A 112,359-nucleotide genomic window follows, 5' to 3' on the forward strand; every position below is an offset into this window, starting at 1 on the left:
GACCAACCCGGTCGTGGTCCGCCGAACGATGGCGGGCCTGCGCGAGGCGGGCTATGTCCGCTCGGTCAAAGGCCATGGCGGCGGCTGGTCGCTGACGTGCGGGCTGGAGAGCATCACCATGCTCGACGTCCATCGCGCGCTCGGGGAGAACCGCATCTTCGCGTTCGGCCCGGCCGACCCCGCGCCTGCCTGCCTGGTCGAGCAGGCCGTCAATGAATCGCTGCAAGGCGCCTTGCAGGAGGCGGAGGCATTGTTGCTCCAACGGCTGGCTGACGTGACGCTGGCCGATATCGCGGACGACTTCGAGCGGCGGATGGCGGCACTAACGCCGAGTTGCTCCTAGTAACCACATCGCCGTCTGCGTCAGGTGATGCGCAACGCATCGACGATCAGGCGCATCGCCGGGGAAAGCTGGCGGCGGCTCGGATAATAAAGGTGGTAGCCGGGGAATGGCGGGCACCAATCCTCCAGCACGCGCGTCAGCCGACCATCGTCCAGGTCGGCGCGGACATAATCCTCCAGCAGATAGGCGATGCCGACACCATCGCGAGCGGCCTGAAGAGCCAGCGCGATATCGTTGACGATGACTTGGCCCTCGACACGAACGTTGAGCGCGCGGCCATCCCGTTCGAACTCCCATGCGTAAAGACCGCCATACGTCGGGAAGCGCAAGTTGACGCAATTGTGCCGGGACAGGTCGTGTGGAGTCATCGGCGCGCCGCGCCGGGCGAGATAATCCGGCGTAGCGACGGCGGCCATGCGGATGTCGGGACCGATCCGCACCGCGATCATGTCCTGTTCCACGGTCTCCCCAAGCCGCACACCGGCGTCGAAACGCTCCGTGACGATATCGACGAAGCCGGTGTCGACCGCCAGTTCGACCTTGATGTCGGGATAGGCAGGCAGCAGCCTGGCGAAGACCGGCCAGAGGATCGCCTGAGCGGCGTCGATGCCGGTGGTGATCCTGATCGTGCCGGCGGGCTTGTCGCGCAACGTGCCGAGCATCGCCAGTTCCGCCTCGATCCCGTCGAGGTGCGGGGTGATCGCCCCCAGCAGCCGCTCGCCGGCGTCGGTCGCGGACACGCTACGGGTCGTCCGGGTGAGGAGGCGCACCCCTACCCGCTCCTCCAGCGCGCGGATCGCGTGGCTGAGTGCGGACGGCGACACGCCGAGTTGCGCGGCGGCGCGGGTGAAGCTTCGCGCCTCCGCGATCAGGCGAAGGGCGATGAGATCGTTGATCGGCTGTCGCGGCATTGTTGAGCTGATCTCACAACCGCATGCGGATCGCACGTCCTAATCGTGCCGCCCGTGTGGCCCTATCTTGCTGCTCGGATCACGAACGAAAGGTTTCGCCATGTCCGACCAGCCGATGCGCGCTCCATGGGGCGATATCGCGCCTCGCCTCACCGAGATCACCGACACGATCCTGTTCGACGATGTCTGGCGGCGCCCGGGCCTGTCACCGCGCGATCGCAGCCTGATTACGGTCGCCAGCCTCGTCGCGCTCTACCGCGTCAACGAACTCCCCTTTCATCTCGGGAAAGCGCTGGAGAATGGCGTCACCCGCGACGAACTGGTCGAGGCGGTCACGCATCTTGCTTTCTATTCCGGCTGGCCGACCGCCGCCACCGCAATCGGCATTCTGCGGCAGGTCTTCGCCGACGCCACCGACGACCGTTAAGGAGATACGATCATGCAAACTCGCGAACTCGGCCGCAGCGGCCTTCACGTCTCGGCGATCGGGCTGGGCTGCATGGGCATGAGCTTCGGCTATGCCGCCACGCTGTCGCAAGCTGAAGGCGTCGCGCTGATCGACGCCGCCGTCGAACGCGGGGTGACCTTCTTCGACACCGCGGAGGTCTACGGCCCGTTCGCCAACGAGGAACTCGTCGGTGCGGCACTAGGCAACGTGCGCGGGAAGGTCATCGTGGCGACCAAGTTCGGCTTCGACATCGACCCGGTCACGGGCGAGAACCGCGGCGGACTTACCAGCCGTCCCGATCGCATTAGGCGCGCCGTCGAGGGATCGTTGAAGCGGCTGGGCGTCGAAACGATCGACCTGCTCTACCAGCACCGCGTCGATCCCGACGTGCCGATCGAGGATGTCGCCGGCACCGTGCGCGACCTGATCGCCGAGGGAAAGGTCCAGCATTTCGGCCTGTCGGAACCGGGCGTGCAGACGTTGCGCCGCGCCCATGCGATCCAGCCGGTCGCCGCGATCCAGAACGAATATTCGCTGTGGTGGCGCGCACCGGAAACAAACGGCATTCTCGCCGCGTGCGATGAACTCGGTATCGGGTTCGTGCCGTACAGCCCGCTTGGCAAGGGGTTCCTGACCGGGACGGTCGGCAGGGATGCGCCGCTACCAAAGGGTGATTTCCGGGCGACGACGCCGCGCTTCGCCCCGGAGGCGATGGCGAAGAATCAGGCGTTCGTCGACCTGCTGACCCGTGTCGCCAAAGACAAGGACGCCACACCCGCGCAGGTGGCGCTCGCCTGGCTGCTGACGCGGCGACCGTACGTCGTGCCAATCCCCGGCACCACCAGGCTGCACCGGCTCGAGGAGAATATCGGTGCGGCGTCGATCGCGCTGACTCCCGCCGATCTCGCCGCGATCGACGCGGGTGCAGCCGAGCTGGAAGCGGCAGGCGACCGCTACGCGCCCCAGCAGATGGCGATGGTCGGCCGCGAAGCGCCGCTTCCCACCCACGCCTGAACCACGGATCGAAAGGAAATACCCATGCCCCAGCCCGACCGCTTCACCAGCAAGGTCGCATTCGTCACCGGCGCTGCCGGTGGCATCGGCCGCGCGACGGCCGTCGCCTTCGCCAGGGAAGGTGCTAAGGTCGCCGTGCTCGACCGCACCGAAGCATCGCTGAACGCCACCGCGGCCGAGATCCGCGCGCTCGGCGCCTCGGTGATCACGATCGCTTGCGACGTCGCCGAGCCGGATCAGGTGGCAATGGCGGTCGCGCGCACCGTCGAGACGTTCGGACGGCTGGATTGCGCGTTCAACAATGCCGGCGTCGAGAACAAACCGTTGGCGGTGGCGGACATCGACGTGGAGGAATGGGACCGCGTCAACGACATCAATCTGCGCGGCACGTTCCTGTGCATGAAGCACGAATTCACGCAGATGTTGCGGCAAGGCGGTGGCGTAGTGGTCAACACCTCCTCGGGTGCCGGCGTTCGCGGGGTCGCGGGTGGTGGAGCCTATGCCGCGTCGAAGCACGCGATCATCGGGCTGACCAAATCGGCCGCGCTCGACTATGCGACGAAGAACATCCGGGTGAACGCAGTCCTTCCGGGCAACATCGCTACCGCCATGATGGATCGCTTCACCGCCGGTGACATCCAGAAGGCGATCGACCTCGAGCCCGTCGGCCGGCTCGGCAAGCCCGAGGAAATAGCCGAGGCGGTGCTGTGGATGTGTTCCGATCTCGGCGCGTTCGTCACCGGCGCGGCGATCTCGGTCGATGGCGGATGGTCGCTCTGAAGCAGGCGATGACGGCGCGCCCGACGCCCCGCGACACAATTGCATCGGGGCCGCGCCTAGTCGCCGACGACGGATCGGTGTAGCCATGCATTCAGGGTCATCAAGGTTGGGCATTCCGCTCCAGCCGGGCCCCCAGAACTGGAGCCACGGGCATCGCACGGAAACCGAACTACGATTTCGAGCGCCGCGAGCGTGAGAAGACCAAGGCCGTCGAGTCTGCGAAGAAGGCGCAAGCCAAGGCGGACAAGCGGGCCGCCGCGCAGGGAGTGCCCGGCACGGATGAAGCAGACGGCTCCTAACTCGGCTCGCGCGATCATGGAAACGTCCGGCCTCACGCTGGCGCAGCTTGGCTGGAAGCCCTTCTTCGGCGAGCAGGTCTCCGCCGGGGAAGAGCTTTGCTGCCGGCCGGTGCGCGTCATGTCGGTCCATCGCGGGCGGGTGACGGTGGCGGGGGAGAGTTTCGGCGACTCGATCGCGTCGAACCTGCCGGGCGAACGGGAAGCCGAGGATCGCTGCACCGTCGGCGACTGGTTGTTGATCGATCGCGCCAGCGACGCCGTCGTGCGAATCCTCGAGCGGACAAGTCTGTTCAAGCGCCCCTCCCCGGGCGACGACCGCCGCATCCAGCTGATCGCCGCGAACATCGACACGTTGTTCGTCGTCACGTCGTGTGATCAGGACTTCAACGTCGCCCGTCTGGAGCGCTATCTGGTTCTCGCGCGCGAGGTCGGCGTCCGGCCGGTGATGGTACTGACGAAGGTCGACCAGACGCCGACACCCGAGCGCTTCGCCGACGAGGCGCGCGCGCTTCAGGCGGGGCTGCAGATCCACCTGGTCAACGGGCGCGATCCGGCGAGTGCCGCTCACCTCGCAAGCTATTGCGGCGCCGGCGAAACGGTCGCGCTGGTGGGATCGTCCGGGGTGGGCAAGTCCACGCTGGTCAACACGCTCATCGGTTCGGACGACATCGCGACACAGGCGGTGCGCGAGGACGACGGCAAGGGCCGGCACACGACGACCGTTCGCGAAATGCATCGCCTCTCCGGGGGCGGCTGGCTGGTCGACACGCCGGGCATTCGCGAGCTTCAGATGTCGGAGGTGACATCGGGGGTGACCGAGGTGTTCGACGACGTTACCGACGTCGCGCTCGAATGCCGCTTCGCGAATTGCGCGCATGCCGACGAACCCGGCTGCGCGATCCGCGCCGCGGTGGAAGAAGGTACACTCGATCCCGCTCGCGTCATACGGTGGCGCAAGCTTGCCGAAGAAGATGCCGCGAACAGCGGCAGCGCGGCGAACCGTCGTTCGCGCCCCGGCAGGACCGGGAACAGGAGATGACGATTGGCTGATCTATACCTGCGGGCGCTCGAGTCCGAGCGCAAGCGATTGTGGGCCGAGTGCCGTCTGAAGGGGCTTGCCAAGGGAACGCCGCAGCGGCTCCGGATCGAGGAACTCGATCGGCTGATGGCCGAGCACCGCGCCAAGTCAGCCGGCTAGCGCGTCCCACCGCTCGCCCCACGCGGTGCCTGCCCCGTACGCGCCGCATCCTCTACCGGGTGCCTTGGCGGAATTGCCATGCTAGGGCGCCATATGGCGAAATCCCAAACCAGTGCCGGCACCGTCGATGTCGATAGCGTGACGTATGAGTGGCATCTCCAGCGCGAACCGCATCTGTCGGATGACGAAGGGTGGCGGGGGATGACGATTTCGGTCCTCCGGCAGGATGCCAAACGCGCAGCCTTGGTGGAATTCCCCCCACCCAAGCGACTGTTGAAGGGGCTGCCGCGCGGTCGCCTCCAACTTGACGATGCGACCATTTCGCGGTGCGTGCGCGCTGCGTTATCGGCCGGTTGGGAGCCGATGTCGCGCGGCAAGCCAGTGGTGGTCATGGTCGACGCCGAGGGCAATTGAGCGCCGCGTCGCGGAGGTCGCGACCAAGCGGGGTGGCGGCATGAATTCGCCATCGTTGATCGCCGGTCGTTTCCAGGTGCGTCTCGCAAGGCGCCGATCACCTGACGATCCTCGATCGTCACGGCGACGGGGGCTGATCCCGCCAGATCCAGCGAAGCACGTTCGGCAACAGGGCGCCGCCGTCCGCGTCGGCGTGTGTGCCCTCCGTCCACGCGTGATCGACGTCGTAACGCGGTCCGGCGTTCTGCGTGGCGTCGGCGTGCGCGTTCGCCCATTCGAACGCCTTGCGCATCTGTTGGTTGGCGAGAAACCAGTTGCCATGTTCGTTGTCGAGGTCGTTGCGGCCGTCCTGAAGAAACACCCGCAGCGGCCTGATCGCGGACTTGCGGATCAGCCCCGGGTAGACGTCACCGCCATAGGCCAGCGGCATACCCTCGCGGTCCAGGCTGAGCCCGATCGACGTGTAGCTACCGATGAAGCTGATGACGTTCCCGAACGCGTCCGGATGCCGCCACGCAATCGTCCATGCGGCGATCGCTCCGCTGGACGTGCCGCCGATCGCGCGGCGGCGCGGGTCAGTTGCGAAGGGCCATTGCCGGGCCACTGCGGGCAGCAGTTCCTGCAGCGTCATGCGCGCATAATCGTCTGTCAGCGCGTCATATTCCTCGGCGCGATGGTCGGGATTGTTCATGCCGAGGTCGTCGGGATAGTGGGCTGCTCGATGACCGGGCGTGACGAACACGCCAAGCGTCGCCGGGATGGCGCGCTGCTTGATAAGGTCGTCGAGCACCGCAGGTATGCGCAACGAGCCGCCCGGGTTCGTCGCGCGCTGACCATCCTGGAACAGCAGGAGGTTGGGCGGTCGGCCCGGATCATAGTTCGCGGGGACGTACACCCAATAACGCCGCACGGTGCCGGGATAGACGCGCGAGTGCAGCTCGAACGGCCCCTTCAGGCTCGACGATGCGGCGGTGGCGGGCACCGGGGTTGGTCCGGCAACCGTGCCGGCGGTACCGGGCGCTGTGATGGCCAGCGCTGCTGCGACGAAGCTTGCCCACATGTCCTGCTCTCCTGCGGTTGCGGAACCCTATCACGTCGACAGCGCCGCGGAAGCGGCAGGGTGTCGAGAATGCATTGATTCCAATCGTTTCTATTGCCGCCGTCTTCGGGCGATGCGACAACTGCCGCCCTAACCAGACAGGCTCAGGATGCGGATGACCGTCGGAAAAACAGCGATCGCTTTGACAGGCTTGCTCGTTGCCGGAGCAGGGTTGGCAACCAGTGCGGTGGCGCAATCGGGAGCGAACGCCCCCGCACCATCCGCTCCGCCGAGCGACAGCGACTTCGCGAGCGGGAAGGAAGTTCGGGCGCAGATTGCTGCGATGGCCGCAGAGATGAAGCCTGAACAAGGTTTTGCGTGGCGCCCGCTGGTACGCGACGGATCGCGCGTCGCAGCCGTCGAGATATGGAAGAGGCCGGGGCGCCCGGCCGTCCATCCGACCGAAGCCGAATATGCCGTCGTACTGGAGGGTACCGGCACGCTGGTGTCCGGCGGCACCCTGGTCGCGCCGGTCACGCGCCGCGAGGGTCTGGTCGAGGGCGAGCGGATCGAAGGGGGCAAGACGCGACCGCTTGGCCCCGGCGATGTGCTCCTCCTCCCCGCGGGTGTCCCACACTGGTTCGGCATCACGGCGGAGCGTCTGGTCCTGCTCGGTACCAAGCTGCCGGTCGCTCGGTAGCGCGATGCGTGCGGCTGACGGCGCAGCGCGTCCGTCAGCCATCCTGCCGTCAGAGCGTGATCCCATACAGGCTGTGGTGGCCAAGGATGTAGAGCGTCTTCCCATCGACGCCGCCCAGCAGCAATTGCAACGGCCGTTCCGGCACGTCGATGCGCCGCGTCAGCGACCCGTCGGGCGCATAGACGAACACCTGCCCGTTCGCGACATACAGGTTGCCGGCCGCATCGCGTGCGACGCTTTCGCCGCCGCGTGGCGCCGCCACCTTCAGGTCGGTCACCTGACCGCCAGCGCCGACGAGCCCGCTATAGGTAAGGTTTTCCGACGCATTGGTCAGCGTCACGCGCGCCCCCGGTGCCGCGCCGACGAGCCCGTAAGCGTCGAGCGTGTCCGACCAGCGCCAGCCGAGATGATCGTCCGGCCCCTGGTTCCAGACCCGGAATGCCGGCAGCGCCAACGAGCCATCCGGCGAGACATATTCCTGCGGCTTGGCTTCGCCCAGTTTCGACGTGAAGAAAGCGGCGATCGGCGGATATTCGAGCGTCGCAGGGTCGATCCGGTCGGCGAACTCGCCATTGGCCCAAACGTTGACGGGCAGCAGCGTCAGCGCCTTGCTGCGCTCGCGCACCGCCGTGCGCGCGATCACGCGGACGTCAGCGGGCCTGCCGGGGTCGATGCTATAGACGCTGCCGTCGCGTCCCGCCGACGATTGCACCAGCAGCCGCCCGGAGCGATCCACCGCCAGATTCACCGGGTCGAGTGGCGCATCGGAGACGGTGGTCAGCCCGTCGGCGGGCGTAAAGCCGTGAATGCGCTGGAAGAAGCGATCGATAAAGTACAGCTTGCCCTTCGCGTCCACCGCCCCGCCGGCGATTGAATAGAAGCCGTCTGCCAGCTTCGTCACACCGGCCGTGACCGGGATCGCGGAGTCCGCGGTGGCGCTCGCCGGGGCGGGCGGCACGTCGAGCTTCGCGAATTCACGCTCGCGCACCTCCTGCCGCCGGGTCATGTCCTTGATTGCATTCTCGAACGGATATTTGCTGGCGCGCAGGTAGGTGCCGCAGCCCTTCGTATCGCAGCTCGCGAAGCCGCTCTCCGCATTTACATGGACGTTGCGAAAGCGAATATCGCCGGAATTGAACAGCTTCACCGCCGCGTCCATCGGTTTGATCGTCCGCGTGACGCGATAACCGTGGTAGTTGGCGAACAGGATGTCGCGCGAATTGTGGAATTCGGTCGAGACGGCATTCACGCCGTCGCGGACCTCCTGCTCGGTCTGCGGCGCAAGGAACTCCCAATTGCGGACGTTGTCGAGCACGATCTCGGCGCGGTAGTGATGCTCCGCCGACAATTGGTAGACGTGCCCCGGCGTGCTGGTGTCGGACACGTGAAAGCCCGCCGAGGCCAATGTGTTGGGTGACCAGATCGCCGCGAAGGTACCGCCACCGCCGTCGGTGACCATGATGCTGGGATATTGCCCGTCCGGCCGTGCGCGCGGGTCGTTCTGGTTGATCGGGCTACCCTTCGTCAGCAGCGTTCCGCCGCCGCCCTGGATCTTGACGTCGTTGACCTCGGACGCCGCGCCCGCCTTCCATGACAACGCGGTCGCGCGGCGGTTGATCGCGCCGGTCCACAGCCCCAGACCGTGGAGGATCGCATTGCCGCCCCTGGCACTTTCGATCAGCGCCTTCGCGCCGCCGACGCCGGAAAAGGCGGGGGTCTCATCGGGCAGGTAGACGTGCGTCAGGCTCGGATGGAGCGCGATCAGGACGCTGTCGGGGCGCAACCGGAGCGTGTCGGTGACGCGATAGCGCCCCATCGGCAGGTAAACGATGCGGTGGGTGTCGATCGCGCGCTGCAAGGCGACGGTGTCGTCGGTGGCGTCGTCGCCCTTCACACCCAGATCGTGCGCGTTCGCCCACTCGCGCACCGGCGGCAGCGCGCGGATCGCGTTGGCGGGGCGCTTCGGCACGCGCGTCAGCGGTGTCATCGTCACGTCGGTCGCGGTTTCGCCGATCGTGCCCAGCCCGGCGAGTTTCACCCCGTGCGAGAAGTCGGCGACGCGGTAGCGCACGCCCTTCCCCTCGATCGTCTTGCCGGAGTCGCGGAAACGCGCGAAGGTCGGCGTGTCGATCGCGATCGCGTCGTCGAAGCCGATCTGCGTGTAGACGCTGTTCTCCTCGGAGATCACCACCGCGGCGCGCGACACCTTCTCGAACCGCACCTGCTTGCCCCAGAGCGAATCCGAATAGCCGCGGTCGATCTCGATCCCGACCGGCGTGTCGCGGATCGCGACGTTGACGAGCGTCAGGTCGACCTCATGCTCGCGGATCGCGGCGTCGCGCTGGCCGGCGAATTCGGAATCGATCAGCGTGAACTGCCATGCGGGCGACGTCTTTTCGGACATGATGCCATAGCGGCCACCGAAGAAGCGCAGGTCCTCGAACTCGTTGCCGGCCTGGTAGACGCCGGCGAGGCCCGATCCGATGTGAAAATCGACGTGGCGGAGGTAACCGTGCTGCGCGACGCGGAAGCGTACCGCCACCGCGCCGGAATTGCCCGCGCCGATCCGGAAATCGATGTTCGACAACGCGGAGTAGAATGTGCTGGAGGTCGCATCGAAGATCGCCGGGTCGAACGGCACGCTGGTGCGTGGTGGAACGGGCGCCTTGCCGACGCGATACTGGTCCTCGCCGGTGAAGGCGACCATCGCCGCCACGCCGCTGCCGAAGCCAGCAGTATTGTCGCCGAGCACGATCTGCGGGCGCGTCTTGCCGATACCGAACAGCCGCACCGCCGAGCGCACGAAGATCGTCCGCGTGATCCGGTAAGTGCCGGACGGCACGAACACGACCCCGCCATTGCCGTCGGCAGCCGCGGCATCGATCGCCTGTTGCAGCGCCAGGCTATCGTCGGCACGCCCGTCGCCGACGCCCTTTACGACGATCGCGCGCGGATCGTCGGGCAGCGTCTGGTAGACGGACGCGCCGGGCGCCGCCATCGCCGGGCTCGCCAGCACCGCGGCCATCGCCGCCCCGATCAGCCACCCTGCCCGCATCACCAGTCTCCCGTCCGCTATTCACGCTTTTGCTAGCGATAACAGCTGGATGCGTCATATGCGACGAAGGTCGTAGGTGGCTGCTCCGCGACGATCGGGATGATGTCGAACGTCAGGCCACGCCGTGGACCGCCATCCCGTCGTTCAATGCCTGCGCCACGATCGCCACCTGCGTGCGGTTGCGCACGTTCAGCTTGCGCATCAGCGCGGTCATATGCGCCTTCACGGTCGCCTCCGCGATGCCGAGATCGAACGCGATCTGTTTGTTGAGCAAGCCCGAATGGACACCGCGCATCACCTTCAGCTGCGTCGGGGTCAATTGCACCTCCAGCGCGGCCTCATCGGCCAGCGGCATCTCCTGCGCGATCGCTACCATCCTCTCCTCCCTCGGTTCGCCCACCTTCTCGTTTACGGATCCGGTTGGACAGATTTACGATATGAACCGCGAGCACCGTCCTGATCAAGCGATTCGACGCGGGTGGTGCCATGAAGTTGTCGGACAGCCCGAACAACCCCGCTCGCGTCCGGCCGGCAGTGCGGCTACGGTAACGCGGAGCGGGGGAGAGGATCGTGTGAGCGAGGGACGACTGGCCGATCGCGCCTATACGGCGATCGTGCGCATCATCAACGACGAGGCGCTGCGCGCCGGCGACCGGCTGCCGTCGGAGGCGCGGCTGGCGGAGCTGTTCGGCATGTCGCGAACGATCGTGCGCGAGGCGCTGGCGCGACTGGCATCGGACGGCATCACCGAGGCGCGGCGCGGCGCGGGCAGTTACGTCAAGCGCCGCCCGTCGGAGCGGCTCGGCACGCACCTGCCGATGGATGCGCTGGCCGCGACGCTGGGGACATACGAGGTGCGCTTCGTGCTGGAGGCGGAGTCGGCGCGACTGGCGGCGCTGCGGCGGTCGAACGAGCAACTCGAAACGATCGAGGCTGCGCTGGAGGCGCTGCGCGGTGCCCTGTTCTCGAACGCGCCCGCGCATGACGAGGATTGGCAGTTGCACCGGGCCGTCGTGATCGCCACCGGCAATGCCGCCTTCGTGCCGGTGTTCGATCACCTGCACGACAGCGTCATGCACATCCTGCGCGCCGGGGTCGACATCTCGCGGTCGCGCCCGCCGCAAGTGATCGGCGCGATGATGGAGGAGCATGACGCGATCGTCGACGCGATCCGCGTCCGCGACGCCGACGGCGCAGCGCTCGCGATGCGCTGGCACCTGTCGCAGGGGCGCAAGCGGCTGATGCCGTAGCCACGACGCCCCGCCCGATCGAACATCATCGGTGGTCAGCGCCGGCCTTCACCGTCCCGCCCAGGAGCTCACGTCGGCTGGCGGGCAAGGCGAGGCCTGTAGGCACGTCGGGCGCGGCGATCAGCGCCAGCGAGCGCTGGATACCGGTTCGGCGCTGGCGGACACCGGCCCTACCCAGTCGCGCACCTCGCGCGCCAATGCCGCGGGAGCGCGCGCGGCATCCAGACGCAGCGCCGCTTCATCCGGCGATGGTCGCTCAAGCGTCGCCAACTGGCTGTCGAGCAGGCTGGCCGGCATATAATGCCCGCTGCGCGCGTCCATGCGCTGTGCGATCGCGGCGCGGTCGGTATCGAGGAAGGCGTAGCGCAGCGGCACGCCGGCCGCCGACTCCAGCCGCTCGCGATAGCAACGACGCAGCGCCGAGCACGCCGCGATCGCCACGCCGCCCTCTACCGCCGCAGCGCCAAGCGCCGCGCCGAGCCGGTCGAGCCACGGCCAGCGGTCCTCGTCGGTCAGCGGCACCCCCGCCTCCATCTTCGCGACGCTGGCGGGCGAATGATAAGCGTCACCTTCCAGGAACGGCGCGTGCCACCGCTGCGCCAGCAACGTGCCGAGCGTCGACTTGCCCGTTCCGCTCACCCCCATCACCACGATCGCCACGGGATCGTGCGCCCTGCCGCTTGCCTGCTCCACGCTTCGCTCCTCCTGCCGCGGCGCCTGCCCGCTATCTGCTCCATTACCGCCGCCGCGCCATTACGACCTTTGTCGGCGTGCGCCGCGACTTTGGTCGTAGATGCCCGGTCCGGCCGCCTCGGGTACAACATGCCGGACGAAAAGGGTGTCCGCGCATGGCGACGGCACCCGCATCTGCGCAGGGACGGGAACATGGGCAAGGCACGTCAATCGGAGAAATTTGGTAACGCTACCAGCACGGCGGCGCTCGCGCTGATGCTGCTCGCGACCCCTGCTGCGGCCCAACAAGCGGGCGCGCTGCCGGAGTCGACGCGCTCGGCCGCACCGGCGACGCCGGACACCGCGCTCACCGCGACGACGCCAGCCGCGCAAGAGGACGCGCCCGTCGCCGCCTCCGACATCGTCGTCACCGGCACGCGCATCACCGCCAGTGGCTTCAACGCGCCGACGCCCACCACCGTGATCGGCGAGGCGCAGATCCAGCAGAACGCGCAGCCCAACATCTTCACCACCGTCGCGCAGCTCCCGTCGCTACAGGGCTCGACCGGCGCGGCGACCGGTACGTTCAGCACCTCCAGCGGCGCGCAGGGGTTGAGTTCCTTCTCGCTGCGCGGCCTCGGCACGATCCGCACGCTGACCCTGCTTGATGGCCAGCGCGTGGTCGGCGCGAACGTGACCGGCGTGCCCGACATCAGCCAGTTCCCGCAATTGCTGATCAAGCGCGTCGACATCGTCACCGGCGGCGCCTCGGCGTCCTATGGTTCTGACGCGGTCGGCGGCGTCATCAACTTCATCACCGACACGCGTTTTCAAGGCGCCAAGTTCAACGCGCAGACCGGCGTCTCCAGCTATGGCGACGGCGGACAGGCGCTGGTGCAGGCGGCGCTCGGCAAAAGCTTCGCGGGCGACCGGCTGCACATTGTGCTCAGCGGCGAATATGCCAAGGATCAGGGCGTCGGCCCGGGCAATTTCGGCGAGACGCTGGCGAGTGGGCGCGACTGGTATCGTGCGACGACCTTCGTCGACACCGGCGTGCGCGACAGCACCAACCCGCAGTTCCTGGTCCGCGACCACGGGCAGGCTTACAAATATACGAAGTACGGCCTGATCAATAACGGACCGCTGCAAGGGATCGCCTTCGACGGCGAGGGACGGCCGTTCGCGTTCAACTATGGTTCGAACGGCGTTCCCGCGAAAAATGCCAACGGCGACGTCACGGGCTGCTATGTAGGTTTTTGCGTCGGCGGCGACCAGTCGGGGCATGTCGGATCTGGCACGTCGCTGCAATCGGGGCTGGAGCGGATCAACGGCTATACGCGGATCGGCTACGACATCGCACCGGATACCGAATTGTACCTGACCGCCAACATCGCGCAGGTAAAGACCAACAACCAGCCGAACCCGGGCGCGTCCAAGGACAATCTGGTCATCCAGTGCGTCAATCCGTTCCTGCCGCTGTCGGTGCAGAGCCAGTGCGCGGGCGCGGGCATCACGCAATTCCGCTATGGCCTGAGCAACGCCATCCTTCCCAACATCAAGGTCAACACCGATCGTCGCCAGTATCGCTTCGTCGGTGGCCTGAAGGGCAAGGCCGAGATCTTCGGCGATAGCTGGACGTACGACCTGTATTACGAGCACGGCATCAACGTCACCGACATCAATGTCGACAACATCAGCCTGAACGGCCGCTACAATCAGGCGATCAACGCCGTGCGGCTGAACGGCGAGATCGTCTGCGCCGATGCGGCCGCGCGCGCCAACGGATGCCAGCCGATCAACATCTTCGGCAACTTCCGCCCGTCCGCCGCCGCGCTGTCGTACATCGTGCCGGAGAATGGCCCGTTCCAGCATACGCGCCAGACGCAGGATGCGGCGGCGGCCAGCATCTCCGGCACGCCGATCGACCTGTGGGCCGGGCCGCTGGCGATCGCCGCAGGTATCGAGTGGCGGCAGGAGGCGTATCGCGTCCGCGCCGATCCGTACGGTGCCGGCATCTCGGACCTGAGCCCCAGCTCGGCGACCTACCCGGCCGACGCCGCGCTGCTGCCCGCAGGCAACAATTGGTATGCCGGCAATTACAAGAACGGGTCGGGCAAGTATAACGTGGTCGAGAGCTTCGTTGAGCTCAATCTGCCGCTGCTGGATTCCGACACGTTGGGGCGCGCCAACGTGAACGGCGCCGGGCGCGCGACGCGTTACTCCACCTCGGGCGTGGTCTATGCCTGGAAGGTCGGCGGCACGTGGGACACGCCGCTCAGCGGCTTCCGCCTGCGCGCGGTCACGTCGCGCGACGTGCGTGCGCCGAACCTGTCGGAGCTGTTCGCGGCGCCGACGACGACCACGGTCCCGAACTTCACCGATCCGTTCAACAAGACGCAGGTGCTGATCATCCAGAACACGATCGGCAACACCGGCCTGCGTCCGGAAATCGCGCGCAGCACCGAACTGGGCGCGGTACTGGCGCAACCGTCGTGGTTGCCGGGGCTGAGCCTGTCGTTCGACTATTACGACATCAAGGTCGACGACGTCGTCTCGTCACTGTCGGCGCAGCAGATCGTGAACCTGTGCTTCGAGGGCAATACCGACACGTGCGGCGCCTTCAACCTGCAGAACGCCGCCGGACCGAACTTCGTCAACGTGCAGGCATTCAACCTCGCGTCGATCCAGACGCGCGGCTTCGACATCGAGGCGAGCTATCAGTGGAAGCGCCCGCTGGGGCTGGACGGCAATGTCACGCTGCGCGGACTGGGGACGCATGTCATCGAATTCGTCACGGACTCCGGGCTGACCGGGGTGAAGCCGGTCGACTCCGCAGGCGCGAACAGCGGCGCGACGCCAAGCTGGAAGTGGCTGGCGATGCAGACGTTCGAAAACGACAGTTTCAGCCTGCTGCTGCAGGAGCGCTGGTTCAGCGACGGCGTGTACGGCAACCAATATGTGGTCTGCGCACCCGGCACCTGCCCGCGCTCCACCAACGACAATCCGACGATCGACTTCAACCGGATGAAGGGTGCGTTCTACTTCGACATCGGCGCGACGGTGAACGTCACCAGGCAGGTGAGCATGTTCGTGAAGGTCGACAACGTCTTCGACCACGACCCGGAACCGTCTCCGCAGACCAACACCGGGCTCGACGTGAACCCGGCGCTCTACGACACGCTCGGCCGCTTCTTCCGTGTCGGCGTGCGTGGACGGTTTTAGGAGGAGTTGGCGTTTCGAATCGGGGGGCATCGCGCCGGCCGGATAAGGCGCCGGTCCTCGGCCACGACAGCGCACGTGGCCGGCACGGCCCGCAGACCGTGCCGGCTCACGACGTTCATGCCCTGGCGGTTCAGCCGGGTTCGCCCAGACTGCCCGCGGTGAGTCCATTCCCCTCGATCACCAGCGCAAGGCCGATCGGGTTGCGTCGCGCCGCCGGCACGTCGACCTCCAGCGCATCCGCGGTCCGCCGGAAGCGGAGCGGCGCATTGTCGCCCGGCAAGGTCACGCGGCGCACGTCGCCGCGCCCGATCGGCGTACCGCTCCCGAGCAGCGACAGGCGCACGATGCCGTCGTCCGGCCAGCCCAGCACCAGGGCGTGCACCGCCGCACCCTTGCGGACATAGCGGATGTCGCGCGCATTGTAGGGCGACACCGGTCCGCCCTCCGCGAACATGCCGGAGGCCGGACGGGTCGGCCCCTCCCCGTGCAGCCGCCACGGACGGCTGCCGTAGATCGCACTGCCATAGCGGCCCATCCAGGCGGCGATGTCCTCGACGATCCGCTCCTCCTTCTCGTCGATCGATCCGTCACCGCGCACGGGCACGCTGAGCAGCAGATTGCCGTTCTTCGACACGACGTCGCAGAGCGTGTGGATGACCGTGGCGGCGCTCTTGTAGCCATCGCGGTCGTACAGGGCACGATCGTAATGCCAGTTGCCGAGGCAGGTATCGGTCTGCCACGGATAGGTCTCGATGTGCGACTTGCCCCCGCGCTCGACATCCTCGACCAGCCCGAGGCGCTTCTCCGCCGGCACCATCTTAACGTTCAGCACCGCTTCGAGCTTGCCGCCGTTCCACGCGCGATTGGCATTGTAGTAATGCGCCGCCATCTCCAGCCCGACTTCGTTGAACGGCAGGTCGAAATTGTCGAGATAGATGAGATCCGGGCGATACTTCTCGACCAGCTCGCGACACCGCAGCGCCCAGTTGCGGACGAACGCCGCCGCCTCCGGCGCCGCCCATTCGGTCCAGATGCGATCGGAGCGCTCATGGACGGCATTGGCTTCGGCGATCGTCCGGATGCCGTCGGGCAACGGGATTGTGCGGCCGGTGTAGAGCGTCTGCGGGTCCAGCCCCTGCCACGCCTTGCCGCGGCCATCCGCGGCGGTCAGGCGATAGGCGTCGTAACGCTCGCCGGCACGCGGCCCTTCGGGATCATAGCCGTAAGCGGTCTGATACCAGTGCCACGCGTGCGCGCTGTGGTTCGACACGCCGAAGCGCAGCCCCCGCTCACGCGCCAGCTTCTCCCAGATGCCGATGATGTCCTTCTTCGGCCCGATCCGCGTGGTGTTCCACGGGTGGTGGCTCGACGCGTAGGTATCGACATTGTCGTGGTGATTGGCCAGCGCCACGAAATACCTGGCGCCGGCTCGCTTGTAGAGGTCGAGCAGCCGCGCCGGGTCCCAGCGCTCGCCCTTCCACTTGCCGACGATCTCGATGAAGCCGACGTCGGCGGGGTGGCCGTATTTGGCGACATGTGCCTTATACGCCCGTGAGCCCTGCAGGTACATGTCCCGCGCGTACCAGTCGCCCTCCTCGGGCACGCATTGTGCGCTCCAATGCGCCCACATCCCGAACTTCGCGTCGCGGAACCAGTCGGGCGCGCGATAGCCGGCGACGAGCGACGGCCAATCCGGCGTGAACGGACGCGACGCCGCCGCGCCCTGTGCCATCGCCGCACCCTGTGCCATCGCCGCCCCGGGCACGCCGGCGCCGATGCCCGCCAGCCCTCCCGCCAATCCGATCGTGGAAAGTGCATCGCGGCGGTTCATGGTCATCGCTGTCTCCTGTCGTTCGTTGTACCCGATCCCCCTCCGGCCGGCCGGAGGGGGATCGACCGTTCAAAATCGAAAGTGCACCCCGGCGGTGATACGACGACCGATCTGCGAATTGATACGGGTCAATCCGAAACCATTCTCGGTCTTCTGCAACGCATCGAGCAGGTTGGTCACGTCGGCGCTCAACGAGATCGCCGGCGTAAGCTGGTAGCTTACGGATGCGTCGATCTGACCATAGGCCGGGACGAAGGTACCATCGCCGAAATAGTTCGCGTCGCCTGACGAGAAGGTGCTGCGATAGGTGTAATTACCCCGTATGCCGATGCCGTATTTTTCGAAATAGCCGCCGGCATTGTAATTGTACTTGGATACACCGTTCAACGGAGCGCTGGGGCCGCCCTGGAACTGCGGGATCTGCGGTGCATCGATATAGGTGAAGCTGCCGAACACGCCAAAGCCATCGAAGGCTCCGCCGAGATACGACAGCGGTAGCTGCGCGGCCAGCTCCGCGCCCTTGATGTTGGCGGACTCCAGATTGAGCGGCTGGTTGCGGCGGAACTCCAGCGTCTGCGTGCCGCCGCCACGAAGTTGCGCCGTCAGCGTCTGCGTGACCTGCCCGTTGATGATGTAATTGGTCAGATGCTTGTAGAAGATTGCCGCCGATAGCAGCCCCTGCTTGGGCAGATAATATTCCAGCGACAGATCCGCCTGGTCGGAAAGATACGGGGCCAGCGCCGGATTTCCCGAATTGATGCTGCGGACGTTCGCATTCACGCCGGTACCCGCCGACAGGCTGCCGAGACCGGGGCGACCGAGAACGCGCGCCAGTGCGCCGCGCACCACCACGTCGCTGGCCACTTCATACTTCACGTTGAAGCTGGGCAGGAGATAGCGGTAATCACCCTTCACCTGCGTCGGCACGCCCGTCGGAACGGTTGTGAACACACCGCCCGGTTCGATGATCAAGCCGTTGAGATCGGGCACCAACCCGCTCGACACGGTTTGCGTATCGACATAGCGGACACCGAAATTGCCACCCAATCGGCCGTCGGTCGACCCGAAGCCGGCCTGTGCGTAGACCGCCATGGTGCGCTCGCCGACGTCGTAGCCGCTACCCGAGACGTCCTGCGGCGGCACGGCGCCGATGACGGTCGAATAGGGGATGATGCCGTAATAGGCATCGAGATCGGTGACGAGATAGCTCGCGGGGTAATAAGGGATCTTGGTGTCGAAGGAGATCGGCTTCAGGATGTTCGTTGCGCGTACCGCACCGCTCGCCCCCTCGACATTGGGAGCGAAGACCAGCTTGCCACCCGACAGGCGCGCCAGCGTCGCGGCGTTGGCGCTGGAGCGGGTGTCGACCGCAGTGTTGCGACGATCACCGTAATAGAGCCCCGCCTTCAGCGACTTCAGGAAGCCGGCGTCGAAGGTGTACTCGGCGTCGAGACGCCCTTCGTAGTTCCGATCCGAATTGCGGCCACCGAAGAAATCCTGCGACAGAAGGAAGAAGGTGGACGGGTCCAGGGGATCATAGCCGGCACCATAGGTGACCTTGGGTGGGCTACCCAATCCGTCCGGATGGGTGATCGTGCCGACACCGCGGGATATCGTCGCGAAGCCATTGTTGAGGCTGTTGGTCGTCGAATTGAAATAGCTTGCCTGCCCGCTGACCTTCATGGCGCCGTCGGTGATATCGAAGCCCGCGGCATAGGAATTCAGGATCTTGCGACTGTCCTGCGAAAAGGTGGAGGCACGATGATCGAGACCGGTGGCGGTCATCGACGTCACGAAGCCCTGCGACCCCGAGAGGAGTTGCGGCACCAGGCTGGTGTCGATCGTGCTGGCGGTAACACCATAAGGCTGACCCGGCAGCGCCGGCGCGATATTGGTGAAGCGCGTCGCATTCTCGTACCAGCGACCGGTGTCGCGAAAGTCCGAATGGAAATAGTCGGCGAAGACGTTGATGTTGTCGGCCGGCTTATATTGCAAGGCGCCGACGATCGACAAGCGCTTGCGGGTTCCCGGAAACGCCTGATAGGCCTGCGCGTGGTTGAACGTATACGTGTCACCGAAATCGCCGTCGCGATTATAGTCGATCGGGGGATTGCGCCGGGCCTCGACGCCGGTTTCGGCACCATAACCCTCGTACGAGACTGCCAGGTATTTGCGTTGCTCGTAAGCGACGCCGACATTGATGCCGAAGGTCTTCGACGCGTTCGCGTAGTTCGCCAGCCCGGCGACGCGCGGCGACAGCTTGTCGGGGTTATCCTCGTACACACCCTCGACGGTGCCATTGAAGCTGCTCTTGCCGATATCGAGTGGACGCGCGGTCCGGACGTTGATCGTGCCGGCCAGGCCGCCCTCGATCATGTCGGCGGTCGGTGACTTCGCAACCTCCACTGCGCTGACAAATTCGGCCGACAACGAGGTGAAATCGAACGATCGGCTGCCGCCGCTGCCCAGCGTGCGACCGTTATACTGGGTTCGCGCGAAATCGGGCGCGAGCCCGCGAATGCTGACCGACGACCCTTCGCCGCGGCTGCGGGTGATCTGGACACCGGTAATCCGCTGCAGCGATTCTGCGAGGTTCTGGTCGGGGAACTTGCCGATATCCTCGGCGGAGATGCCGTCGCTGACGACATCGGCGTTGCGCTTCTGCTCGTTGGCGAGCTGCAGGGAGCGCCTGAACCCGGTCACGACGATGTCGGCGGGCTCCGCGGCATCGGCGCCCGGCGCGACGCCCGGCTCGGCCTGCGGGGCCACCGGAGCCGCCTGGGCCAGCACATTCATGGGCCATGCCGCCACGCCCACGTAGAGCGCCGCTTTCAACGTACGCGCCACCACCGAACCAAGACCGATCATCGACATCCTCCCACAAACGCAGGTTTTTCCCTGCTTTTGTAGGACATATACGTGAGAGGTCTGACATGTCAATCTTGCATTATCAGATCACTAGAACCCCTAAGTGATAGCGTTATCAGACCACTAGCCTTCTATTTGCAGCGGCGCGCTTCTGGGCATTGGCGGCGGCCAATTTCTCGATCGCATCGTTTTCCGTGAAGACGAGAAGGTCATTCAGGACACGGTCGAGGTGCCCCAACATGGCGTCGCGTGCGGCGACGGGATTACGCGCCTTGATACCATCTAAAATCAGGCGATGGTCCGTCATGCGCGGCGTACCCCCGGCGGCAGTGATTCGTTGCAACATTGCGTTGCACAATGGCGAACGCGTGCGGATGTCCCACAACATCTCGATCATCAATACTATCGCATCATTCTGGGTGGCACGGGCGATTTCCATGTGAAACCGCCGATCGGCGGCCCAGTCGTTTTGTCGTGGCTCGTGATTTTCCAGTTCCATTGCCTGAAGTATCCGGTCCATCTCGGCGATCTGCTCATCGGTAGCCGCCAACGCGGCCAGCGCCGCCGCCTGAACCTCGATGATGCGCCGCGCCTCGGTGAGCTCGAACGCGCCGATATCCAGCGCGTTCGGCTGCGATTGCGGCAGCGCCGTCGCTCCGATCACGTAAAAGCCGGAACCTTGCCGGGCCTCGACCAGCCCGAGGATCTCCATCCCGATCAGGGCCTCTCGAATCGTCAGACGACTTACCGAGAAACGCTCCACCAGCACACGCTCGGGCGGAAGGCGGCTTCCGGCAGGGAAGACCCCTTCCGCTATCTCCTGCTGGAGGGTGTCGATGACGATCCGATACAGCTTGCCCGTACCGCTCGCAGTCTGACCAGACGCGGGGCCGGACGCTGCCGACTTGCGTTTCGGGCTGTTTTTCGCACGCTCGCTCATGGCGCAGAGCTAACATGAGATGCGGTGCTCGTCATCAAAGCGACGTTAGCGTTAACGGCATGGTCGCGCGGGCAGCGCCGTCGTTTAGGGGAAAGCGGTGATGGGCCACGGACCGGCGTAGCGGATCGCGCGCAGGCGAAGCCGACCCCGCCGGCGATGCAGACCCTTCTGATTCCGGTCGCGTCGTGGCGGGATCGTCTACAAGGATCGCCTCCTGTGGCGGCTGCCGCCTCGTATGAAACGGCGGGGAGCGGGGGCTGCCGCTCCCGCACGCTCGCTCAGACGAAGAACATCGGATCGCTGGCGATGCCATGCAGCGGCGTATCGAAGGCGTAGCTGGATGCGCCGACGTGATCGAGCGGACGATCGACATCGCGCAGGGCCGCGCCGCGTCCGTCGGCCAGCAAGTCATCGTCCTTGAAGAGCTTCATCCAGCCCTCTCCAGCGACGCTCGCCGCCCGGTCGGCGGTCTCGCCCTCGAAGATCGAGTCCCCGGCGACGATGCGGTGCTGGACGCCGCCGTCGATGATCCCGAACGCCATGTCGCCGCCCTGCCCGCGTGGCCCCGGCCAGCCGATGTCCGCATCCGGCCCGCGCCCGGTGCCGAAGACGGGCTGATAGCGGCCGCCGTCCAGATCGTCGAAGCGTGCCTCGGCGAAGACGCCGAACGCGCCGTCGATCTCGGGAGTCGCCGGTTGCGGCGTCGTGATCGAGACGTCGCTGATCGTGCCGACCAGCGGCGTGGCGTGCGCCCCGCTGGACTGGCCGATATATGCCCTGGCGCGATCCACGTCGCGCGGGACGCCGCCCTGCCCCTCGCCGACCGGATGGCCGTCCTCGAAGATGCGCATCATGCCGTCGTCGGCGATGCTGGCGGTCCAGGTCGCCTGCTCGCCCTGCACGATCGCGTCCTTCGCGACGCCACGGTGCGTGATGCCACCCGCCACGACCTCGAAGCCCATGTCGTCGCCGGACCCGACCTGTCCAGGCCAGACGGTGTCCGATTGCTCGCCGTTGCCGGTGTCGAGGATCCGCCGGGAGTGACCACCCGCCAGATCGTCGAACGTCACCTTTGCGGTCGCGACGAATGCGCCATCGATGTCGCGCGGCGGTGCACCGCTGTGGACGTAAAGGTCGGAGACCTCGCTGACCAGCGGCCGGTCGTTCGTCCACGGCAGGCTGCCGACGCGCTCTTCCAGCCCCGCAACGTCGCCGGGCACAACGCCCTCGAGCCTGGCGAGAAACGTGCCGTTCTTGAAGATCACCATCATCCCCGCGCCGTCGACGCTGACGGTCCACGTCGCCTGTTCGCCCTCGACGATCGCGTCCCTGGCGACCAGCTTGGACCCCGCCGAGCCGATGCGGATGCCGAACCCCATGTCCCTCGACGTGCCGATCTGGCCCAGCCAGATGTTGTCGGACGCCTTGCCGTTGCCGAAATCGAAGATGCGCTGGAACGGGCCAGCGTCGAGGTTGTCGAACCGCGCCGTGGCGGTCGCGGTGAACGCGCCGTCGATGTCGTATTTCGACGGCGCCGGTACCGTGGGCGTGACCGGTACCGTGGGCGTGACGGGTACCGTCGGCTCGACCGGCACCGTCGGCTCAACCGGCACCGTCGGCGTCACCGGCACCGTCGGCTCGACCGGCACCGTCGGCTCGACCGGTATCGTCGGCCCGACGGGTATCGTTGGAGTGACCGGCACCGTCGGCTCAACCGGCACCGTCGGCGTCACCGGCACCGTTGGCTCAACGGGCACCGTTGGAGTGACCGGCACCATCGGCGTGACCGGCACCGTCGGCGTGACCGGCACCGTCGGCGTGACCGGCACCGTCGGCGCGACCGGTACCGTCGGCGTCACCGGCACCGTGGGCGTCACCGGCACTGTGGGCGTGACCGGCACCGTCGGCGCGACCGGTACCGTCGGCGTCACCGGCACCGTGGGCGTGACCGGCACCGTCGGCGTCACCGGCACTGTGGGCGTGACCGGCACCGTCGGCGTGACCGGTACCGTCGGCTCGACGGGTACCGTGGGCGTGACCGGTACCGTCGGTGGCGTCACCGGCACCGTCGGCGCGACCGGCACCGTCGGCGTCACCGGGACCGTCGGCGTCACCGGTACCGTCGGCGCGACCGGTACCGTCGGCGCGACCGGCACCGTCGGCGCGACCGGTACCGTTGGAGTGACCGGCACCGTCGGCGTGACCGGTACCGTCGGCTCGACGGGTACCGTGGGCGTGACCGGCACCGTTGGAGTGACCGGCACCGTTGGAGTGACCGGCACCGTCGGCGTGACCGGTACCGTCGGCTCAATCGGCACCGTCGGCTCAACGGGCACCGTTGGCGTGACCGGCACCGTCGGCGTCACCGGTACCGTCGGCGCGACCGGTACCGTTGGCGTGACCGGCACCGTCGGCGTCACCGGCACCGTTGGCGCGACGTAGACGTCGGCGGCGACGGGCGAGAGTGCCACCGTATGACTGGTCGTGCTGCCAACGGCGATCGCACCGAAGCGCGCCTTCAGGTTGGCCAGTACCGCCGCCACGCCCAGCGTGGCATCGTCGAAGCCGAGTTGCTCGATCGAGGTCAGCGTATCGATGGCTCCCGTCGCCGTGTCGCGGATCTTCAGCACGCCGTCCGCTACGGCGGCCGCGTCGTAGACGATCTCGTAACGCGTGCTCGTGCCCTCGAAGATGGCGCGGTCCACGCCGGCGCCGCCATCGAGGATGTCGGCGCCACTCCCGCCGACCAGCGTGTCGTCGCCGCCCATCCCCAGCAACGTGTCGTCGCCGCCATTGCCCTCCAGCCGGTTCGCGACATCGTTGCCGGTGATCCGGTCCGCACCGCTGCCGGCGATCGCATTCTCGATCACCGTTCCGCGCGCGATCGCGAAGTTTCCGACGCCGCCGTCGATATCGGAGAAGGCACCTTCCCGCAGGTCGATGACCTGCCCGGCGCTGCGTTTGCTGAAGTTGAAGGTGTCGATGCCGCCGCTGTCCACGATCGTGGACGCCGTCATGCGGTCCCCGTTTGTGCCCGCCTCCGTGACGGTGCGATCGTCGCCATAGGTGTCGTTCCCGGTCCGTACATTCGTTGGCACGCCGTACATTTTGTGGATGGCGACGATGTCGGCCATCATCGGCGTCACCGGCGTGGCCCAACTCGCCTGCGTGTACGGGTTCTGGAGCTGGTTGATGTAGGACATGATGGAATGTTTCCAGCTGTCTTCCTGATAGCGGCTCTGCGTGGCGAAATTGGCCGTACCATTGTAATTGCCCGCGTGACCAAGGCCGAGCGCATGGCCGATCTCGTGCACATAGGTCTTCATCTTGTACCAGCCGCCATTGCCCCAGTTCGCTTCGACATTGACCCTCGCGGCCGTGTGAATACCGTTCCACGAAACCTGCAGCGCGCCGCCATTCGCGCCGGGCCTGTCCTCCGAAAAAGCGATCTGCGCCCAGCCGCCGGTCTCGGCGAAGGCAAGCCCCGTCGCCGCGGTCCATGTTGCCAGCGCGGCGCGTGCCGTTCCCTGGTTGTCGGCGCGAAGGGCGGTGATGTTGACGCTGATGCTGCCCCCGGTGCGGACGTCGAAATGGCGTGAACGTCGTCCCATTTCGTTCCAGTAGCCGTCCGTCAGGTAATGTGCCTGCTGATCCAGTGTCCACGACGGCTTGTCCGGTGCAACCGCGTTCGTCGTGACCTCTCCGGCGTTGGCGAATTCGCGACTGCCGCCTTCGCCATGTTCACGAACGGGGTCTTCGCCGCGGAATTCACAGATGAGGCACATGACATGTTAGTCCCTTGTTGAACGGAAAGTTTTCGTCAGAATGCGGGGCGGGCGATCAGTCCGGAAAAGCGGTTCCCTGGACGAGCGCATCGGCATATCCGTCCAGCATTTCCCGACTGAACGGCATGTCCAGGACAAAGGTGGTCAGGGTCTCGCCGCGGCCCGTTCCGCCGTCCGCCGCGATCCACGCGGGATGGCCGGCGATTTGATCGACGGAGCGCCGCTCCTCGACGAAGGAGATCGTGGCGATGGACCGGCCGGGTTCGTGCCGCGCGTCGGTGGTAATGACTTCCGCGTCGCGGCCGCGCGCTTCGATGCACCGGCAAGCGCCAAGCACATGCCGTCGTACGGCGTGGCGCAGATCAGCACCGTCGCGTACGCAGATGCGTGACTGGAACGGGCCTGCGAACCGGAGAGAGCCGCAAGCGACGCCATCAACATGGCGAGATGATCCGTCATGGCCGTCGCTTCCGTATCGGTATCCAGCACATCAGCGGGTTGCAGATTACCGGTACGGGACTCCTGACGCGGGCCGGATTACGCACTTCCTAAACATTATGGTTTAGACCGAGGACATCACTACAGCGGCACCACGAGAGATAGCTTTGTAATCACTGCAAATTCATTATCGATTGTATTTACAATCTGAACAGATTGCCCTTATCCATCTGTTTATCATCGAGTATATATTTGACGCCGATGCAAATATCGCGTCAGCCAATCGCGATCGGTAACGGACGCGCGCGCCTGAACTTGAACATCGCGCGATTCCGGCACGTTGACGGCAATTACCCGGCTCGACATCTGAGATCATCGGGTGATGGAGTAGGCGGTCGGGCAACCGCCGCACGCCTGTCACCCGCGCAAGGCAGACGATGGCGGAGGTCGGCAAGGCCGGCGGGGCCGCACGCCGGGCGCGTCGACGTCGTCGCCACGAGCGAGCGGTACGCCTGTCGCGCCGGATTGGTGGATCGCAGCCACGACAACGCGGCGGATGCGCGGCGAGTGGTTCCTCGCACGGCAGCAGATGCACCTTGGCGATCGTCGTGAGCGGCAGCGCGCGGCCGCTCGATCCGGGAACCGGGTCACGGCGTCGAGCATCGCATCACCGCATCGACGGAGAGCAGCTCGGCACGCACATGGCGAAGGTGGCTTGTCCCGGAGCGATCAGCCGCCGACTGCTCCGTTCAGCCGGTAGGCGCGCCGTGCATTGCCCCCGAAGATCGCCGCTTCGTCGCGTGGACAATGCCGTCCGACATAATCGGCGACCACGTCGAACACGCGCGCATAATCGGCGGCCAGCAGACACACCGGCCAGTCCGATCCCCACATCACCCGCCCGGCCCCGAACAGGGTGAAGACGTGGTCGAGATACCGCTCCAGATCGTCGGCCGACCAGTTCGCGTGGTTTGCCTCGGTGACCAGCCCCGACACCTTGCACATCACGTGCGGCGCTGCCGCAACCGCGGCCAGCCGGTCCGCCCACGGCTGCCATCCGCCGGTCGCGATGGCGGGCTTGGCGGCGTGATCCAGCACGAAGCGCCCTTCGCCGACCCGGTCGAGGAAGGCGGGCACGGTGGCCAGCTGCCGATGATCCACGAGCAGATCGTACGTCAGGTTCCGCGCCACCACCGCCCGCACCCCGTGCACCATCGCGTCACCGAGCAGAAAGTCCGCGGCGGCCTCGTCCTGCACGATATGGCGATACCCGACCAGCAGCGGGGCCGCGTCGGCGTCCAGTCGGGCGGCGATGTCCGTGGCGCGCAGGTCGATCCATCCGACGACACCGATGATCGCGGGGTGGCGCGCCGCCGCCTCCAGCAGCGCGCGCGTCTCGCCGGGCACCTGCCGCGCCTGCACCGCGATCGCCGCGTCGACGCCGCGTGTCGCCATCGCCGCGACCAGATCGGCGCCGTCGAAATCGCGCGCGATCGTGCTGCCCGGGGCGATCCACCCGAAGTCGCCGGGATCGTACCGCCACAGGTGGTGGTGCGCGTCGATGCGGATCATCGCGGGATCTCCTCGTTCGATCAGGCGGCTGGATGATGGCCGAGGGTCAGCGAGATGCGCGCCGCGGCGGCCTGCAACAGCCCGTCGACCGCGTCCAGCTTCACGCGCTGCGATCCGTCGATCATCTCCATATACGGCACGGTCAGCGCGCCCACGATCTCGCCGCTGAACGCGAACACCGGGTAGCTGACGTCGGTAACCCCATGCGTGATCGGGCTTTGACGCCGGTCGAACCCCTGGCGCCGCACGATCGCCAGCCGTTCCTCCAGCCAATCCGTGTCGACCGGCTTGCCCTGCGCCGCCGCCGCCTGCGCGACGATCCGCTTCACCCGCTGCGCCGACGAGAAGGCGAGCAGCACTTGCCCCGAACAGCTGCGGATCATGTCGATCGCCGCGCCGAGCCGTAGCGAAAAGCCCCGCACGCCCGGGTTTTCCTCGCGCGCGATCACCAGCCCATAGGCGCCGTTGGGCACGACGAAGTGGCACGACTGGTCGGTTTCCGCCGCCAGCTGCTGCATTTCCGGCGTCGCCGCACGCGTCAGATTTTGCGCGGGCGTGGCGCGGTACGCTAGGTCGAGGATCTTGTACGACACGGTGTAGCGGTCGTTGACCGGGGAGCGCTGCAGATAGCCGATCTGCTCCATGACGACGACGATCCGGAACAGCTCGCCCACCGACCGCCCCAGCGCCGCGGCCATGTCGGTGACCAGCGCGCCCTGCGGATAGGCCGAGAGCAAGTCCAGGATCTCGAACGCCTTCTCCAGCGCCGGCGCCGCATAGGTGGTCTGCTTGGCCTTGCCGGCACCGGGCGCCTCCTCGTCGGATTTGCGCGCGCGCGTGACCACGTTACTTCCAGGCGCGGGCGCGGAGCGAATAGCCCAGCACCACCACGAAGCACGCCGCGGGTACCAGCATCGCCGCCGCGATCCCCGCACGATCCGAGACGAACCCGATCAACCCGGTCAGCACCGCGCCGCCGATGATCGCCATGATGATCAGCGACGATCCCAGCCGGCGCAGCGACCCGAGCGTTTCGACGCCCAGCGCGAAGATCGTCGGGAACTGGATCGACATGAAGAAGCTGGTCGCGACCAGCGCATATAGCCCGACATGTCCGCCGACGAGCGCCGCGGTCGCCGCCAGCACCGCCGAGATCGCCGCGAAGATCGTCAGCAGCCGCGCCGGGGCGATCCACGTCATCAATGTCGTGCCGACGAAGCGCCCGCCGGCGAACAGCGCCAGCGACACGAACAGCATGTCCGCGCCCTGCCGCTCGGTCCAGCCGAGCCCGCCCTGCGCATAGCGGATCGTGTAGCTCCACAGCCCGACCTGCGCGCCGACATAGCAGAATTGCGCGATCACCGCCCCGATCAGCCGCGGATGACGCAGCAGGTCGGCGAACCGCTCCTTGCCGCCAGCGCCGCCGCCCGCACCGCCGATCGCGCCGCCGATCGCGCCTTCGTCGACGCGCGCGGCGGTGTTGCGCGGAAAGGCGGTGAAGGCCGCGGCGATCGCGAACAGCAGCACGACGACGGCGATCGCGAGATAGGGCGTCGCGATCGCCTGCACCTCGTTGCGGTAGAAGGCTTCGCGCGCGGCGGCGTTCATCCCCGCCAGCGTCGCCTCGTCATGTTCGATCCCCGACAGGATGAAGTTCCGCCCGACCAGGATGCCGGTGATCGCGCCCAGCGGGTTGGCGGCCTGTGCCCAGTTCAGCCGCCGGGTCGCGGTTCGCGGATCGCCCAGCTCCGTCATCAACGGGTTGGCCGACGTCTCCAGGAACGCCAGCCCCGCCGCGATGACGAACAGCGCGAGGAGGAACAGCTCGTACATGCTCACCGCTGCGGCCGGGTAGAAAAGCAACGCACCCGCGCCATACAGCAGCAGGCCGGTGACGATCGCCGCCTTGTAGCCGAAGCGCCGCAGCACGACCGACGCCGGGATCGCGAACGCGAAATAGCCGAAATAGAAGACCTGCTGCACGAAGCTGGTGCCGAAGTCCGACAGCGTGAACGCCTTCTTGAACTGCGCGATCAGGATGTCGTTCAGGTTGTTGGCCATCCCCCACAAGAAGAACAGCGAGGTCGTGATGACGAGCGCCGGTATCCACCGCGCCGCGCCGCCGTGTTCATGCGCCTGCTGCGCGGTCGGACGATCCTCCAGCGGAGGGGAACCTTGCCACGCCATTTTCCGTCATCCTCTATCACCCGGTGCCGGGTCGTCATGCCCGCGCGTCTTCAGAACGTCACGATCGCCTTCAGAACATGGTCCGCGGCCGCGATCAACTGCGGCATGCGTTCCGGCAGCTCCTCGGCGTCGACGCTATGGGTATGCAGCGCGTCCGTGGGAATGTCGCCGCCGCGGATCGCGGCCAGTACGCGGTTGAAATCACTGGATAGTGCATTGCGGCTGGCGATCAGCGTCGCCTCGCGGCGGTGGAATTCGGGATCGGCGAAGATCAGGTCGTCGGGTACCACGCTGACCAGCACGTAACGGCCGCCGTTCGCGACATAGCCCAGCCCGGCGCGCATCGCATGGATGTTGCCCGTCGCGTCGAACACGCAATCGAAGAAGTCGCCCCCGGTTCGTGCCGACAGCGCATCGCGGATGCCGTCGTCGACGGTGATCACGTCGTCGAACCCGAGCCGGGTGCGCGCATGGTCGAGGCGTGTCGCGCGGGTATCGATGATCGTCACCTCCGCGCCGTCGAGCCGCGCGAACAACGCCACAGCGACACCGATCGGACCGGCACCCGCGACCAGCACGCGCTCTCCCTCCGAAAGCGCGGCACGCGCGACGGCATGCGCGCCGATCGCGAGGAACTCGACCATTGCGGCCTGTTCGAGGGTGAGGTCGTCGGCGGCGATCACCGCGCGCTCGGGCACCGCGATCACATCCTGCATCCCGCCGTCGACGTGGACGCCGAGCACCGCGATTCGCGTGCAGCAATTCGGCTTGCCCTTGCGGCATGCGACGCAGGTGCCGCACGCCAGATACGGGTTGATCGTCACCCGCTGGCCGACCCGCAGCGCCGATCCATCCGGCACGGCCGCGATCTCGCCGGCGAGTTCATGTCCCATCACGCGCGGATAGGACAGGAACGGCTGGTTGCCCGCGAAGATATGGTAATCGGTGCCGCACAGCCCGACGCGGCGCATCCGCACCAGCACCTCGCCCGGTGCGGCAACGGGAGCGGGGCGATCGACGAGTTCGAGCGCGAACGGCTCCCGGCACGACACGGCTCGCATTCGATCACTCCCCCATCATTCGTTGCTTCCATATATGAGATGTTGCTCACCTTCAGGCAACAACCTTTCTCGCGTCCAGTGTGGCGCGCGGCGCCTCGCATCCGGTTAAGATGCTCAACACACAAGGTTCGCTTACGAATCTGCTTGCCTATTTATCATATACGCCGGATAGTTTTCATATAAACAAATGGAGGACGGGGATGTCGACCGAGCTTAGCCGGCGAAGCGTGCTTGGAGCCGGTGCTGCCGCAGCGGCAGCGGGAGGGCTTGCGGCGCTGCCGTTGCGTGCGCAGTCGAACGTATCCGGCGATGCGCACCGGCTCTGGTTCGATGCGCCTGCCGAACGCTGGGTCGACGGGCTGCCGGTCGGCAACGGCCGGCTTGGCGCAATGGTACGCGGCGGAACCGACCGTGAGATCGTGTCGCTGAACGAGGACACCTTGTGGTCGGGCTATCCCGGCACCGATGCCAGCCCGGACGCGCGCGCGGCGCTGCCCGGCGTGCGCGCGGCGACCTTCGCCGGTGACTTCCACGCTGCCGACGAGCGCGCGAAGCGGATGCAGGGGCCATATTCGAACAGCTACGCCCCGCTCGGCGACCTCACGATCGCGCTTCACGGTGGCGGCGCGGTGCGCGACTACCGCCGCACGCTCGATCTGGACGAGGCGGTGGCCGGCGTTTCCTACGCCGCGGGGCAGACCCGTTTCACGCGCGAGGTGTTCGTCTCGCACCCCGCGCAGCTTGTCGTGATAATGCTGACCGCGGAAGGCGGGACGATCGACGCCGACCTGTCGCTCGCGACGCTGCTGCGCGGCACCGCCCGCGCGGCCGGGAACCGGATCGTGCTGCACGGCAAGGCCCCCGCTTATGCCGCACCCAATTACCAGAAGGTCGCCGATCCGGTCCGCTTCGACGATGCCGCGGGGAAGGGCATGATGTTCGCGGCCGTCGCCGATGTCGCGACCGACGGTGGAAGCGCCACCGCCGCCGGCGCGACGATCGCGGTGCGCGGCGCGCGCAGTGTCGAGATCCGCATCGCCGCCGCCACCGGCTTCCGGCGCTTCGACCAGGCGCCCGACCTGCCGATCGCCGCGATCGAGGCGAAGGCGGCGGCTGCGTTGACCGCGGCGAAGGCCGTTCGTCACGCCGCGTTGCGTGCCGCGCATGTCGCGGATCACCAGCGGCTCTATCGTCGTGCCGAACTCAGCCTGACCGGCGCGAGCGGCACCACCGCGGAACGGCGCGCCGGCAACGAGCGTGCGAGCGATCCGGGGCTGGCGGCGCTGCTCTTCCACTTCGGCCGCTACCTGCTGATCGCGAGCTCTCGCCCGGGCACCCAGCCCGCGAACCTGCAGGGGATCTGGAATGCCGAGGTGCGCCCGCCCTGGAGCAGCAACCACACGACCAACATCAACACCGAGATGAACTATTGGCCGGCCGAGGTCGCGAACCTGGCCGATTGCCACACCGCGCTGTTCGACTGGCTGGAGCATGTCGCGGTGCGCGGTGCGGCGGTCGCCAGCGGCTATTACGGGATGCCGGGCTGGTGCCTGCATCATAACAGCGACCTCTGGGCGATGGCGAACCCGGTCGGCGAAGGCGAAGCGACCCCGGTGTGGGCGAACTGGCCGATGGGCGGACCGTGGCTGATGCAGCACCTGTGGCAGCATTATGCGTTCGGCGGCGACCTGGCCTTCCTGCGCGAGCGGGCATGGCCGCTGATGCGCGGTGCGGCGGAATTCTGCGCGGCGTGGCTGGTCGCCAACCCGGCCGACGGGCGGTTGACCACCGCGCCGTCGATCTCGCCCGAAAACGAGTTCCTCGCGCCCGACGGCAAGAAGGCGTCGATCAGCGCCGGGTGCACGATGGACCTCGCGCTGACCCGCGAGCTGTTCGCCAATTGTATCGCGGCGGCGGGGCTGCTCAAGACCGACGCGGCGTTCGCCGCGAAGCTGCGCGGGCTGGTGGAGCGGCTGGAGCCATACCGGATCGGCAGCCACGGTCAGTTGCTCGAATGGTCGCAGGAGTTTGCGGAGAACGAGCCGGGGCACCGCCACATCTCGCATCTCTACCCGCTATATCCCGGCGACGAATTCACCCCGCGGCGCACCCCGAAATGGGCGCGGGCGGTGGCGACGTCGATGCAGCGCCGCGAAGATAATGGCGGCGCGCAGACCGGCTGGAGCCGTGCCTGGGCGACGTGCATCTGGGCGCGGATGGGCGACGCGGCACGCGCCGGGCGGTCGATCGACGCGTTCTTCAAATCGAGCACGCTCGACAACTTGTTCGACACGCACCCCTCCGACAAAGGCCCGATCTTCCAGATCGACGGCAATTTCGGGATCACCGCCGCGATCGCCGAGATGCTGGTGCAAAGCCACGACGGCGCGATCGCGCTGCTCCCGGCGCTGCCGCCGGCGTGGCGGGACGGCAGCGTCCGCGGGCTGCGCGCACGCGGCGCAGTCACCGTCGATCAACGCTGGCGCGCGGGTGCGCTGGAGCAGGCCGAACTGACCTTCGCCACCGGAGGCGACGTGCTCGTACGCCTGCCCGCGGGACGCCGCGTCCGTGCCGCCACCCGCGGCGCCACCGCGGTCGCCCTGAAAGCCGAGGAGGCCGGGCTGCGGGTGCGCGCGCGCGCCGGCGACCGCATCACACTGACCATCGGCGCCGCCTGAACGCGACGGCCATCACCGCCGACCGGTCACGAACGACCGGCGGCACCCACGGGGAGAGAAGAATGACCACACGTTTTCTGGCCAGCGCCGCATCGCTGCTCGCGATCACCATCGCGTCCGCCGCCACCGCGCAGACCGTGCCCGCCGCCAGCCCGGCGGCACCGGACACGACGATCGACACGCCCGGGAGTGGCGCGGAGGTGGTCGTCACCGGCATCCGCCGCAGCCTCGCCGACGCGACCGCGCTGAAGCGCAACAACATCGGCATCGTCGATGCGATCTCCTCGGAGGATATCGGGCGCTTCCCCGACCAGAACCTCGCCGAATCGCTTCAGCGCGTCACCGGCGTGCAGATCACGCGCAACAAGGGCGAAGGATCACGCGTCGCCTTGCGCGGGCTCGGCCCCAATTTCACGCAGACGCAGTATAACGGTCGCCAGATCGCGACGCCGGGCGGCGGGCGCAGCTTCTCCTTCACCTCGCTGTCGTCGGACTTCGTCAGCGCGGTCGAGGTCATCAAGTCGCCCAGCGCCGAGCAGGTCGAGGGCGGACTCGCCGGCCTGGTCAACGTCCGCGTCGCACGCCCGCTGGACGCCGGGCGCGACGTGGTGGCGATCACCGCGGAGGGCATCTACGAGGAAAACCCGAACCGCGTGACGCCGCACGCATCGCTGTTCGTCAACAAGGTCATCAGCGATCGCTTCGGCGCCAGCTTCGGCATCAACTATGAAAAGCGCCGCGTGCTGTCGGCGGGCTATCTCGGTTACGGTGCGGAGAACGGCGTCGAGGGGCGGCGCAACCCGCCACTCGACTATAACCTCGATGGCGACCTCGCCGACCAGGCACGCTTCATCCACACCACCAACCTTGTCGCGCAGGACGGCAAGTTCGAACGCGTGACGATGATCGGCGGATTGCAGTTCAAGCCGACCGACACGCTGAACTTCTACGCCGACGGCTTCTTTTCGGACTTCAAGGACTATTCGATCTACAACGAGCATCAGGTCCGCTTCACCAATATCCAGGGGCCCGGCGCGGGCGTCGTCGGCAGCACTGTCGCCGATGGCTACCTGACCGCGCTGGACGCCAACGGAGTCGATCATCGCGCCGACACCCGCCCGATCGATACGCATGACGAACTGTTCAGCGGTGCGGTCGGCGGCATCTGGACGCTGGACGAGCTGAAGGTGTCGAGTGAGTTCAGCTTCTCCAAGGCGCGCCGCACCTCGACCAACTACGGCTTCGCGATCAACTCGCGCGCGCGCGTCGGCTACGACACGGGCGGCAATCTCGGGCGCGAGCCGACCGTCACGTTCAATCGCGGCTACGACCCGCTCGATCCCTCGACCTACAATTTGCTCGCGGTCGGCGGCACGTATCGCGCGCCCAGCATCGACCGCAATTACGACGGCCGCCTCGACATCTCGCGCGATGTCGCGCTCTCGGACGCCACCCTCGTCCTGAAGGCGGGCGGCATGTTCGCCAACCGCCGCAGCGAATTCAGCTCGCGCACCTTCAACCTGACGTCGCAGCAGTTCGCGACCGCGCTGGGGCAGGCCTATAACCCGACCGTCGAGGGCGGCAGCACGTCCGCGGCGCCGATCCTTGCACAGGTCGATTATTCGAAGTTCGTGCAGTCCTCGCTCGGCACCTATCTTGCACCCAATCTCGACGCGTTCTTCGACAAGCTGCCCCTGTCGCAGATGCTGTCGCTCGCCCCGCCGCAGGCGCAGCTCGCCAACGACTTCCAGGTCACTGAACGATCGTATGCGGCCTATGGCCAGGTCGACATTCGCGCGCTGGAGGATCGCTTCAACGGCAACATCGGGCTGCGCTATGTCCGCACCGATCAGACGTCCGACGGCAACGCCGCCGATCTGTCGACCCTGCTGGTGCGGCGCGGCGGGATCATCACCGTCGTGCAGGGAACCGCGCCGGTCTCGATCGACAACAGCTATGCCGAATGGTTGCCCAGCGCGAACCTTTCCTACGACCTGACGCCGCAATTGAAGGTGCGCGGCGCGGTGGCGCGCACGCTGACGCGGCCCGACATCGGCTTACTCTCCCCGACGCTGAGCGTCGATGCGAACACCAGCACGATCAGCGCGCGCAACCCGAACCTGCGCCCGTACCTGTCGAACCAGATCGACCTGTCGCTCGAATATTACTTCGCCGGCTCCGGGTTGCTCTCGGCGGCGGTCTTCTACAAGGACGTCAAGAACTTCATCATCAACGCCGCCACCTCGGTCACACAGACCGTGCAGCTGGAGGAAGGCGGCAGCCGCGAACAGGTGTTCCTGCTGCGCCAGCCGCGCAACGGCGCGAGCAGCAAGATCAAGGGGTTCGAGCTTGGCGCGCAAGTGCCGTTCACGTTCCTGCCCAGCGCGCTCGACGGCCTCGGTGTGCTCGGCAACTTCACCTATCTCGATCTTGGTGACGTGGTGGTGACGCAGGGAGAGCCCGCGATCCCGATCTCGGGCGCATCGACGCGCAGCTACAATATCGCCGGCTATTACGAAAAGGCCGGGTTCGGCATTCGCGCTTCGTACAACTACCGCAATGGCTTCGTGAACGATCCGATCAGCACGTTCGGCGATGGCGACTATCAGCGGTCGTATGGTCAGCTCGACATCTCGGCGAGCTACGACGTCAACCGCATGGTGACGCTGAACGCCGACGTCACCAACGCGACGAACGCGAAGATCTTCAACGACACCGCCGTCGGCCTGCTGCGCGGCGTGGTCGACAACGGCCGACGCATTACCGCGGGCGTGCGCGTGCGGTTCTAGGCCGGCGCCACCACCCGTCACCCGCGCCTCGAGCCGGGGTCCCGCTTCTGCTGCCGTCGGGCAATAGCGGGATCCCGGCTCGAAGCCCGGGTCAGGCTCGCGTCACCCTGCCCCGGCAACGCTCACCCCATGCGTTCGCGCACCACCTGCTCCAGCACGGTAAGCGGCATCGCGCCGAGCGTCAGGACGCGGTGGAATTCCTTCGCATCCCACTTCGCCCCCGCCTTGCGCTTCGCCTCGTCGCGCAACCGCGTCCACACGGTATGGCCGATCTTGTAGCTGCACGCCTGCCCCGGCCAGACCGTGTAGCGGTCGATCTCGCCCTGGCTGCGTCCGCGCGCGATGCCTGTCGTGGCGATCAGATAGTCGGTCGCCTTCTCGCGGCTCCAGCGTTTCGCGTGCATGCCGCTGTCGACCACCAGCCGCGTCGCCCGGAACAGCAGCGACTGCAGATAGCCGACCTGCCCCAGCGGATCGCCGTCGTACATGCCCATCTCGTCGGCGAGTTGCTCCGAATAGAGTGCCCAGCCTTCCGAATAGCCCGAATAGAAACCGCGCCGGCGGATCAGCGGGATGTCCTGGCTCTCCAGCGCCGACATCACCTGCAGGTGATGTCCCGGCACCGCCTCGTGATAGCTGAGCGTCGCCAGCCCGAACTTCGGCCGATCGAACGTGTCGCGCAGGTTGATGAAGTAGATCGCCGGGCGCGACCCATCCAGCGAGGCGGACTGGTAGTAACCGCCCGGCGCGCCCGCCTGGATCGCCTCGGGCACGCGCCGCACCTCGACCGGCGCACGCGGCAGGATCGCGAATTGCTCGGGCAGGCGCCGGGTCATCGCGGTGACCTGCGCGCGGAGTTGTTCGAGCAGCGCCTCGCGCCCCGGATCGGTGTTGGGGTACAATTGGTCCGGACGCTTGTTGAGCGCGACCAGCCGCTCGCCGACCGTCCCCTGCGACATGCCTTGCTTGCGCAGGATGCCGTCGATGCGCGCGCCGATCTCCGCGACCTGCGCGAGGCCGAGCCGGTGGATTTCTTCCCCGCCCAGCTCGGTGGTGGTCGCCGCGCTCGCCGCCGCTGCATAATAGGCCGCACCGTCCGGCAATCGCCACACGCCGGCGTCGTGAACCGCACGGCCGCGCAATTCGGTGACCAGCGCGCGCTGGCGGTCGAGCGCCGGGAAGACCCGCTCGGTCATCAGCTTCGTCACCGCCGCCGCACGCTCCGCCGGCAGGTTCGCGGCCGTCAGCTTCGCGGCGAGATCCAGCGCCGGGCCGGTCGCCGTGGCCGCCTTGTCGCGCACCGCCGCAAGCTGCTTCAGCGTCGTGTCCAGGATATAGTCGGGCGCGAACACGCCCTGGCCCGCATCCTCGCGCTGCCGCTCGGTCTCGGCGTCGATCACCGGACCCCAGGCGGCGACGCGCGCGACATATGCGTCGGCATCGGCGGCATCGCGGACGCGGTGCTGGTTGGCGAGAAAATCGGGCACGTCGCGGTACGCACCGGTCAATTGCGTGAGAACATAGGGCGCGTAGCGACCCGCACTGGCCCCGAACGTGTACCGCTCGCCGGCCAGCATCCGGTCCAGGCTATAGGCGACGATGTCATAGTCGAGCCGCGCCGCCTGCCCCAGCGCGTCGCGCGGGATCGCGCGCAGCGCAGCAAGCTCCTGCCGCGCCTGCGCAAACTCGCGCGCCTCACCGGCACGACTGGCATCCGACAGCCGCGACTTCAGCGCCGCCCGTTCGCCGCTGTCGAGCCCCAGCGACGTCGCCTGTTCCGGACTGTCGTCGAGCCGCGCATAGAAAAAACGGTCGAGCAACGCGCGCAACTCGGCATCGCGTGGCCCCTTGGCGGCGGCGGCCTCGGCGACCCGCGGCAGCGCGGCGAGCGCGGCGGCGGCGCTGGCGGAGGCAAGAAACTGGCGACGACGCATGGCAACTCCCGGTTCGGCGGATCGGCCTGCAGAGTGGCCGCCGCGCCCGGCTTTGTCGAGCAGATGCAGGATGTTGCCGGCCGCTTTGCATTTTTTGGGCAACGAAGGGCGACAAAGGCGTCCGCCCCTGCGTAAGGTCTGCACATGGCGATCGGATTGCACAACGAAGGCTTCTCGGACGCACTGGTGGTGCTCGGCGCCGCCGGCCTGGTGATCCCGGCCTTCGCCCGCTTCCGCATCAGCCCGGTGATCGGGTTCATCCTGGTGGGCGCGCTTGTCGGCCCGGCCGGGCTCGGCGCGCTCGTGCCGCGCGCGCCCTGGCTCTATTATTTCACGATCTCCGACCCGGCCTCGATCGAGCCGTTTGCCGAGTTCGGGATCGTCCTGCTGCTCTTCTCGATCGGGCTGGAACTGTCGTTCCGCCGCTTATGGTCGATGCGGCGACTGGTGTTCGGCACCGGCCCCGCCGCGCTGGTCGGCTGCGCGGTGCTGGTCGCGGTCGCGCTCCACCTGATGGGGCAAGGCTGGGGGGGTGCGGCGGGGCTCGGGCTTGCGCTCGCGCTCTCCTCGACCGCGCTGGTGCTGCCGCTGGTGGGGACGACCAGCCCGGTCGGGCGCGGCGCGTTTGCGATCCTGCTGTTCCAGGATCTTGCGCTCGTGCCGATCATCTTCGCGCTGGGCGCGATGGCGCCGACCGCCAGCGACGAAGGCTGGGTCGGAATTGCCGGCGTTGCGCTGCGCGGCGGGCTGACCGTGGTCGCGATGTACGTCGGCGGGCGGCTGGTACTGCCGCGCCTGTTCGCGCAGGCCGCGCGTACCAAGAGCCCGGAGCTGTTTCTCGCCGCCTCGCTGCTGGTGGTGATCGTCGCCAGCGTGGCGACCACCGCCGCCGGGCTGTCGCCGATCGTCGGCGCGCTGCTCGCCGGGCTGCTGATCGCCGAGACCGAATATCACAGCGAGGTCGAGGTGATGACCGCCCCGTTCAAGGGGCTCGCGCTCGGCGTGTTCCTGATCACCGTCGGGATGAGCCTGGACCTCGGCGCGATCATCGCCAACTGGGCGTCGCTGCTCGCCGCGGTGCTGGGGATCGTCGCGGTCAAGGCAGTCGTCACCTTCCTGCTGCTGCGCGTCGCCAATGCGCGACGCGGGATCGCCGCGGAGACCGGAATGCTGATGGGCAGTCCGTCGGAGACGACGCTGATCGTGCTCGCCACCGCCGCGCAGGCGCAACTCATCACCGCCGCGACCGCCAGCTTCTGGCAGACCGTCACCGCGATCGGCCTGACGATCACGCCCCTCCTCGCGCTGCTCGGGCGGATCATCGCCCGGCGGATCGAGCGGCGCGAGACGACCCCGCCCGACGCCCTCGATCATGCCGAGGGCGAGCGTGCGGTGGTGTTCGGCTTCGGGCGCGTCGGCCGACTGGTGGCGGACATGCTCGCGCGGCACGACCAGCCTTATGTCGCGGTCGAGGCGGACATCGATGCGGTGACGCAAGCGCGCGCCGGCGGTTATCCGATCGTGTTCGGCGACGTCGCGCGTGCGGAACTGCTCGACCGCCTCGACCTTGGCAACGCGCGCGCGCTGATCCTGACGATGGACGAGCCGGTGCTGACCGTGCGGTTGACCAAGCGGCTGCGTGCCGCCTTCCCCGACCTGCCGATCATCGCGCGCGCACGCGACACCGCGCATGCCGCCGAACTCTACAGGGCCGGCGTGACCGACGCGGTGCCCGAGACGCTGGAAAGCTCGCTGCAACTCTCGGAGGCGGTGCTGGTCGACCTCGGCGTCGCGATGGGCCCGGTAATCGCGTCGATCCACGACAAGCGCGAGGAATTGCGCGAGACGATCCGCCGCACTGCGATGCTCGATCGCGAACCACGCATCCGTCGCATCCGCCGCACCGACGAGATCAGGGCCGTCTAGCGGATGGCGCTGCGGTGGCGGTCGCGATTTTGCCGCAGATCGCGGCTAGCGACACAACATGAATAGCTCCGAGCTGCGCGTCGCCTTCTTCAGCGGCAACTATAATTACGTGCGCGACGGCGCCAACCAGGCGCAGAATCTGCTGGTCGGCTATCTGCTCGATCAGGGCGTGAAGGTGCGCGTCTATTCTCCGACCACGCCGACGCCGGCGTTCGAGGCACGTGGCACGGTGGTCGACGTCCCCGCGATCCCGATGCCGGGCGGGCGCGGCGAATACAAGCTGGGCCGCGGCCTGCCCGCCAGGCCGCGCCGTGATCTGGAGGCGTTCGATCCGCATCTGGTGCACGTCTCCGCGCCCGAATTCCTCGGCCATGCAGCCGTCACCTGGGCGCGCGCACGCGGCGTTCCGGTCGTGTCCGCAGTGCACACGCGCTTCGAGACCTATTTTCAATATTACGGGCTGTCGTTGATCCAGCCGCTGATCAGCGCGATCCTGCGCCGCTTCTACAATCGGGCCGACCGCGTGCTGGTGCCGACGCCGTCGATGGCGACGGTGGTGCGCGAACTGGGCGTGACGACGCCGGTGTCGCTATGGGGACGCGGGGTGAACCATCGGCGCTTCCACCCCGATGTGCGCGACCTCGCATGGCGGCGCTCGCTCGGGATCGCCGATGAAGAGGTGACGATCGGCTTTCTCGGGCGCCTCGTGCTCGAAAAGGGGCTGGGCGTGTTCGCCGACGTTCTCGCGCGGCTTGCGGCTTTGGGCGTGCCGCACCGTGTGCTGGTGGTCGGCAAGGGCCCGGCGCGCGAGTGGTTCGCGGGGCGTGCGCCACAGGCGGCGTTCGCGGGCTTCCAGAGCGGCGACGATCTCGGCCGCGCGGTCGCCTCGATGGACGTGCTTTTCAATCCCAGCGTCACCGAGACGTGGGGACAGGTGACTTCCGAGGCGATGGCGGCGGGCGTGCCCGTCGTCGCGGCGCGCGCGACCGGCGCGATGGACCTGCTGGAGGACGGGCGCACCGGCTTCCTCGTCACCCCGCAGGACATCGACGGCTATGCCACGGTGATCGCGCAGCTGGTGGCGGACGCCGGGCTGCGCGCGGCAATGGGACACGCCGCCCATCTCCGCGCGCAGGAGTTCCGCTGGGATACCGCGAATGGCGCGGTGTTGCAGGCATATCGTGAGGTGCTCGCCGCGCGGTGAGCCTCAGGCCTCCTGCCAGTCGAACGTCAGCGGCGCCTCGCGGAATGCGAAGCGATCGAGGTGGCTCGCCACCACCTCGCGCATCCGCGCCACGTCACCATCTTCCGACACCGCCAGCCGCACGTCCAGCGTCTCGCTGTCGGCACGCAGGTCGAGCGTGGCGCCGTTCGGGAAGGCGATCGTCGCTTCCTGTTCGGAGAAGGTGACCGCCATCTTGTGGCTCCAATGCTTGGCGAGCTGCTGGAGATAGCGGCTCGCCGAATGCGTCGGCACGCGCGCGATCGAGACGCTCACTTCAGCCGCTCCACCTTCTGCGCCACCTCGTCGATCAACGCCGCGATCTCGTGCAGGATCTCCGGCGTCGCATCGGCCCGCATCGCACGATCACCGACCGCGTGGCGCAGGTTGTGCATCGCCCGGCGGACCGGCGCGCCCTCGCCATCGCCGCGTGCGCGCTGGGCGCCCATCGCCTCCAGCCGCGCGACCAATGCCGCGACCGTTGCCGCCTGCTCGCTGAGATGCGCGGTCCCGGCGTCGGTCGCCGCAAAGCGCTTCCGCGCGCCGGCGCTGGCCTGTTCGGCGATCAGCTCCATCTCGTCCAGCAGCGTCAGCGTCGGATAGACCACACCAGGGCTCGGCGCATAGGCCCCGCCGGTCAGCGTCTCGACCGCCTTGATCAGCTCGTAGCCGTGCCGCGGCTCCTGCGCGATCAGGTGCAAAAGCACCAGCCGCAGCTCCCCACCGTCGAACATCCGGCGGCTGCGTCCACCGCCGCCGCCACGACGATGCTCACCGTCGTTCAGCCGCTCGACCCAGTGGAAGAAACGCTCGACGTCCAGGCCAGCCTCGCCGCGCCCGCGTGTGCCGTGATGATGATGGCGACCCCCGCCGCCGTGTGAAAACCCGAACATATGACCTACTCCGTAATGCGTCACGATGCAGCCAAGATATATCTTCCGATCCGAAGCGCAAGACTGTTCAAGATATATTTTTGACTGCGCATGACGCGCCGGCCGCCGGTGCTTACATAATGGCCATGGCCGATCTCTTTGCCGGGTTCGAACCCGTCCTTCCTCCCGCTGCCCCGATCGCGGACGATCACGCTCCGCTTGCCGACCGCCTGCGTCCACGCGCGCTTGCCGAAGTCATCGGACAGCGCCACCTGCTCGGCCCCGACGCGCCGCTGACGATGATGATCGGTTCGCGGCGGCTGTCGTCGTTCGTGCTGTGGGGTCCGCCGGGTGTCGGCAAGACCACGATCGCGCGACTGATCGCGGCCGAGGCCGATTATGCATTCGTGCAATTGTCGGCGGTGTCGACCGGGATCGCGGACCTGCGCCGCACGCTGGCGACCGCGCGCGACCTGCGCAAGGCGGGCCGCTCCACCGTCGCCTTCATTGACGAGCTGCACCGCTTCTCCCGCCCGGTGCAGGATGCGCTGCTTCCAGCGGTCGAGGACGGGACGATCGTGCTGGTCGGCGCGACGACCGAGAACCCCAGCTTCAGCCTGGTCGCCGCACTGCTGTCGCGTGCCAAGGTCTTCACGCTCGAACGGCTGACCGCTGCCGAGCTCGACACCGTCGTACAGCGCGCCGAAGCGCACGAGGGCCGAACGCTGGCGCTGGCGCCCGATGCGCGCGCCGCGTTGCTCGCGATGGCGGACGGCGATGCGCGCTACCTGCTGGGCCTGTGCGAGACGCTGTTCCTTGTCGCGCCGGCCGCACCGATCGACGTCGCCGCGCTGGCCGCAATCGTCCAGAAGCGCGCGCCGCTTTACGATCGTGGGCAGGAGGAGCATTTCAACCTGCTCAGCTGCTTCCACAAAAGCCTGCGCGGCAGCGATGCCGATGCCGCACTATATTGGGCGGCGCGAATGGTGCGCGGCGGCGAGGACGCGGGCGTGATCTTCCGGCGGCTGGCGTGCGCGGCATCCGAGGACGTCGGCATGGCCGATCCGCAGGCGCTGGTGCAGGTGATGACCGCATGGCAGGCGTTCGAGCGCGTCGGGATGCCGGAGGGCCGACTGTTCCTGGCGCAGGCGATCAACTATGTCGCCACCGCACCGAAGTCGAACGCGTCCTATGTCGCGTTCGACCGTGCGAGTGCGCTGGCCCGCGACACCGGCTCGCTGCCGCCGCCCAAGCACATCCTCAACGCCCCGACCAGGCTGATGAAGGAACTCGGCTATCACGAGGGTTACCGCTACGACCACGACTATCCCGATGCTTATGCCGCGCAGGACTTCTTCCCGGCCGAGGCGGGCGCGCACGTCTTCTACGAACCACACGAACGCGGCTACGAACGCGAGATCCGCAAGCGCCGCGCCTTCTGGGCAAGCGCACGCGCGCGGCGGGAGGAAGAGGAAGGCCGGACGACCGCTTCCGACGAGCACCCCGACCCGTCGACCGTGATGTGATCCGCAAGCGCGCTACTTGCCGACGGTATAAGAAGCGATGCGGAAAACGGGACATCGGCGGCCCGGGCGCAAGAACGCTGCGGGTCAAACGCCCGGACGCGGACGCCGTTTGACACCGCCGCACCGCTGATCGATTGCCTTTGCCGCACAACCGGATAACGCGCGTACCGGTGACTCCAGCATCTTCAAAGCGACCGCCGCGTCGATCCGCCCGCCCAAGCGTTCACCGCCCGTAATGCCAGCCACTCCCCATATCGCCGCGATCGGCACCGCCGTGCCCGCGCACGACATTCACGCCGATTTCGTCGCCTGGGCACATGGACGGTTGCCCGCACGCGAGGCGCGGCTGTTCGCGCGTATGGCGACGCGTGCCGGCATCGCGCACCGCTGGTCGGTGCTTCCCGCGGCGCATGGCTCCCCGGTCGGTCCGGAGGGCTTCTACGCCGCAGAGCCGCACCCCGGCACCGCGGCGCGCATGACGATCTACGCCGAGGCCGCGCCAAAGCTTGCGCTCGCCGCGATCGCGCGCCTTCGCGAACAGGTTTCGCTGGACGGCATCACGCATCTGGTCGTCGCCAGTTGCACCGGCTTCGTCGCACCCGGCATCGACCAGATCCTCGCCCGCGAGCTGGATCTTGCCGGCAACGTCGAACGCACATTGGTCGGCTTCATGGGCTGCTACGCCGCGGTCGCCGCGTTGCGCACCGCCCGCCACATCGTCCGCTCCGAACCCGAAGCGCGCGTGCTGGTGGTGACGGTCGAGCTCTCGACGCTGCATCTCCAGGCCGATCGCGCGCTCGAACCGTTGCTGGCGATGCTGCAGTTCGGCGATGGTGCCGCCGCGGCGCTGGTCTGCGCCGCCCCCGCCGGCCTCGCGATCGGACGCCCGTTCAGCGCCGCGCTGCCCGGCTCGGCCGCCGCGATCCGTTGGGACATCACCGACCGCGGCTTCGCAATGCACCTGTCGGGCGAGGTGCCGGGGCGGATCGGCACCGCCTTGCGCGATCCGGCGCTGGTCACCGCAATCACCGGCGGGCACAGCGCCGATCGCTGGGCGGTCCACGCCGGTGGACGCTCGATCCTCGACGCGGTCGAAGGCGCGCTGGCGCTGCCCGACGAAGCGCTTGCGGATTCGCGCGCGGTGCTCGCGGCGAACGGCAACATGTCGTCGGCGACGCTGATGTTCGTGCTGGCGCGCATTCTCGCCGGCCCGCGCGTCGCGCACGGCGTCGCGCTCGCGTTCGGCCCCGGCCTCGCCGCCGAAGGCTTCTCCTTCGCCAGCGCCGCCTGATGCTCGAATCCCGCGCCACTGCCGAAGAACTGATGGACGGTGACGACCTGCCGACCGACGTCTACGCCTCGGTGGTCGGCGACCTTGCGCGCGTCAACCGCGTCACGATGGCTGCACGCCCGACCTTGCGCTTCCTTGCCGCGGCGACCGTTCCGGGCGGGCGCTATCGCCTGCTCGACGTCGGCTACGGCGACGGCGACATGTTGCGCCGGATCGCGCGCTGGGGCGAGCGGCGCGGTGTCACGTTCGACCTCACCGGCATCGACCTCAATCCCCGCAGCGAGCAGGCGGCGCGCGCGCATACGCCAGCCGCTGTCGCGATCGACTGGCGGACGGGCGACTATGCCGATCTCGCGGGCGCCGGCTGGGATTTCGTGATCTCCAGCCTCGTCGCGCATCACATGACGCACGCGCAACTGGTCGCGTTCCTGCGCTTCATGCAGGGCGAGGCGCGCGTCGGCTGGCTGGTCAACGACCTTCATCGCCACGGTTTCGCCTATCGCGGCTGGCCGCTGCTCGCGCGGCTGTTTTCGTGGCACCCGATCGTCCGCCACGACGGCCACCTGTCGATCGCGCGCAGCTATCGTCCCGCTGAATGGGCGCCGCTGCTCGCCGAGGCCGGCGTCCCCGACGCGCGCGTGTTCCGCGCCTTTCCGTTCCGGCTGTGCGTCGAGCGGCGCTGATCCTCGGCGGCGGGCCGGCGGGCGCCGCCGCGGCGATCACGCTCGCGCGTGCCGGCGCCGATCCGCTGGTGATCGAGCGCACGCGCGAAACCGGCGACGCGCTGTGCGGCGGCTTTCTAAGCTGGCGGACGCTGGAGACGCTGGGACGGCTCGGCATCGACGTCGATACGCTCAACCCGGCGCGGGTGACGCGGGTACGGCTGTTCGCACGCGGGCGCGTGGTCGAAACGCGTCTCCCCGCCGCGGCGATCGGCGTGTCGCGTGCGCGGCTCGATGCAGTGCTGCTCGATCACGCCATCGCATGCGGGGCCGCGGTGGAGCGCGGCGTCGCCGCCCGCGCGGTCGAGGATGGCGCGGTCCGCACCGCCGACGGCGCGACGCTGGATGCAGCGGCGCTGTTCCTCGCCAACGGGAAGCACGACGTGCGCGGGCTCGCGCGTCCCGCCGAGGCGCGCGGTCGCGATCCGACGCTCGGCCTGCGCACCCGCCGCGGACCGACCCCCGCGCTGACCCGCGCGATCGGTGACGCGATCGAGCTGCACCTCTTCGACCGCGGCTATGCCGGCATCGTCATGCAGGAAGACGGCAGCGCCAACATCTGCCTGGCGGTGCACCGCTCCCGGTTGACCGAGGCCGGAGACGCGACCCGCCTGCTGGCACTTCTGTCCGGTGAATCGCCCGCCCTCGGCGACCGGCTGGCGGCGGCCGGTGCGACCGCGATCGAAGCCATCGCCAACGTCCCTTATGGCTGGCGCGCGCGACAGGGCGTCGCCGGCCTCTTCCGCCTCGGCGATCAGGCGGCGGTGATCCCGTCACTCGCCGGCGAGGGCATGGGCATCGCGCTCGCCAGCGGAGGCTCGGCAGCGCAGGCATGGTTGCGCGACGGCAGCGCGGGTGCAGCGGCATGGCAAGTGCGGTTCGCAGCGCAGGCGGCGCGTCCGCTGGCTGTCGCCGCAGCCGTTCGCGCAATCGCCGAACGCCCTGCCGCCTTTGCCGCGTTTCTGCCCTTGGCCGCGCGTCTCGGCCTCATCGACGCGGTCGCCGCGGCCACGCGGATTGACGACCGCCGCTAGAAGCGAGGCGCTCTCGCCCACGCACCACCTGCCGCCATCGACCGGATTGAAGCGTTGGTCCGAACCCTGCCCAGCCTGAAGAGACCTGGTTTGGAAAGTCTGGCCGTGAACCAAGCTGGTCCGATGTGCGAACCGGGGCGCGGTAGCTCGCGGGCCAGCCGCCCCCTGTTCCACCGGGGGTGGACCCCTGCCGCACTCGGCGTCCGCCCGCCCAAAGCGTTACACAACGAAAAAGGGGCGCGGCGGTCACCCGCCACGCCCCCTGTCCAGGCCACAAGGTCCGGTCGATTACTCGGCAGCAGCCGTCGTGCGCGGATCGCGACGCTCGGCGATACGCGCCGACTTGCCGGTGCGGCCACGCAGGTAATACAGCTTGGCGCGACGCACGGCGCCCTTGCGGACCACGTCGATCGAATCGATGTTCGGCGAATACAGCGGGAACACGCGCTCCACACCCTCGCCGAAGCTGATCTTGCGAACGGTGAACGACGAGCCCATGCCACGGTTGGCGCGGGCGATGCACACGCCTTCGTAATTCTGGACGCGGGTGCGCTCACCCTCGACCACCTTCACGCCGACCTTCAGCGTGTCGCCGGGGCGGAATTCGGGGATCTTCTTGTTCTCGAGGAACTTGGCGATCTGCTCGGCTTCGAGCGTCTGGATCAGGTTCATTGGTCGTCCTCAGTCCGTTGCCGCGCGCCAGAGGGCGTGCCGACCCGAGCGCCCTCGTGACGCTCCCACAGGTCTGGCCGCCGTAGCCGTGTGTCGATCTCCGCCTGCCGTTGCCGCCAGGCCGCGATCTTCGCATGATCCCCCGATCGCAGCACCTGCGGGATCGTGCGCCCCTCCCATTCGACCGGTCGGGTATAGTGCGGATATTCCAGGAGGCCGCTTTCGAAGCTCTCCTCGACTCCGCTCGAAGCCGCGCCCATTACGCCGGGCAGCAGCCGAACGCAAGCATCGAGCAGCACCAGCGTCGCCATCTCGCCGCCGGACAGGATATAGTCGCCGATTGAAACCTCCTCGATCCCGCGCGCCTCCAGCAATCGTTCGTCGAACCCCTCGAACCGGCCGCACAGGATCACCGCGCCCGGCCCGCTTGCCAGGTCGCGCACCCGCGCCTGCGTCAACGGCCGTCCTCGCGGCGTCATCGCGAGCAAAGGCCGACCGTCGGCATGCGCGTCGACCGCGCGCGCGAGGACATCCGCGCGCAGCACCATGCCCGCACCGCCGCCCGCCGGCGTATCGTCGACGGTCCGGTGGCGATCGGTGGTGAAATCACGGATGTTGACGGCATCCAGCGCCCACCGCCCCTCGCCCAGCGCACGCCCCGCCAGCGAGGTGCCGAGCGGGCCGGGAAACATCTCCGGATACAGCGTCAGGATCGTCGCGTGGAAGGTCATCGGGTCCAGTTTTCGATATTCAGGCCGGGGATGTCGGCGAAGTCTTTTTCGTTGTTTGTGATCAACGTTACGTCGAGTGACCGCGCATGTGCCGCGATCAGCATGTCAAAGCTGCGCCTCCGGAAGGGCAATTGCGCGTAGATCCTCGCTGCGAGGTGGTCGAACGGCAACACTTGGAACAAACGGGGAAGCTGATCGAGGACAGCCAGCGATGGCCGCTTTCCGTTCCAGCTTCCCAACGCCACTTCAGCAAACGCGATCGACGAGATGGAAATGTCGCCCGGCCTGCACCGCTCGACGCGTTCGCGAAGTATTTGCGGCCCACCACCCAGAAGCGCGATGATGATATTCGCATCAAGCATGAAATTCACGAAATTGATTTCTGCTGCCAGCCAGGCCATTCGGGATCATCCCACACGCGCGGCGACCGCTCGAGCTCACGCTGGTCGGACGTCAGTGGCTTTAGGTCAGGGCATGAGCCCCAGATGCCGCCGAGATCAATCCGACCGTCGCCATCAACCGGTTCGAACGAGAATTTTCCGGCTTCTTCGCGAACGCACACTTCCTGCCCTGCGGCGAAGCCGAGCGCCTTCGGCAGCCGCAAGGCGACAGAATTGCCGGATTTGAACACCTTGGCCCGATATTCGTTACCCATCGCCGACCTCCTGTATGTACGCCATGTATATACGGCTTCGAACGGTCGCAAGGCGGAGGCTTGGTAACGTGGACGATTGCATCATCATCGGCGCAGGCCCGGCCGGGTTGACCGCCGCCATCTACCTGGCGCGCTTCCACCTGGCGATCCGGCTGTTCGACTGCGGGTCGAGCCGCGCGGCGATGATCCCGTGCACCCGCAACCATGCCGGCTATCCCGACGGCATCGCGGGGAAGGACCTGCTCGCGTTGATGCAGGCGCAGGCCGCCCGCTACGGCGCGCGGCGGGAGGACGTGCGGGTCACCGCGCTCGCCCGCCACGGCGAGAACTTCGTCGTCACGACCGACAGCGGCACCCACCACGCACGCACCGTGCTGCTGGCCACCGGCGTCGTGAACCACCGCCCCGCGCACTTGCTGCCCGAGGTGCACGATCCGGCACTCGCACGCGGCCTGCTGCGATATTGCCCGATCTGCGACGGCTATGAAGTAACCGATCGCCGCGTCGCCGTGATCGGCACCGGTGACCACGGGATGCGCGAGGCGTTGTTCCTGCGTGGCTTCACGCGCGATATCACGCTCGTTGCACCCGAAGGCGGACACGCACTGGATGTCGCCTGTGCCCGCGCGCTCGACGACGCCGGGATCGTGCGTGTCGAGGGACCATGCGGCGGCTATGCGATCGAGGGCGATCGGCTGGCGTTCGATACCGCGCGCGGGCGAATGGCGTTCGACAGCGTCTATCCCGCGCTCGGCTCGCGGATCCGGTCGCGGCTGGCGGTCGAGGCCGGCGCGCGGGCGAGCGACGAAGGATGCCTGGAGGTCGACGACCACCAGCGCACCAGTATTCCGGGGCTATTCGCCGCCGGCGATGTCGTGAAGGGCCTCGACCAGATCAGCCACGCAATGGGCGAGGCCGGCGTTGCGGCCACGGCGATCCGAAACCTGCTGGCAGAGCGGCGACCGCTACGGCGATAGTCGGGTCAGGGTTCGACGAAACCTGCCTCAACCACCAGCCGCTCAGGGTTCCATTCCGGCACCGCGGTCATCGGCACCATGAATGTCTTGCCATTGGCGCGTGCAATCTCGACCACGTCCCCCGCGCCGAAGTTTTCGACCGCAACGACGCGCCCGAGCGCCTCGCCCCCGGTCGACACCGCCGCCAGTCCTAGCAGGTCGGCATGATAATATTCGCCTTCGCCCAGCGGCGGCAGCGCGTCGCGCGGGACGGTCAGCACCGTTCCACGCAACGCCTCCGCCGCCGTACGATCCGCGACCTCGGCGAAGCGTGCGATCGTGCCGTCACGCAGCTTCACAAGTGTCAGCGCTCCGTCGTTGAACGAACGATGCGCCGCCAGATCGTCGGCAAACACCTTCAGCCGCACCTCGCCGGCGATGCCATGCGCGCCCGCCACGGCGGCGAGCACGATGGTACCGGGCGCCGGCTCAGCCGGCGCTGTCTTCGGGCGAGCCGTCGTCTCCGTCGGGGGCGTCGTCGCGTCCTTCGGCGGGGTCGTTGGCCGAGACGCCTTGGTTGGTCGCGTCTTCATGGTCCTCGGGCGCGGTGCGCGGATCGGGATCGCTGGTCATCATGCGCTCTCCTGTTCGATGGAACGGAGCCAACGCACGATGACCGGGATCGGATGCTTATTCGGCGGTTTCGGCCGGTGCTTCGGCCTCGGCCTCCGCAGGCGCCGGTGCCTTGGCGGCTTCGGCGGCAGCTTCCTCGGCGGCCTTCTGCTTCTCGGCGCGCTCCTCGGCGCGCTCCTTGGCCTTCTCGCCCGGCTCGGCCTTCTTCGGGTTGTTGCGCGTCTCGCGCTCCTTCACGCCCGCGGTGTCGAGGAAGCGCGCGACGCGGTCGGTCGGCTGCGCGCCGACGCTCAGCCAATGCTTGGCGCGCTCGGCGTCGAGCACGATCCGCTTCTCGTCGTCCTTGGCGAGCAGCGGGTTGTAGTTGCCGATCTTCTCGATGAACTTGCCGTCACGCGGGCTGCGCGCGTCCGCCACGACGATGCGGTAGTACGGACGCTTCTTCGAGCCGCCACGCGACAGGCGAATGCTGAGTGCCATGTGTCTTTCCTTGCCTTCTTCTATCCGTCGCCCCTGCGGAGGCAGGAACCATTTTTGTGCATCAACAATCGGCGCCCCTCGTCATGGAGAGACATGGGCCCCTGCCTCCGCAGGGGCGACGATCGCTATCTCTTGAACTTGAATCCGCCCGGGCCCCCCGGAAGGTTGCCCGGCAAACCCGGCAACCCAGGGCCACCGCCCAATCCGCCTCCGGGCCCGCCCAGCTTGCCCATCACGTCGCCCATGTCGGCGCCGCCGATCGCATTGCCGAGCCCGCCCAGGCCGCCCTTGCCGAGCATCGCCATCATGCCCTTGATACCGCCCATCTTCTTGATCTTCTTCATGGCGGTCGACATTTCGAGGTGCATCTTCAACAGCTTGTTGACCTCCTGCACCGTGGTGCCGGAACCCTTGGCGATGCGGATCTTGCGCTTGGCGTTGATCAGCTCCGGCTTGGCGCGCTCCTTGATGGTCATCGACCCGATCATCGCGTCCATATGAACCAGCATCTTGTCGCTGCCCGGCACCGCATCCATCGCGGCCTGCGCCTTCTTCATGCCCGGCAGCATGCCCGCTAGCGCGCCCAGCCCGCCCATGCGCTTCATCTGCGCGAGCTGGCTGCGCAGGTCGTTCATATCGAACTTCCCCTTGGCCAGCCGGTCCGCCATCCGCTCGGCGTCTTCCTGCTGGATCGACTCGGCGGCACGCTCCACCAGCGACACGACGTCGCCCATGCCGAGGATGCGGCCGGCGACGCGGCTGGGGTGGAACGCCTCCAGCGCGTCCAGCTTTTCGCCGACGCCTGCGAACTTGATCGGCTTGCCGGTCACCGCGCGCATCGACAGCGCCGCACCGCCGCGCGCGTCGCCGTCCATGCGGGTCAGCACGACGCCGGTCAGCGGCACCTGTTCGGAGAAGTTCTGCGCGACGTTGACCGCGTCCTGCCCGGTCAGCGAGTCGACGACCAGCAGGATCTCCTGCGGCTTCGCCACCTCGGCGACTGCCTTCATCTCGTCCATCAGCGCCTGATCGACGTGCAGGCGGCCGGCGGTGTCGAGCATCAGCACGTCGAAGCCCTGCAGCTTCGCGGCCTGCACCGCGCGACGCGCGATCTCGACCGGCTGCTGCCCAACGACGATCGGCAGCGTCGCAACCTCGATCTGCGTGCCCAGCGTCGCCAGCTGCTCCTGGGCGGCCGGGCGATTGACGTCCAGCGACGCCATCAGCACCTTCTTCGCCGTACGGCCGGTCATCGAATTGCTCGACAGCCGCTTGGCGAGCTTGGCGGTGGTGGTGGTCTTGCCCGACCCCTGCAACCCGACCATCATCACGATCGCCGGCGGGGTCACCGCCAGGTTCAGCTCGGCGCCCTCGGGCTCGTCGCCGCCGAGCATCCGCACTAGGGCGTCGTTGACGATCTTGACGACCTGCTGCCCCGGCGTGACCGAGCGCAGGACGTTCTGCCCGATCGCCTCCTCGGTCACCTCGTCGACGAACTGGCGTGCGACGGGCAGTGCGACGTCGGCCTCGAGCAGCGCGACACGCACCTCGCGCATCGCCTGACGCACGTCCGCCTCGGTCAGCGCGCCACGGCCGCGCAGCCGGTCGAACACTCCGCCAAGACGATCGCTAAGGCTATCGAACATCCACAATCCCTTCTACCGAGCCAAACGCAAAAGCGCCGGCGGGCGAAACCTCGCCGGCCAGCGTGCACCACATGGGCGCTTGTCCTATGCGTTCAACAACGGAACTTGGGTGGCGGATAGCGAAACCCGACCCACAAGGCAAGTTTGTTCGAGTTGCGCCGCCATGCGGTGCAAGATTCGCCCGCACTGGCGCTCGCGCCCGGACACGCCGCTTCCCGCTCGGCCCGGACCAAACTCGCGCACGCCGCGCGCGACGGAGTCGACTTCACCCCCGGTCGTAACTAGATCGCGCCGCATGTCGTTTTCCCATCAGCCCGAGGTCGTGACACTCGGCTGCCGCCTCAACATCGCCGAAAGCGCCGCGATCCGCCAGCTGGCAGGGCGCGGGCAGGTGGTGGTGAACGGCTGCGGCGTCACCAATCAGGCGGTGAAGGACACGCGCGCCGCGATCCGCCGCCTGCGCCGCGCGCGGCCGGACGCCGAGCTGGTCGTCACCGGCTGCGCGTCCGAGATGGACCGCGCCGGTTTCACGGCGATGCCCGAGGTCGACCGCGTCGTCGCCAATGCCGCCAAGCTGCTCCCGGCCAGCTGGGGCGCCCGCCCCAACGCACCGCGCGCGGTACCGCAGACGCGCGCGTTCGTCGGCGTCCAGAACGGCTGCGACCATCATTGCACCTTCTGCGCGATCCCGCAGGGGCGCGGGGCGAACCGCGCCGATCCCGTTGCGGAGGTCATCCCGCGCATCGCCGCACTGGTCGAGGCCGGGCAGCGCGAGGTGGTGTTGAGCGGCGTCGACCTCGCCAGCTACGACGATCGCGGCGCGCGGCTGGGCGTGCTGGTCGAGCGACTGCTCGCCGACGTTCCCGGACTCCAGCGTCTTCGACTGTCCTCGCTCGACCCCGCCGCGATCGACGACCATCTGCTCGCGCTGCTGACGCAGGAGCCGCGCGTCATGCCGCACGTTCACCTGTCCGTGCAGGCCGGCGACGACATGATCCTGAAGCGGATGCGCCGCCGCCATGCCCGCGGCGACGTGGTGCGGCTCGTCGAGCGCCTCAAGGCGCAACGCGATGTCGCGATCGGTGCCGACCTGATCGCCGGCTTCCCGACCGAGGACGAGGCGATGTTCGCACACACGCTCGCGCTGGTCGCCGAGGCCGATATCACCCACGCGCACGTCTTTCCCTACTCGCCACGCGCCGGCACCCCCGCCGCGCGCATGCCGCAGGTCACCCCCGCCGTCGCGCGCGATCGCGCCGCGCGGCTCCGCACCGCCACCGCCGCGCGCCTCGCCACGCGCCTCGCCGCGCAGGTCGGCACGACGCAGGCCGTGCTGGTCGAAAAGCCCGGTGACCGCGGCCATGCCGCCGATTTCGCGGAGGTTCGCCTCCCCGCCCCCGTTCCCGTCGGCAGCATCGTTACGGTGATCGTCACCGCCGCCGCCCCCGACCATTTGACCGGAATCATCGCATGAACACGAGCTGGCACGACAAGCTGCTGGGCGGTTTTCGCCGCACCTCCGACCGGCTGGTCGGCAACCTCGCCGGGCTGGGCGGCGCGCGGCTGGACGAGGAAACGCTCGATACCGTCGAGGAAGCGTTGATCGCCTCCGACCTTGGCCCCGCCACCGCCGCCAAGGTGCGCGAGCGGTTGGCCGAGGGCACGTTCGAGCGCAACATGGAGGAACTCGGCATCCGTCTCGTCGTCGCCGAGGAGGTGGAGAAGGTGCTGGCGCAGGTCGCGCGCCCGATCGGCATCGACGCCTTCCCGCGCCCGCAGGTGATCCTCGTCATCGGCGTCAACGGGTCGGGCAAGACCACGACGATCGCCAAGCTGGCGCATCTGTTCCTCGAACAGGATTATGCCGTGATGCTGGCGGCGGGCGATACGTTCCGTGCCGCCGCGATCGGCCAGCTCAGGACATGGGCGGAGCGGATCGGCGTCCCGATCGTCACCGGCCCGGAGGGTGGCGACGCCGCCGGGATCGTCTGGGATGCGGTCAAGCAGGCGACCGCGATCGGCACCGACGTACTGATCGTCGACACCGCCGGACGCCTCCAGAACAAGCGCGAGTTGATGGACGAGCTCGCCAAGATCCGCCGCGTGCTCGGTCGGCTCAACCCCGCCGCGCCGCACGACGTGCTGCTGGTGCTGGACGCCACCACCGGCCAGAACGCGCTCAGCCAGATCGAGGTCTTCAAGGAAGTCGCCGGGGTCACCGGTCTGGTCATGACCAAGCTGGACGGCACCGCTCGCGGCGGCGTGCTGGTGGCGGCGGCGGAGCGCTACGGCCTGCCGATCCACGCCATCGGCGTCGGCGAGCAGATGGACGACCTGCGCCCGTTCGACGCACGCGAGGTCAGCCGGATCATCGCCGGCATCGAAGGGGGCAAGCAACGATGAACACGGCTCGGAACGAAGGCCATGCCGGCGTCCGCGCGCTGGTCGACTATGGCCCGCTCGCGCTGTTCTTCGTCGCCAACTTCCTGATTCCGGCGGAGGTCGCGCGCGGCATCGTCGCGCATTTCACGCCGATGCTGTCGACCATGAAGCAGGTCGAGGCGCTGCTGCTCGCACGTGTGATCCTGGCGACGGCGGTGTTCGTGATCGCCAGCGTGGTGGCGCTCGTCATCGCCAGGCTCAAGCTCGGACGCGTGCCGATCATGTTGCTCATCTCCGCCGGGCTGGTGATCGTATTCGGCGGTCTCACCATGTATTTCCGCGATCCGCGCTTCATCCAGACCAAGCCGACGATCGTCTACGCGCTGCTCGCCGCCGTGCTCGGCTTCGGGCTGGCGACCGGCCGCCCGCTGCTCCAGCAATTGATGGGCAGCAGCTACCCGGGCCTGCGGGAGAGCGGGTGGCGGCGACTGACGCTCAACTGGGTGTGGTTCTTCGCGATCATGGCCGTGCTCAACGAGGCCGTGTGGCGCGGCGCCGCGGTGGCGGTCGGGCCGCAGCGCGGGTGGGATCTGTGGGCGATCTACAAGGTGTGGATCGTCATCCCGTTCACGATGCTGTTCGCGGTCGCCAACGTGCCGATGCTGATGCGCCATGGCCTGTCGCTCGGCGACGACGCCCCGCCGGTTCCGCCGGAAGGCTAGGCTATAACGCCAGCGCCAGCGTGACGGTGGCCAACGGCACCACCGTCGCGGTTTCGGCATCCAGGCTTCCCAGCCGCCGCAGCGTGTCGTCACGCACCACTGCGAGCAGCTCGCCGCGCAGCCGCCAGTTCGCGCCACCGGCCGCGAACGGCTGCGTCACTGCCACCCCGGCGCTACCGTACGTCACGTCGCCGCTGCCCGCGGCGTAGAAGCCGCCCCAGCCGACGCCGACCAGCGCCGGGAACCTCAGCGTCGCATCGCCGCGCCCCAGCCCCAATTCCGGCGCGATCGCCACCTGCGTGAACACGCCGCCCGTTCCTAGCGTTCGGGTCGTCACCGCCGCGCTCGGGTGCAGCGCAGCGATGCCGCGCTCGCCATCCAGCGCGGCGGTCAGGCTCAGCTCGTGCGTGGTGTCCGAGACGCCGTTCGGGCTAACCTTGATCGCATAGGCCGCGCCGACCCGTACGCCCGCGCCGAGCGCCGCGACCACACCCAGCAGGTTGTTGCTCTCATACCAGCCGCGCGGCGCCACCTTTTCCGCTGCGACCGGCGTGTGGAAGCCGTTCGAACTGGTCGCCACCACCCAGCGATCCTGCCTGCCTGCCGCATCGCTGTGCAGCCCCCACGCAAAGCCCGCCTGCACATGCACCGGCACCCGGTCGAGGTTCGCGGCATCGTCGTCATAGCCGCCGCGTGCGAAGTCGCCGTTGCGGATGTCCAACGCCACGATCGGGTGGAAGCGCCGGACGCCGACCGCGGTCCCGCCGAGGCTCGCATCCTCGGTATCGATCGTCGGCACGTCCTGCGCCGCCGCGGGTGCAGCGACGACGAGCAGCAACGACGCGACGGCACCCGCGATCCGCTCACCCACGCGGGGCGGCGGGCTTCGCTGCGGCACTCGCCACCGCCGGCGTAACCCGCCACACGGTGTTCGACAGGTCATCCGCGACGTATAGCGCGCGGCGCGGCGCATCGAACAGCACGCCGACCGGTCGACCACGCGCCTTGCCGTCGGGGCCGATGAACCCGGTGACCACGTCGCGCGGTTGCCCGGCGGGGCGCCCGCCCGTGAACGGCACCCATGTCACCTTGTACCCGGCGAGATCCTTGCGGTTCCAGCTGCCATGTTCGCCGACGAACGCGCCCTCGCTGAACGCGCCGCCCCAGCCGCCGCCGCTCACGAACGACAGCCCCAGCGCGGCGACGTGCGACCCCAGCGCATAATCCGGCACCACCGCCTGCGCGACCAGTTCGGGGCGCTGCGGATGCGCGCGCTGATCGACGTTGCGGCCCCAATAGCTGTACGGCCAGCCATAGAAGGCGCCGTCGCGCACCTGCGTGAGGTAATCGGGGACCAGTCGCGGTCCCAGTTCGTCCCGCTCGTTGACGACGCTCCACAGCGCATTGGTCGTCGGATCGATCGCCAGCGCGGTGGGATTGCGGATGCCGGTCGCGATCGCGCGATGCGCACCGGTCTCCCGGTCGATCTCCCAAACGACGGCGCGATCCTGCTCGACCTCCATGCCGCGCTCACCCACGTTGCTGTTCGATCCGATGCCGACGTACAGTTTCGATCCGTCGGCGCTCGCCACCAGCGATTTCGTCCAGTGATGGTTGATCCGCGACGGCAGCTTGGTCACTTCCCAGCCCGGCGTCGGGATCGATGTCGCGCCCGGCGTATAGGCAAAGCGCTTCAACGCACCCTGCTCCGCCACGAACAGCTCGTTGCCGATCAACGCCATGCCGTACGGCGCATCCAGCTTGTCGATGAAGGTCGTGCGCAGCTCCGGCTTGCCGTCGCCGTCTGCGTCGCGCAGCAAGGTGATGCGGTCGCCGCCTTTCACGCTGGTCGTCCCCAGGCTCTTGATATAGCCCGCGATCACATCCTTGGGACGCAGCTTCGGCGCATGCCCGCCCTTGCCCTCGGCCACCAGCAGGTCGCCGTTCGGCAGCACCAGCATCTGCCGCGGCACCTTCAGGTCGGTCGCCAGCGCGACGATATTGTACCCCGCCGGCACGGTCGGGCGCGCGTCGCCCCATGCCTCGGGCGTAGCGATCTTCATCGCTGGCACCAGCGTCTGCGCCTGGCCGGGCAGTTGCGGGTTCGGCCCCGTTTGGCGGACATCCTGCGGTTGGCTGCCGCACGCGGTGAGCAGCGCCAGCGTGGCAAGCGAAGCGCTCGCGCGGATCATCGAACCGCCCCCGCCGCGACGGTGGTCCGCGCACCGAATGCAAACCACCCGGCCGCCAGCACCGCGACCGTTGAGATCAGCGACAACAGCAACCCGCCGACCTCAACCGACGCCCACGCGTCGCGGCTGTGATGGAAGGCGTTGATGAAGCCCGCCACCCAGGCGATCCCGAGCAGCAACGGATACAGCCAAGACGTCCGCCGGCGGATTGCCTCGAACACGCTCCATGCCAATGCCGGTGCGCCGACCAGCAGCGCCCCGGTGATCGCCCAGGATGCCATGTTCGACCATTGCATCTCCGCACTACCGAGATAGGTCGCGTCGGCCGCCAGCGCCGCCGGAAACAATGCCACCGGAAAGGCGAGCAGCAGCCCGTGGACCGGATGAATGCGCGATGGCGCGGCAGCGGACGAAACCATGCGAACTCCCACGCGCCGCGATGGCGCTAGCTGTCACAATGTTCTCGTCACGCCATGGTTGCCGGCGTGCCGGCCGGGGGCGGTTAGGCCCCGCGCAAAAAAAGAAGGCCCGGGGATCACCCGGGCCTTCCGCGTCGTCAGAAACGGCGCGATCGATCAGGCGGCAGCGCCCTCGTAGCGACGACCGGCCTCGTCCCAGTTCACGACGTCCCACCACGCCTTGAGATAGCCGGGGCGGTCGTTCATGTAGGTCAAATAATAAGCGTGCTCCCACACGTCATTACCCAGGATCGGCGTACCCTTGTCCTTGGCATCGTCCATCAACGGATTGTCCTGGTTCGGGGTCGAGGTGACCTTCAGCGCGCCCGACTGGTCGGCGATCACCCATGCCCAGCCGGAGCCGAACTGCCCCGCGCCCTTGCCGTTGAAATCTTCCTTCAGCTTGTCGAGCCCGCCATAGGCATCGATCGCCTCGGCCAGCTTGCCCGATGGCTGGGTCGATCCCTTGGGTGCCATGATCTTCCAGAAGAAATCATGGTTCCAGAACCCGCCACCGTTGTTGCGGATCAGCGGGGGCAGCGACGACACACGCGCCAGGATGTCCTCGATCGACAGCCCTTCGAGCGACGCGTCGGCGGCTACTCCTTCGTTCAGCTTGTTGGTATAGGCGGCGTGGTGCTTGTCGTGGTGGAAGGTCATCGTCTCCTTGGAGATGACCGGCTCCAGCGCGTCGTAGGCATAAGGCAGCGGCGGCAGTTCGAAAGCCATAAGTCCTCCTTCAGGGTTCGCGTGCGCAACGCGAGGCCGCCCAAATGGCTCCCCCGCGCTCGTTACGCAACCGCTCCGATCAGGTCGTGGCGGCGTAGCGCGTGGCGTAACTGGTCGTAGCTTAGCCCCAGCGCCTCGGCGGTGGCGCGCTGGTTGAAGCGATGCTCGGCCAGCGAGCGGGTCAGCAGCTCACGCTCGAACAACGCGACCCGGCTCTTGAAGTCGGAAGGCCCGACCTCACACGCGGCCACCTCCTCGTCGGCACCGTCCGCCGGCACGGGCGCGGACGACGAAGGCGCTGCGGGCGCCGCCGCTTCCGGCCGCTTCCCGTTCGCGCCGGACGGCCGGTACGGAGAGGCGAACGGGTCGAACTCGATCGCGCCGACCGCGCCGGGGCGTTCCCAGCGATAGACCGCGCGCTCGACGACGTTGCGCAGCTCGCGGACGTTGCCGGGCCAGCGGTGCTCGCGCATCGCCTCCTCGATCTCGGGCGTGAAGCCGACCCATTCGTCGCGCCCCAGCTCCGCCGCCATCCGCCGCCCGAAGAAATCGGCGAGCACCGGGATGTCGCTGCGTCGCGCACGCAGCGGCGGCAACGTCACCACCTCGAAGCACAAGCGATCGAGCAGGTCGGCGCGGAACGTATGCGCCTCGACGCGATCTGGCAGATGCTCGTTGGTGGCCGCCACGATCCGCACGTCGACGCGCATCGGGCGCGACGCCCCGATCCGCGTCACCTCGCCATATTCGACCGCACGCAGCAGGCGCTCCTGCGCGCCCATCGACAGCGTGCCCAGCTCGTCGAGGAACAGCGTTCCTCCGTCCGCTTCCTCGAATCGCCCGACGCGCGCCTTGGTCGCGCCGGTGAACGCCCCGGCCTCGTGCCCGAACAATTCCGCCTCGATCAACGTCTCGGGCAGCGCGGCGCAGTTCATCGTCACCAGCGGCTGGTCCCAGCGCGGACTGAGGTGGTGGAGCCGCTCCGCGACCAGTTCCTTGCCTGTCCCGCGCTCGCCGATCACCAGCACCGGCCGGTCGAGCGCGGCGGCGCGGCTCGCGCGCTCCAGCGCGTCGAGGAACACACCCGACTGACCGATCACCTGCGTGCTGCGCTTCATGCGCCAATAACTGGCGCATATTGCCAAGCGATGGCAACCGTCAACTTTTCCAATTCGGCGAAAACGCGCAAATAGCACGCATTTCTGCCGTTTTCGGAACTTGGCACGCCTCGTGCAAAGCTGGCTGCAACAACGCTTTCAGGGAGTATCCATCATGACCAACACCATCACCAGCAAGCTCACTGCCCTCGCCCTCACCGTCCTGGTCAGCGCCACCATGGTGCTCGGCGCGGTCGGGCCGGCGACGGCATTGGCCACCACCCCGGCCGTTTCCGCCCACGCTGCGGCGTAAGCGGCGGACGGGGTGCGGGAACAGACCCTCCCCGTACCCCGTACGATCCGCTAAGAAGGCGCGAATACCCAAGGAGTCCGTATCGAATGGGCATTTTCTCCCGCACCCGCGACATCGTCGCCGCCAACATGGCCGAATTGCTCGACCGTGCGGACGATCCCGCCAAGATGGTCCGCATGATTATCGCGGAAATGGAGGACACGCTGGTCGAGGTCCGCGCCTCCGCGGCCCGCACGATCGCCGACCAGAAGGAGATGCGACGGCACATCGCCAAGCTCGCCGAACTGGAAGCGAGCTGGACCGAGAAGGCCGAGCTGGCGCTCTCCAAGAACCGCGAAGATCTCGCAAAGGCCGCACTGGTCGAACGCCGCAAGGCCGCCGAGATGGGCGCACAGCTCAGCGAGGAGGTCGGCACGCTGGACGCCGCGCTGCGCGCCGCCGAGGACGACATCGCCAAGGTCCAGAGCAAGCTTCGCGAAGCGCGCGCCAAGCAGAACGCGATCGCCACCCGGCTGGAAAGCGCCAACACCAAGGCGCGACTGCGCGAGATGTGGAACGGCCCGCGCACGCACGAGGCGTTCAGCCGCTTCGAAACGCTGGAACGCCGCGCCGACGAGGCGGAGGGCCGCGCCGAGGCGATGGGCCTGACGTCCAAGTCGCTGGAAGACGAATTCAACGAGCTGCGATCGAATGACAAGGTCGACGCAGAGCTGGCGGCGCTCAAGGCGCGCCTGAACAAGGAGGGTTGAAATGGACTTGACGGGCGTCATCGCCATACTGGCATTCATGATCGGCCTGCCGTGGCTGATCCTCCACTACGTCACCAAGTGGAAGACCGCCCCCAAGATGACCGGCGAGGACGAGCAGTTGCTCGATGAGATGTACAATCTCGCACGCCGGCTCGAGGACCGCGTCACCACGGTCGAGCGGATCGTCGCCGCCGACAATCCGGATTTCCGCCCCGGCGTTGCCGATTACCGCTCGGCACCCGATTACCGCCTCGACCAACCTTCTTCGCAGCGGAGGAACTGATGTCCGACAGCCGCACCAAATTCTACCTCGATCCGCAGAACGGCAAGTGGAAGGGCGTCTGCGCCGGGATCGCCGATTACGTGGGTATCGAGGTCCTGTGGGTTCGACTGGCCGTCGCCGGTCTGATGATCGTGGGCCAGCAATGGTGGATATTGCTCGCGTACTTCGTCATGGCGTGGATCGTCGAACCGAAGCCGAGCGCGCTCTACCACGATCGCGCCGACCAGAAGTTCTGGCAGGGCGTGCGCGCCAACCCGACGCGCTCCACCACCGAAGTCCGCGCCAAGTTCCGCGACCTGGACCGCCGCCTGGCCGACATCGAGTTGCACTACACCAGCCGCAACTCGTCGCTCGCCAAGGAAATCGACAGCCTGCGGTAACGCAGCCCCACGGAAGGGAAACGTCATGCACATCAGTCCGCTTCTGATCCCGTTGTTCGCGCTGCTGATCCCGATCACCGCGATCATCGCGACCACGATCATCCGGCCGTGGCTGGAGATCCAGCGCCGCCGCCTGGAGATCGATGCCGAGCGTACCGCAGAGAAGGCCGCGCAATATGTCGCGCAGACCGAGCGGCTGGAGGCGCGGGTGCGTGTGCTGGAACGGATCGCCACCGACAAGGGCGTGGCGCTCGCCGACGAGATCGATGCGCTGCGGGACGACCGGATTGCCGATCGTCCGCTGAACTGAACCGAACCGAACCGAACGAAAATTGGGGAGTAGAACGACGTGCCGTGGTCAGTAGCGATAATGGTGGTCCTGATCGTGATGATCGTCACGATCGGCAAGGTTAAGAAGGAAAAGTGGCGCGCGATGGCGGAGCAGCCGCAGGAGCCGACACTCTCCGATCCGCGCCGCCCCAACAATGATGAGATGCGGCAGTTGAAGGAGCGCATCGCCGTTCTGGAACGCGTCATCACCGACACCCACGGCCGCGCCGATCTGGAACGCCAGATCGAACAGCTGCGCGACCGCTGATCCCACGCCAGCACAGGAGAAGGCAGCCATGTCCGATCCCCAGATCTACATCACCATCGCGATTGCGACGCTCGCCGGGCTGGCGATGCTGGTCCACGCCGCGCTCAACGGCTGGCGCGGTTGGCTGCAGCTCAAGAGCCAGGAACTGCGGCTCGCGAACGAACCACCCGCAACGCCCGGCGCCGGCGCGCGGATCGAGATCGCCGACCTGAAGGAGCGGATCCGCAAGCTGGAAGCGATCGCGGCCGGCGTCGATCTCTGAGCGGTTGCAGCGACCGCGCCGGAACGGTAGCCCTGCGAGCATGACCGAACCCGTTGCCACGCTCGAAGACGTCCGCGAGGAATATGGCTTCCTCGAAGGCGACGACCGCTACCGCCTCCTGGTCGAACTCGGGCGCGCACTGGAACCGATGCCGGAAGCGCTGAAGACCGAGGCGACGCTGGTGCGCGGCTGCTCCGCCTCGGTCTGGGTCTATCCCGCGGTGCGCGACGACGGGCGACTGCACTTCCTCGCCGACAGCAACGCCCACATCACCAAAGGCATCATCGCGCTGGTGCTGCTGACCGTGCAGGACCGCACGCCAGCGGAGATCCTGTCGACCGACATTCCGGACTCGCTAGCGCCGTTCGACCTCAAGACACAGCTCAGTTCCAACCGCACGCAGGGCATCCCGAACATGATCGCCCTGATCCGCGAAACCGCCGCCCGCTACGCGGCGTAGCAGTTCCCGTCCTTGTGACCCGGCAAAGGCCGGGGGAAGCAATCCAGGGCGTCCTGATGCGACCGTGGATCGCGTCGCTGCACTCGCAATGATGACTTGGATCGACCTCAAGCTTCGCTGTCACGACGCGATGCATTCAGCCGACCGATTCCCCGGCAGAGCCACGGCGCGATCGGAAGAGCCGGCGTGGCAGCGCGCCGTGCGTACGCGCGCACGTCAGCCACGCCTTACCCCGCCATCGGCAACCGCAACCGCACCAGCGACCCGCCGAGGTCCTCGCTCTCCTCCAGCGTCACCGTCCCGTCGTAGATCTCCGCCACGTCGCGCACGATCGCCAGCCCCAGCCCGGTTCCCGGCTTGCCCGTATCCAGCCGCACCCCGCGATCGAAGATCCGGATGCGGTCCGCGTCCGGAATGCCCATCCCGTCGTCCTCGACTAGGATCTCGACGAACCCGGCTTGCGCACCCACCGTCACGAAGACGCTCCCGCCACCGTATTTCGCGGCATTCTCGACCAGATTGCCCATGATCTCGTCCAGGTCCTGCCGCTCGATATGTGCCACCAGATCCTTCGGCCCGGTCATGTCGATGCGGACGTGCGGGTAGAGGCGCTGCACCGCGCGCTCCACGGACTCGACGCTCGGCCACACCTGCGCACGGCTGTGCGCGGAACCGCGCCGCCCGACCGCGCGCGCGCGCGCCAGATGGTGGTCTACCTGCCGCCGCATCGTCCGCGCCTCGCGGATCACGGTCTCGGCGAGATCGTCCGACTGCGCGGTGGCGGCGTTCATGATCACCGTCAACGGCGTCTTCAGCGCGTGCGCCAGATTGCCGGCGTGGCGCCGCGCTTCCTCCGCCTGCGTCTCGTTGTGCGCGACCAGCGCGTTCAGCTCCTCGACCATCGGCAGCAATTCCAGCGGCATCGCCCCGCTGATCCGGTTCGATCGCCCCGCGCGCATCTTCGCGATCTCCAGCCGCAACCGCCGCAGCGGCAGCAGCCCGTAGAAGGTCTGCAACGCGGCGAGGATCACCAGCCCCAGCCCCAGCAGCACGAAGCTGCGCACCAGCGTGCGTCGCAGGATCGCGATCTGCGCGTCGAGCGCGTCGCGTCGCGAGGCGACCTGGAAGCGCCACCGCACCTTCGATCCCGGCAGCGTCACGTCGCGCTCGACGATCCGCAACTTCTCGTCGGCGAATTGCCCGCTGTCGTAGCGGTGCACGGTGCGGTCGTTATGCGGTCGTCCGTAGGCGAGTTCGCGATCCCATAACGATCGCGACGGAAACGTCTCGCGGCCGGGCGCCGAAACCTGCCAGTACAATCCCGAATAGGGCTCGAGGAAATTCTGGTCGGCGGGTTCGCGGTTGAAGCGCACCTCGCCGACCGGATCGATCTCCGCGGAGACCAGCAACGACTTCAGCACATATTCCAGCTGCTCGTCGGCGTTGCTGGTCACCGCGTTCACCAGCACGCGGTCCAGCGCGTAGCCGCCACCCAGCAACAGCGCGGAGATCCACGCCGCCGCGATCAGGATCATCCGCCGCGAGATCGACCCGCGCGGCTGCGGCTGGCTGGCGACCGCGTCGGTCACGCCCCTGGACGCCACCGGATCAGGCGTCCGGATCTTCCAGACTATAGCCGAGCCCGCGGATCGTGGTGATCACGTCCTGGCCCAGCTTCTTGCGGATCCGCGTCACGAACACCTCGATCGTGTTGGAGTCGCGATCGAAATCCTGGTCGTAGATATGCTCGATCAATTCGGTGCGGCTCACCACCTTGCCCTTGTGGTGCAGCAGGTAGCTGAGCAGCTTGTATTCCTGCGCGGTCAGCTTCACCGGCTCGCCCGCCCGCGTCACCTTCCCCGAACGCGTGTCGAGCCGCACGTCGCCCGCGATCAGCTCGGACGAGGCATTGCCGGACGCGCGGCGGATCAGCGCACGCAGCCGGGCGATCAGCTCCTCGGTCTGAAACGGCTTGGCGACATAATCGTCCGCGCCCGCGTCAAGCCCGGCGACCTTGTCGGACCAGCTGTCGCGTGCGGTCAGCACCAGCACCGGGGTCACCTTGCCCTCCTTGCGCCAGCGGTCGAGCACGGTCAGCCCGTCGATCTCCGGCAGGCCGAGGTCGAGCACGATCGCATCGTAATTCTCGGTCGATCCCAGGAAATGCCCCTCCTCCCCGTCGGTCGCGAGGTCGATGGCATAGCCGGCACCCTCCAGCGTGGATTTCAGCTGCTGCCCCAGGTTGGGCTCGTCCTCGACGATCAGTACGCGCATCGGTGGTAGAGCTCCCTCATGAAAACGAAACGACCGGCAGTCGCGCTAGCACGAAAGCCGGCCGCTATGGAATTGCGGCTGTCGCAGTCCTGAACGGTCGCGGTCAGCGCCCGGTACGCCCCAGCACCTGCCCGGTACGCCCGTCGACGTCGACCCAGATCACCGCGCCGTCGCGCAGGAACTTCAGCGTGTAGATGCCGCTCGGCATTTCCAGGTCGAAGCCGATATATTGCGCGTCCCGCATCGTCGGCACCACGCGCCGCTCGATTTCGGGCAGCGGCAGCAGCCGTCCCTGCCGCCGCGCCTGCAACGCCACCGCGCCGTCGCGCGCCTGATCGGGCGCCGGCTGCGTCATCGCCGGTGCGGCCAGGCCGGACAGGAGGAGGATCGGAAGCATTCTCACCAGTGCTGGCATAGCGGGATCGGATTGAACAGCCTGTGAATGGCTTGGCTGCGTAACGTCTTGATGACGCAACCTGCCCGCGTAGCGCGGGTTCCCTCGCGCCTGCGTCCGATCGCGGCAAAAGCGGGCGGTGATCGACGGCGATCCTTGCTGCGATCGAGTGCAGGCCCTAGGTCGCACCGCATGGCCGCACCTGTATTGTCGTATGAAGATCTCGGACTGGTTCAAGGATCGGGATGGCTGTTCCGCCACCTGAACCTCTACGTGGGCGAACGCGACCGGCTCGCGCTGATCGGCCGCAACGGCGCGGGCAAGTCGACGTTGCTCAAGCTGATCGCCGGCGTCGTCGACGCCGACGAAGGGCGCCGCACGATCGTGCCGGGCACGCGCGTCGTGATGCTGGAACAGGACCCCGACCTTACCGGCTTCGCCACGCTGCAGGATTACGTGCTGGCGGGCGAGCATGCGCCGGCCGGCTACGAAGCCGATGCGATCGCCGACCAGCTCGGCATCGACCTGTCGCGTGAGGCGTCGTCGGCGTCGGGGGGTGAGCGCCGCCGTGCCGCGATCGTCCGTGCGCTGGCGATGGATCCGGACGTGCTGCTGCTCGACGAGCCCACCAACCACCTCGACATCGCCGCGATCGAGTGGCTGGAGGACTGGCTGAAGCGCTTCACCGGCGCATTCGTCGTCATCAGCCACGATCGTACCTTCCTCACGCGCCTGACGAAGCAGACCCTGTGGCTCGACCGTGGCGAGCTGCGCCGCGCCGACGTCGGCTTCGGCGGGTTCGATGCGTGGACCGAGCAGGTCTACGCCGAGGAGGAGCGCAATGCCGCACGCCTCGACGCCAAGCTGAAGATCGAGGAGCATTGGCTGCAACGTGGCGTCACCGGGCGCCGGCGCCGCAATCAGGGTCGGCTGTCGAAGCTGAAGGAGATGCGCGCCGAACGCGCCGCGATGATGGGGCCGCAGGGTGCCGCCGCGCTCCAGGTCGCGAGCGACGACGTGAAGACAAAGGTGGTGATCGACGCCGAGCACGTGACCAAGGCGTATGGAGAGCGCACGATCATCGCCGACCTGACGTTGCGCGTCGCACGCGGCGACCGGATCGGCATCGTGGGGCGTAACGGCGCCGGCAAGACGACGCTGCTCAAGCTGCTGACCGGCGAGCTCGCTCCCGATGCCGGCACGGTGAAGCGCGCACGCACGCTCGACGGCATCGTCATCGACCAGCAGCGCAGCCTGATGGCGCCGCAGAAGACGGTCCGCGAGGTTCTGGCCGACGGCGGAGAGTGGATCGACGTGCTGGGCGTGCGCAAGCACATCCACGGGTACCTCAAGGAGTTCCTGTTCGATCCGTCGTTGACGGAGGCGAAGGTCGGCACATTGTCGGGCGGTGAGCGGTCGCGGCTGCTGCTCGCCCGCGAATTCGCACGCGAATCGAACCTGCTGATCCTCGACGAGCCGACCAACGACCTCGACCTCGAAACGCTCGACCTGTTGCAGGAAGTGATCGCCGACTACGGCGGCACGGTGTTGATCGTCAGCCACGACCGCGACTTCCTCGACCGCACCGTCACCGTCACGCTCGGGCTCGACGGCACCGGCCACGTCGACGTCGTCGCCGGCGGCTATGAGGATTGGGAGCGGCAGCGCCGTCCGCGCGTCGCGGCGGCGAAGAAGGCCGCGCCGAAGACCGCCGCTGCGCCCGCCCCGGCCGCGCCGACGCGCATCAAGCTCACCTACAAGGACCAGCGGGACTACGACCTGCTGCCGAAGCGGATCGAGGAGCTCGATGCCGCGATCGCAGCCGACGAGGCCGCGATGGCCGATCCGGCGCTCTATGCCCGCGATCCGGCGGCCTTCGATCGGCTCGGGCGCAACATCGCGGCGTTGCGCCACGAGAAGGACACGGCGGAGATGCGCTGGCTTGAACTCGCGGAAATGGTTGAACAATCAGCCTGATCTCGATCAGATTGCTAACGTCGCCTTTACCTTGTGCCGTCTACCGCGTCTGTAAGGAGAACAGACCGTGAGCGGATCGGACATCATCGACTTCGAACAACGCCTTGCAGCGTTCGGTTACGACGAACGCAGTTACGCCGCCTTCCCGGCCGTCAAGCGCGCGATCGAACGACATGCACCGACCGCGCTGGTCGCACTCTACCGCTACATCGCCGCCGCGCCGCGCCTTGCCGGCATGTTCCAGTCGCAAGCGCGGATGGACCACGCCCGCGACAAGCAGCTCCAGCACTGGCGCAAGCTGTTCTCCGGCCCGATCGACCGCAGCTATGCCGCCGCCGCTTCGCACATCGGACAGCTCCACGCCCGCATCGGGCTCGCACCCACCTGGTACATCAGCGGCTATGCGCGGATGCTGGAGCATGTGCTGCCCAGGCTCATGCTCGGCCACCTGCTCTGGCCGTTCGGCGCCCGCGGTCGTGCCCGCGCCGCGACCGCGCTGGTCAAGGCATCGCTGATCGACATGGATATCGCGCTCGCCGCCTATTTCGAGTCCGAGCAGGCGGGCCGCCGCGCGGTGATCGAACGCTGCGGCCAGGTGTTCGAGCGGATGGCCGGGGGTGACCTTACCGCGACGCTCGACGGGTTGCCGGGCGAGTATCAGGCGCTCGCCGACAGTTTCGAATCGATGCGCTCGCAGATGGCGACGACGCTGGGCGTGGTGACGCGCTCCAGCACGCAGATCCGCAGCGGTTCGGGCGACATCCGCCAGGCGTCCGACGATCTGTCGCAGCGCACCGAGCAGCAGGCGGCCAGCCTCGAGGAAACCGCCGCGGCGATGGACGAGATCGTCACCACCGTGCGCCAGACCGCCGAGGGTGCGTCGCAGGCCAACCGCATCGTCGGCGAGGCGCGCAACGAGGCCGAGGAATCGGGCCAGATCGTCCGCCGCGCCGTCGATGCGATGGGCGGCATCGAGCGCGCTTCTGCCGAGATCAGCGAGATCATCACCGTCATCGACGGTATCTCGTTCCAGACCAACCTGCTCGCGCTCAATGCCGGGGTCGAGGCGGCGCGCGCCGGTGAGGCCGGCAGGGGCTTCGCCGTCGTCGCCTCCGAGGTGCGCGCGCTGGCGCAACGCTCGGCAGACGCCGCCAAGGACGTGAAGACCCGCATTCTCGCCTCCTCCGATCAGGTCGGCATCGGGGTCGAACTGGTCAACGAAGCCGGCAAGGCGCTGGAGCGGATTATCGTCCGCATCGGCGAGATCAGCGAACTGGTCTCGCGCATCGCCACCTCCGCCGGTCAGCAGTCGGTCGGGCTGCAACAGGTCAACACCGCGGTATCGGAGATGGATGCCGTGACGCAGCGCAACGCCGCGATGGTCGAACAGGCCACCGCCGCCGCCCGCACCCTCGCTGCCGAGGCCGAGACGCTGTCTCGCGAGGTAGCCCGCTTCCGGCTCGATACCGCGCCCGGCAACGCCGTCCACCGCCTGCAGGCGCGGCTGGTCACGGGCTGACGGCGCCGACCGCGCGCGCTTGCCGCTCCGATGCCGCCGCGCCGCGCAGGATCAGGGCGACCGTCCCGGCCCCTTCCGGTTCGGTCGGATTGATGATGCGGAAATGCGACGGGCGCTTCGTGCGATACACGTCCACCGGATCGCCGGCGCGGCGAGCGCGTGCGACATAGCCTTGCATCAGGTCCGCAAAGGCCCCTTGGGCGATATATTGCGGCACGCCTAGTGGCAGATGATCCTGCGCGGAGGCGTCGCGATATCGCTGCGGCACGCGTGCCGGCGTCCCGCCCATCAACGGCACGATCACCGACTTGTCGCAGATCTCCTTATCCTTGCCGATGAACTCGGCCAGACTGCCGGGTCCGTCGATCGCCACCACCGCGGCGGGCCTTACCGGATCGGGTGCATAGATATCGCTGCTGGACGACAGCGACGGCCGGATCGCGCTCCACGTCGCGAGCAGCGCGCCCGCCGAATGGCCGACCACGATCACGCGCTTCAGGTCGATCGGATACCGGCGTGCCAGCGGGCGAAGCGAGTCGATTGCGGCGCCGGCATCGCGGAAGGTACCCGGCCAGCCGCCGCCTGCTTGTCCCAGCTGGCGATAGTCGACGTTCAACGTCGCAAGCCCCCGACGGGTCAAGGCGTCTGCCAGCGGCGCGATGCTGCGCGCGGTGCCGCCGATCGACGCGTCCCAGCATCCACCGTGGATGACGACGGCGACCGGGAACGGACCGGCTCCGGCGGGCAACCTCAACTCCTCTACCTGTTGCGCGGCAGGGCCATAATGCAAACTTGCGGCAGGCTTGCTGACGGGCAGCCGTTCAAGTGCCGGCGGACCATGCCAATAGACCATCCAGAGCATGTAAGCGATCGGCACCAACCACCATATCGCCGCCAGCGCCACTATCGCGCCCCCGCCGATAAGCCACCGCCTCTTGATCATGCCCCTTCCCCCCTTCGAAGAAGTGTAACGCTGACGAGAAGCAGAGTCGAGGCATCGGGCCGAGGCCCCACTGCATCGAAACACAACAGGAATTCTTGTTATCGAATTGGAAAAATACTCCGTCCGACGTCACACGATCGCTGCTGATGTTGTCACGCCGGTGGCGCCGCGGCATTCATCGGGGTGATTACCTGCCGATCGCCAGACCGATCTTGCGATGACGACCCCGTCACAACATCGACGGCCTTGATCGAGGGTAGCATCGACCGCGAGGGATGCGGACGATCGCCGCTTTACTTGAGCGCCTTCCCCTCGCGCCCGGCCAGCTCGACGACATATTGCCACGCCACCCGTCCCGACCGGCTCCCGCGCCGCGTCGCCCATTGCACCGCATCGCCGGTATCGAACGGCAGCGCGTGCCGCTCGGCATAGCCGCGCACGATCGCGAGATACGCGTCCTGATCCACGACGTGGAACCCCAGGCTCAGCCCGAAGCGATCCGCCAGCGCCAGCTGATCGTCCACCGAATCGCGCGGGTTGATCGCGCTGCCCTGCTCGGCGATGTCGCGCGTCACCAGATGCCGGCGGTTCGAGGTGACGATCAGGCGCGCGTTCGCCGGCCGCGCCTCCGCCCCGCCCTCCAGCAACGAGCGCAGCACCCGCGCCTCCGCCGCCGCATCGAACCCGAGGTCGTCGAGAAAGATCGCATAGGCGCGCGCGCGCCCCGCCACCGCGTCGAACAACCGCGGCAGCGTATCCAGCCGGTCTGCCGCCACCTCGATCAGCGCCAGCGCGCCGCCCGAGGACTGCACGGCGCCCACCGCCGCCTTCACCAGCGCCGACTTGCCGGTCCCGCGCGCGCCCCACAGCAACGCATCCTGCGCCGCATGCCCGGCCGCCAGTCGCGTCAGATTGTCGAACAGCGCCTTCTTCTGCGCGTCCACGCCGTGGAGCAGCGGCAGCGGCAGCGGCGCGAAGTCGCGCGCCGCGGTCAGCACCGCGTCGCGCCACACATAGGCCGGATGCGCCAGCGGGTCTGCGGCGGCGGGCGGCGGCGGGGCCAGCCGCTCCAGCGCGGCGGCGATCCGGATCAGCGGGTCGGTCATCGCGCCCGGCTAATCCTCTGACGACGTTGCGGCAACGCAATAACGTTCCTAAAGGGAGCTTTGCGTCAGTCGGAGTGTTGTCGCGTCCGGGGCCAGGTTACGCCCCCTGGGGGAACAGGAGCGTCAATTTGACCGAAATCGTGCCGGTAATCCTTTCCGGCGGGTCGGGGACCCGCTTGTGGCCAATGTCGCGCCCGGAGAAGCCGAAGCAGATGCTCGCGCTGACCGCGAGCGATACGATGCTGCAATTGACTGCGGCACGCGCGCACGGCGATGCCTTCGCCGCGCCGATCGTCGTCGCCAATGCCGCCCACGCGGATGCCGTCGAGGAACAGCTCGGCGCGATCGGCGCGCAGCCTAGCGCGCTGATCCTCGAACCTGCCGGCCGCAACACCGCGCCCGCCATCGCGCTCGCCGCGCTCAGCGCCGGCGCTGACCAGGCGATGCTCGTCATGCCGTCGGACCATGTCATCGCGGACCGGGACGCCTTCCACGCCGCGATCCATGCCGCGCTGCCGCTGGTGGAACAGGGCTGGCTCATCACTTTCGGGATCACTCCCGACGCGCCGGAAACCGGCTATGGCTATATCAAGGTCGGCGACGAACTGGCGCCCGGCATCCACCGCGTCGCGCGCTTCGTCGAGAAGCCGAAGCGTGACGTCGCAGAGGCGATGATCGCCTCGGGCGACCATGCCTGGAACGGCGGCATCTTCCTCTTCCGCGCCGACGCCTACCTCGGTGCGCTGGAACGCTTCGCACCCGCGATCCTCGCCGCCGCGCGCAGCGCCTGTGCCGGCGCGCGACGCGAGGGCGTGCGCGTCTATCCCGACGCTGCCGCCTTCGCCGCCTCCCCCTCCGACTCGATCGACTATGCCGTTATGGAGAAGGCCGATCGCGTTGCGGTGGTGCCGGTCACGATGGGGTGGAGCGACGTCGGCAGCTGGGACGCGCTCCACGCGATCAGCGACCGCGACGATCGCGACAATGTCGTCTCCGGCGACGTGGTGATGCTCGACAGCCGCAACTGCCTGGTGCGCAGCGACGGAGCGCGGGTCGCGATGGTCGGGGTCGAGGACCTGATCGTCGTCGCCAGCGGCAACGACATCCTGATCCTTCCGCGCGGTCGAAGCCAGGACGTGAAGCTCCTGCTGGACGCGATGAAGAACTGAGCCGCCGCTCGCCTCCGACGGTACGCCTCGGGAGTTCGCCACCGCGTGACCTTCCGGGGCGACGGCCTCACCCGCTCATCAGCCACGTCCACGCCGCCGCCAGCCCCGCGCACCCGAGCAGTAGCTGCGGCGGACGCAGCCTCGCGAAATGCGCCGGCGCATTCCCCGCCAGTGCCGCGCGCCGGTCGAGCAACGCCGCCAGCGCATAGCCCACCGCCAGCAACGCCAGCGCGGTCGTCGCATAGGGTACCAACAACGCCAATCCCGCGATCGTGACATAGCCGACCGCCGCCACGATCTCGACCGCGGTCGACGCGCGCGGCGTCGCGAAGCCGAAGCCGCGCCGCACGCCGCCGATGAACGACAGGATCAGCGCGCCCCAGACGATCGCCAGTCGTATCGCCAGCATCCCCCAGCCGGGCGGCAGCACCCACGCACCGACGCCGGCCGCGACGAGCGGGAGCATCGGACCATAGCCGAAGACGATGCTGTCGATCGGGATTCGAGTGGCGGAAAGGCGGTTGCGCTGCTCCATCCCGCCCGAACGCACGGCGCGCTCTTCAGTCGCGCGCGAAGATCTCGGTATGCGGGATCGTCAGGTTCAGCGCCGGCAGCGGCACGTCGTGCGGCTGCGCGAACAGGTCGTCGCGCCACGATGTCGGGCCCAGCCGCTGGACGATGCGGGTCAGCTCGTTCTCCGGATCGACGAACACGATCGTGTCCACCGAGCGGAGCTCCCGATACCCCTCCAGCTTCGTGCCCTCGTCGATCTTCGCGGTGGAGGCGGACAGCACCTCGAAGATCACGACCGGATCGACGAAGGCACGTTGTTCCTCGCGTTCGGGGGTGGCGGGATTGCCGCAGAACACGCTCACGTCGGGATAGCGCAGCGACTGGTCCGACAGGCGTACGCCCATGTCCGAATTATACGCGCGGCACCCGGTGCCCCGCAGGCGCTGGTGCAGGAACGAGACAAGGTTGGTCGCCACGCGCGAATGCGCCGGCGTCCCGCCGGTCATCATCCGGATCACGCCGTCGACCAGCTCGAACTTGCGATCGGTCCCGAAGTCGATGTCCAGGAACTGTTCAACGGTGATGGGCTGGTAAAGCGGATCGTGTCGCATGGCCGCAGTATAGCGCTTTGCGACCGCCAAGACAAAGGGCCGGTGGATCGCTCCACCGGCCCTTCGCCGTTCGGGCATCGGCGCCGGCAAGGCCGCCGCCGTTGGTCGGGCGAAACCGGCTCTGCCGATCCGCCCGTCGTTCCGATCTCGTGCCGGGTGCGGCGTGCGCCGCACCCGTTCGACATCAGAAGTCCATGCCACCCATGCCGCCCATGCCGCCGCCGGCGGGCATGGCCGGGCCCTTGTCCTCGGGCAGTTCGGACACGGTCGCCTCGGTGGTGATCAGCAGGCCCGCAACGCTCGCGGCGTTCTGCAGCGCAGTGCGCACCACCTTGGTCGGATCGATCACGCCGGCCGCAACCAGGTTCTCGTACGTGTCAGTCGCGGCGTTGAAGCCCATCGTGGTGTCGTTGCCGTCGAGCAGCTTGCCCGAGACGACGGCGCCATCGTGGCCCGCGTTGCTGGCGATCTGGCGAACCAGCGCCGTCAACGACTTGCGGACGATGTCGATGCCGCGGGTCTGGTCCTCGTTGGCGCCCGTGAGCCCCTCGATCGCCTTCGTCGCGTACAGCAGCGCGGTGCCGCCGCCCGGGACGATGCCCTCTTCCACGGCGGCGCGGGTCGCATGCAGCGCGTCGTCGACGCGATCCTTGCGCTCCTTCACCTCGACCTCGGTCGAACCGCCGACCTTGATCACCGCGACGCCGCCGGCCAGCTTGGCGAGACGCTCCTGGAGCTTCTCGCGGTCGTAGTCGGAGGTGGTCACCTCGATCTGCTGACGGATCGCCTCGGTGCGGCCCTTGATCGCATCGGCCTCACCAGCACCGTCGACGATGGTGGTGTTGTCCTTGTCGATCGACACGCGCTTGGCGGTGCCCAGCATGCCCAGCGTCACGGTCTCGAGCTTGATGCCGAGATCCTCCGAGATCACCTCGCCCTTGGTCAGGACGGCGATGTCCTCGAGCATCGCCTTGCGGCGATCGCCGAAGCCCGGTGCCTTGACCGCTGCGACCTTCAGGCCGCCGCGCAGCTTGTTGACCACCAGCGTGGCCAGCGCCTCGCCCTCGATGTCCTCGGCGATGATCAGCAGCGGACGACCCGACTGCACGACGGCTTCCAGGATCGGGAGCATCGCCTGCAGGTTGCTGAGCTTCTTCTCGTGGATCAGGATGTACGGGTCGTTCAGTTCGACCGACATCTTCTCCGGGTTGGTGATGAAGTACGGCGACAGGTAACCGCGGTCGAACTGCATGCCCTCGACGACGTCGAGCTCGAAATCGAGACCCTTCGCTTCCTCGACGGTGATCACGCCTTCCTTGCCGACCCGCTCCATCGCTTCCGCGATCTTCTCGCCGACTTCACGGTCGCCGTTGGCCGAGATGATGCCGACCTGCGCGACTTCCGCCGAACCCGAGACCGGCTTCGAACGCGCCTTGATGTCCTCGACGACCTTGATGACCGCGATGTCGATGCCGCGCTTCAGGTCCATCGGGTTCATGCCGGCCGCAACCGACTTCATGCCCTCGCGCACGATCGCCTGCGCCAGGACGGTCGCGGTGGTCGTGCCGTCGCCGGCGATGTCGTTGGTCTTCGAGGCCACTTCGCGCACCATCTGCGCGCCCATGTTCTCGAACTTGTCCTTGAGCTCGATCTCCTTGGCGACGGTGACGCCGTCCTTGGTGATGCGCGGTGCGCCGAAGCTCTTGTCGATCACGACGTTGCGGCCCTTCGGCCCCAGCGTGACCTTGACTGCATCGGCGAGGATGTCGACGCCGCGCAGAATGCGCTCGCGCGCGTCGCGGCCGAATTTCACGTCCTTGGCTGCCATGTGGCTACCCTTTCAGATGAACGAATATTGGAAAAATAGAAGTGTCGGAAAGCTCAGGCGACGATGCCGAGAATGTCCGATTCCTTCATGATGAGCAGGTCTTCACCGTTGACCTTGACCTCGGTGCCGGACCACTTGCCGAACAGGATGCGATCCCCGGCCTTGACGTCGAGCGGGGAAACCTCGCCCTTGTCGTTCTTGGCGCCGGCGCCGGCGGCGACGACCTCGCCCTCCTGCGGCTTTTCCTTGGCAGTGTCGGGGATGATGATCCCGCCGGCCGTCTTCTCTTCTGCCTCAACGCGGCGAACGAGAACGCGGTCGTGCAACGGACGAAAGTTCATTGCTGTACCTCTCTGAAGGTATGTGACAGTTCTTTGGCACTCGACCCAGCCGAGTGCCAGCGACCCGCATATGTGGACCGTCCCTGCCGGGGTCAACGGCTGCGCGGCAAAAATTGTGGAACCGTCAGTCAGTCCGTGCGTGGCGTCAGACCGATGCGCTCGCGTGCCGACCACCGCCACAGCAGCAGCGCGGAGACCACGCCCAGTCCCACGGCCAGCCCCCACCAGATCCCAGCCGCACCCCAGCCGAACCCGAAGCCGAGCAAAATCGCGGTTCCGAACCCCGCGCCCCAATACCCCGAAACCTGGATCAGCATCGGCACGCGCGTGTCCTGCACGCCGCGCAACACGCCGGCGGCCACCGCCTGCGCGCCGTCGACCAGCTGGAAGATCGCGGCGATCCCCAGCAGTTGCACCGCCATCGTCGCCACCGCGGTCTCGCGCGCCGGATCGACGTACAGGCGCACCAGCCAGTGCGGCACCGCCCAGAACACCGTCGCGCTCAACACCATCACCGCGATCCCGCACAGCACCGCGACATTGCCGGCGCGCCCGATCCACGCCCGGTCGCCGGCACCATATGCGAAGCCGACGCGGATCGTGCCGGCCTGCGCCAGCCCGAACGGGATCTGGAACGCGATCGCCGCGATGTTGAGCGCCACCGCATGCGCATCGATCGCGGTGACGGAGATCAGCCCCATCAGCAGCCCCGCACCGCCGAACAATCCGCCCTCCGCCATCCAGCCGAGCGCGATCGGCGCACCCAGCCGCGCGATCTCCGCCATCCGCGACCATTCCGCGCGCCACCATTTGCCCAGCAGCCGGAACCGCCGCAGCTTCCGGTCGGTCAGCAGGATCACGACATAGGCCGCACAGGTGGCGATCGACGTCAGCACGCTGGCCAGCGCCGCGCCCTCCAGCCCCAGCGCGGGGAAACCGCCATGCCCGAAGACGAGGCACCAATTGGCGAGGATCGCGACCCCCAGCGCGACAGCGGTCACCACCAGCGCCCAGCCCGGCCGCCCCAGCGCCGCGGCCGTCAACCGGATCAGCGCCCCCATCACCGCCGGCACCACCGCCAGCGACAGGATGCGGCAGAACGCACCGGCCCGCGCCGCCACCGCCGCGTCCTGCCCCGCCAGCCGCAGCAGCGGGGCCGCACAATTCAGCACCACGATCACCAGCACCGATCCCAGCGCTGCCAGCCACATCGCCATCCGGAACGAGCGCCGGACCTGACGCACCGCCCCGACCCGCCGCCCCAGCGAGGCGGCGATCAACGGCTCGGCCGCGCCGACCAGTCCGATCAGCCCGAACGCGAGGATGTTGAAGACGAACACGCCCAGCGTCGCCGCCGCGAACTCGACCGGCCCCAGCCGCGCGACGAACACCACGTCGACCGCGAACACGGCCATCTGCAGCAGGTTGGCGCCGATCAGCGGCCCGGCCAGCGCCGCCAGCGCGCGCAACTCCGCTCCCCATGTCGGCGGCGGCGCCTGCGTCAGCGGCGCGAGGGTGGCGGGACCGTGCATCGCCGTGCCGTAGCGGGTCGCGAACGACGGCGAAAGCCGCCCGCGGTCACCTCGGATCGAGGCGGGCGTGGCGTGTCGTTCGTGGCGTGCCCCGACGATCGCGCCACCATTTACCACCAAACCGTATTGCCGCGGTCATACACGCGGGGCTACGGTCGCCGCACATAAGCGAAGGTGGCAGGAACGATGAAGCTGGTACGCGGCGCCTGGAAGCTGCTGGTCGGGATCAAGGACGCGCTCGTGCTCGTCGCGATGCTGCTGTTCTTTGCGGTGATCTTCGCCGCCCTCAATGCGCGTCAACGCCCGTCCGCGATCGGCGACGGCGCGCTGGTGCTGAAGCTCGACGGGCCGATCGTCGAGCAGCCGGAGGAGGTGCCGTTCACGGCGGTGCTCAGCGGCCAGCAGGTCGGCAAGCAATACCGGCTGCGCGACGTACTGCGCGCGATCGACACCGCCCGCACCGATGCGCGCGTCAAGGCGATCGTGCTCGATCTCGACCGCTTTGGCGGCGCCTACCCCGCTGCCCTCGGTGAGGTGCAGGCCGCGCTGTTGCGTGCGCGTACCGCGGGCAAGCCGGTGCTGGCCTTCGCCACCGCCTATACCGACGGCGGCTATCGCCTCGCCTCCGCCGCCAGCGAGATCTGGATGGACCCGCTCGGCGGCACGATGTTCGCCGGACCGGGCGGCAACCAGTTGTTCTACAAGGGGCTGATCGACAAGCTCGGCGTCAATGCGCACGTCTACCGCGTCGGCAAGTTCAAGTCGGCGGTCGAGCCTTATACCCGCACCGACCAAAGCCCGGAAGCGCGCGAGTCGTCGCAGGCGCTCTATGGCGCCTTGTTCGACCAGTGGCGCGAGGCGGTCGCGACCGCGCGTCCCAAGGCGCAGCTCGCTCCGTGGCTCAGCAACCCCGCGCAACTCATCGGCCAGGTTCAGGGCGACGTCTCGCGCGCCAACATCGCAACCGGGCTGGTCGACAAGCTGGGCGACCGCGTCGCCTTCGGCCGCCGCGTCGCACAACTGGCGGGTGGCGATGACAAGAAGGTCGCCGGCTGGTTCCGGACGATCGGCTACGACGCCTATGTCGCCGCCAGCCCCCTGCCGGGGAAGGGCAAGATCGGCGTCCTCACCGTCGCGGGCGAGATCGTCGACGGACAGGCCGGCGCCGGCAAGGCGGCGGGCGACACCGTTTCGAAGCTGCTCTACGACGGCCTCGCGACGAACGATCTGAAGGCGCTCGTCGTCCGCGTCGACTCGCCGGGCGGCTCGGTGCTGGCATCGGAGAAGATCCGGCTCGCGATCATGGAGGCCAAGCGCCGTGGCCTGCCGATCGTCGTCTCGATGGGCGGGCTCGCCGCGTCGGGCGGGTATTGGGTGTCGACCCCGGCGGATGTGATCTTTGCCGAACCCGGCACGATCACCGGCTCGATCGGCATCTTCGGGATCATCCCGACCTTCGAGAACACGCTGAAGAAGATCGGCTTGTCGAGCGACGGGGTGAAGACCACGCCGCTGTCCGGCCAGCCCGACGTGCTCGGCGGCACCACGCCGGAACTCGATGCGATCGTGCAGGCGGGGATCGAGCATGGCTACCTCCAGTTTCTCACCCGCGTGTCGCAGTCGCGCAAGCTGCCGATCGCGCGCGTCAACGAGATCGGGCAGGGTCGCGTCTGGATCGGCGGGATCGCGCAGCAACTGCGGCTCGTAGACCGCTTCGGCGGGCTCGACGACGCGCTGCAGGAGGCGGCGAAGCGCGCCAGGCTCGACAGCGCCGACGCGGTGTGGCTCGAAAAAAAGCCGGGCTTCGCGGCACAGGTCGCGCAGCAGGTCGCCAGTCAGGATGAGGACGACGATGCCGCCGCCCCTGCCGACGCGCTCGCGCGGATGACGTGGCAGCGCCAGCAGGCGTTCGCGTCGGCGTTGGGCGATGCGAAGCGTATGCTGAGCGGTGCAGCGGTCCGTGCGCAATGCCTCGAATGCGTCGGGCTCGGCCCGATCACCGCGCGCGCCGAGGACCGCAACCTGTGGCAGCTCGTCGTCGCCCGGATCGGCCTGTAATGGCGCAGGGTCCGATCGCGATCCGCGCCGCCACCGGCGACGATGCCGCCGCCATCGCGGCGATCTACACGCCGTTCGTGCTGTCGGGCACCGTCTCGTTCGAGAACGAGGCACCGGGCGCGGACGCGATGCGCGAGCGGATCGCCGCCTCCGACGGCTATTACCCGTGGCTTGTCGCGACGTCCGGCGAGGCGGTGCTCGGCTATGCCTACGCCACCCGCTTCCGCGATCGTCCCGCCTATCGCTACGTCGTGGAGACATCGATCTACGTCGCCGGTGCCACGCACGGCCAGGGCGTCGGACGCTTGCTGTACGAGGCGCTGGTCGACACGCTCCGCGCGCAGGGTTTCACCCAGGCGATCGGCGTCATCACGCTTCCCAACGACAGTTCGATCACGCTCCACGAAGCGGTCGGCTTCCGCCGCGCCGGCGTCTACCGCGAGGTCGGCTACAAGCAGGGCCGCTGGATCGACGTCGGGTTCTGGCAGTGCGAGCTAAACGACTCGGCCGTTCCCCCGATCGAGCCGAAGCCGTTCAGCGTCACCGGCGTCCGCCGCGACTGACGGTCTTCCACCACCTGTCGTAACCACTCCCGTCGTTGCGAGCCTAGCGAAGCAATCCAGGGCGTCCTGGTCCGGCGCCCAATAGCCTCGACACGCGCGCAATGACCGACGATTCTCGATCAGTCGCCCCTAACCACCGTCCGCGTCCGACCTCCCGATCCTTACGGTGCCGGCCGCTCGGCCTGCGCCTCGGCAAGGATCACAGCGAACTTGCCCTCGGCATCGGTCCATTCGCGCACCGGCGTCCACCCGCCTGCGCGCAGCAGGATGCGGGCATCGCGCTCACCGTATTTGTGGCTGTTCTCGGTGTGGATCGACTCGCCCGCCGTCATCGCGAATGCGCGACCTTCCACCATGAAGTCGACGTCGCGCGTCGCGACCAGGTGCATCTCGATCCGCGCGCGATCGTCGTTCCACCGCGCCTCGTGCGCGAACGCGTCGATCGGGATCGTGCCGTCCAGCTCGCGGTTGATCCGCTCCAGCAGGTTGCGGTTGAACGCCGCCGTCACCCCCGCCGCGTCGTCATAGGCGGGGATCAGCACCGCCGGGTCCTTGATCCGGTCCATCCCGATCAGCAGCATCGCGCCTTCCTTCAGCGAGGAGCGCATCGCGCGCAACAGCTCGACCGCGGCCAGCGGGATAAGGTTGCCGATCGTCGATCCCGGAAAGAACCCCAGCTTGGGCGCCGCGGCGATCGCCTGCGGCAGCGCGAGCGGCTTGGTGAAATCCGCCTCGAACGGCAGCACCAGCAGGTCCGGAAAGGCATCCGACAATTCGCGCGCCGACTGGCGCAGGAACTCGCCCGAAATGTCGATCGGCACATAGGACGACGGCTTCACGCAGCGCAGCACGGCGGGCGTCTTGGTCGAGGAACCGGAGCCGAACTCGACGACCGCCCGCCCCTCGCCCACCGCGGCGTGCAGGTCCGCGCACATGTCGTGGAGCAGCGCCGCTTCGGTCCGGGTCGGGTAATATTCCGGCAGATCCGTGATCTGCTCGAACAATTGCGAGCCGCGATGATCGTAGAACCACCGCGCGGGGATCGCGCGCGGACGCCGCGCCAGCCCCGCCAGCACGTCGGCGCGGAACTGCGGGTCGGCCAGCGTCACCTGCCCGTCTTCGAGTTCGGGTTTCAGCATCGCGTCAAAGGTCCTTTGCCAGCCGCACGCCGGTGAACTGCCAGCGCTGGTGCGGGTAGAAGAAGTTGCGGTAGCTCGCACGCGTATGGCCGCGCGGCGTTGCGCAGCTTCCGCCGCGCAGGACGAACTGCCCGTTCATGAACTTGCCGTTATACTCGCCGACCGCGCCCTCGACGGTGCGGAACCCCGGATAGGGGCGATACGCCGACCCGGTCCATTCCCACACGTCGCCGAAGAACGCCGGCCCGCCCGCGGAGGGGCGCGGCTCGACCGGTCCGGCATGGTCGAGCTGGTTGCCGCCCGCCGCATCGTGTGCCGCCGCCGCCGCTTCCCACTCGAATTCGGTCGGCAGCCGCGCGCCCGCCCAACTGGCATAGGCATCCGCCTCGTAGAAGCTGACATGCGTCACCGGCGCCGCCGGATCGACCGCGCGTCGCCCGTCCAGCCCGAAGCGCGTCCACGTTCCGTCACGGCTTTCCCAATACAGCGGCGCATCCACACGCTCGCGCTGCACCCACGCCCAGCCGTCCGACAGCCACAGCCGCGCGTCGCTATAGCCACCGTCGGCGATGAACGCCGCCCACTCGCCGTTGGTCACCGTCCGGTCGGCAAGTCCATGCGCCGGCAGCAGGGTGCGATGCCGCGGTCCCTCGCAGTCGAAGGCGAAACCGTCGCCGGCATGTCCGATCTCGACGATGCGCTCGGCGCTCTCGATCCACGCCACCGGCCCCGGCATCGCCACCGGCACCTTGCGCTCCGCGGCCCAGATCGCGGGCTCCAGCGGGTTCTCGGAAAACAGGTGCAGCACGTCCGTGACCAGCAATTCCTGATGCTGCTCCTCGTGATGGCAGCCCAGCGCGACCAGCTCCAGCGCCGCTGTCGGCAACGTGTCGATCGCCGCCAGCACCGCCTTGTCCACCGCCGCGCGATACGCCAGCACCTCGTCCAGCGTCGGACGCGTCACCATTCCGCGCCGCCCGCGCGCATGCCGTCGACCCTCGGCCTCGTAGTAACTATTGAACAGGAACGGGAAGCGTTCGTCGTGGCGCTGATAGCCCGCGACATGGTCGCGCAGCACGAACGTCTCGAAGAACCAGGTGGTATGCGCCAGATGCCATTTCGCCGGGGAGGCATCCTCCATCGACTGCACCGTGGCATCGGCGTCGGAGAGCGGCGCGACCAGCGCCTCGCTCAACCGCCGGACCTGCGCATAACGCGCGGCCAACGGACTAATCCCGGCGTCGGGCCGGGTGCGGGCTTCCATGGTCGTCCTCCTGCAGCCACCCGGGGGAACGGGCGTGCACGGGACTGCCTAGTTTATCGGTTTGCCCCTGCGACCCACAGAACGTCTCCACCTGCGTTAAGGTTCACGTGCCGGCATGCCACGAAAAGAAAATCGGACAGCCGGTTGAGGTAGACCAGGGCCTGCGTGTTGGCATGCGGCGCCAGCGCCACCGCGGAGCGTTCCGCGCGCCGTACGATCGCGCGCGCCAGATGCAGCGACGCCGCCGCCCCGCCCGGCAGCACGAAGCTGGTCAGCGGCGGAACATGCTCGTTCAGCGCATCGATCTCCGCCTCGATCCGCGCCACCTGTGCCGACACGATCCGCAGCGTCATCGCGCCCGGCTCGTAATCGTCGCCCGGCGTCGCGAGATCGGCGCCGAGATCGAACAAGTCGTTCTGCACCCGCGTCAGCTGCGCGATCAGCGCCTCGTCCGTAAGCGCGGCGATCGCCACGCCGATCGCACTGTTGGCCTCGTCGACGTCGCCGATCGCCTGCATCCGTACGTCCGTCTTGGCGATGCGGCTGCCGTCCGACAGCCCCGTCGTGCCCTCGTCGCCGGTCCGGGTGTAGATGCGGTTCAGCCGAACCATCAGGTCCGCCCGGCGGCGAACAGGATGACGACCACGATCAGCACCGCCAGCGCCTGATAGAAGATGCGCATCTGCATCATCCGGTTCGATTTCAGCTGCGCCGCGCTCGGCCCGCCGCCTTCACCGCGCACGTCGTCGGTGGCGGACTGGAGGAAGGAGACGATGCCGCGCACCAGCGCGACCACCGTGGCGATCATCGCCGCGACCAGCAGGATGACGAGGAACGTGTTCATGCCCGCAATGTAAGCGCTCCTACGCCGCCCGGCAACGTCCGGCGCATCCGCCGCGATGCGACGAACTACGCGATTTGCCCCGCCCGCAACCGCGCCGCCACCGCGGCCCCGTCCAGCCCCGCCGCCCGCATGTCCGCCAGCGCCGGCGCCCCGTGCCGCTTCGCCAGTCGCGCGCCATCCGCACCCGTCAGCAGCGGGTGGTGCCACCACCGCGGCACCGCCAGTCCCAGCAGCGCCTGCAGGATCCGGTGCACGTGCGTCGCCGCGAACAGATCGCAGCCCCGCACGACATCGGTCACACCCTGCGCCGCATCGTCGACGGTCACCGCCAGGTGATAGCTCGCCGGCGCATCCTTGCGCGCCAGCACCACGTCGCCCTGCGCCAGCGCCTCGTTCGTCACCACGCGGCCATGATCGGTCCACGACGGCGCGCCGCACCGCGCCACTGCCGCCGCCATGTCGATCCGCCAGCAATGCGGCGCATCGCGCTCGCGGCTTCCGCGACATGTGCCCGGATAGGCCGCCACCTGCCCGTGCGGCGCGCTCATCGCCCCGGCGATCTCGGCACGCGTGCAATAACAACGGTACATCAACCCCAGGCTGCGCAACCGCTCCAGCGCCGCGGCATAGAGATCGAGCCGCGCCGACTGGAACGCCACCTCCCCGTCCCACGCCAGCCCCAGCCAGCGCAGGTCCGCGAGGATCGTCGCGACATGCTCGGCGCGGCTGCGCGTCCCGTCTATATCCTCGATCCGCAGCAGGAAGCGCCCGCCGCGCTCGCGCGCGAAATCATGCGCGCGGATCGCGGCATAGGCATGCCCCATGTGCAGCCGCCCGGTCGGCGACGGCGCGAAGCGGGTGGTGACGCTCATGCCGCGCGATGTGCGCCGCACGCTGCCCGCGGACAAGAGGGTGACGGATCGCGATCCGGCGCGTTAGGAGGGGTATATGACCGAACCCACGCCGCCCGTCGCCGCTACCCGCCCACACAGCTTCACGATGCATGGCATCACCATCGACGATCCGTACGCGTGGTTGAAGGACCCGAACTACCCCGACGTCACCGACAAGCAGGTGCTGGCGTATCTCGAACAGGAAAACGCGTATTTCGAGGCGCAGATGGCGCCGCACCGCCCGCTCGTCGACCGGCTCTACGAAGAGATGAAGGCGCGCATCAAGGAAGACGAATCGAGCGTGCCGCAGAAGGACGGCGACCACCTCTACTGGACCGCCTACGAGACCGGCGGCCAATACCGCAAATGGTGGCGCAAGCCGCTCGCCGGTGGGCCGGACGAGCTCCTGCTCGACGAACCGGCGCTGGCGGAAGGCAAGGAATATTTCCGCCTCGGCGCGTTCGCGATCTCGAACGATGCGACGAAGCTCGCCTATGCCATCGACGACAACGGGTCGGAACGCTTCACGATCCACGTCAAGGATCTGGCCACCGGCGCGCTGCTGCCGGACACGATCCCGGGGATGTTGTCGGAGATCGTCTGGACCGCCGACGACAGCGGCTTCCTCTACGGGCTCGCCAACAAGGAATGGCGCACCGACAATGCGCGGTTCCATCGGCTCGGCAGCGACCCTGCCGAAGACCTCGAGCTATTCCACGAGGATGACGAGGGATACCGGGTGGCGGTCGGCGAGACCAGCGACCGGCAATGGATCGTCATCGGCACCGGCGACCACGTCACCAGCGAGATCCGGCTGCTGCCCGCGAACGATCCGTTCGCCGAACCGATCCTGGTCGCGCCGCGGCTGCCCGGCCGCGAATATGACGTCGATACGCACGGCGATACGTTGTTCATCCATACCAACGACACCGATCCGATGTGGCGGCTGGTCACCGCGCCGATCACCGCCCCCGGCGAGTGGAGCGAGCGTATTGCGCCGAGCGCGCATTTCTACATGACCGGGGTGGAGTGTTTCCGCGATTTCTTCATCGTCGACGGACGCGAGGACGGGCTCGATCAGATCGAAATCCACGCCTACGATGCCGCCACACCACCGCGTCGCATCGCCTTTCCCGAGCCGAGCTACGCCGCAGGCATCGGTGATAATCCTGAGTATGATCAAACAGTTCTTCGGCTCGGCTATGAGTCGATGGTAACGCCGGGCACCGTCTACGACTATGATACCGCCACGGGCGAGCTCACCACGCTCAAGGTGCAGGAAATCCCCAGCGGCTATGACGCGGGCGGCTATGCGACCGAGCGGCTGAAGATCAGCGCGCGGGACGGCACGCAGGTGCCGGTCTCGATTGTCTATCCGCGAGACTTCCCGCGCGATGGATCGCGCCCGCTGTTCCTCTACGCTTATGGTGCCTACGGACATGCGATCCCGCCGGGTTTCTCGACAGGACGGCTCAGCCTGCTTGACCGCGGCTTCGCCTATGCCATCGCACACATCCGCGGCGGTGATGACCTTGGCCAGCAATGGTATCACGACGGCAAGCTGGAAAAACGTTCCAATACATTCAATGACTTCGTGGATGTTGCTAAGGGGCTGATCGAGCAAGGCTGGACCAGTGCCGGTCGGATCGCGATCGCCGGCCGCTCGGCGGGCGGCGAGTTGATGGGCGCGGTCGTGAACTCCGATCCGGGCCTGTGGGGCGCGGTGATCGCCGATGTGCCGTTCGTCGATGTGCTCAACACGATGCTGGACGAGACGCTACCGCTCACGCCCGGCGAATGGCCGGAATGGGGCAACCCGATCGAAGACCGCGAAGCGTTCGAGCTGATCCGTAGCTACTCTCCCTATGACAATGTAAAAGAGCAGGATTATCCACCGCTCTTCATCTCCGGCGGCCTTAACGATCCGCGGGTTACCTATTGGGAGCCCGCCAAATGGGCGGCGAAGCTGCGCGCGACGAAGACCGACCACAATCTGCTGCTGCTCAAGACCAACATGGGCGCGGGCCACGGCGGAAAGTCCGGCCGCTTCGAAAGCTTGCGCGAAGCGGCCGAGGAACACGCTTTCGTGCTCTGGCAATTGGGCGTGGCGGGGTGAAGTCGGGTCCCTGTCCGCCCGGTCGGGATCACGCCTGGCCGCTCGCTTTGCACATGTCGGGCACACACCTCGACGTGAAGGGCGCGGGCGGCGCAAGTCGCGCCCGCCCGCTATCGATGTGCGCGGCGCGGCGTGATCCGATCCTTGTCCCGGTGGGGCGCCACCTCGTTCACCGATCGCGCGAGGTCGACGTACCACGATGACGATCGAGGCGATCGTCGCCCGCTACGGTCTCGCCGCGCTGTTCGCGGGCGCCGCGCTGGAGGGTGAGGCCGCGGTGATCGCTGGCGGCGTCCTCGCGCACAAGGGGCTGCTCTCGCTTCCCCTCGCGATGCTCGCCGCCGGGCTGGGTTCGTACACCGCCGATCAGGCGTGGTTCTACGCCGGTCGACGCTTTCGCGACCATCGCTGGATCGTGGCCGCGCGTGCCAAGCCCGCCTTCGCACGCGCGGTCGCTGCGTTCGAGCGCCACCCGACCGGCTTCATCTTCGCGTTCCGCTTCCTCTATGGCCTGCGCACCGTCAGTCCGATCGCGATCGGCTCGACGCAGGTGTCGCCGCGACTCTTCGCGATCGTCAACGCTGCGTCCGCCGCCTGCTGGGCAATGCTCTTCACGGGGCTCGGCTACGTCTTCGGCCACGGGTTCGAGCAACTGCTCGGCCGGCTGGCCGCCAATCGTCACCTGTGGTGGGCGATCGGTGCGCTGCTGGCGGCGGGCGTCGCGTTTGCGGGGTGGCGCTGGTACAGGAGCCGTCACGCATGACCTTCACGCACGCCTTCACCGCACAGCCCGCCGACATCGACGAACTCGGCCACGTCAACAATGCCGTCTGGGTGCGGTGGATTCAGGATCTGTCGGTCGCGCATTGGGCCGCGATCGCGCCGCCCGCGCATCAGGCTGCCTATGTCTGGGTGATCACCCGTCATGTCATCGATTATCGCGGCAATGTCGTGGAAGGCGAGACAGTTACGGGCGAAACCTGGGTTCCGGACGCACCTCGCGGCGCGCGTTTCGACCGGCACTTCCGCTTCCTCGGCACCGACGGCAAGACGCGTGTCGAGGGCGTGACGACGTGGGCGCTGCTCGACCGCGCGACCGGCCGCCTGCTCCGCATCACCGCCGAGATCGCCGCGCCGTTCCTTGCGTAGCGCACGGTTGGTGTCGAGACGACGTTCGGCGGCGCGGCTGACAGCGCCGGCCCCGCCGACGCCGCCAATCCGGGCACGCCTTGATCGCACTACCACTCGGCTGCGCCGCGTCACCGCGTCGTCTAAGCATAATCACATGCCGTCCGTGTCGAGCAGCGGTACAGCGGCGCGGCTGACAACACCCGCGTCCACGACATCACGATGCGGGTGCGCCTCGTCCGCGCCCTACTCGGCCGCTCAGCCTTACCGCATCAGCCTGGACGTAACTGCCCCCCGTTCTTGTCTGGGAGCAGCCCGCGCGCGCGGATTACGACGCCGATGTGGCCGGCACAACCAATGCGGGCACGCTTTTGCCGCTCTGCCGCTCGGCATCGCCGCACCGTTCCGGGCATAATCGCACGCGGTCCCTGTCGAAAAGCGGCCCAGCGGTGCCGATAACAGCACCCGCACATACGGCATGAAGGTGCGGGCACGCCTCGCCCGCACCACCGCTCGGCCATTCGGCTACACCGCGCCGTTCCAGGCAGAACCACATGCCGCGCGTGTCGCGGAGCGGTCCAGCGGCGCGTACGACAACACCCGCGTCCGCGACATGACGATCTGGGCGCAACTTCACCCGCGCGGCGGCCAGCCGCTCCGCATCGCCGCAAGATCGCCACGCCGCATAACCACCCGCCGTTGGCGCCGAGAAGCCGTCGCCGGAAACCAAATGGCCGCCTCGAACCGCAATCGCCCGTGCCTGTCGACAGCAAACCTGGCGCCGCCTGTCCTCCCCCGGGGGTTAAAGGAGGGAACGGAAACGCAACGAAAAAGGCGGAGGCCGTTGCCAGCCCCCGCCCCACATTTTACCGGTAAACCGCTTACGCGTTCGCGGGCTGCTTCTCGGAAATCACTTTCAGGAGATCGTCGAACGACTTGGAAAAGCTCGAGACCCCTTCCTCGACCAGCGTCTTCGTCACGCCATCGAGGTCGAGCCCCAGCCGCGCCTGCTCGGCGATCACATGCCGCGCATCGTCGACGTCCTGCGTCAGCGTCTCCGCGACGGTCCCATGGTCACGGAACGCATCCATCGTCTTCGGCGGCATCGTGTTGACGGTGTCCGGCCCGATCAGCGCATCGACGTAGAGCGTATCGGGATAGTCGGGGTTCTTGGTCCCCGTCGACGCCCACAACAGCCGCTGCGGCTGCGCCCCCTTCGCCGCCAGCTTCTGCCAGCGGTCGGACGCGATGAACTCCTGATACCAGGCATAGGCCAGCTTGGCATTCGCGATCGCGACCTTGCCCTTCAGCGCCTTTGCCGCGTCACCACCGGTGCCGGCGTCGATCGCATCGTCGATCTTGCTGTCGATGCGGCTGACGAAGAAGCTTGCCACGCTCGCGATGCGGTCGATCGCCATGTCCTTCGACGCGCGCTCTTCCAGCCCCTCGACATAGGCCATCGCGACGTTCTTGTACGCCTCGACCCCGAACAGCAACGTCACGTTGACGTTGATGCCCTTGGCGATCGTGTCGCGGATCGCGCGAACGCCGTCGTCGGTGCCGGGGATCTTGATCATCAGGTTCGGACGATCGACGGCCTGCCACAGCCGCTCGGCCTCTTCCGCCGTCTCCGGTCCCTTCAGCGCCAGATACGGCGATACCTCGAGGCTGACATAGCCATCCTTCGAGTCCAGCCGGTCATAGACGGGACGCAGCGTGTCGCACGCCGCCTGGATGTCCTTGACCGCCTGCGCTTCGTAGCGTGCCATGGGCTCGGCGCCCGGCGTCGCCTTGTCGAACTCGGCAAAGCCGACGTCATAGGCATCGCCCGCCCCCATCGCCTTTTCGAAGATCGTCGGGTTGGAGGTGACGCCAGTCAGTCCGTCGGCATCGACCAGCTTCTGCAAGCCGCCTTGTTCCAGGAACTTACGGTCGACGAAGTCCAGCCACACCGCGGTGCCGGCGTTGCTGAGGTCCTGTAGCTTGCTCATCCCGATCTCCAATCTCGTATATCGTTCGCCACGCCTGGCGTCGCCGGCCGATATAGGGATCGACCGGCGCCGCGGCGACGGTTAGCGCGTTTGTTCGATCGACTCCTTCGCCACCTTCACGACATTGTCGACCGTGAAGCCGAACTTGTCCTGCAGCTTGGCGAGCGGCGCCGACGCGCCGAACGTCGACATCGTCACCTGCCGGCCCTCGTAGCCGACGTAGCGATCCCAGCCGAGCGACCCGGCCATCTCGATCGCGACGCGCGCCTTCACCGCCTTGGGCAGCACGCTTTCCTTGTAGGCCGCATCCTGCAATTCGTAGCGGTACCAGCTCGGCAGCGACACGACCCGCGCCTTCACGCCATCCGCGACCAGCTTCTCATAGGCCTGCACCGCCAGCGACACTTCGGAGCCGGTCGCGATCAGGATCACGTCCGGCGTCTCCTCGCCGCCCGCCAGTACGTAGCCTCCCTTCTCGACGCCGTCCGCGCTCGCATATTTCGTGCGGTCGAGCGTCGGCAGCGCCTGCCGCGACAACACCAGCGCCGCCGGCGTGCTGGCATCCTTCATCACCGCGCGCCACGCCGCCGCCACCTCGTTGGCATCGCCCGGACGGATCGTGTCGAGGCCGGGGATCGCGCGCAGCGTCGCCAGGTGCTCGATCGGCTGGTGGGTCGGCCCGTCCTCGCCGACGCCGATCGAATCGTGCGTGAACACCCACACCGCGCCGATCTCCATGATCGCCGACAACCGCACCGGGGCGCGCATGTAATCGAGGAAGACCAGGAACGTGGAGCCGTAGGCGCGGATATGCGACAGCGACATGCCGTTCACGACCGCGCCCATCGCATGCTCGCGCACGCCGAAGTGGAAGTTCGTACCGCCATAATTCGACGCCTCGAACGACGGCGCGCCCTTGATGTCGGTCTTGGTCGACGGCGCGAGGTCCGCGGAGCCGCCGAGCAGCCACGGCACGTTCTTGACGATGGCGTTCAACACCTTGCCGCCCGCGTCGCGGCTCGCCACGCCCTTCTCGTCCGCCTCGAACACCGGGATGTCGCTGTCCCAGCCGTCGGGAAGCTCGTCCTTCAGCAACAGGTCGAGTTCTCCGGCGAGTTCAGGGTGTTCGCCGCGGTACTTCTCGAACAATGCGACCCATTCGTCACGCAGCGCGCCGCCGCGGTCCGCCACCGACTTGCCGAATGCCTCCTTCACGCCCTCGGGCACGAAAAAGTCCTCCTGCGGCCAGCCATAGGCCTCCTTGGTCTTGGCGATGTTCTCGGCGCCCAGCGGCTCGCCGTGCGCCTTCTCGCTGCCGGCACGTGGGCTGCCCCAGCCGATCACCGAATGCACGACGATGAACGTCGGGCGCTCCTGCTCGTCGCGGAACGACTGCAACGCCGCCTTCAGGGCGCCGATGTCGTTGGCGTCGTCGACGTGGATCACGTTCCAGCCATAGGCTTCGAAACGCTTGCCGACGTCTTCGTCGAACGCCAGCTCGGTGCCGCCCTCGATCGAGATGTGGTTGCTGTCGTACAGCCAGCACAGGTTGCTGAGCTTCAGATGCCCGGCCAGCGACGCCGCCTCGGCGGAGACGCCCTCCATCATGTCGCCGTCACCGCACAAGGTGTAGACGTCGTGATCGAACAGCGCGAAGCCCGGTCGGTTGTAGCGTGCCGCGAGCCAGCGCTCGGCGATCGCCATGCCCACCGAATTGCCGCAGCCCGCGCCCAACGGACCGGTCGTCGTCTCGACGCCGGTGGTGTGGCGATATTCGGGATGGCCCGGCGTCTTCGACGACAGCTGCCGGAACTGCTTGATATCGTCCAGCGACATCGCCGGCTTGCCGCTCTTCTCACCGTCGGCGCCGATCTCCTCGACACCGGCGAGGTACAGCAGCGAATAGAGCAGCATCGACGCATGGCCGACCGACAGCACGAAGCGATCGCGGTTCGGCCAGTCGGCATGCGCCGGATCGTAGCGCAGGAACTGCGTCCAGATCGTCCAGCCGACCGGCGCCAGCGCCATCGGCGTGCCGGGATGGCCCGAATTGGCCTTCTGCACCGCGTCCATGGACAGGGTGCGGATCGTGTCGATTTGCAGCCGCTCCGGGCTGCCGTCCTCATGGATGCCGGTGGGCGACGTGGCGATATCGGTCATGCAGGCCTCGTGTCGGGGGTCAGCGGTCGAACGCACCGGCGCGGTGCCGGTTGCCGAGTCCCGCCTCCTTAACCGCTCGCTTCCCCGCGTTCCAGCCGCGTAACGATTCCATCTGCTGCGATATAAGCCGCATTGACTTCGCTGAGGAACAGTCCGTGCCCCAGCACGCCGGGGGTTGAATCCAGGGTCGTGGCCAGCCCGCGCGCGGCCGGAAACGCCGCAAACCGTGCGTCGAGCACGAGATTGCCGTTGTCGGTCACGCCGTCGCGCGCCACCACCGCTGCGCCCAGTGCCTCCAGCCGCGCCGTCACGAACGCTCGCGCGAACGGCAGCACCTCGACCGGCAGCTTGGCGGCGCCGATCGCCTCGACCCGCTTGGAAGCGTCGGCGATCACCACCATCCGCGTCGAGGCGGCCGCGACGATCTTCTCGCGCAGCATCGCGCCGCCCGCGCCCTTGATCGCCCACAGCCGGGCGTCGATCTCGTCCGCGCCATCGATCGTCAGGTCGACCCGTGCGACCGTCGCGAAATCGCGCACCGCGATCCCCAGCGCCGCCGCTCGCCGCGCGCTATCCAGGCTGGTCGCCACCGCCTCGACGCGCAGCCCGTCGCCCACGCGGCGCCCGAGCGCCTCGATCGCGAAGCGCACCGTCGATCCGGTCCCGAGCCCGACGCGCATCCCGTCGCGCACTTCCGCCACCGCCGCTTCCGCCGCGGCGCGCTTGTCGTCGTCCTGGTTCATCGCGGCATCAGCGCGCGAGCGGCGCGGATGTTTCGACGCACGTCGTCAGCGCTGCGCCGCAACGAATGCAGCAGCTCGTCCACGGTCCCGCCGCGCACCGGCTTGACGCGCCGTCGCGACCTCATCGCGCGAGAAGAGCCGACGCCCCGCCGCTACGATCCCGTCGCCGCTACGATCCCGTCGGCGCTTCAGGCGGCGCGGCGACCACCGCCGCCCCCGGCACGTCATCGCGCCGGAACGGGTGGAGCAGTTCGCCCGCGATTCCGCCGCGCACCGGCTTGTCGATCCCGTAGACCGGCGGCCATCGGTCGCGCGGCAGGTGCAGCGTCCCGAACAGCCGGTCGACCCACGGGAACATCGCCGCATAGTTGCGATCGCGCCCGTCCGCGCCATTGGTATGGTGCCAGTGATGGAAGGCCGGGGTCGCCGCGACCTGTTCCAGCCAGCCGAACCGCCACCGCACGTTCGCATGCACCAGGAACGACCAGATCGTGCCGGCCAGCGTGACATAGATCGGGATCATCGCGTCGGCGCCGGTCGCGTTGCTGTTCGCCAGCCCCAGCATGTAGACCGGCACCAGCCCGCATAGCCGCACGAAGACGATGTCGAGCGGGTGCGCGCGCGTGTTGGCCAGCCAGTCGAGATGCTCCACCGAATGGTGGATCGCATGGAAGCGCCACAGGAACGGCACTTCGTGGCACCAGCGATGCCCCCAATATGCGCCCACCTCGCTGACGATCAGCCCCGCGACCAGCTTGGCCAGGAACGGCCAGCCGGTCACCCACCCGGTATACGCGGCCGGCGTCGCCTGCTGCGCCAGCAGCGCGATCGTGGCCAGCATCGGCGCCAGCACGATCGTCGGCAGCAGGCCGTTGAGGAAATAATAGCCGAAGTCGGCCCATCGCGCGCGCCCGCGCCGCGCATGCAGCGCGAACAGCCATTCCACGGGAACGAACAGCATCGCCAGCAACACCAGCCAGATGCTCAGCCGCAGCACCTCCGTCGTCAGGCCCGTCGCGTTCATTCCCGCACCCACATCATCGCTGCGTTCCCTCCTGGGCGCGCCGCGTCAACAAACGGTGAAACGGCGGCGGGCATAAGGCCCGCCGCCGCCATCACTCGGTCGCGTACCGGTCGGGATCAGACCAGCTGCGGGGTCGCCGTCTTGCGGCGACGCATCGCTGCGCCGACCACGCCGAAGCCCAGCATCATGGTCATCCAGGTGCCCGGCTCGGGCACGGCGGCCGTCAGCGAGACGTTGTCGAGCAGCAGCGACGGCGGCAGGCCGTTCGGGGTGCCCTGCGCCAGGAACGACAGCGTCTGGCTGGTGCCGCCGGCGACGAAGTCGAGCGACGCCTGCTTCCAGCCGGAGAAGCCCTTTGCCGGGGTGACCAGCGTTTCGGTCTGCTTGACGATGTTGCCCAGCGACACGTCGAAGCGCTGCGTGGTCTCGCCCGGCGTGGTGAACCACGTCGTGCCGGCCCAGTCGAAGGTCACCGTATAGGTGTTGCCGGCGGTCAGGCCACCGATCGTCTGGCTGATCGCGCCGTGGAAGTTCGTGTCGCCGTCGGCCAGGATGAAGTTGCCGCCGGTCGGGCTGGTGCCGGTGAACCCGTTCGCCGAGAAGTTCGAGCCGGCCGGATAGCCCGGACGCGCCTTGCCCTGCGGACCATAGATATAGTCCAGGTTATTCCCGAGCGAACGGAAACCGGTGCTGTCGGCGCTGTTCGGCGTCACCAGGAAGTTGTAGCCGAAACCCGTGTAGCCCGCGGTGGCCGCATTGGTCCAATCCGTGACCTGCGTCGTGAACTGCTGCGACGACTTCAGCGTCGTGGCCTCGAATCCACCATTCTTTACAAGGTTCTGCGCCGAAGCGGCGCCCGAAACCAGCATCATTGCGACGGCACCAATCAGGTACTTCTTCATGTCGTCTTCCCCCAACCATGCCGACAGGATGCCGGTCCGGTGTGGCGCCGCAATATGATAGCGTCGGTGCGACGGCAATCGCCGCCTCGATACGGAAGCACCTTGCCAAGATCCTGATTCGCAGTGGCTTTCTCAATAGCCGTGCTATTTTGATACAGTCACGGCAATGTCTTTGGCTAGTCTAGTCTTTTGGCATTAATATACAATTAACTTCGATTGCGCCCGTTCCTCTTAGACGAGCAAGCATCGCCCGCCAACATCTCATCATGCCTAATCAAGAACTTAGGGCGTAACGTCCGACGCACGCGCCATCGCCGACGTGACCTCCTCGGGCTACGGTCGCAGCGGCCACGGCGAGATCGCGCCGCCCCCGACGCGGCAACCGCGACCGCCACGATTCAGGATCGTGGCGCGAAGAACTTGCCCACCAGCGCTTCGGCCGCACGCGCGAACGCCTCGCCCGGATCGGCCTTCGGTGTTCCGCCCGCCGCTTGCTCGCGCACCGGCTCGTCCGTCCGCGGTGCCGCCGCCCTGGCCGCCTCGCGCGACAGCGCCGCCGTCGCCACCGCCCCGACCACCGCGGTCAGCGCACCCGCGATCGCCTGCCGCCCGGCCGGCCCCTGCGCCTGCTCGATCAGCTTCTCGCCGGCCTTCCGCAGTTCCTTGGGCACCTTCACGCCCAGCACTTCCTTGGGCAGCTTGCCCGCCTTCGCCTTGCTCTTCTTCGCCATGATCGCCTCCAACTGTGGCATCGATATAAGACACCGGTGCGGGCCTGCAACCGTCGGCACGGGCGATGCGTATTGCCGCGGTGGCGTGCCCGCCCCACATCGCGCGACGAAAAGCCGGCTGGACGCAGCCGAACAGATATGGAACAAACTCCCACATGGCATTGACGACGATCTCCGTCCGCGGCGCGCGCGAGCACAACCTCAAGGACGTAAGCGTCGATATCCCGCGCGATACGCTGACGGTCATCACCGGGCTTTCCGGGTCGGGCAAGTCGAGCCTGGCGTTCGACACCATCTATGCCGAGGGGCAGCGCCGCTACGTGGAATCGCTCAGCGCGTACGCGCGGCAGTTCCTCGAGTTGATGCAGAAACCGGACGTCGACCATATCGAGGGTCTCTCGCCCGCGATCTCGATCGAGCAGAAGACGACCAGCCGCAACCCGCGCTCGACCGTGGCGACCGTCACCGAGATCTACGATTACATGCGCCTGCTCTGGGCGCGCGTCGGCGTACCCTATTCGCCGGCCACCGGGCTGCCGATCGCGGCGCAGACCGTCAGCCAGATGGTCGACCGCGTCATGACGCTGCCGGAGGGAACGCGCCTCTACCTCCTCGCCCCCGTCGTCCGCGGCCGCAAGGGCGAGTATCGCAAGGAGCTTGCCGAGTGGCAGAAGGCGGGCTTCACGCGCGTCCGCATCGACGGCACGATTCACGAGATCGACGAGGCGCCGGCGCTCGACAAGAAGTACAAGCACGACATCGAGGTGGTCGTCGATCGCCTCGCGGTGAACGAGAATGCCGCCACCCGCCTCGCCGACAGTTTCGAGACCGCGCTGAAGCTCGCCGACGGTTTGGCCTACATCGACCCCGCCGACCCTGTGGAGCCGCGCACACCCGAAAGCGTCGTGCTCGGCGACAACGCGCCCCCCGGCCGCATCGTCTTCTCCGAGAAGTTCGCCTGTCCCGTGAGCGGCTTCACCATCGCCGAGATCGAACCGCGGCTGTTCTCCTTCAATGCGCCGCAGGGGGCATGCCCGGCGTGCGACGGGCTCGGCGAGAAACTGGTCTTCGACGAGGACCTGATCGTCCCCAACCACGAACTCAGCATCAAGAAGGGCGCGGTGGTGCCGTGGGCGAAGTCCAACCCGCCCTCGCCTTATTACATGCAGGTGATGGCCAGCCTCGCGCGCGAGTTCGGCTTCTCGCTCGACACCGCCTGGGGCGAGCTGCATCCCGAGATCGCCGACAAGATCCTCTACGGCACCGATGGCAAGCCCGTCACGCTGACCTTCATCGACGGCAAGAAGAGCTACGACGTCAAGAAGCCGTTCGAGGGCGTCGTCGGCAACCTCAACCGCCGCCTGCTCCAGACCGAGAGCGCGTGGATGAAGGAGGAGCTGTCCAAATATCAAAGCTCGCAGGCGTGCGAGGTCTGCAAGGGCGCGCGCCTCAAGCCGGAGGCGCTGGCGGTCAAGGTCGCGGGCGAGAACATCAGCCACGCCACGCATCTGTCGGTGGTCGACGCGCTCGCCTTCTTCACCGATCTGCCCAACCATCTCGGCGATCAGCAGCGCGCCATCGCGGAGCGTATCCTCAAGGAGATCGTCGAGCGGCTCGGCTTCCTCAACAACGTCGGCCTCGATTACCTCAACCTCGATCGCACCTCGGGCACGCTGTCCGGCGGCGAGAGCCAGCGCATCCGCCTCGCCTCGCAGATCGGCAGCGGGCTGTCCGGCGTCCTCTACGTGCTGGACGAGCCGTCGATCGGGCTGCACCAGCGCGACAACGACATGCTGCTCGCCACGCTGCGCCGCCTGCGCGACCTCGGCAATACCGTCATCGTCGTCGAGCATGACGAGGATGCGATCCGCATGGCCGATTACGTGATCGACATGGGGCCGGGCGCGGGCGTCCACGGCGGGCAGGTCGTGGCGCAGGGCACGGTCAAGCAATTGCTCAGGAGCAAGACCTCGGTCACCGCCGATTATCTCAACGGCACGCGCCAGGTCCCGCTTCCGACCAAGCGCCGCAAGGGCACCGGCAAGAAGCTGACCGTCCACAACGCCACCGCCAACAACCTCACCGGCGTCACCGCGTCGATCCCGCTCGGCACCTTCACCTGCATCACCGGCGTGTCCGGTTCGGGCAAGTCGAGCTTCACGATCGACACGCTCTATGCCGCCGCCGCGCGCACGCTGAACGGCGCGCGCATCCTGGCGGGCAAGCACGACAAGATCAGCGGGCTGCAGCATCTCGACAAGGTCATCGACATCGACCAGTCGCCGATCGGCCGCACCCCGCGCTCCAACCCCGCCACCTACACCGGCGCGTTCACGCAGATCCGCGACTGGTTCGCCGGGCTCCCGGAATCGCTGGCGCGCGGCTACAAGCCCGGGCGCTTCAGCTTCAACGTCAAGGGCGGGCGCTGCGAGGCGTGCCAGGGCGACGGCGTGCTCAAGATCGAGATGCACTTCCTGCCCGACGTCTACGTCACCTGCGACATCTGCCACGGCGCGCGCTACAATCGCGAGACGCTGGAGGTGAAGCACAAGGGGCACAGCATCGCCGACGTGCTCGACATGACGGTCGAGGACGCCGCGTCGTTCTTCGCCAACGTCCCGCCGATCCGCGACAAGATGGCGATGCTGGTCGAGGTCGGGCTCGGCTACGTCAAGGTCGGCCAACAGGCGACGACGCTGTCGGGCGGCGAGGCGCAGCGCGTGAAGCTCGCCAAGGAACTCAGCCGCCGCGCCACCGGCAACACGCTCTACATCCTCGACGAACCCACCACCGGCCTGCATTTCGAAGACGTCCGCAAATTGCTGGAGGTGCTCCACGCGCTGGTCGAGCAGGGCAACACCGTGGTGGTGATCGAGCACAACCTCGACGTCATCAAGACCGCCGACTGGATCGTCGACCTCGGCCCCGAAGGCGGCGTGAAGGGCGGCGAGATCGTCGCGGCGGGGACGCCGGAGCAGGTGGTGAAGGAGCCGCGCAGCTTTACGGGGAAGTATCTGGCGCCGTTATTGGGGAAGGTCGCGGTGGCGGCGGAGTGACGACGTCAAGCCGCTTCATGTGCTAATGAAAGGGCGCGATACACAGGCAGGCAACGATCATGGTATCACCAGACCCGAAATGGAGCGGAGCCGGCGACTGGCCGGGACGTGTCGTCGCATACCGTGATTTCGCGGCCGACCTTGCCACACGACGCAAAGCCCTCGGCGAACCCGACGTCCCACGCAATACGGGCAATCGGCGGACCGCCAGCAAGCAGGCGCTGTTGGAAGCACTGGATCAGCTTGGCGCAAAGTGGTGATGGCGCCCGGTATGGCGCAGCACAGTCGGGGCGTGAAGCGCTAGGGAACTCTGCCGTCGCGCCGCCGGCAACACGCTCTACATCCTCGACGAACCCACCACCGGCCTCCATTTCGAGGACGTCCGCAAGCTGCTGGAGCTCCTCCACGCGCTGGTCGAGCAGGGCAACAGCGTGGTGGTGATCGAGCACAACCTCGACGTCATCAAGACCGCCGAGTGGATCGTCGACCTCGGCCCCGAAGGCGGCGTGAAGGGCGGGGAGATCGTCGCGGCGGGGACGCCGGAGCAGGTGGTGAAGGAACCGCGGAGCTATACGGGGAAGTATCTAGCGCCGTTATTTGAGAACGCTGGCTAATCGCTGCTCATTTCAGTACAAGAAAATATAAGGATAACGGGAGTGTCGACGTGGTTTTTGGCAAAGCACGACCCAATGATGTTTTCACTCCCAGGTCTCGCGAAATCAACGAGCGAATGTACGTTGATAGGCCAGAATTAGAAGAACGTTTAGAAGATGCCTTACGAGGCGATAAGTACATTATCGTACATGGCGAAAGTGGAAACGGGAAAACTTGGCTATTTAAACGAGTTTTAGCGCGGAAAAAGGTTCCCTTTGAGGTTGTAAATCTTGCAAATGCAGTTTTACACGGGTCACTCCTAAAATCGTTTGAAGTCAAGCTGTCTGAGCTTGGCTCGGATCGGCCAGTATCTCGTACCGAGGAAGTAGATTTAGGCCTTCGGCTTGGGGGAACTGGTTTCGGAGGAAAGCAGCAGACTCAGTTTTCTTTTGCAGCGCAAAGCGCGTTTGGCGCTCTAGTTTCGCACTTAAACCAAAAAGCCGGTGGTAAAAGATCCGTTTTAGTTTTAGATAATTTTGAGCAAATTGTTGACAACTTGGATTCTCTGAAAGCTGTTGCCAGCATTATAATATCTGCCGATGAAGAATCTATTGCCAAACACGGTGTTAAGCTTCTTATCGTCGGCGTTCCAAGGGACTTAAAGCAACTTGTAGCAAAGGTTGGAAATGCGTCGACCATCGCAAACAGGCTGATTGAAATACCAGAGGTCGCAAGAATGACCTTGGATGAGGCCATTTCTTTGATGAAGCGCGGGTTTGAGAAAGAGTTAGGATATAGCTTCTCGATCGACAAAGAAATCTTCTATAAAGACGTTTGCTGGAAAACTGATCGCATTGCTCAACAAATACATGAGCTATGCTTGAAAATTGCACTTGAGGCGGAACGTGCTAGCGGCGTGATCTCATTAGCTACCGTAGCAAAGGCCGAGAGAAAGTGGCTGGAAGAGTCCTTCTCGTCTGATCTGGGTGTTATAGAAAATTTGATGAATTCAATTGAGACAAAGGTAGGTCGAAAAAATCAAGTCATATACAGCTTAGGGCGAGTCGATAAAGAAGACTTTAAGCATTCTGACATCGAGAAAATCGTTCGTGAAGAGTTTAACGTAGACGAAGGCATCAATCTAAATCTACCGCAGATGCTTGCGTCGTTCGCCAAAGCTGAGAACCCGCTGATACGTCGAACCCCGAAAAATAATGCCTATCGATTTGTCTCTCCAAAGCTAAAGATGGTCATTAGGGCGGGACTCCAAAAGGATAGTGAGAACAGGGTAATAAAAACAGTAGAGGCCTTGTAGGCAACTACACCCAACTAATAGGGCTTTCGCTGGATAGCACCTGTCCTACACCCTCCAACAAACCGCACCCTCGCCGATCAACCGCGAGGCTGCCCATGTCCGACACCGAAACCACCTCCCGCCGCACCGACGGCTGGTCCGCCGCCAACCAGCGCGCCTTCCTCGAAGCGATCGCCGAGGGGCACGGCGTCGACGCCGCCTGCGCGCGCGTGCGGCTGTCCGCCACCTCCGCCTACGCCTTCCGCCGCACCGCGAAGGGCGCGGCGTTCGCGCTCGGCTGGCGCGCCGCGTCGCTGGTCGCGCGCGAGGTCGTCGCCGAGACGCTGCTGGTCCGCGCGCTCGACGGGCAGACCGACACCTATACCCGCGCCGACGGCACGATCGTCACCCGCCACCGCCACGACAATCGCCTCGCCATGGGCCTGCTCGCCCGGCTCGACCGGCAGGTGGAATCCGCCAGCGACAGCGATGCCATGGCCGCGCGGCTCGTCGCGCAGGAATTCGACGCCTATCTCGACCTCGTCGGGCAGGACGGCGCGGCCGCGCGCGCCGGGCTGTTCCTCGCCCGGCGCAGCGGCGCGCTCGACCCGGCCGGTGGCGACGCGCCCGATCTCGCCCCGCTCTATGCGCTCGCCGCCGCCGATCTTTTCGCGCGCACCGGCCACGCGACCGCCGCCGAGGTGCCGGTCGACGACCTCGATCCCGCCGCGCGTCAGCATTGGAGCGCGGCGCAATGGGCGCGGGCCGAGGCCGCCGGGCTGGTCGCGTTCGCCGCCGGCACGCGTACCCCCGGCACGTCCGACGCCGCGCCACATTCCGCGTCGGAGCCTCAACATTCGCAACATTCGCCGTCGGACGAACCGGTGTGGTGGGATGACGATGCGGAGGAGTGGCGCACCTTCTTCCCCCCGCCCGACGATTTCGACGGCGTGGAGGACGACGACCCCGCCTCGCCCGATTACGAACGCTCGCTGACCGAGGCCGAGGAAGCGATGATGGGTGGCCCGCCCGATCATCACGACGCGGCGACGGTCGCGCGGCTGACGATCGAGCGCGACGTCTATTTCGGCGTCGACCAGCCCCCATCCCTTTCTCCGCCCCCGACCCAGCCCGCGACCCCGAACCAGCCCACGACCCCGCCCGCGCCCGCGCCCGCGCCTGCGACCATCGCTTCGCCCGCCCTCAGCCACCCCGCCAATCCCCCCGCCTCCTCCGCGGCCGCAACTGAACCTTACCCGGTGCGCGACGTTGCCTGCGCACCACCTACGACACAGGATTCATGCGACATGAGCATCTTCGGCGCGATCAAGAAGGCGATCTTCGGCGACCACGGCCCGCTCGGCGGCCAGTTCTCGGGCAAGAAGGACGCCCCCGCGCCCACGGCCCCCACGTCCGCCGCTGCGCCGGCGCCGGCCCCCGCCGCAGCACCGGCGCCCGCCCCGGCGTCCGCTCCGCAGCAGCAGCAGCACATCGACGTCGCCGCCGTGCTGACCGGGATCGCGCAGCAGAAGGGCAACCCCGACCTCAACTGGCGGACATCGATCGTCGATCTGATGAAGCTGCTCGATCTCGATTCCAGCCTCGCCAACCGCAAGGAGCTTGCGACCGAGCTCGGCTATAGCGGCGCGAAGGACGGCTCGGCGGAGATGAACATCTGGCTCCACAAGGCGGTGATGCGCGAGCTGGAGAAGAACGGCGGCACCGTCCCCGCCGATCTCAAGGACTGACGGAGACGCCGGCCGGGCGGCGCGTCAGTCGCCGTCCAGCTCGGGGTAATGGCGGAAGATCCCGTCGGTGTTGAACGCCACCCGGCGGTCGCTCGCGAGATAGGCGGCGACCGCCGGCAGCGCCGCCACCGCATCGCGCAACCGCTCCAGCCGCGGCCATCGCCCCGCCAGCGCCGCCATCCGCCGCGGGAACATGTAGCGTAGCCCCTCGATCGCCTGGAACAACCCCATGTCGACCCCGCTCCATTGCGTCCCCGCGATCCACTCGCCGTCCGCCGCGCCGGCCGCGTGATCGAAATGGTCGAGGAACTTCGGGATGCGCTCTGCCCGGAACACCGCCGCCGCACGCGCCGCCTCGGCACGCTGCTCGTCGTAATAGGCCATGGCGTCGACCGGATGATGCACCGCATGAACTTCCGCGACCAGATCGGCGACCGTCAGCTGCAACTGGTGCAGCCAGTACCGCGTCGCGGCGTCCTGCGCGCCGATGCCGTGGCGGTCCTGCAGGAACAGGATGATGTCGGCGACCTGCGCGACCATCACGTCGCCGGCCACCAGATATGGCGGCGCGAACGGCGCGCGGGGTCCGCGGGACGCCATGTCGCGCATCATCGCCTCCGCGCCATCCTCGCGCGCGCGGTCGCGGTACGGGATCTCGCCCGCTTCCAGCACCAGCCGCACGAACTCGCCGCGCCCCTGGATGCTTGGCCAGTACCACAGGTCGCAGGTCATTCGCCCGGCGCCCGTGCGCTGATCGCGAGTGCGTGGATGCGCATCGCCAGCAGGTCGGCCAGCGCGTGGTTCACCGTCCGCTGCCGCGCCACCCGCGATTGCCCCGCGAACGCCGCGCTCTCGATCTCGACACGGAAATGACTCTCGCCGCTGCCATCGTCGCCCATGTGCCCGCTATGCAGCGCGCTTTCGTTGACGACCTCCAGCCGGGTCGGGGAAAGCGCAGCCGTCAGGCGCGCGGTGATCTCGGCAGCGATCGTGCCGGTGGCAGCTTCGGTCATGCCACCCCATATAGCGACCTTTCTGCGTCAAGCGACGAGTGAGTGCGTGAAGCCCCAGAACAATCGACCGAATGCGCGTTTCCACGGCCGGGTGGCCGGCTCCGGCCGCGCCTGCGATCATGCCGGCTGCCCGGAGCCGGGCGAGTTCCGCGCGCCCCCGCTGGAAGGCTCCGGCCCGCACGACGGCCCGCCGCGCTTCCGGTGGTTCTGCCTCGACCACGTCCGCGCCTTCAACGCCGGCTACAATTACTTCGACGGGATGAGCGCGGACGAGATCCACGATGCGCAACGTCCGCTCGCGGGTTGGGAACGCGAGACGCGCGCCTTCTCTCGCGCCCGCGCCGGCGACCAGGGACCGCGCTGGGCCGATTACACCGACCCGCTCGACGCGATCGCCGCACGCTACGCCCGCGCCGCGCCGCGCGCCGACGGCCGCGCACTATCGCCAGAGGAGCGCCGCAATCTCGATACGCTCGGACTGTCGCACGACGCGGATCGCACCGCGTTGCGGAAGCGCTATTCCGAATTGGTGCGGCGCTACCACCCGGATCGAAATGGCGGCGACCGCACGCACGAGGCAGCGCTGCGCAAGGTCATCGATGCCTACCAGCAACTGCGCAGCGCACATGCCTTCGCGTGACGGTCAGATGATGTCGAGCACCAGCCCCAGCTCGCGCGCCTCGGCCGCCTCGATGTACCAGTTGCTGGGCGCCCGCTCCTTGAGCATGTCGAGCGAGACGTTGCTCCCGCGCACCAGGTCGGCAAAGCCTTCCTCCTGGATGCGGATCGAATCCTCGATCTCGTTGAGCTTGGCCTTCAACACCGGGGCCAGCGTATTGAGCGGCCCGGAGAGCTCCACGGTCGAAGTCATCAACCGCTCGTGAATCATGATTCGGGAATTGCGCGTCAGGAAACGCCGGTCGACCGGGAACGCCGACATGAACGTCGCGCCGGCCGAATAGACCGCGACCTTGCCGAGGAACAGCGCTTCACGCCCGTTGTATTCGCGCAGCAAACGGATGGAATCGCCCATCGCCCGCGCCATCTCCGGATCACCGCCCAGTGTCGTGATCGAAACGACGAGCGGCCCGTCGGCCGGGGCTGCGGCCAGTTGGTCCTTGAAGTTGGCGTACATCATCTCGTCCACGGTGCCGTGGAGCTGGATGTGCGGGGCGGCGAGCAGCGGATAGTTGCTGGCGTTGTTGTGGTCGGTCATGCGGCGCTCAAGCCACGAGCGCGCTGGCGGTTCCCTCTGCCGTAAATTCTGCGGCGACACGGCTGTCCTACATCGCCGTCGTCCGGTACTGACGGACTGCGCACCGCACCTGCTCGCTGTTTCATGTCACCGGAACGCGGCCACCGAAACGCCGACCAATCCGTCCGGCGGACAGACCATGCGGACGTCGTCATCATTACACGGTTTACGGTACGAGAAAGCGCACGGAAGAACACGCCTGAACGTCCAAAGCGCACAGGATTAGAAGGTAAGATCGCTCCCCCACGGCGTCGGGGCTTCGTTCGTTGAAAACGGCCGCTCGTACCTTGAAGGCCCGAACACACGTCACGGGCTCGACCTCTTCTTACGCTATCAAGTACGACGTCGAGCCACCGTTCGCCATTCAGGCTTCAAGCGGAGGCATCGCATCTCCCTACATACCGTTTGGGGAGTCACTGACACTGACTAGACCGCATAAATCGCGAAGAACGCGAACTCCTGAAGGAGCAAAACAAGAGTCGAGTGCCATGACGATAGATCGCACAGTGAACCGCAACTGACGCCCGACAAACCCGTGTTGCATCAGCGAAGCCGTGTCGCTCCGGCTGGTCTCACGATAAATGCGCAAACGTGAGGGAAGGTCGCAGTGGTACAACCATCCCGCAACCATCCCGCAACTATCCGCGGCAAAGCCGGCCCGCGCGCCTCGCGCGCGCCGGCCGGTTGCCCGGGTCAGTAAACGCGCTTCTTCGGCTTGATGTACTCGATGTCGTCGGTCAGCGTGTAATCGTGGACCGGACGATAATCGATCGCGGTTGTCCCGCTCTTGCCACCCCAGCCGTCGAACGTCGTGATGGTGTGCTTCATCCAGTTCGCGTCATCACGCTCCGGGAAGTCCTCGTGCATATGCGCACCGCGACTTTCCTTGCGGTTTTCCGCGCTCTTCATCGTCACCACCGCCTGGCCGATCAGATTGTCGAGCTCCATCGTTTCGACCAGATCGGTGTTCCAGATCAGCGAGCGATCCGAAACGCCGACGTCCTGCACACCCTGGTAGATCGCCTCGATCTTCTGCACGCCCTCGCTCAGCAGCGCGCTGTCGCGGAACACTGCGCAGTGGCGCTGCATCGTCCGTTGCATGTCGGCGCGCAACTTTGCGGTCGGGGTGCCGCCGGTCGCATGGCGGAAATGGTCGAGCCGGCTCAGTGCCAGGTCTTCCGATCCCTTGGGCAACGGATTGTGGGTTGTGCCCGGCTTCAGCGTATCCTTCAGCCGCAGCCCGGTGGCGCGTCCGAACACCACCAGATCGATCAGCGAGTTGGAGCCCAGCCGGTTCGCGCCGTGCACCGAAACGCACGCCGCCTCGCCGACCGCGAACAGCCCCGGCACGATCGCATCGGGATCGCCGTCCTTCAGCCGCACGACTTCGCCGTGATAGTTACAGGGGATGCCACCCATGTTGTAATGGACGGTCGGCGTCACCGGCAACGGCTGGCGCGTCAGGTCGACGCCCGCGAAGATCTTCCCCGTCTCGGTGATCCCCGGCAACCGCTCGTGCAGCACTGCGGGATCGATATGGTCGAGGTGGAGGAAGATGTGGTCCTTGTCCTTGCCGACGCCGCGGCCCTCGCGCATTTCCATCGCCATCGAGCGCGCCACGACGTCGCGGCTCGCCAGGTCCTTGGCCGACGGGGCATAGCGCTCCATGAAGCGCTCGCCCTCGGAGTTCGTCAGATAGCCGCCCTCACCGCGCGCACCCTCCGTGATGAGCACGCCCGCGCCGTAGATGCCGGTCGGGTGGAACTGCACGAACTCCATGTCCTGCAACGCAAGACCCGCACGCAGCGCCATGCCGTTCCCGTCACCGGTACAGGTGTGTGCCGACGTCGCCGACTGGTACACGCGTCCGCCGCCGCCTGTCGCCAGCACCACCGCGTGCGAGCGGAAACGATGGATCGAGCCATCCTCCATGCACAGCGCGATCACGCCGCGGCACGCGCCATTCTCCATGATGAGGTCGAGCGCGAAATATTCGACGTAGAAGTCGGCGTCGTACTTCAGCGACTGCTGGTACAGCGCGTGGAGCATGGCGTGACCGGTACGGTCGGCCGCCGCGCAGGTGCGCTGCACCGGCGGGCCCTCGCCCATGTTCTGCATGTGCCCGCCGAACGGCCGCTGGTAGATCGTGCCGTTGTCGTTGCGGCTGAACGGCACACCGGCGTGCTCCAGCTCGTACACCGCGGCCGGCGCCTCGCGCACCATATATTCGATCGCGTCCTGGTCGCCGAGCCAGTCGGAGCCCTTCACGGTATCGAACATGTGCCACGACCAATGGTCCGGCGAATTGTTGCCCAGAGAGGCGGCGATACCGCCCTGCGCGGCGACGGTGTGGCTGCGGGTCGGGAACACCTTGGTGATGCAGGCCGTCTTCAGCCCGCTCTCCGCGATGCCCATCGTGGCGCGCAGGCCGGAGCCGCCCGCGCCGACGACGACGGCGTCATAGGTGTGGTCGATGATCTTATATGCGTCGGCGGACATCAGGCGTGACTTCCGAAAGCGACCTTGAGGATCGAGAAGATGGCGGTGCCGGCAGTCGCGACGGTGAATACCGTCAGCAGGACCGTCAGCACGAAGCGGCTTTCCTTGTGCGAATAATCCTCGATCACGATCTGCAGCCCAAGGCGGAAGTGATAGAAGACCGAGGCGATGAACAGCACCATCGGCACCGCCGCCCATGCCGAGGACAGCCACAGCTTGACCGTGCCGTGATCGTACGACGGCAGCGACGCGATCGACGCCAGCAGCCAGACGAGCAACAGGAAGTTGGTGCCGGCGGTCAGCTTGTGATGCCACCAATGCTGCGCGCCGTGCCCCGCGCTGCCCAGTCCGCGGACGCGGCCGATTTCGGTGCTCATCACTTCGTCCCCAGGATAAGCCAGAACGCGATCGTCAGCGCGGTCGAGGCGACGAAGGTCAACAACGCAAGGCGGCGGTTGAGCTTCAGTTCGTACCCGGCGCCGGTATCGAGCACCAGGTGGCGGATGCCGCTCATCATGTGCTGGAACATCGACCACGTCAGCCCGACGCCGACCACCCAGCCGAGCACGTTCAGCGCGCCGCTGGAAGTCGTGAACACATCGAGGAACACGCCATAAGCCGCAGGGCCGGAAGCGATCGCCGCCAGCCACCACACCAGCAGCAGCGTGCCGACCGTGGCCATGCCGCTGCCTGTGGCACGGTGAACGATCGATACCGTCATCGCCGGGCTCCAGCGATAGTGGATCTGGAGCGGCCCGCTGAACAGATGCGGGCTGCGCGGGCGGGCAGGTTTCGAAGCCAAGCGCGAATTTCCTCGAATTGGACCCGCGGCGACACGGGTTTTGCGGTGGTCTATGCGTCCGCACGCGGCCCGATGCAAGCACAGCGGGGCCGCCGCGAGGAGGATGGTGCCGTACCTCCCTAACCCGCTGTTAACGGATCACCGCTACTTCAAGGTTCCACGACATCCCTGGACGGAGCAGATTTTTGCCCAACGATTTGCCACCGATCGGATCGGTCGCCGCCGCGCTGGATCTCAACGCGCGCTTCGACGTCTTCGACCTCGACGGGGAACTGGCCCGCGCAGCGCGCGACACCTGGGAAGCGCTGCGCCCGGAGGCGCGCGGTATCGCCGCGGAATATTGGGCGCATTGGAAGCGCTGCTTCGGCTCCACTGCCAACCACATGTCGTACGAGACGGAGCGGATGATCGACCTCGGGGTCGCCTTCCTCGAAAACCGGTTTCTTCGCACCCGTGATCGCGCCTGGATCGAGTCGATCGAGCGCTCGGTGGCCTCCGCCTACGCTGCGAACGTCTCACCGATGGCACTTCTGTCGATGATCAGCGCCAGCGACCGCACCGCGCTGGACGTGTTGATGACGTCCATCACCCGCGACGATCCGCGCTTGCCGAAGATGATCGACACGCTGATGCGGCTGTCGGCGCTGGAAGGCGAGATCACCGTCGCCATCTATGCGACGTATAGCGCCCACAGCGCGCAGGGCGCACGCGACCGGTTGGCGGCCGAATTCCGCGAGGAAATCGCCGCCACGGTCGAGGCGACCACGCACGAGGGCCACGGGCTGCGCGAACAGGCGTCCGGCGCGTCTTCCTCCGCCCGCGGAATGCTGGGCAAGACCAGCGAGGTCGCCGCGGCGGCCGAACAGTCCGCGGTCGCGATGCGCGACGCCGCGTCCACGGCCGCCGGGCTCATCCGCGCGATCGAGGATGCGCGCGCCGAGGTCGAGGTCGCCGCCGACATCGCCACACGCGCCGCTTCGCAGGCTGGTGACGCGGTCAGCGTGTCGAGTGCGCTGAGCGACCACGCCAAGTCGATCGAATCGATCCTGGGGCTGATCCGCGACATTGCGGGGCAGACCAACCTGCTGGCGCTCAACGCCACGATCGAGGCCGCCCGCGCCGGAGACGCAGGTCGTGGTTTCGCCGTGGTGGCGCAGGAGGTGAAGAGCCTCGCCAATCAGACTGCCCGTGCCACCGATGACATCGCCGCCAAGATCGCCGCGATCCAGGCTGCCACCCGCGTCACCGTCGACACCTCCGCATCGATCCGCAACACCGTCGCCGAGGTGCAGGAATCCGCGACGCGCATCCGCTATGCGATGGAATCGCAGGCGCAGACCGTCACCGCGATCACCGCGGCGGTGGATGAAACCGCGCTCGCTGCGGATTCGATGTCGCACACGATCGCCACGATCCGCTCCGATACCGAGACGGTCGCCAGCGAGATCGACCGGCTAGGGACCGGCTTTGAATCGCTCGCCGGGCGGCTGGGCGATCTCGACACCCGCGCCGGCAATTTCGCGAGCCGCGTCGCCGCCTGATCGGACAGCCCGCCATGAAGCAACTCCTGCACCACGACGTGCGACCGATCGCCGAGCGGGTGCGGGATTTCGATCCCCGGGGCCAGGCGGTTTCCGATTGCGCGGAGATCGCCGCGATCCTCGACGCCGTGGATGGCTGGGAGCATGTCGCACGTGGCTTCTGGGAACATCTGTTCTCGCGCCCGTCGATGCCCGCCTCCGTACGCGGTCTGACCCCCGCCGATCGCGAGCGCCGCATACAACGCGCGGTCGGCTACACCAGGCTGCGCTACCTGCAGCCGTTCGGCGATGACTGGCACGCAATGGTCGTCAGCCAGGTCGAGGAAGCGCAGGAGTCCGGCGTGCCGCTCACGCTGCTGCTCTCCGCGCTTACGTTCGCGCACCACCGCGTGATCGAGATGATCGCCGCACGGGTCGGGGAGGACATCGCACGTCTGGCGCGGCTCAGCAGCACCGTGCTGGGCATGGCGATGCTCGAATCGGACCTGATGGCGACGCAGCTCGGCCAGATCGGCACGCGGCGCGCGCGTGAACGTCGCGCCGAACGCGCCACGGCGTTCCGCTCCAGCATCGGCAGCAGCATCGATCATATCGCAGGCCGCGGGCTGGTGGTGCGCGACCGCGCCCGCTCGGCCGCCGACGCGACCCGTGACATGATCGAGAAAACCAGCGAGGTCTCCACTGCCGCGGAGCAGTCCGCGCTGGCGATGCGTGACGCCGCCTCGACCGCGGCCGGTCTCATCCAGGCGATCAGCACCGTGCAGCGTGACATGCAGGCGTGTAACGATACGCTGACCGCAGCGACTGGCCAGGCGGAGGGTGCGGTCGCCGCCTCGGCGGTGCTCGACGATCACGCCCGCTCGATCGAATCGATTCTCGGCCTGATCCGTGACATCGCCGGACAGACCAACCTGCTGGCGCTCAACGCCACGATCGAGGCCGCCCGCGCCGGTGACGCCGGCCGCGGCTTTGCGGTGGTGGCGCAGGAGGTGAAGAGCCTCGCCAACCAGACCGCCCGCGCCACCGACGACATCGCCGCCAAGATCGCCGCGATCCAGGCCGCCACGCGTGTCACCGTCGATACGTCCGCGTCGATCCGGTCGAGCATCGACGCGCTCCGCAGCTCGGCGATGCAGGTCAACACGGCGATGTCGGAGCAGGCGCTCACCGTCACTGCGATCACCGCCGCGGTCGACCAGACCGCGCTGACCGCCGACGCCATGTCGCACACCGTCGCCACGATCCGCGAGGATACGCAGACCGTCGCCGGCGAGATCGAATCGCTCGGCCATGCCTTCGAGATGATCGCCGAGCGGTTCGAAGGGCTGCGCGCCGAGGCGAACGGGTTTGCCGGCGTAGCCTGATCGCGTCGGCGACGCTAAACCACGTCGCCATGACCCATATTCTCATCACCGGCGCCAGCCGCGGGATCGGCGCAGCCACCGCCGCGACGCTGGCCACCATCCCCGGCGTCGTGGTCGCCGGACAGGGCACCGCCAGCGGCATCGCCGCCGACTTCGCCGATCCCGCCGCCCCCGATACGCTGTGGGCGGAGGCGCTGGAGCGGCTGGACGGGCGGATCGACGTGCTCGTCAACAACGCCGGCGTCTTCGAGGCGAACCCTATCGACGCCGACGATGGCGAGTGGCTGGCGGCGTGGGAGCGGACGCAGCGCATCAACCTGACCGCGGCGGCGCAGCTGTCCCGCCATGCCGTTCGCCACTGGCAAGTCAGCGGCGGCGGGCGGCTGGTCAACGTCGCCAGCCGTGCGGCCTACCGCGGCGACTCGCCCGCGCACTGGCATTACGCTGCCGCGAAGGCCGGGCTGGTCGCGATGACCAAGACGATCGCACGCGGCTATGCGGCCCAGCATATCCTCGCCTTCGCGATCTGCCCCGGCTTCACGATGACCGGCATGGCCGAGGATTATCTCGCCAGCCGCGGCGGCGACAAACTGCTCGCCGACATCCCGCTCGGGCGCGTCGCACAGCCGGAGGAAGTCGCCGCCGTCGTTCGCTTCTGCGCGCTGGATGCGCCTCCTTCGATGACCGGCGCGGTCCTCGACATCAATGGAGCCAGCTATGTCCGCTGATATCGACAGCTGGCGCGTCACCCTGCCCTGCACCCGTGCCGAGGCCGAGGCGATCGACGCGGCCGACGACCTTGCGATCGATGCGGTACTGATGACCACCGAAGAGGTCGAGGACGATCGCGAGCGCTGGCGGCTTGACGCCTATTGCGAACACGAGCCAGACGCCGCGATGCTTGCAGCGCTGACCGCGCTGGTGCCGAGCGCTGGTGGCACCCCGCCCGAGGTCACCCCCCTGACCGCACAGGATTGGGTGACGATGAGCCAGGCCGGGCTCGAACCGATCCGCGAGGGGCGCTTCGTCGTCCATACCAGCGCGCACCCGGTCGAGACGCCGGCGGGCGGTCGCGCCTTCCTGATCGATGCCGGGCAGGCGTTCGGCACCGGACATCACGCCACCACCTCCGGTTGCCTCGCGATGCTCGACGCACTCGCCGAGCGCCCGGTCGCCAACGCGATCGACCTCGGCACCGGCACCGGCCTGCTCGCCTTCGCCGCCGCGCACCTCTGGCCCGATGCCGCCGTCATGGCGACCGACATCGATCCCGCCGCGATCGACGTCACGCGCGAGAACATGGCGGTGAACCACGTCGCCGGTGTCGAATTGGTGGTCGCCGACGGCGCCTTGTCGGACGCGATCCGCGCCCGCGCACCCTACGATTTGCTGATCGCCAACATCCTTGCCGGTCCGCTGATCTCGATGGCGCCCGAAGTTGCCGCGATCGCCGCGCCGCACGCCGCGATCATCCTGGCGGGACTGCTGGAAACACAACGCACCGAGGTCGAGCGCGCCTTCACCGCTTGCGGCTGCACCGTCGACGCCGTCGATCGTCGCGGCGACTGGTCGATCCTGCGCCTCACGGCGGCTGCCGTGCGCTACGTTCCCACGCGGCCGATCGATCCGAAGGGACGCGACGGCTGGGCACTGGATCTTTAGCCGCTGGACCGATGAAGCGCCTGCCGCTCGCCATCGCGCGCATCCTGCTCCGCATCGGTGCGGCGGTGCTGGCGGTGGCCGGCGCGTACGTGCTCGCCGGTCTGGCGCTCGCGATGATCCCGCGCAACGCCGGCTGGCGCGCGCCCGCTGCCGGGGTCACGATCTGGATCGAGGACAATGGCGTTCACACCGGGATCGTCATGCCGAAGTACGCGGCGGGTATCGACTGGCGGCGCGACTTCCCGGCGCTCGACCTGCCCGACGCCCGTTATGCCGGCTACGATCACGTCGCGGTCGGCTGGGGCGAGCGCAACTTCTATCTCGGCACCCCGACGTGGTCGGACGTGCGGATCGGCACCGTCCTTCATGCTGCATTCGGCAGCACCGACACGCTGCTTCACGTCGAGCATGTCCCGCGGCCCGCAGCCGGTAGCCACGCTCGCGCCATCACGCTGACCGCGCCGCAATATCAGCGCCTCGCCGCACGCATCCGTGGCAGCCGACGCGCGGGACCGGCGATTGCCGGATACCAGCGCTACGACGTCTTCTATCCCGGCACCGGCCGCTACGACGCCCTGCACACCTGCAACGCCTGGACCAGCGACACGCTCGCCAGCGCCGGGGTCCGCGTCGGCTGGTGGACCCCGTTCGCGGCTGGCGTCATGCGCTGGTTCCCGCTCGACTGACGGTCAGCCGTTCGCCGCGCCGGTCTGGTTCGCCACCTCGCCGCGCGTCGCCGACAGCGTCGGCGCCGGGCCCGTGGCGGGGCGCAGTCCATCGCGCTCCGACGCCGGTACCGCCGCGGTAGGATCGGGCCGGAATGCATCCGGTGCGCGGGTGGTGCCCGGCGTCGGCGCGTCGGCGGCGAGATCGGGCGCGGCGTGCTCGGCATCCCGTGCCGGGCGGAGGCGGTCGAGCCACCCCAGGCCGAACGCCATGCCCAGCCCGGCGACGACCGCGCCCAGCGCCGTCGCGGCGACGATCGCCTGCTTGGTACGGGCCTCATGCGCCTGCACGGCGCGCGACTTCTGCTGCTTTTTCTTGCTCATGCCGCCCCAACGGCTTCGCCCGCTCCGGCGTTCCGCGTCCGCCCGGTTCCGTCTCGCGCGGATCGCTGCTAAGCGGCCGCAAACGCTGACGGAGTGCACCGATGTCGACCCGCGATGACCTGGTTCTCCAGACCCTGGAGCCCGCGACCCACGATCTCGGCGGCTTCAAGGTCTATCGCACGCTGCCGCATCGCGACCGCACGATGGTCGGCCCGTTCCTGTTCTTCGACCAGATGGGGCCGGCGCACCTGCCGCCCGGCAATGGCGTCGATGTCCGCCCGCACCCGCATATCGGGCTGT

106 protein-coding genes and 1 pseudogene (2 of these 107 cut by a window edge) are annotated in these 112,359 nt (G+C 67.5%); 49 read left to right on the top strand and 58 right to left on the bottom strand.

Translation table 11 applies throughout. The annotated features are described in order from the left end of the window. Nucleotides 1–343: the 3' portion of an RrF2 family transcriptional regulator gene (locus tag SPHPHY_RS0110305; RefSeq protein ID WP_081645289.1), read on the top strand. 95 nt of this gene lie to the left of the window's left edge; 343 of the gene's 438 nt are visible here — the last part of the coding sequence; its start codon lies off the left edge, out of view; the stop codon is at nt 341–343. 20 nt (nt 344–363) lie between these two features. Here SPHPHY_RS0110305 and SPHPHY_RS0110310 read toward each other — a convergent pair whose 3' ends face one another. Next, nucleotides 364–1,254, bottom strand: coding sequence for a LysR family transcriptional regulator (locus SPHPHY_RS0110310; protein ID WP_022686605.1), 891 nt, complete (start codon nt 1,252–1,254; stop codon nt 364–366). Between the two features lie 100 nt (nt 1,255–1,354). Between SPHPHY_RS0110310 and SPHPHY_RS0110315 the strand changes: the two genes are divergently transcribed. The 6 genes from SPHPHY_RS0110315 to SPHPHY_RS0110340 all read left to right on the top strand — a co-directional run bounded on the left by SPHPHY_RS0110315 (nt 1,355) and on the right by SPHPHY_RS0110340 (nt 5,407). Further along, nucleotides 1,355–1,681, top strand: a complete 327-nt coding sequence (locus SPHPHY_RS0110315) for a carboxymuconolactone decarboxylase family protein (RefSeq protein ID WP_022686606.1) — start codon at nt 1,355–1,357, stop codon at nt 1,679–1,681. A 12-nt stretch (nt 1,682–1,693) separates the two neighbouring features. Beyond that, the gene (locus tag SPHPHY_RS0110320; RefSeq protein WP_022686607.1) at nt 1,694–2,716 is read left to right on the top strand and encodes an aldo/keto reductase; all 1,023 of its coding nucleotides are present in this window, start codon (nt 1,694–1,696) and stop codon (nt 2,714–2,716) included. A gap of 24 nt (nt 2,717–2,740) precedes the next feature. Then, entirely contained in the window at nt 2,741–3,496 is a 756-nt protein-coding gene (locus SPHPHY_RS0110325) for a glucose 1-dehydrogenase (protein ID WP_022686608.1), read from the top strand. A gap of 315 nt (nt 3,497–3,811) precedes the next feature. Then, the gene (rsgA, locus tag SPHPHY_RS0110330) at nt 3,812–4,834 is read left to right on the top strand and encodes a ribosome small subunit-dependent GTPase A (protein WP_022686609.1); all 1,023 of its coding nucleotides are present in this window, start codon (nt 3,812–3,814) and stop codon (nt 4,832–4,834) included. A 3-nt stretch (nt 4,835–4,837) separates the two neighbouring features. Beyond that, nucleotides 4,838–4,993, top strand: a complete 156-nt coding sequence (locus tag SPHPHY_RS22275) for a hypothetical protein (protein ID WP_022686610.1) — start codon at nt 4,838–4,840, stop codon at nt 4,991–4,993. A 93-nt stretch (nt 4,994–5,086) separates the two neighbouring features. Further along, entirely contained in the window at nt 5,087–5,407 is a 321-nt protein-coding gene (locus tag SPHPHY_RS0110340; RefSeq protein ID WP_022686611.1) for a hypothetical protein, read from the top strand. A 118-nt stretch (nt 5,408–5,525) separates the two neighbouring features. On the opposite strand, the gene SPHPHY_RS19895 is transcribed toward SPHPHY_RS0110340, so the two are convergent. Next, complete coding sequence (locus tag SPHPHY_RS19895) at nt 5,526–6,467, bottom strand: alpha/beta hydrolase (protein WP_022686612.1); 942 nt, start codon at nt 6,465–6,467, stop codon at nt 5,526–5,528. 334 nt (nt 6,468–6,801) lie between these two features. On the opposite strand from SPHPHY_RS19895, the gene SPHPHY_RS0110350 reads away from it, so the two are divergent. Further along, nucleotides 6,802–7,146, top strand: a complete 345-nt coding sequence (locus tag SPHPHY_RS0110350; protein WP_231370401.1) for a cupin domain-containing protein — start codon at nt 6,802–6,804, stop codon at nt 7,144–7,146. Between the two features lie 49 nt (nt 7,147–7,195). On the opposite strand, the gene SPHPHY_RS0110355 is transcribed toward SPHPHY_RS0110350, so the two are convergent. Both SPHPHY_RS0110355 and SPHPHY_RS0110360 read right to left on the bottom strand, forming a co-directional pair. After that, a complete protein-coding gene (locus SPHPHY_RS0110355; protein WP_028056753.1) occupies nt 7,196–10,201 on the bottom strand; it encodes a glycosyl hydrolase family 28-related protein in 3,006 nt (1,001 codons plus the stop codon). Nucleotides 10,202–10,313: 112 nt separating this feature from the next. Further along, the gene (locus SPHPHY_RS0110360) at nt 10,314–10,577 is read right to left on the bottom strand and encodes a helix-turn-helix domain-containing protein (protein WP_022686615.1); all 264 of its coding nucleotides are present in this window, start codon (nt 10,575–10,577) and stop codon (nt 10,314–10,316) included. A 196-nt stretch (nt 10,578–10,773) separates the two neighbouring features. On the opposite strand from SPHPHY_RS0110360, the gene SPHPHY_RS0110365 reads away from it, so the two are divergent. Then, nucleotides 10,774–11,451, top strand: coding sequence for a FadR/GntR family transcriptional regulator (locus SPHPHY_RS0110365; protein ID WP_022686616.1), 678 nt, complete (start codon nt 10,774–10,776; stop codon nt 11,449–11,451). A 120-nt stretch (nt 11,452–11,571) separates the two neighbouring features. Here the strand turns inward: SPHPHY_RS0110365 and SPHPHY_RS19900 are convergent, their stop codons facing one another. Continuing rightward, on the bottom strand, nt 11,572–12,144 hold the full coding sequence (locus SPHPHY_RS19900; RefSeq protein ID WP_022686617.1) for a gluconokinase: 573 nt from the start codon (nt 12,142–12,144) through the stop codon (nt 11,572–11,574). A gap of 192 nt (nt 12,145–12,336) precedes the next feature. Here SPHPHY_RS19900 and SPHPHY_RS0110375 point away from each other — a divergent pair, with 192 nt between their 5' ends. After that, a complete protein-coding gene (locus tag SPHPHY_RS0110375) occupies nt 12,337–15,345 on the top strand; it encodes a TonB-dependent receptor plug domain-containing protein (RefSeq protein ID WP_022686618.1) in 3,009 nt (1,002 codons plus the stop codon). A gap of 130 nt (nt 15,346–15,475) precedes the next feature. Here the strand turns inward: SPHPHY_RS0110375 and SPHPHY_RS19905 are convergent, their stop codons facing one another. The 9 genes from SPHPHY_RS19905 to SPHPHY_RS0110425 form a co-directional block, all read right to left on the bottom strand. Further along, nucleotides 15,476–17,176 carry an alpha-L-fucosidase gene (locus SPHPHY_RS19905; RefSeq protein WP_419554972.1) on the bottom strand — a complete coding sequence of 567 codons (1,701 nt, stop codon included), beginning with the start codon at nt 17,174–17,176 and terminating at the stop codon, nt 15,476–15,478. A gap of 69 nt (nt 17,177–17,245) precedes the next feature. Continuing rightward, nucleotides 17,246–20,044, bottom strand: a complete 2,799-nt coding sequence (locus SPHPHY_RS0110385; RefSeq protein WP_196802158.1) for a TonB-dependent receptor — start codon at nt 20,042–20,044, stop codon at nt 17,246–17,248. Between the two features lie 115 nt (nt 20,045–20,159). Beyond that, nucleotides 20,160–20,984: a FadR/GntR family transcriptional regulator gene (locus SPHPHY_RS0110390; RefSeq protein ID WP_022686621.1), complete on the bottom strand. Its 825-nt coding sequence runs from the start codon at nt 20,982–20,984 to the stop codon at nt 20,160–20,162. Nucleotides 20,985–21,262: 278 nt separating this feature from the next. Continuing rightward, nucleotides 21,263–24,769, bottom strand: a complete 3,507-nt coding sequence (locus SPHPHY_RS22650; RefSeq protein ID WP_081645290.1) for a M10 family metallopeptidase C-terminal domain-containing protein — start codon at nt 24,767–24,769, stop codon at nt 21,263–21,265. Between the two features lie 55 nt (nt 24,770–24,824). Continuing rightward, nucleotides 24,825–25,106, bottom strand: a complete 282-nt coding sequence (locus SPHPHY_RS21990; RefSeq protein ID WP_156025084.1) for a hypothetical protein — start codon at nt 25,104–25,106, stop codon at nt 24,825–24,827. An 830-nt stretch (nt 25,107–25,936) separates the two neighbouring features. Further along, nucleotides 25,937–26,779: an amidohydrolase family protein gene (locus SPHPHY_RS0110410; RefSeq protein ID WP_022686623.1), complete on the bottom strand. Its 843-nt coding sequence runs from the start codon at nt 26,777–26,779 to the stop codon at nt 25,937–25,939. A gap of 20 nt (nt 26,780–26,799) precedes the next feature. Then, nucleotides 26,800–27,624, bottom strand: coding sequence for an IclR family transcriptional regulator (locus SPHPHY_RS19920; protein ID WP_022686624.1), 825 nt, complete (start codon nt 27,622–27,624; stop codon nt 26,800–26,802). 1 nt (nt 27,625) lies between these two features. After that, nucleotides 27,626–28,966 (bottom strand): L-fucose:H+ symporter permease, encoded by a 1,341-nt coding sequence (fucP, locus tag SPHPHY_RS0110420; RefSeq protein WP_022686625.1) that lies wholly within the window; start codon nt 28,964–28,966, stop codon nt 27,626–27,628. A gap of 50 nt (nt 28,967–29,016) precedes the next feature. Continuing rightward, nucleotides 29,017–30,027, bottom strand: a complete 1,011-nt coding sequence (locus SPHPHY_RS0110425; RefSeq protein ID WP_022686626.1) for a zinc-binding alcohol dehydrogenase family protein — start codon at nt 30,025–30,027, stop codon at nt 29,017–29,019. A gap of 200 nt (nt 30,028–30,227) precedes the next feature. Here SPHPHY_RS0110425 and SPHPHY_RS19925 point away from each other — a divergent pair, with 200 nt between their 5' ends. Next, nucleotides 30,228–32,705, top strand: a complete 2,478-nt coding sequence (locus tag SPHPHY_RS19925; protein ID WP_022686627.1) for a glycosyl hydrolase family 95 catalytic domain-containing protein — start codon at nt 30,228–30,230, stop codon at nt 32,703–32,705. Nucleotides 32,706–32,767: 62 nt separating this feature from the next. Further along, a complete protein-coding gene (locus SPHPHY_RS0110435) occupies nt 32,768–35,494 on the top strand; it encodes a TonB-dependent receptor (RefSeq protein WP_022686628.1) in 2,727 nt (908 codons plus the stop codon). A 122-nt stretch (nt 35,495–35,616) separates the two neighbouring features. Here SPHPHY_RS0110435 and SPHPHY_RS0110440 read toward each other — a convergent pair whose 3' ends face one another. Then, on the bottom strand, nt 35,617–37,428 hold the full coding sequence (locus SPHPHY_RS0110440) for a DUF885 domain-containing protein (RefSeq protein WP_028056759.1): 1,812 nt from the start codon (nt 37,426–37,428) through the stop codon (nt 35,617–35,619). Between the two features lie 144 nt (nt 37,429–37,572). On the opposite strand from SPHPHY_RS0110440, the gene SPHPHY_RS0110445 reads away from it, so the two are divergent. Both SPHPHY_RS0110445 and SPHPHY_RS0110450 read left to right on the top strand, forming a co-directional pair. After that, the gene (locus SPHPHY_RS0110445) at nt 37,573–39,354 is read left to right on the top strand and encodes a cation:proton antiporter (protein ID WP_022686629.1); all 1,782 of its coding nucleotides are present in this window, start codon (nt 37,573–37,575) and stop codon (nt 39,352–39,354) included. Between the two features lie 58 nt (nt 39,355–39,412). Further along, nucleotides 39,413–40,558: a glycosyltransferase family 4 protein gene (locus SPHPHY_RS0110450; protein ID WP_022686630.1), complete on the top strand. Its 1,146-nt coding sequence runs from the start codon at nt 39,413–39,415 to the stop codon at nt 40,556–40,558. 3 nt (nt 40,559–40,561) lie between these two features. Here the strand turns inward: SPHPHY_RS0110450 and SPHPHY_RS0110455 are convergent, their stop codons facing one another. Next, nucleotides 40,562–40,852 carry a DUF2218 domain-containing protein gene (locus SPHPHY_RS0110455; RefSeq protein WP_022686631.1) on the bottom strand — a complete coding sequence of 97 codons (291 nt, stop codon included), beginning with the start codon at nt 40,850–40,852 and terminating at the stop codon, nt 40,562–40,564. After that, a complete protein-coding gene (locus tag SPHPHY_RS0110460) occupies nt 40,849–41,469 on the bottom strand; it encodes a PadR family transcriptional regulator (protein WP_022686632.1) in 621 nt (206 codons plus the stop codon). The genes SPHPHY_RS0110455 and SPHPHY_RS0110460 overlap by 4 nt, the downstream gene beginning before the upstream one ends. Before the next feature lie 125 nt (nt 41,470–41,594). On the opposite strand from SPHPHY_RS0110460, the gene SPHPHY_RS19930 reads away from it, so the two are divergent. The 4 genes from SPHPHY_RS19930 (at nt 41,595) to SPHPHY_RS0110480 (ending at nt 46,021) form a co-directional block, all read left to right on the top strand. After that, nucleotides 41,595–42,974 (top strand): replication-associated recombination protein A, encoded by a 1,380-nt coding sequence (locus tag SPHPHY_RS19930; RefSeq protein ID WP_022686633.1) that lies wholly within the window; start codon nt 41,595–41,597, stop codon nt 42,972–42,974. Nucleotides 42,975–43,209: 235 nt separating this feature from the next. Next, nucleotides 43,210–44,265, top strand: coding sequence for a type III polyketide synthase (locus SPHPHY_RS0110470; RefSeq protein ID WP_022686634.1), 1,056 nt, complete (start codon nt 43,210–43,212; stop codon nt 44,263–44,265). Continuing rightward, nucleotides 44,265–44,948, top strand: coding sequence for a methyltransferase domain-containing protein (locus SPHPHY_RS0110475; protein ID WP_022686635.1), 684 nt, complete (start codon nt 44,265–44,267; stop codon nt 44,946–44,948). The genes SPHPHY_RS0110470 and SPHPHY_RS0110475 overlap by 1 nt, the downstream gene beginning before the upstream one ends. Beyond that, nucleotides 44,930–46,021 carry an NAD(P)/FAD-dependent oxidoreductase gene (locus tag SPHPHY_RS0110480; RefSeq protein WP_022686636.1) on the top strand — a complete coding sequence of 364 codons (1,092 nt, stop codon included), beginning with the start codon at nt 44,930–44,932 and terminating at the stop codon, nt 46,019–46,021. The genes SPHPHY_RS0110475 and SPHPHY_RS0110480 overlap by 19 nt, the downstream gene beginning before the upstream one ends. Nucleotides 46,022–46,309: 288 nt before the next feature. Here SPHPHY_RS0110480 and rplS read toward each other — a convergent pair whose 3' ends face one another. The 4 genes from rplS to SPHPHY_RS0110500 are packed head-to-tail and all read right to left on the bottom strand — an operon-like array spanning nt 46,310 to nt 48,079. Then, the gene (rplS, locus tag SPHPHY_RS0110485; protein ID WP_022686637.1) at nt 46,310–46,693 is read right to left on the bottom strand and encodes a 50S ribosomal protein L19; all 384 of its coding nucleotides are present in this window, start codon (nt 46,691–46,693) and stop codon (nt 46,310–46,312) included. Further along, the gene (trmD, locus tag SPHPHY_RS0110490; RefSeq protein WP_022686638.1) at nt 46,690–47,424 is read right to left on the bottom strand and encodes a tRNA (guanosine(37)-N1)-methyltransferase TrmD; all 735 of its coding nucleotides are present in this window, start codon (nt 47,422–47,424) and stop codon (nt 46,690–46,692) included. Before trmD ends, rplS begins: the two co-directional genes overlap by 4 nt. Continuing rightward, the gene (locus tag SPHPHY_RS0110495) at nt 47,421–47,825 is read right to left on the bottom strand and encodes a type II toxin-antitoxin system VapC family toxin (RefSeq protein WP_231370403.1); all 405 of its coding nucleotides are present in this window, start codon (nt 47,823–47,825) and stop codon (nt 47,421–47,423) included. The genes trmD and SPHPHY_RS0110495 overlap by 4 nt, the downstream gene beginning before the upstream one ends. Further along, nucleotides 47,792–48,079 carry a hypothetical protein gene (locus SPHPHY_RS0110500; protein ID WP_022686640.1) on the bottom strand — a complete coding sequence of 96 codons (288 nt, stop codon included), beginning with the start codon at nt 48,077–48,079 and terminating at the stop codon, nt 47,792–47,794. Before SPHPHY_RS0110500 ends, SPHPHY_RS0110495 begins: the two co-directional genes overlap by 34 nt. Before the next feature lie 68 nt (nt 48,080–48,147). On the opposite strand from SPHPHY_RS0110500, the gene SPHPHY_RS0110505 reads away from it, so the two are divergent. Next, nucleotides 48,148–49,056 (top strand): NAD(P)/FAD-dependent oxidoreductase, encoded by a 909-nt coding sequence (locus tag SPHPHY_RS0110505; RefSeq protein ID WP_022686641.1) that lies wholly within the window; start codon nt 48,148–48,150, stop codon nt 49,054–49,056. Nucleotides 49,057–49,061: 5 nt separating this feature from the next. On the opposite strand, the gene rimM is transcribed toward SPHPHY_RS0110505, so the two are convergent. The 4 genes from rimM to ffh form a co-directional block, all read right to left on the bottom strand. Then, complete coding sequence (gene rimM / locus SPHPHY_RS0110510; RefSeq protein WP_028056761.1) at nt 49,062–49,508, bottom strand: ribosome maturation factor RimM; 447 nt, start codon at nt 49,506–49,508, stop codon at nt 49,062–49,064. 16 nt (nt 49,509–49,524) lie between these two features. Beyond that, entirely contained in the window at nt 49,525–49,668 is a 144-nt protein-coding gene (locus tag SPHPHY_RS22280; RefSeq protein ID WP_196802159.1) for a hypothetical protein, read from the bottom strand. Nucleotides 49,669–49,725: 57 nt separating this feature from the next. Next, nucleotides 49,726–50,148, bottom strand: coding sequence for a 30S ribosomal protein S16 (gene rpsP / locus SPHPHY_RS0110520; RefSeq protein ID WP_028056762.1), 423 nt, complete (start codon nt 50,146–50,148; stop codon nt 49,726–49,728). A gap of 125 nt (nt 50,149–50,273) precedes the next feature. Beyond that, nucleotides 50,274–51,794: a signal recognition particle protein gene (ffh, locus tag SPHPHY_RS0110525; protein WP_022686643.1), complete on the bottom strand. Its 1,521-nt coding sequence runs from the start codon at nt 51,792–51,794 to the stop codon at nt 50,274–50,276. Between the two features lie 295 nt (nt 51,795–52,089). Here ffh and SPHPHY_RS0110530 point away from each other — a divergent pair, with 295 nt between their 5' ends. The 3 genes from SPHPHY_RS0110530 to SPHPHY_RS0110540 are packed head-to-tail and all read left to right on the top strand — an operon-like array spanning nt 52,090 to nt 54,898. Continuing rightward, entirely contained in the window at nt 52,090–53,268 is a 1,179-nt protein-coding gene (locus SPHPHY_RS0110530) for a MiaB/RimO family radical SAM methylthiotransferase (RefSeq protein ID WP_022686644.1), read from the top strand. Then, the gene (gene ftsY / locus SPHPHY_RS0110535; RefSeq protein WP_022686645.1) at nt 53,265–54,197 is read left to right on the top strand and encodes a signal recognition particle-docking protein FtsY; all 933 of its coding nucleotides are present in this window, start codon (nt 53,265–53,267) and stop codon (nt 54,195–54,197) included. The genes SPHPHY_RS0110530 and ftsY overlap by 4 nt, the downstream gene beginning before the upstream one ends. Then, on the top strand, nt 54,194–54,898 hold the full coding sequence (locus tag SPHPHY_RS0110540) for an inner membrane-spanning protein YciB (protein WP_022686646.1): 705 nt from the start codon (nt 54,194–54,196) through the stop codon (nt 54,896–54,898). The genes ftsY and SPHPHY_RS0110540 overlap by 4 nt, the downstream gene beginning before the upstream one ends. Nucleotide 54,899: 1 nt before the next feature. Here the strand turns inward: SPHPHY_RS0110540 and SPHPHY_RS0110545 are convergent, their stop codons facing one another. The 5 genes from SPHPHY_RS0110545 to pspF form a co-directional block, all read right to left on the bottom strand. Next, complete coding sequence (locus SPHPHY_RS0110545) at nt 54,900–55,769, bottom strand: hypothetical protein (protein WP_028056763.1); 870 nt, start codon at nt 55,767–55,769, stop codon at nt 54,900–54,902. After that, nucleotides 55,762–57,090 (bottom strand): PQQ-dependent sugar dehydrogenase, encoded by a 1,329-nt coding sequence (locus SPHPHY_RS0110550; protein WP_022686648.1) that lies wholly within the window; start codon nt 57,088–57,090, stop codon nt 55,762–55,764. The genes SPHPHY_RS0110545 and SPHPHY_RS0110550 overlap by 8 nt, the downstream gene beginning before the upstream one ends. Beyond that, on the bottom strand, nt 57,087–57,509 hold the full coding sequence (locus SPHPHY_RS0110555) for a DUF2231 domain-containing protein (protein WP_022686649.1): 423 nt from the start codon (nt 57,507–57,509) through the stop codon (nt 57,087–57,089). The genes SPHPHY_RS0110550 and SPHPHY_RS0110555 overlap by 4 nt, the downstream gene beginning before the upstream one ends. 156 nt (nt 57,510–57,665) lie before the next feature. Beyond that, nucleotides 57,666–58,277: a superoxide dismutase gene (locus tag SPHPHY_RS0110560; RefSeq protein WP_022686650.1), complete on the bottom strand. Its 612-nt coding sequence runs from the start codon at nt 58,275–58,277 to the stop codon at nt 57,666–57,668. Nucleotides 58,278–58,339: 62 nt separating this feature from the next. Further along, entirely contained in the window at nt 58,340–59,395 is a 1,056-nt protein-coding gene (pspF, locus tag SPHPHY_RS0110565) for a phage shock protein operon transcriptional activator (RefSeq protein ID WP_022686651.1), read from the bottom strand. A gap of 154 nt (nt 59,396–59,549) precedes the next feature. Here pspF and SPHPHY_RS22285 point away from each other — a divergent pair, with 154 nt between their 5' ends. The 8 genes from SPHPHY_RS22285 to SPHPHY_RS0110605 all read left to right on the top strand — a co-directional run bounded on the left by SPHPHY_RS22285 (nt 59,550) and on the right by SPHPHY_RS0110605 (nt 62,419). Further along, nucleotides 59,550–59,687: a hypothetical protein gene (locus SPHPHY_RS22285; protein WP_196802160.1), complete on the top strand. Its 138-nt coding sequence runs from the start codon at nt 59,550–59,552 to the stop codon at nt 59,685–59,687. 86 nt (nt 59,688–59,773) lie between these two features. Then, nucleotides 59,774–60,436: a phage shock protein PspA gene (gene pspA, locus SPHPHY_RS0110575; RefSeq protein ID WP_022686653.1), complete on the top strand. Its 663-nt coding sequence runs from the start codon at nt 59,774–59,776 to the stop codon at nt 60,434–60,436. A 1-nt stretch (nt 60,437) separates the two neighbouring features. Further along, nucleotides 60,438–60,719 carry an envelope stress response membrane protein PspB gene (gene pspB, locus SPHPHY_RS0110580; protein WP_022686654.1) on the top strand — a complete coding sequence of 94 codons (282 nt, stop codon included), beginning with the start codon at nt 60,438–60,440 and terminating at the stop codon, nt 60,717–60,719. Further along, nucleotides 60,719–61,099 carry an envelope stress response membrane protein PspC gene (pspC, locus tag SPHPHY_RS0110585; protein ID WP_022686655.1) on the top strand — a complete coding sequence of 127 codons (381 nt, stop codon included), beginning with the start codon at nt 60,719–60,721 and terminating at the stop codon, nt 61,097–61,099. The genes pspB and pspC overlap by 1 nt, the downstream gene beginning before the upstream one ends. A gap of 25 nt (nt 61,100–61,124) precedes the next feature. Continuing rightward, nucleotides 61,125–61,409: a hypothetical protein gene (locus SPHPHY_RS0110590; RefSeq protein ID WP_022686656.1), complete on the top strand. Its 285-nt coding sequence runs from the start codon at nt 61,125–61,127 to the stop codon at nt 61,407–61,409. 78 nt (nt 61,410–61,487) lie between these two features. Continuing rightward, nucleotides 61,488–61,697 (top strand): hypothetical protein, encoded by a 210-nt coding sequence (locus SPHPHY_RS0110595; protein ID WP_156025085.1) that lies wholly within the window; start codon nt 61,488–61,490, stop codon nt 61,695–61,697. 28 nt (nt 61,698–61,725) lie between these two features. Beyond that, complete coding sequence (locus SPHPHY_RS0110600) at nt 61,726–61,959, top strand: hypothetical protein (RefSeq protein ID WP_022686658.1); 234 nt, start codon at nt 61,726–61,728, stop codon at nt 61,957–61,959. A gap of 40 nt (nt 61,960–61,999) precedes the next feature. Further along, nucleotides 62,000–62,419, top strand: coding sequence for a SufE family protein (locus tag SPHPHY_RS0110605; RefSeq protein WP_022686659.1), 420 nt, complete (start codon nt 62,000–62,002; stop codon nt 62,417–62,419). A 227-nt stretch (nt 62,420–62,646) separates the two neighbouring features. Here SPHPHY_RS0110605 and SPHPHY_RS0110610 read toward each other — a convergent pair whose 3' ends face one another. From SPHPHY_RS0110610 to SPHPHY_RS0110620, 3 genes are all read right to left on the bottom strand, one after another. After that, a complete protein-coding gene (locus SPHPHY_RS0110610) occupies nt 62,647–63,954 on the bottom strand; it encodes a sensor histidine kinase (RefSeq protein ID WP_028056766.1) in 1,308 nt (435 codons plus the stop codon). A gap of 73 nt (nt 63,955–64,027) precedes the next feature. After that, the gene (locus tag SPHPHY_RS0110615; protein WP_022686661.1) at nt 64,028–64,693 is read right to left on the bottom strand and encodes a response regulator transcription factor; all 666 of its coding nucleotides are present in this window, start codon (nt 64,691–64,693) and stop codon (nt 64,028–64,030) included. Between the two features lie 103 nt (nt 64,694–64,796). Then, nucleotides 64,797–65,090: a hypothetical protein gene (locus SPHPHY_RS0110620; RefSeq protein ID WP_022686662.1), complete on the bottom strand. Its 294-nt coding sequence runs from the start codon at nt 65,088–65,090 to the stop codon at nt 64,797–64,799. 189 nt (nt 65,091–65,279) lie between these two features. Here SPHPHY_RS0110620 and SPHPHY_RS0110625 point away from each other — a divergent pair, with 189 nt between their 5' ends. Both SPHPHY_RS0110625 and SPHPHY_RS19940 read left to right on the top strand, forming a co-directional pair. Beyond that, a complete protein-coding gene (locus SPHPHY_RS0110625; protein WP_022686663.1) occupies nt 65,280–67,064 on the top strand; it encodes an ABC-F family ATP-binding cassette domain-containing protein in 1,785 nt (594 codons plus the stop codon). Nucleotides 67,065–67,131: 67 nt separating this feature from the next. Further along, complete coding sequence (locus tag SPHPHY_RS19940) at nt 67,132–68,583, top strand: globin-coupled sensor protein (RefSeq protein ID WP_022686664.1); 1,452 nt, start codon at nt 67,132–67,134, stop codon at nt 68,581–68,583. On the opposite strand, the gene SPHPHY_RS20970 is transcribed toward SPHPHY_RS19940, so the two are convergent. Both SPHPHY_RS20970 and SPHPHY_RS0110640 read right to left on the bottom strand, forming a co-directional pair. Further along, nucleotides 68,573–69,526: an alpha/beta hydrolase family protein gene (locus SPHPHY_RS20970; protein WP_022686665.1), complete on the bottom strand. Its 954-nt coding sequence runs from the start codon at nt 69,524–69,526 to the stop codon at nt 68,573–68,575. The two genes, SPHPHY_RS19940 and SPHPHY_RS20970, sit on opposite strands and share 11 nt — an antisense overlap. Nucleotides 69,527–69,819: 293 nt before the next feature. Continuing rightward, on the bottom strand, nt 69,820–70,632 hold the full coding sequence (locus SPHPHY_RS0110640; RefSeq protein WP_022686666.1) for an ATP-binding protein: 813 nt from the start codon (nt 70,630–70,632) through the stop codon (nt 69,820–69,822). Between the two features lie 128 nt (nt 70,633–70,760). On the opposite strand from SPHPHY_RS0110640, the gene SPHPHY_RS0110645 reads away from it, so the two are divergent. Next, nucleotides 70,761–71,801, top strand: coding sequence for a mannose-1-phosphate guanylyltransferase/mannose-6-phosphate isomerase (locus SPHPHY_RS0110645; RefSeq protein ID WP_022686667.1), 1,041 nt, complete (start codon nt 70,761–70,763; stop codon nt 71,799–71,801). A gap of 67 nt (nt 71,802–71,868) precedes the next feature. On the opposite strand, the gene SPHPHY_RS0110650 is transcribed toward SPHPHY_RS0110645, so the two are convergent. The 5 genes from SPHPHY_RS0110650 to SPHPHY_RS0110670 all read right to left on the bottom strand — a co-directional run bounded on the left by SPHPHY_RS0110650 (nt 71,869) and on the right by SPHPHY_RS0110670 (nt 76,743). Continuing rightward, a complete protein-coding gene (locus tag SPHPHY_RS0110650; protein WP_231370404.1) occupies nt 71,869–72,351 on the bottom strand; it encodes a DUF3429 domain-containing protein in 483 nt (160 codons plus the stop codon). Between the two features lie 10 nt (nt 72,352–72,361). Next, nucleotides 72,362–72,925 (bottom strand): Uma2 family endonuclease, encoded by a 564-nt coding sequence (locus tag SPHPHY_RS0110655; RefSeq protein ID WP_028056769.1) that lies wholly within the window; start codon nt 72,923–72,925, stop codon nt 72,362–72,364. Nucleotides 72,926–73,109: 184 nt separating this feature from the next. Beyond that, nucleotides 73,110–74,753 (bottom strand): chaperonin GroEL, encoded by a 1,644-nt coding sequence (groL, locus tag SPHPHY_RS0110660; RefSeq protein WP_022686670.1) that lies wholly within the window; start codon nt 74,751–74,753, stop codon nt 73,110–73,112. A gap of 53 nt (nt 74,754–74,806) precedes the next feature. Continuing rightward, entirely contained in the window at nt 74,807–75,094 is a 288-nt protein-coding gene (groES, locus tag SPHPHY_RS0110665; RefSeq protein WP_022686671.1) for a co-chaperone GroES, read from the bottom strand. A 128-nt stretch (nt 75,095–75,222) separates the two neighbouring features. After that, nucleotides 75,223–76,743, bottom strand: a complete 1,521-nt coding sequence (locus SPHPHY_RS0110670) for an MATE family efflux transporter (protein WP_331271020.1) — start codon at nt 76,741–76,743, stop codon at nt 75,223–75,225. A 69-nt stretch (nt 76,744–76,812) separates the two neighbouring features. Here SPHPHY_RS0110670 and sppA point away from each other — a divergent pair, with 69 nt between their 5' ends. Further along, on the top strand, nt 76,813–78,684 hold the full coding sequence (sppA, locus tag SPHPHY_RS0110675; protein WP_022686673.1) for a signal peptide peptidase SppA: 1,872 nt from the start codon (nt 76,813–76,815) through the stop codon (nt 78,682–78,684). Beyond that, nucleotides 78,684–79,247, top strand: a complete 564-nt coding sequence (locus SPHPHY_RS0110680; protein WP_022686674.1) for an arsinothricin resistance N-acetyltransferase ArsN1 family B — start codon at nt 78,684–78,686, stop codon at nt 79,245–79,247. The genes sppA and SPHPHY_RS0110680 overlap by 1 nt, the downstream gene beginning before the upstream one ends. Nucleotides 79,248–79,408: 161 nt before the next feature. Here the strand turns inward: SPHPHY_RS0110680 and egtD are convergent, their stop codons facing one another. The 5 genes from egtD to gluQRS all read right to left on the bottom strand — a co-directional run bounded on the left by egtD (nt 79,409) and on the right by gluQRS (nt 83,366). Then, a complete protein-coding gene (gene egtD / locus SPHPHY_RS0110685; RefSeq protein ID WP_022686675.1) occupies nt 79,409–80,386 on the bottom strand; it encodes an L-histidine N(alpha)-methyltransferase in 978 nt (325 codons plus the stop codon). Between the two features lie 4 nt (nt 80,387–80,390). After that, nucleotides 80,391–81,650: an ergothioneine biosynthesis protein EgtB gene (gene egtB / locus SPHPHY_RS0110690; RefSeq protein ID WP_051148304.1), complete on the bottom strand. Its 1,260-nt coding sequence runs from the start codon at nt 81,648–81,650 to the stop codon at nt 80,391–80,393. A 53-nt stretch (nt 81,651–81,703) separates the two neighbouring features. Continuing rightward, the gene (locus tag SPHPHY_RS0110695; protein WP_022686677.1) at nt 81,704–82,261 is read right to left on the bottom strand and encodes a cob(I)yrinic acid a,c-diamide adenosyltransferase; all 558 of its coding nucleotides are present in this window, start codon (nt 82,259–82,261) and stop codon (nt 81,704–81,706) included. After that, a complete protein-coding gene (locus SPHPHY_RS0110700; protein WP_022686678.1) occupies nt 82,261–82,494 on the bottom strand; it encodes a twin transmembrane helix small protein in 234 nt (77 codons plus the stop codon). The genes SPHPHY_RS0110695 and SPHPHY_RS0110700 overlap by 1 nt, the downstream gene beginning before the upstream one ends. Nucleotides 82,495–82,559: 65 nt before the next feature. Continuing rightward, entirely contained in the window at nt 82,560–83,366 is an 807-nt protein-coding gene (gene gluQRS, locus SPHPHY_RS0110705) for a tRNA glutamyl-Q(34) synthetase GluQRS (protein ID WP_022686679.1), read from the bottom strand. Between the two features lie 76 nt (nt 83,367–83,442). On the opposite strand from gluQRS, the gene SPHPHY_RS0110710 reads away from it, so the two are divergent. From SPHPHY_RS0110710 to SPHPHY_RS0110720, 3 genes are all read left to right on the top strand, one after another. After that, complete coding sequence (locus tag SPHPHY_RS0110710; protein WP_022686680.1) at nt 83,443–85,503, top strand: S9 family peptidase; 2,061 nt, start codon at nt 83,443–83,445, stop codon at nt 85,501–85,503. Between the two features lie 199 nt (nt 85,504–85,702). Next, nucleotides 85,703–86,266: a DedA family protein gene (locus SPHPHY_RS0110715; RefSeq protein WP_022686681.1), complete on the top strand. Its 564-nt coding sequence runs from the start codon at nt 85,703–85,705 to the stop codon at nt 86,264–86,266. Then, nucleotides 86,263–86,652: an acyl-CoA thioesterase gene (locus tag SPHPHY_RS0110720; RefSeq protein WP_022686682.1), complete on the top strand. Its 390-nt coding sequence runs from the start codon at nt 86,263–86,265 to the stop codon at nt 86,650–86,652. Before SPHPHY_RS0110715 ends, SPHPHY_RS0110720 begins: the two co-directional genes overlap by 4 nt. 860 nt (nt 86,653–87,512) lie before the next feature. Here the strand turns inward: SPHPHY_RS0110720 and tal are convergent. From tal to SPHPHY_RS19960, 6 genes are all read right to left on the bottom strand, one after another. Then, nucleotides 87,513–88,622: a transaldolase gene (tal, locus tag SPHPHY_RS0110725; RefSeq protein WP_022686683.1), complete on the bottom strand. Its 1,110-nt coding sequence runs from the start codon at nt 88,620–88,622 to the stop codon at nt 87,513–87,515. Nucleotides 88,623–88,703: 81 nt separating this feature from the next. After that, nucleotides 88,704–90,782 carry a transketolase gene (tkt, locus tag SPHPHY_RS0110730; protein WP_022686684.1) on the bottom strand — a complete coding sequence of 693 codons (2,079 nt, stop codon included), beginning with the start codon at nt 90,780–90,782 and terminating at the stop codon, nt 88,704–88,706. Nucleotides 90,783–90,850: 68 nt separating this feature from the next. Further along, complete coding sequence (rpiA, locus tag SPHPHY_RS0110735; RefSeq protein ID WP_022686685.1) at nt 90,851–91,525, bottom strand: ribose-5-phosphate isomerase RpiA; 675 nt, start codon at nt 91,523–91,525, stop codon at nt 90,851–90,853. A gap of 169 nt (nt 91,526–91,694) precedes the next feature. Next, complete coding sequence (locus SPHPHY_RS19950; protein WP_022686687.1) at nt 91,695–92,549, bottom strand: sterol desaturase family protein; 855 nt, start codon at nt 92,547–92,549, stop codon at nt 91,695–91,697. 116 nt (nt 92,550–92,665) lie between these two features. Further along, complete coding sequence (locus SPHPHY_RS22530; RefSeq protein ID WP_022686688.1) at nt 92,666–93,451, bottom strand: PEPxxWA-CTERM sorting domain-containing protein; 786 nt, start codon at nt 93,449–93,451, stop codon at nt 92,666–92,668. A gap of 398 nt (nt 93,452–93,849) precedes the next feature. Then, nucleotides 93,850–94,182: a hypothetical protein gene (locus SPHPHY_RS19960; protein ID WP_156025086.1), complete on the bottom strand. Its 333-nt coding sequence runs from the start codon at nt 94,180–94,182 to the stop codon at nt 93,850–93,852. Nucleotides 94,183–94,337: 155 nt separating this feature from the next. On the opposite strand from SPHPHY_RS19960, the gene uvrA reads away from it, so the two are divergent. From uvrA to SPHPHY_RS22705, 4 genes and pseudogenes are all read left to right on the top strand, one after another. Beyond that, nucleotides 94,338–97,238, top strand: a complete 2,901-nt coding sequence (uvrA, locus tag SPHPHY_RS0110760; RefSeq protein WP_022686690.1) for an excinuclease ABC subunit UvrA — start codon at nt 94,338–94,340, stop codon at nt 97,236–97,238. A gap of 299 nt (nt 97,239–97,537) precedes the next feature. Then, nucleotides 97,538–97,852, top strand: a pseudogene (locus tag SPHPHY_RS22000) (excinuclease ABC subunit A); the annotation flags it as partial. 50 nt (nt 97,853–97,902) lie between these two features. Beyond that, nucleotides 97,903–99,147, top strand: a complete 1,245-nt coding sequence (locus SPHPHY_RS21400; protein ID WP_156025087.1) for an AAA family ATPase — start codon at nt 97,903–97,905, stop codon at nt 99,145–99,147. Nucleotides 99,148–99,242: 95 nt separating this feature from the next. Next, nucleotides 99,243–100,874, top strand: a complete 1,632-nt coding sequence (locus SPHPHY_RS22705; RefSeq protein WP_022686693.1) for a DUF3597 family protein — start codon at nt 99,243–99,245, stop codon at nt 100,872–100,874. 24 nt (nt 100,875–100,898) lie between these two features. Here SPHPHY_RS22705 and SPHPHY_RS0110785 read toward each other — a convergent pair whose 3' ends face one another. Next, on the bottom strand, nt 100,899–101,606 hold the full coding sequence (locus tag SPHPHY_RS0110785) for a glutathione S-transferase family protein (protein ID WP_022686694.1): 708 nt from the start codon (nt 101,604–101,606) through the stop codon (nt 100,899–100,901). Next, nucleotides 101,603–101,887 carry a BolA family protein gene (locus SPHPHY_RS0110790; protein WP_022686695.1) on the bottom strand — a complete coding sequence of 95 codons (285 nt, stop codon included), beginning with the start codon at nt 101,885–101,887 and terminating at the stop codon, nt 101,603–101,605. The genes SPHPHY_RS0110785 and SPHPHY_RS0110790 overlap by 4 nt, the downstream gene beginning before the upstream one ends. Nucleotides 101,888–101,933: 46 nt before the next feature. Here SPHPHY_RS0110790 and SPHPHY_RS0110795 point away from each other — a divergent pair, with 46 nt between their 5' ends. Continuing rightward, entirely contained in the window at nt 101,934–102,527 is a 594-nt protein-coding gene (locus tag SPHPHY_RS0110795) for a J domain-containing protein (protein ID WP_028056774.1), read from the top strand. A 3-nt stretch (nt 102,528–102,530) separates the two neighbouring features. On the opposite strand, the gene SPHPHY_RS0110800 is transcribed toward SPHPHY_RS0110795, so the two are convergent. The 4 genes from SPHPHY_RS0110800 to sdhC all read right to left on the bottom strand — a co-directional run bounded on the left by SPHPHY_RS0110800 (nt 102,531) and on the right by sdhC (nt 106,443). Further along, the gene (locus SPHPHY_RS0110800; RefSeq protein WP_022686697.1) at nt 102,531–103,103 is read right to left on the bottom strand and encodes an ATP-dependent Clp protease proteolytic subunit; all 573 of its coding nucleotides are present in this window, start codon (nt 103,101–103,103) and stop codon (nt 102,531–102,533) included. 732 nt (nt 103,104–103,835) lie between these two features. Then, entirely contained in the window at nt 103,836–105,641 is a 1,806-nt protein-coding gene (gene sdhA / locus SPHPHY_RS0110805; protein ID WP_022686698.1) for a succinate dehydrogenase flavoprotein subunit, read from the bottom strand. Then, nucleotides 105,641–106,018: a succinate dehydrogenase, hydrophobic membrane anchor protein gene (gene sdhD, locus SPHPHY_RS0110810; RefSeq protein WP_022686699.1), complete on the bottom strand. Its 378-nt coding sequence runs from the start codon at nt 106,016–106,018 to the stop codon at nt 105,641–105,643. The genes sdhA and sdhD overlap by 1 nt, the downstream gene beginning before the upstream one ends. Next, nucleotides 106,018–106,443: a succinate dehydrogenase, cytochrome b556 subunit gene (gene sdhC, locus SPHPHY_RS0110815; RefSeq protein ID WP_022686700.1), complete on the bottom strand. Its 426-nt coding sequence runs from the start codon at nt 106,441–106,443 to the stop codon at nt 106,018–106,020. Before sdhC ends, sdhD begins: the two co-directional genes overlap by 1 nt. Nucleotides 106,444–106,628: 185 nt before the next feature. Here sdhC and SPHPHY_RS0110820 point away from each other — a divergent pair, with 185 nt between their 5' ends. Genes SPHPHY_RS0110820 through SPHPHY_RS0110840 form a run of 5 tightly spaced genes read left to right on the top strand, consistent with a single transcriptional unit; the run spans nt 106,629 to nt 111,696 of the window. Beyond that, nucleotides 106,629–107,984, top strand: a complete 1,356-nt coding sequence (locus SPHPHY_RS0110820) for a methyl-accepting chemotaxis protein (RefSeq protein WP_022686701.1) — start codon at nt 106,629–106,631, stop codon at nt 107,982–107,984. Between the two features lie 14 nt (nt 107,985–107,998). Then, nucleotides 107,999–109,348 carry a methyl-accepting chemotaxis protein gene (locus tag SPHPHY_RS22655; protein WP_022686702.1) on the top strand — a complete coding sequence of 450 codons (1,350 nt, stop codon included), beginning with the start codon at nt 107,999–108,001 and terminating at the stop codon, nt 109,346–109,348. A 29-nt stretch (nt 109,349–109,377) separates the two neighbouring features. Continuing rightward, on the top strand, nt 109,378–110,076 hold the full coding sequence (locus SPHPHY_RS0110830; protein WP_022686703.1) for an SDR family NAD(P)-dependent oxidoreductase: 699 nt from the start codon (nt 109,378–109,380) through the stop codon (nt 110,074–110,076). Beyond that, a complete protein-coding gene (locus SPHPHY_RS0110835) occupies nt 110,066–111,010 on the top strand; it encodes a 50S ribosomal protein L11 methyltransferase (protein WP_022686704.1) in 945 nt (314 codons plus the stop codon). Before SPHPHY_RS0110830 ends, SPHPHY_RS0110835 begins: the two co-directional genes overlap by 11 nt. A gap of 11 nt (nt 111,011–111,021) precedes the next feature. After that, nucleotides 111,022–111,696, top strand: a complete 675-nt coding sequence (locus tag SPHPHY_RS0110840) for a TIGR02117 family protein (protein ID WP_022686705.1) — start codon at nt 111,022–111,024, stop codon at nt 111,694–111,696. Nucleotides 111,697–111,699: 3 nt separating this feature from the next. Here SPHPHY_RS0110840 and SPHPHY_RS0110845 read toward each other — a convergent pair whose 3' ends face one another. Next, entirely contained in the window at nt 111,700–112,059 is a 360-nt protein-coding gene (locus SPHPHY_RS0110845) for a hypothetical protein (protein ID WP_022686706.1), read from the bottom strand. A gap of 101 nt (nt 112,060–112,160) precedes the next feature. Here SPHPHY_RS0110845 and SPHPHY_RS0110850 point away from each other — a divergent pair, with 101 nt between their 5' ends. Continuing rightward, nucleotides 112,161–112,359: the start of a pirin family protein gene (locus SPHPHY_RS0110850; RefSeq protein WP_022686707.1), read on the top strand. It continues 704 nt past the right edge of the window; only the first 199 of its 903 coding nucleotides appear in the window; it begins with the start codon at nt 112,161–112,163; its stop codon lies off the right edge, out of view.

Source organism: Sphingomonas phyllosphaerae 5.2 (genome assembly GCF_000419605.1).
GTDB lineage: Bacteria > Pseudomonadota > Alphaproteobacteria > Sphingomonadales > Sphingomonadaceae > Sphingomonas > Sphingomonas phyllosphaerae_B.

Excerpts from the sequence above, each read along its gene's own strand:
- SPHPHY_RS22655 (WP_022686702.1), top strand. The coding sequence starts at position 107,999 with ATGAAGCAACTCCTGCACCACGACGTGCGACCGATCGCCGAGCGGGTG.
- uvrA (WP_022686690.1), top strand. The coding sequence starts at position 94,338 with ATGGCATTGACGACGATCTCCGTCCGCGGCGCGCGCGAGCACAACCTC.
- SPHPHY_RS0110695 (WP_022686677.1), bottom strand. The coding sequence starts at position 82,261 with ATGGTTCGGCTGAACCGCATCTACACCCGGACCGGCGACGAGGGCACG.
- pspB (WP_022686654.1), top strand. The coding sequence starts at position 60,438 with ATGGACTTGACGGGCGTCATCGCCATACTGGCATTCATGATCGGCCTG.
- SPHPHY_RS0110720 (WP_022686682.1), top strand. The coding sequence starts at position 86,263 with ATGACCTTCACGCACGCCTTCACCGCACAGCCCGCCGACATCGACGAA.
- rplS (WP_022686637.1), bottom strand. The coding sequence starts at position 46,693 with ATGAACCTGATCCAGACGCTCGAAGCCGAGCAGATCGCCAAGTTCCTC.
- SPHPHY_RS0110360 (WP_022686615.1), bottom strand. The coding sequence starts at position 10,577 with ATGGTAGCGATCGCGCAGGAGATGCCGCTGGCCGATGAGGCCGCGCTG.
- SPHPHY_RS0110605 (WP_022686659.1), top strand. The coding sequence starts at position 62,000 with ATGACCGAACCCGTTGCCACGCTCGAAGACGTCCGCGAGGAATATGGC.
- egtD (WP_022686675.1), bottom strand. The coding sequence starts at position 80,386 with ATGCTGAAACCCGAACTCGAAGACGGGCAGGTGACGCTGGCCGACCCG.
- tkt (WP_022686684.1), bottom strand. The coding sequence starts at position 90,782 with ATGACCGATATCGCCACGTCGCCCACCGGCATCCATGAGGACGGCAGC.
- SPHPHY_RS0110710 (WP_022686680.1), top strand. The coding sequence starts at position 83,443 with ATGACCGAACCCACGCCGCCCGTCGCCGCTACCCGCCCACACAGCTTC.
- fucP (WP_022686625.1), bottom strand. The coding sequence starts at position 28,966 with ATGGCGTGGCAAGGTTCCCCTCCGCTGGAGGATCGTCCGACCGCGCAG.
- SPHPHY_RS0110445 (WP_022686629.1), top strand. The coding sequence starts at position 37,573 with ATGGCGATCGGATTGCACAACGAAGGCTTCTCGGACGCACTGGTGGTG.
- SPHPHY_RS0110390 (WP_022686621.1), bottom strand. The coding sequence starts at position 20,984 with ATGAGCGAGCGTGCGAAAAACAGCCCGAAACGCAAGTCGGCAGCGTCC.
- SPHPHY_RS0110655 (WP_028056769.1), bottom strand. The coding sequence starts at position 72,925 with ATGCGACACGATCCGCTTTACCAGCCCATCACCGTTGAACAGTTCCTG.
- SPHPHY_RS0110425 (WP_022686626.1), bottom strand. The coding sequence starts at position 30,027 with ATGCGAGCCGTGTCGTGCCGGGAGCCGTTCGCGCTCGAACTCGTCGAT.
- SPHPHY_RS22280 (WP_196802159.1), bottom strand. The coding sequence starts at position 49,668 with ATGACCAGCGATCCCGATCCGCGCACCGCGCCCGAGGACCATGAAGAC.
- SPHPHY_RS0110785 (WP_022686694.1), bottom strand. The coding sequence starts at position 101,606 with ATGACCTGCGACCTGTGGTACTGGCCAAGCATCCAGGGGCGCGGCGAG.
- SPHPHY_RS0110555 (WP_022686649.1), bottom strand. The coding sequence starts at position 57,509 with ATGGTTTCGTCCGCTGCCGCGCCATCGCGCATTCATCCGGTCCACGGG.
- SPHPHY_RS0110715 (WP_022686681.1), top strand. The coding sequence starts at position 85,703 with ATGACGATCGAGGCGATCGTCGCCCGCTACGGTCTCGCCGCGCTGTTC.
- SPHPHY_RS0110310 (WP_022686605.1), bottom strand. The coding sequence starts at position 1,254 with ATGCCGCGACAGCCGATCAACGATCTCATCGCCCTTCGCCTGATCGCG.
- SPHPHY_RS0110640 (WP_022686666.1), bottom strand. The coding sequence starts at position 70,632 with ATGACCGACCCGCTGATCCGGATCGCCGCCGCGCTGGAGCGGCTGGCC.
- SPHPHY_RS0110620 (WP_022686662.1), bottom strand. The coding sequence starts at position 65,090 with ATGCTTCCGATCCTCCTCCTGTCCGGCCTGGCCGCACCGGCGATGACG.
- SPHPHY_RS0110355 (WP_028056753.1), bottom strand. The coding sequence starts at position 10,201 with ATGCGGGCAGGGTGGCTGATCGGGGCGGCGATGGCCGCGGTGCTGGCG.
- SPHPHY_RS0110315 (WP_022686606.1), top strand. The coding sequence starts at position 1,355 with ATGTCCGACCAGCCGATGCGCGCTCCATGGGGCGATATCGCGCCTCGC.
- SPHPHY_RS0110610 (WP_028056766.1), bottom strand. The coding sequence starts at position 63,954 with ATGATCCTGATCGCGGCGGCGTGGATCTCCGCGCTGTTGCTGGGTGGC.
- SPHPHY_RS0110590 (WP_022686656.1), top strand. The coding sequence starts at position 61,125 with ATGCACATCAGTCCGCTTCTGATCCCGTTGTTCGCGCTGCTGATCCCG.
- SPHPHY_RS0110340 (WP_022686611.1), top strand. The coding sequence starts at position 5,087 with ATGGCGAAATCCCAAACCAGTGCCGGCACCGTCGATGTCGATAGCGTG.
- SPHPHY_RS0110375 (WP_022686618.1), top strand. The coding sequence starts at position 12,337 with ATGGGCAAGGCACGTCAATCGGAGAAATTTGGTAACGCTACCAGCACG.
- SPHPHY_RS0110680 (WP_022686674.1), top strand. The coding sequence starts at position 78,684 with ATGGCGCAGGGTCCGATCGCGATCCGCGCCGCCACCGGCGACGATGCC.
- sppA (WP_022686673.1), top strand. The coding sequence starts at position 76,813 with ATGAAGCTGGTACGCGGCGCCTGGAAGCTGCTGGTCGGGATCAAGGAC.
- SPHPHY_RS22530 (WP_022686688.1), bottom strand. The coding sequence starts at position 93,451 with ATGAAGAAGTACCTGATTGGTGCCGTCGCAATGATGCTGGTTTCGGGC.
- SPHPHY_RS0110470 (WP_022686634.1), top strand. The coding sequence starts at position 43,210 with ATGCCAGCCACTCCCCATATCGCCGCGATCGGCACCGCCGTGCCCGCG.
- SPHPHY_RS0110840 (WP_022686705.1), top strand. The coding sequence starts at position 111,022 with ATGAAGCGCCTGCCGCTCGCCATCGCGCGCATCCTGCTCCGCATCGGT.
- SPHPHY_RS0110700 (WP_022686678.1), bottom strand. The coding sequence starts at position 82,494 with ATGAACACGTTCCTCGTCATCCTGCTGGTCGCGGCGATGATCGCCACG.
- SPHPHY_RS0110550 (WP_022686648.1), bottom strand. The coding sequence starts at position 57,090 with ATGATCCGCGCGAGCGCTTCGCTTGCCACGCTGGCGCTGCTCACCGCG.
- SPHPHY_RS19960 (WP_156025086.1), bottom strand. The coding sequence starts at position 94,182 with ATGGCGAAGAAGAGCAAGGCGAAGGCGGGCAAGCTGCCCAAGGAAGTG.
- SPHPHY_RS0110350 (WP_231370401.1), top strand. The coding sequence starts at position 6,802 with ATGAAGCCTGAACAAGGTTTTGCGTGGCGCCCGCTGGTACGCGACGGA.
- SPHPHY_RS0110615 (WP_022686661.1), bottom strand. The coding sequence starts at position 64,693 with ATGCGCGTACTGATCGTCGAGGACGAGCCCAACCTGGGGCAGCAGCTG.
- SPHPHY_RS0110540 (WP_022686646.1), top strand. The coding sequence starts at position 54,194 with ATGAACACGGCTCGGAACGAAGGCCATGCCGGCGTCCGCGCGCTGGTC.
- groL (WP_022686670.1), bottom strand. The coding sequence starts at position 74,753 with ATGGCAGCCAAGGACGTGAAATTCGGCCGCGACGCGCGCGAGCGCATT.
- SPHPHY_RS22650 (WP_081645290.1), bottom strand. The coding sequence starts at position 24,769 with ATGTGCCTCATCTGTGAATTCCGCGGCGAAGACCCCGTTCGTGAACAT.
- SPHPHY_RS0110625 (WP_022686663.1), top strand. The coding sequence starts at position 65,280 with ATGGCCGCACCTGTATTGTCGTATGAAGATCTCGGACTGGTTCAAGGA.
- sdhA (WP_022686698.1), bottom strand. The coding sequence starts at position 105,641 with ATGTCCGCCGACGCATATAAGATCATCGACCACACCTATGACGCCGTC.
- groES (WP_022686671.1), bottom strand. The coding sequence starts at position 75,094 with ATGAACTTTCGTCCGTTGCACGACCGCGTTCTCGTTCGCCGCGTTGAG.
- pspC (WP_022686655.1), top strand. The coding sequence starts at position 60,719 with ATGTCCGACAGCCGCACCAAATTCTACCTCGATCCGCAGAACGGCAAG.
- SPHPHY_RS19930 (WP_022686633.1), top strand. The coding sequence starts at position 41,595 with ATGGCCGATCTCTTTGCCGGGTTCGAACCCGTCCTTCCTCCCGCTGCC.
- SPHPHY_RS19895 (WP_022686612.1), bottom strand. The coding sequence starts at position 6,467 with ATGTGGGCAAGCTTCGTCGCAGCAGCGCTGGCCATCACAGCGCCCGGT.
- rsgA (WP_022686609.1), top strand. The coding sequence starts at position 3,812 with ATGGAAACGTCCGGCCTCACGCTGGCGCAGCTTGGCTGGAAGCCCTTC.
- SPHPHY_RS20970 (WP_022686665.1), bottom strand. The coding sequence starts at position 69,526 with ATGATCAAGAGGCGGTGGCTTATCGGCGGGGGCGCGATAGTGGCGCTG.
- SPHPHY_RS19925 (WP_022686627.1), top strand. The coding sequence starts at position 30,228 with ATGTCGACCGAGCTTAGCCGGCGAAGCGTGCTTGGAGCCGGTGCTGCC.
- SPHPHY_RS0110440 (WP_028056759.1), bottom strand. The coding sequence starts at position 37,428 with ATGCGTCGTCGCCAGTTTCTTGCCTCCGCCAGCGCCGCCGCCGCGCTC.
- SPHPHY_RS0110385 (WP_196802158.1), bottom strand. The coding sequence starts at position 20,044 with ATGATCGGTCTTGGTTCGGTGGTGGCGCGTACGTTGAAAGCGGCGCTC.
- SPHPHY_RS0110595 (WP_156025085.1), top strand. The coding sequence starts at position 61,488 with ATGATCGTCACGATCGGCAAGGTTAAGAAGGAAAAGTGGCGCGCGATG.
- SPHPHY_RS0110450 (WP_022686630.1), top strand. The coding sequence starts at position 39,413 with ATGAATAGCTCCGAGCTGCGCGTCGCCTTCTTCAGCGGCAACTATAAT.
- SPHPHY_RS0110835 (WP_022686704.1), top strand. The coding sequence starts at position 110,066 with ATGTCCGCTGATATCGACAGCTGGCGCGTCACCCTGCCCTGCACCCGT.
- rpiA (WP_022686685.1), bottom strand. The coding sequence starts at position 91,525 with ATGAACCAGGACGACGACAAGCGCGCCGCGGCGGAAGCGGCGGTGGCG.
- SPHPHY_RS0110500 (WP_022686640.1), bottom strand. The coding sequence starts at position 48,079 with ATGGGTAACGAATATCGGGCCAAGGTGTTCAAATCCGGCAATTCTGTC.
- SPHPHY_RS0110495 (WP_231370403.1), bottom strand. The coding sequence starts at position 47,825 with ATGGCCTGGCTGGCAGCAGAAATCAATTTCGTGAATTTCATGCTTGAT.
- ffh (WP_022686643.1), bottom strand. The coding sequence starts at position 51,794 with ATGTTCGATAGCCTTAGCGATCGTCTTGGCGGAGTGTTCGACCGGCTG.
- gluQRS (WP_022686679.1), bottom strand. The coding sequence starts at position 83,366 with ATGAGCGTCACCACCCGCTTCGCGCCGTCGCCGACCGGGCGGCTGCAC.
- SPHPHY_RS0110560 (WP_022686650.1), bottom strand. The coding sequence starts at position 58,277 with ATGGCTTTCGAACTGCCGCCGCTGCCTTATGCCTACGACGCGCTGGAG.
- SPHPHY_RS0110320 (WP_022686607.1), top strand. The coding sequence starts at position 1,694 with ATGCAAACTCGCGAACTCGGCCGCAGCGGCCTTCACGTCTCGGCGATC.
- SPHPHY_RS0110530 (WP_022686644.1), top strand. The coding sequence starts at position 52,090 with ATGTCGTTTTCCCATCAGCCCGAGGTCGTGACACTCGGCTGCCGCCTC.
- SPHPHY_RS0110830 (WP_022686703.1), top strand. The coding sequence starts at position 109,378 with ATGACCCATATTCTCATCACCGGCGCCAGCCGCGGGATCGGCGCAGCC.
- SPHPHY_RS0110435 (WP_022686628.1), top strand. The coding sequence starts at position 32,768 with ATGACCACACGTTTTCTGGCCAGCGCCGCATCGCTGCTCGCGATCACC.
- ftsY (WP_022686645.1), top strand. The coding sequence starts at position 53,265 with ATGAACACGAGCTGGCACGACAAGCTGCTGGGCGGTTTTCGCCGCACC.
- SPHPHY_RS22285 (WP_196802160.1), top strand. The coding sequence starts at position 59,550 with ATGACCAACACCATCACCAGCAAGCTCACTGCCCTCGCCCTCACCGTC.
- SPHPHY_RS19950 (WP_022686687.1), bottom strand. The coding sequence starts at position 92,549 with ATGAACGCGACGGGCCTGACGACGGAGGTGCTGCGGCTGAGCATCTGG.
- pspF (WP_022686651.1), bottom strand. The coding sequence starts at position 59,395 with ATGAAGCGCAGCACGCAGGTGATCGGTCAGTCGGGTGTGTTCCTCGAC.
- SPHPHY_RS0110845 (WP_022686706.1), bottom strand. The coding sequence starts at position 112,059 with ATGAGCAAGAAAAAGCAGCAGAAGTCGCGCGCCGTGCAGGCGCATGAG.
- SPHPHY_RS0110600 (WP_022686658.1), top strand. The coding sequence starts at position 61,726 with ATGTCCGATCCCCAGATCTACATCACCATCGCGATTGCGACGCTCGCC.
- trmD (WP_022686638.1), bottom strand. The coding sequence starts at position 47,424 with ATGACCTTCCACGCGACGATCCTGACGCTGTATCCGGAGATGTTTCCC.
- tal (WP_022686683.1), bottom strand. The coding sequence starts at position 88,622 with ATGAGCAAGCTACAGGACCTCAGCAACGCCGGCACCGCGGTGTGGCTG.
- SPHPHY_RS0110475 (WP_022686635.1), top strand. The coding sequence starts at position 44,265 with ATGCTCGAATCCCGCGCCACTGCCGAAGAACTGATGGACGGTGACGAC.
- SPHPHY_RS0110410 (WP_022686623.1), bottom strand. The coding sequence starts at position 26,779 with ATGATCCGCATCGACGCGCACCACCACCTGTGGCGGTACGATCCCGGC.
- SPHPHY_RS22705 (WP_022686693.1), top strand. The coding sequence starts at position 99,243 with ATGTCCGACACCGAAACCACCTCCCGCCGCACCGACGGCTGGTCCGCC.
- rpsP (WP_028056762.1), bottom strand. The coding sequence starts at position 50,148 with ATGGCACTCAGCATTCGCCTGTCGCGTGGCGGCTCGAAGAAGCGTCCG.
- egtB (WP_051148304.1), bottom strand. The coding sequence starts at position 81,650 with ATGGAAGCCCGCACCCGGCCCGACGCCGGGATTAGTCCGTTGGCCGCG.
- SPHPHY_RS0110325 (WP_022686608.1), top strand. The coding sequence starts at position 2,741 with ATGCCCCAGCCCGACCGCTTCACCAGCAAGGTCGCATTCGTCACCGGC.
- SPHPHY_RS0110460 (WP_022686632.1), bottom strand. The coding sequence starts at position 41,469 with ATGTTCGGGTTTTCACACGGCGGCGGGGGTCGCCATCATCATCACGGC.
- pspA (WP_022686653.1), top strand. The coding sequence starts at position 59,774 with ATGGGCATTTTCTCCCGCACCCGCGACATCGTCGCCGCCAACATGGCC.
- SPHPHY_RS19905 (WP_419554972.1), bottom strand. The coding sequence starts at position 17,176 with ATGAACCGCCGCGATGCACTTTCCACGATCGGATTGGCGGGAGGGCTG.
- SPHPHY_RS0110800 (WP_022686697.1), bottom strand. The coding sequence starts at position 103,103 with ATGACCGACCACAACAACGCCAGCAACTATCCGCTGCTCGCCGCCCCG.
- SPHPHY_RS0110790 (WP_022686695.1), bottom strand. The coding sequence starts at position 101,887 with ATGACCGAAGCTGCCACCGGCACGATCGCTGCCGAGATCACCGCGCGC.
- sdhD (WP_022686699.1), bottom strand. The coding sequence starts at position 106,018 with ATGAGCACCGAAATCGGCCGCGTCCGCGGACTGGGCAGCGCGGGGCAC.